The sequence below is a fragment of the Gillisia lutea genome, assembly GCF_021568705.1.
Classification (GTDB): Bacteria; Bacteroidota; Bacteroidia; order Flavobacteriales; family Flavobacteriaceae; genus Gillisia; species Gillisia lutea.
Window position 1 is genome coordinate 634386 of the sequence record NZ_JAKGTH010000006.1, and the last position, 115343, is coordinate 749728.

At 36.5% G+C, this 115343-nt stretch carries 104 protein-coding genes and 1 tRNA gene (2 of these 105 cut by a window edge); 71 read left to right on the top strand and 34 right to left on the bottom strand.

What is annotated here, in order from left to right; translation table 11 throughout:
• From L1I30_RS02930 to L1I30_RS02960, 7 genes are all read right to left on the bottom strand, one after another.
• Window positions 1-1869: the 5' portion of a SusC/RagA family TonB-linked outer membrane protein gene (locus L1I30_RS02930; RefSeq protein ID WP_236132751.1), read on the bottom strand. It extends 1197 nt beyond the left edge of the window; the window shows 1869 of its 3066 coding nt (coding positions 1-1869); the start codon lies at window positions 1867-1869; the stop codon falls past the left edge of the window.
• Between the two features lie 272 nt (window positions 1870-2141).
• Complete coding sequence (locus L1I30_RS02935; RefSeq protein WP_236132752.1) at window positions 2142-2933, bottom strand: DUF4397 domain-containing protein; 792 nt, start codon at window positions 2931-2933, stop codon at window positions 2142-2144.
• Window positions 2934-2943: 10 nt separating this feature from the next.
• On the bottom strand, window positions 2944-4560 hold the full coding sequence (locus tag L1I30_RS02940) for a SusD/RagB family nutrient-binding outer membrane lipoprotein (protein WP_236132753.1): 1617 nt from the start codon (window positions 4558-4560) through the stop codon (window positions 2944-2946).
• A 12-nt stretch (window positions 4561-4572) separates the two neighbouring features.
• Complete coding sequence (locus tag L1I30_RS02945; RefSeq protein WP_236132754.1) at window positions 4573-7665, bottom strand: SusC/RagA family TonB-linked outer membrane protein; 3093 nt, start codon at window positions 7663-7665, stop codon at window positions 4573-4575.
• Window positions 7666-7839: 174 nt separating this feature from the next.
• On the bottom strand, window positions 7840-8652 hold the full coding sequence (murQ, locus tag L1I30_RS02950) for an N-acetylmuramic acid 6-phosphate etherase (protein WP_236132755.1): 813 nt from the start codon (window positions 8650-8652) through the stop codon (window positions 7840-7842).
• 50 nt (window positions 8653-8702) lie between these two features.
• Window positions 8703-10268, bottom strand: coding sequence for a beta-N-acetylhexosaminidase (locus L1I30_RS02955; protein ID WP_236132756.1), 1566 nt, complete (start codon window positions 10266-10268; stop codon window positions 8703-8705).
• Between the two features lie 14 nt (window positions 10269-10282).
• Entirely contained in the window at window positions 10283-11569 is a 1287-nt protein-coding gene (locus L1I30_RS02960) for a sugar MFS transporter (RefSeq protein ID WP_236132757.1), read from the bottom strand.
• A 525-nt stretch (window positions 11570-12094) separates the two neighbouring features.
• Between L1I30_RS02960 and lepA the strand changes: the two genes are divergently transcribed.
• Complete coding sequence (gene lepA, locus L1I30_RS02965; protein WP_236132758.1) at window positions 12095-13891, top strand: translation elongation factor 4; 1797 nt, start codon at window positions 12095-12097, stop codon at window positions 13889-13891.
• Window positions 13892-13952: 61 nt separating this feature from the next.
• Here lepA and L1I30_RS02970 read toward each other — a convergent pair whose 3' ends face one another.
• Entirely contained in the window at window positions 13953-15977 is a 2025-nt protein-coding gene (locus tag L1I30_RS02970; RefSeq protein ID WP_236132759.1) for a cation:proton antiporter, read from the bottom strand.
• Between the two features lie 199 nt (window positions 15978-16176).
• Window positions 16177-18048: a cation:proton antiporter gene (locus tag L1I30_RS02975; RefSeq protein WP_236132760.1), complete on the bottom strand. Its 1872-nt coding sequence runs from the start codon at window positions 18046-18048 to the stop codon at window positions 16177-16179.
• A 281-nt stretch (window positions 18049-18329) separates the two neighbouring features.
• On the opposite strand from L1I30_RS02975, the gene L1I30_RS02980 reads away from it, so the two are divergent.
• From L1I30_RS02980 to L1I30_RS03000, 5 genes are all read left to right on the top strand, one after another.
• Window positions 18330-19193 (top strand): MBL fold metallo-hydrolase, encoded by an 864-nt coding sequence (locus L1I30_RS02980; protein ID WP_236132761.1) that lies wholly within the window; start codon window positions 18330-18332, stop codon window positions 19191-19193.
• 7 nt (window positions 19194-19200) lie between these two features.
• Window positions 19201-20880, top strand: coding sequence for a S8 family peptidase (locus L1I30_RS02985; RefSeq protein ID WP_236132762.1), 1680 nt, complete (start codon window positions 19201-19203; stop codon window positions 20878-20880).
• Between the two features lie 3 nt (window positions 20881-20883).
• Window positions 20884-22770 carry a M1 family metallopeptidase gene (locus L1I30_RS02990; RefSeq protein WP_236132763.1) on the top strand — a complete coding sequence of 629 codons (1887 nt, stop codon included), beginning with the start codon at window positions 20884-20886 and terminating at the stop codon, window positions 22768-22770.
• Window positions 22771-22866: 96 nt separating this feature from the next.
• The gene (gene rnpA, locus L1I30_RS02995) at window positions 22867-23259 is read left to right on the top strand and encodes a ribonuclease P protein component (protein ID WP_236132764.1); all 393 of its coding nucleotides are present in this window, start codon (window positions 22867-22869) and stop codon (window positions 23257-23259) included.
• On the top strand, window positions 23240-24874 hold the full coding sequence (locus L1I30_RS03000) for a S41 family peptidase (RefSeq protein WP_236132765.1): 1635 nt from the start codon (window positions 23240-23242) through the stop codon (window positions 24872-24874). Before rnpA ends, L1I30_RS03000 begins: the two co-directional genes overlap by 20 nt.
• Here L1I30_RS03000 and L1I30_RS03005 read toward each other — a convergent pair whose 3' ends face one another.
• Both L1I30_RS03005 and rpiB read right to left on the bottom strand, forming a co-directional pair.
• Window positions 24875-25315 carry a GNAT family N-acetyltransferase gene (locus L1I30_RS03005; RefSeq protein ID WP_236132766.1) on the bottom strand — a complete coding sequence of 147 codons (441 nt, stop codon included), beginning with the start codon at window positions 25313-25315 and terminating at the stop codon, window positions 24875-24877.
• A gap of 76 nt (window positions 25316-25391) precedes the next feature.
• Complete coding sequence (gene rpiB / locus L1I30_RS03010; protein WP_236132767.1) at window positions 25392-25823, bottom strand: ribose 5-phosphate isomerase B; 432 nt, start codon at window positions 25821-25823, stop codon at window positions 25392-25394.
• Between the two features lie 1139 nt (window positions 25824-26962).
• Between rpiB and rnr the strand changes: the two genes are divergently transcribed.
• The 3 genes from rnr (at window position 26963) to L1I30_RS03025 (ending at window position 30682) form a co-directional block, all read left to right on the top strand.
• Window positions 26963-29158, top strand: a complete 2196-nt coding sequence (gene rnr, locus L1I30_RS03015; protein ID WP_236132768.1) for a ribonuclease R — start codon at window positions 26963-26965, stop codon at window positions 29156-29158.
• Between the two features lie 95 nt (window positions 29159-29253).
• Window positions 29254-29925, top strand: coding sequence for a head GIN domain-containing protein (locus L1I30_RS03020; protein ID WP_236132769.1), 672 nt, complete (start codon window positions 29254-29256; stop codon window positions 29923-29925).
• 31 nt (window positions 29926-29956) lie between these two features.
• Entirely contained in the window at window positions 29957-30682 is a 726-nt protein-coding gene (locus L1I30_RS03025) for a LysE family translocator (protein ID WP_236132770.1), read from the top strand.
• A gap of 103 nt (window positions 30683-30785) precedes the next feature.
• On the opposite strand, the gene L1I30_RS03030 is transcribed toward L1I30_RS03025, so the two are convergent.
• From L1I30_RS03030 to L1I30_RS03040, 3 genes are all read right to left on the bottom strand, one after another.
• A tRNA-Cys gene (locus L1I30_RS03030) sits at window positions 30786-30856 on the bottom strand.
• 53 nt (window positions 30857-30909) lie between these two features.
• Window positions 30910-31266: a dihydroneopterin aldolase gene (gene folB / locus L1I30_RS03035; protein ID WP_236132771.1), complete on the bottom strand. Its 357-nt coding sequence runs from the start codon at window positions 31264-31266 to the stop codon at window positions 30910-30912.
• Window positions 31267-31314: 48 nt separating this feature from the next.
• A complete protein-coding gene (locus L1I30_RS03040) occupies window positions 31315-32028 on the bottom strand; it encodes a ZIP family metal transporter (RefSeq protein WP_236132772.1) in 714 nt (237 codons plus the stop codon).
• 108 nt (window positions 32029-32136) lie between these two features.
• Here L1I30_RS03040 and L1I30_RS03045 point away from each other — a divergent pair, with 108 nt between their 5' ends.
• The 4 genes from L1I30_RS03045 to L1I30_RS03060 all read left to right on the top strand — a co-directional run bounded on the left by L1I30_RS03045 (window position 32137) and on the right by L1I30_RS03060 (window position 34903).
• Window positions 32137-33813: a glutamine--tRNA ligase/YqeY domain fusion protein gene (locus L1I30_RS03045; protein ID WP_236132773.1), complete on the top strand. Its 1677-nt coding sequence runs from the start codon at window positions 32137-32139 to the stop codon at window positions 33811-33813.
• Between the two features lie 133 nt (window positions 33814-33946).
• A complete protein-coding gene (locus L1I30_RS03050) occupies window positions 33947-34312 on the top strand; it encodes a YtxH domain-containing protein (protein WP_236132774.1) in 366 nt (121 codons plus the stop codon).
• A 4-nt stretch (window positions 34313-34316) separates the two neighbouring features.
• Window positions 34317-34667, top strand: coding sequence for a phage holin family protein (locus L1I30_RS03055; protein WP_236132775.1), 351 nt, complete (start codon window positions 34317-34319; stop codon window positions 34665-34667).
• An 8-nt stretch (window positions 34668-34675) separates the two neighbouring features.
• Entirely contained in the window at window positions 34676-34903 is a 228-nt protein-coding gene (locus tag L1I30_RS03060) for a DUF6327 family protein (protein ID WP_236132776.1), read from the top strand.
• Window positions 34904-34977: 74 nt separating this feature from the next.
• Here the strand turns inward: L1I30_RS03060 and L1I30_RS03065 are convergent, their stop codons facing one another.
• Window positions 34978-35958 carry an SPFH domain-containing protein gene (locus L1I30_RS03065; RefSeq protein ID WP_236132777.1) on the bottom strand — a complete coding sequence of 327 codons (981 nt, stop codon included), beginning with the start codon at window positions 35956-35958 and terminating at the stop codon, window positions 34978-34980.
• A gap of 77 nt (window positions 35959-36035) precedes the next feature.
• Here L1I30_RS03065 and L1I30_RS03070 point away from each other — a divergent pair, with 77 nt between their 5' ends.
• Window positions 36036-36707 carry an outer membrane beta-barrel protein gene (locus L1I30_RS03070; RefSeq protein ID WP_236132778.1) on the top strand — a complete coding sequence of 224 codons (672 nt, stop codon included), beginning with the start codon at window positions 36036-36038 and terminating at the stop codon, window positions 36705-36707.
• Window positions 36708-36764: 57 nt separating this feature from the next.
• Here the strand turns inward: L1I30_RS03070 and gltX are convergent, their stop codons facing one another.
• Window positions 36765-38279 carry a glutamate--tRNA ligase gene (gene gltX, locus L1I30_RS03075; RefSeq protein ID WP_236132779.1) on the bottom strand — a complete coding sequence of 505 codons (1515 nt, stop codon included), beginning with the start codon at window positions 38277-38279 and terminating at the stop codon, window positions 36765-36767.
• A 377-nt stretch (window positions 38280-38656) separates the two neighbouring features.
• On the opposite strand from gltX, the gene L1I30_RS03080 reads away from it, so the two are divergent.
• From L1I30_RS03080 to L1I30_RS03100, 5 genes are all read left to right on the top strand, one after another.
• On the top strand, window positions 38657-41698 hold the full coding sequence (locus tag L1I30_RS03080; protein ID WP_236132780.1) for a DUF4175 family protein: 3042 nt from the start codon (window positions 38657-38659) through the stop codon (window positions 41696-41698).
• Window positions 41682-42110, top strand: a complete 429-nt coding sequence (ybeY, locus tag L1I30_RS03085) for an rRNA maturation RNase YbeY (RefSeq protein WP_236132781.1) — start codon at window positions 41682-41684, stop codon at window positions 42108-42110. The genes L1I30_RS03080 and ybeY overlap by 17 nt, the downstream gene beginning before the upstream one ends.
• 17 nt (window positions 42111-42127) lie before the next feature.
• Window positions 42128-43999: a tRNA uridine-5-carboxymethylaminomethyl(34) synthesis enzyme MnmG gene (gene mnmG, locus L1I30_RS03090; RefSeq protein WP_236132782.1), complete on the top strand. Its 1872-nt coding sequence runs from the start codon at window positions 42128-42130 to the stop codon at window positions 43997-43999.
• Between the two features lie 72 nt (window positions 44000-44071).
• Window positions 44072-44929 (top strand): class I SAM-dependent methyltransferase, encoded by an 858-nt coding sequence (locus L1I30_RS03095; protein ID WP_236132783.1) that lies wholly within the window; start codon window positions 44072-44074, stop codon window positions 44927-44929.
• A 231-nt stretch (window positions 44930-45160) separates the two neighbouring features.
• Entirely contained in the window at window positions 45161-45676 is a 516-nt protein-coding gene (locus L1I30_RS03100; protein ID WP_236132784.1) for an OmpH/Skp family outer membrane protein, read from the top strand.
• Between the two features lie 72 nt (window positions 45677-45748).
• On the opposite strand, the gene L1I30_RS03105 is transcribed toward L1I30_RS03100, so the two are convergent.
• Window positions 45749-46144, bottom strand: a complete 396-nt coding sequence (locus tag L1I30_RS03105) for a DoxX family protein (RefSeq protein ID WP_236132785.1) — start codon at window positions 46142-46144, stop codon at window positions 45749-45751.
• A 13-nt stretch (window positions 46145-46157) separates the two neighbouring features.
• Window positions 46158-47312, bottom strand: a complete 1155-nt coding sequence (locus L1I30_RS03110; protein WP_236132786.1) for a DNA polymerase III subunit — start codon at window positions 47310-47312, stop codon at window positions 46158-46160.
• Window positions 47313-47382: 70 nt separating this feature from the next.
• Here L1I30_RS03110 and L1I30_RS03115 point away from each other — a divergent pair, with 70 nt between their 5' ends.
• From L1I30_RS03115 to L1I30_RS03125, 3 genes are read left to right on the top strand one after another with little or no spacing between them, the layout of a single operon-like run.
• Window positions 47383-48570 (top strand): phosphoglycerate kinase, encoded by a 1188-nt coding sequence (locus L1I30_RS03115; RefSeq protein WP_236132787.1) that lies wholly within the window; start codon window positions 47383-47385, stop codon window positions 48568-48570.
• A 47-nt stretch (window positions 48571-48617) separates the two neighbouring features.
• The gene (locus tag L1I30_RS03120) at window positions 48618-50216 is read left to right on the top strand and encodes a LysM peptidoglycan-binding domain-containing protein (protein ID WP_236132788.1); all 1599 of its coding nucleotides are present in this window, start codon (window positions 48618-48620) and stop codon (window positions 50214-50216) included.
• Window positions 50217-50238: 22 nt separating this feature from the next.
• The gene (locus L1I30_RS03125; protein ID WP_236132789.1) at window positions 50239-51219 is read left to right on the top strand and encodes a DUF4837 family protein; all 981 of its coding nucleotides are present in this window, start codon (window positions 50239-50241) and stop codon (window positions 51217-51219) included.
• A 48-nt stretch (window positions 51220-51267) separates the two neighbouring features.
• On the opposite strand, the gene tatA is transcribed toward L1I30_RS03125, so the two are convergent.
• Window positions 51268-51462 (bottom strand): twin-arginine translocase TatA/TatE family subunit, encoded by a 195-nt coding sequence (tatA, locus tag L1I30_RS03130; RefSeq protein ID WP_236132790.1) that lies wholly within the window; start codon window positions 51460-51462, stop codon window positions 51268-51270.
• A 114-nt stretch (window positions 51463-51576) separates the two neighbouring features.
• Here tatA and L1I30_RS03135 point away from each other — a divergent pair, with 114 nt between their 5' ends.
• The 6 genes from L1I30_RS03135 to L1I30_RS03160 are packed head-to-tail and all read left to right on the top strand — an operon-like array spanning window position 51577 to window position 57876.
• Window positions 51577-52446 (top strand): M23 family metallopeptidase, encoded by an 870-nt coding sequence (locus L1I30_RS03135; protein ID WP_236132791.1) that lies wholly within the window; start codon window positions 51577-51579, stop codon window positions 52444-52446.
• Between the two features lie 6 nt (window positions 52447-52452).
• Window positions 52453-53952, top strand: a complete 1500-nt coding sequence (locus L1I30_RS03140) for a GH3 auxin-responsive promoter family protein (RefSeq protein ID WP_236132792.1) — start codon at window positions 52453-52455, stop codon at window positions 53950-53952.
• A 12-nt stretch (window positions 53953-53964) separates the two neighbouring features.
• A complete protein-coding gene (locus tag L1I30_RS03145) occupies window positions 53965-55650 on the top strand; it encodes a DUF6909 family protein (protein ID WP_236132793.1) in 1686 nt (561 codons plus the stop codon).
• Between the two features lie 12 nt (window positions 55651-55662).
• Window positions 55663-56208 (top strand): dTDP-4-dehydrorhamnose 3,5-epimerase, encoded by a 546-nt coding sequence (rfbC, locus tag L1I30_RS03150; protein ID WP_236132794.1) that lies wholly within the window; start codon window positions 55663-55665, stop codon window positions 56206-56208.
• Window positions 56205-57086, top strand: a complete 882-nt coding sequence (rfbD, locus tag L1I30_RS03155; RefSeq protein ID WP_236132795.1) for a dTDP-4-dehydrorhamnose reductase — start codon at window positions 56205-56207, stop codon at window positions 57084-57086. The genes rfbC and rfbD overlap by 4 nt, the downstream gene beginning before the upstream one ends.
• A gap of 10 nt (window positions 57087-57096) precedes the next feature.
• Window positions 57097-57876 (top strand): glycosyltransferase family 2 protein, encoded by a 780-nt coding sequence (locus tag L1I30_RS03160; RefSeq protein ID WP_236132796.1) that lies wholly within the window; start codon window positions 57097-57099, stop codon window positions 57874-57876.
• Here the strand turns inward: L1I30_RS03160 and L1I30_RS03165 are convergent.
• The gene (locus L1I30_RS03165; protein ID WP_236132797.1) at window positions 57865-59172 is read right to left on the bottom strand and encodes a phenylacetate--CoA ligase family protein; all 1308 of its coding nucleotides are present in this window, start codon (window positions 59170-59172) and stop codon (window positions 57865-57867) included. The genes L1I30_RS03160 and L1I30_RS03165 overlap by 12 nt on opposite strands.
• Before the next feature lie 89 nt (window positions 59173-59261).
• Here L1I30_RS03165 and purD point away from each other — a divergent pair, with 89 nt between their 5' ends.
• The gene (purD, locus tag L1I30_RS03170; RefSeq protein WP_236132798.1) at window positions 59262-60536 is read left to right on the top strand and encodes a phosphoribosylamine--glycine ligase; all 1275 of its coding nucleotides are present in this window, start codon (window positions 59262-59264) and stop codon (window positions 60534-60536) included.
• On the opposite strand, the gene L1I30_RS03175 is transcribed toward purD, so the two are convergent.
• Window positions 60528-60758 carry a DUF6341 family protein gene (locus L1I30_RS03175; RefSeq protein WP_236132799.1) on the bottom strand — a complete coding sequence of 77 codons (231 nt, stop codon included), beginning with the start codon at window positions 60756-60758 and terminating at the stop codon, window positions 60528-60530. The two genes, purD and L1I30_RS03175, sit on opposite strands and share 9 nt — an antisense overlap.
• A 45-nt stretch (window positions 60759-60803) precedes the next feature.
• Between L1I30_RS03175 and L1I30_RS03180 the strand changes: the two genes are divergently transcribed.
• The 3 genes from L1I30_RS03180 (at window position 60804) to L1I30_RS03190 (ending at window position 63675) form a co-directional block, all read left to right on the top strand.
• A complete protein-coding gene (locus L1I30_RS03180; RefSeq protein WP_236132800.1) occupies window positions 60804-61730 on the top strand; it encodes a DUF6427 family protein in 927 nt (308 codons plus the stop codon).
• 238 nt (window positions 61731-61968) lie between these two features.
• Complete coding sequence (locus L1I30_RS03185) at window positions 61969-62577, top strand: DUF4254 domain-containing protein (protein ID WP_236132801.1); 609 nt, start codon at window positions 61969-61971, stop codon at window positions 62575-62577.
• A gap of 6 nt (window positions 62578-62583) precedes the next feature.
• Complete coding sequence (locus L1I30_RS03190) at window positions 62584-63675, top strand: glycosyltransferase family 9 protein (protein WP_236132802.1); 1092 nt, start codon at window positions 62584-62586, stop codon at window positions 63673-63675.
• Between the two features lie 48 nt (window positions 63676-63723).
• On the opposite strand, the gene L1I30_RS03195 is transcribed toward L1I30_RS03190, so the two are convergent.
• Window positions 63724-64776, bottom strand: a complete 1053-nt coding sequence (locus L1I30_RS03195; RefSeq protein ID WP_236132803.1) for a ferredoxin--NADP reductase — start codon at window positions 64774-64776, stop codon at window positions 63724-63726.
• Between the two features lie 92 nt (window positions 64777-64868).
• Between L1I30_RS03195 and L1I30_RS03200 the strand changes: the two genes are divergently transcribed.
• The 19 genes from L1I30_RS03200 (at window position 64869) to L1I30_RS03290 (ending at window position 82948) form a co-directional block, all read left to right on the top strand.
• A complete protein-coding gene (locus L1I30_RS03200) occupies window positions 64869-66353 on the top strand; it encodes a DUF5687 family protein (RefSeq protein WP_236132804.1) in 1485 nt (494 codons plus the stop codon).
• A gap of 20 nt (window positions 66354-66373) precedes the next feature.
• Window positions 66374-67087: an ABC transporter ATP-binding protein gene (locus L1I30_RS03205; RefSeq protein ID WP_236132805.1), complete on the top strand. Its 714-nt coding sequence runs from the start codon at window positions 66374-66376 to the stop codon at window positions 67085-67087.
• 115 nt (window positions 67088-67202) lie between these two features.
• The gene (gene porW, locus L1I30_RS03210) at window positions 67203-69758 is read left to right on the top strand and encodes a type IX secretion system periplasmic lipoprotein PorW/SprE (protein WP_236132806.1); all 2556 of its coding nucleotides are present in this window, start codon (window positions 67203-67205) and stop codon (window positions 69756-69758) included.
• 1 nt (window position 69759) lies between these two features.
• Window positions 69760-70170: a bactofilin family protein gene (locus L1I30_RS03215; protein WP_236132807.1), complete on the top strand. Its 411-nt coding sequence runs from the start codon at window positions 69760-69762 to the stop codon at window positions 70168-70170.
• Window positions 70139-70369 (top strand): AtpZ/AtpI family protein, encoded by a 231-nt coding sequence (locus L1I30_RS03220; protein WP_236132808.1) that lies wholly within the window; start codon window positions 70139-70141, stop codon window positions 70367-70369. Before L1I30_RS03215 ends, L1I30_RS03220 begins: the two co-directional genes overlap by 32 nt.
• A 3-nt stretch (window positions 70370-70372) precedes the next feature.
• Window positions 70373-70759: a DUF6168 family protein gene (locus L1I30_RS03225; protein ID WP_236132809.1), complete on the top strand. Its 387-nt coding sequence runs from the start codon at window positions 70373-70375 to the stop codon at window positions 70757-70759.
• Between the two features lie 134 nt (window positions 70760-70893).
• On the top strand, window positions 70894-71976 hold the full coding sequence (gene atpB, locus L1I30_RS03230) for a F0F1 ATP synthase subunit A (RefSeq protein ID WP_236132810.1): 1083 nt from the start codon (window positions 70894-70896) through the stop codon (window positions 71974-71976).
• Window positions 71977-71999: 23 nt separating this feature from the next.
• Entirely contained in the window at window positions 72000-72230 is a 231-nt protein-coding gene (gene atpE, locus L1I30_RS03235) for an ATP synthase F0 subunit C (protein WP_013069578.1), read from the top strand.
• 88 nt (window positions 72231-72318) lie between these two features.
• Window positions 72319-72813 carry a F0F1 ATP synthase subunit B gene (locus L1I30_RS03240; RefSeq protein ID WP_236132811.1) on the top strand — a complete coding sequence of 165 codons (495 nt, stop codon included), beginning with the start codon at window positions 72319-72321 and terminating at the stop codon, window positions 72811-72813.
• A gap of 4 nt (window positions 72814-72817) precedes the next feature.
• The gene (gene atpH / locus L1I30_RS03245; protein ID WP_236132812.1) at window positions 72818-73372 is read left to right on the top strand and encodes an ATP synthase F1 subunit delta; all 555 of its coding nucleotides are present in this window, start codon (window positions 72818-72820) and stop codon (window positions 73370-73372) included.
• 45 nt (window positions 73373-73417) lie between these two features.
• Window positions 73418-74998, top strand: coding sequence for a F0F1 ATP synthase subunit alpha (gene atpA / locus L1I30_RS03250; protein WP_236132813.1), 1581 nt, complete (start codon window positions 73418-73420; stop codon window positions 74996-74998).
• A gap of 60 nt (window positions 74999-75058) precedes the next feature.
• A complete protein-coding gene (gene atpG, locus L1I30_RS03255) occupies window positions 75059-75919 on the top strand; it encodes an ATP synthase F1 subunit gamma (protein ID WP_236132814.1) in 861 nt (286 codons plus the stop codon).
• Window positions 75920-76040: 121 nt separating this feature from the next.
• Window positions 76041-76490, top strand: a complete 450-nt coding sequence (locus tag L1I30_RS03260; RefSeq protein WP_236132815.1) for a hypothetical protein — start codon at window positions 76041-76043, stop codon at window positions 76488-76490.
• A gap of 74 nt (window positions 76491-76564) precedes the next feature.
• Window positions 76565-78022, top strand: coding sequence for an oligosaccharide flippase family protein (locus tag L1I30_RS03265; RefSeq protein WP_236132816.1), 1458 nt, complete (start codon window positions 76565-76567; stop codon window positions 78020-78022).
• Window positions 78019-78453, top strand: coding sequence for a dUTP diphosphatase (dut, locus tag L1I30_RS03270; RefSeq protein WP_236132817.1), 435 nt, complete (start codon window positions 78019-78021; stop codon window positions 78451-78453). Before L1I30_RS03265 ends, dut begins: the two co-directional genes overlap by 4 nt.
• Window positions 78454-78532: 79 nt before the next feature.
• A complete protein-coding gene (locus L1I30_RS03275) occupies window positions 78533-79543 on the top strand; it encodes a sugar phosphate nucleotidyltransferase (RefSeq protein WP_236132818.1) in 1011 nt (336 codons plus the stop codon).
• A gap of 46 nt (window positions 79544-79589) precedes the next feature.
• Complete coding sequence (locus tag L1I30_RS03280) at window positions 79590-80957, top strand: tetratricopeptide repeat protein (RefSeq protein ID WP_236132819.1); 1368 nt, start codon at window positions 79590-79592, stop codon at window positions 80955-80957.
• Complete coding sequence (gene lolB1 / locus L1I30_RS03285; protein ID WP_236132820.1) at window positions 80958-81725, top strand: lipoprotein insertase outer membrane protein LolB1; 768 nt, start codon at window positions 80958-80960, stop codon at window positions 81723-81725.
• Window positions 81725-82948, top strand: coding sequence for a murein hydrolase activator EnvC family protein (locus tag L1I30_RS03290; RefSeq protein ID WP_236132821.1), 1224 nt, complete (start codon window positions 81725-81727; stop codon window positions 82946-82948). Before lolB1 ends, L1I30_RS03290 begins: the two co-directional genes overlap by 1 nt.
• A 60-nt stretch (window positions 82949-83008) precedes the next feature.
• Here L1I30_RS03290 and L1I30_RS03295 read toward each other — a convergent pair whose 3' ends face one another.
• Together L1I30_RS03295 and L1I30_RS03300 are read right to left on the bottom strand one after the other, a co-directional pair.
• Window positions 83009-83521 carry an acyl-CoA thioesterase gene (locus L1I30_RS03295; protein WP_236132822.1) on the bottom strand — a complete coding sequence of 171 codons (513 nt, stop codon included), beginning with the start codon at window positions 83519-83521 and terminating at the stop codon, window positions 83009-83011.
• 59 nt (window positions 83522-83580) lie between these two features.
• Window positions 83581-84513 (bottom strand): HU domain-containing protein, encoded by a 933-nt coding sequence (locus tag L1I30_RS03300; RefSeq protein WP_236132823.1) that lies wholly within the window; start codon window positions 84511-84513, stop codon window positions 83581-83583.
• 194 nt (window positions 84514-84707) lie between these two features.
• Between L1I30_RS03300 and dprA the strand changes: the two genes are divergently transcribed.
• A complete protein-coding gene (gene dprA, locus L1I30_RS03305) occupies window positions 84708-85808 on the top strand; it encodes a DNA-processing protein DprA (protein ID WP_236132824.1) in 1101 nt (366 codons plus the stop codon).
• Here dprA and trpS read toward each other — a convergent pair.
• Window positions 85805-86776, bottom strand: coding sequence for a tryptophan--tRNA ligase (gene trpS / locus L1I30_RS03310; protein WP_236132825.1), 972 nt, complete (start codon window positions 86774-86776; stop codon window positions 85805-85807). The two genes, dprA and trpS, sit on opposite strands and share 4 nt — an antisense overlap.
• A gap of 74 nt (window positions 86777-86850) precedes the next feature.
• Between trpS and L1I30_RS03315 the strand changes: the two genes are divergently transcribed.
• The gene (locus tag L1I30_RS03315; RefSeq protein WP_236132826.1) at window positions 86851-87591 is read left to right on the top strand and encodes a lysophospholipid acyltransferase family protein; all 741 of its coding nucleotides are present in this window, start codon (window positions 86851-86853) and stop codon (window positions 87589-87591) included.
• Between the two features lie 9 nt (window positions 87592-87600).
• On the opposite strand, the gene L1I30_RS03320 is transcribed toward L1I30_RS03315, so the two are convergent.
• The 4 genes from L1I30_RS03320 to recA form a co-directional block, all read right to left on the bottom strand.
• Window positions 87601-88938: a hypothetical protein gene (locus L1I30_RS03320; RefSeq protein WP_236132827.1), complete on the bottom strand. Its 1338-nt coding sequence runs from the start codon at window positions 88936-88938 to the stop codon at window positions 87601-87603.
• Window positions 88939-88945: 7 nt separating this feature from the next.
• The gene (locus tag L1I30_RS03325) at window positions 88946-89485 is read right to left on the bottom strand and encodes an RNA polymerase sigma factor (protein WP_236132828.1); all 540 of its coding nucleotides are present in this window, start codon (window positions 89483-89485) and stop codon (window positions 88946-88948) included.
• Window positions 89486-89504: 19 nt separating this feature from the next.
• On the bottom strand, window positions 89505-89930 hold the full coding sequence (locus L1I30_RS03330; protein ID WP_236132829.1) for a hypothetical protein: 426 nt from the start codon (window positions 89928-89930) through the stop codon (window positions 89505-89507).
• 117 nt (window positions 89931-90047) lie between these two features.
• On the bottom strand, window positions 90048-91061 hold the full coding sequence (gene recA / locus L1I30_RS03335) for a recombinase RecA (protein ID WP_236132830.1): 1014 nt from the start codon (window positions 91059-91061) through the stop codon (window positions 90048-90050).
• Window positions 91062-91432: 371 nt separating this feature from the next.
• Between recA and trhO the strand changes: the two genes are divergently transcribed.
• From trhO to L1I30_RS03365, 6 genes are all read left to right on the top strand, one after another.
• Complete coding sequence (gene trhO, locus L1I30_RS03340; protein WP_236132831.1) at window positions 91433-92464, top strand: oxygen-dependent tRNA uridine(34) hydroxylase TrhO; 1032 nt, start codon at window positions 91433-91435, stop codon at window positions 92462-92464.
• Between the two features lie 114 nt (window positions 92465-92578).
• Window positions 92579-93745 carry a PSP1 domain-containing protein gene (locus L1I30_RS03345; RefSeq protein ID WP_236132832.1) on the top strand — a complete coding sequence of 389 codons (1167 nt, stop codon included), beginning with the start codon at window positions 92579-92581 and terminating at the stop codon, window positions 93743-93745.
• Complete coding sequence (locus L1I30_RS03350; RefSeq protein ID WP_236132833.1) at window positions 93738-94226, top strand: gliding motility lipoprotein GldH; 489 nt, start codon at window positions 93738-93740, stop codon at window positions 94224-94226. Before L1I30_RS03345 ends, L1I30_RS03350 begins: the two co-directional genes overlap by 8 nt.
• Window positions 94227-94239: 13 nt before the next feature.
• Window positions 94240-96561: a penicillin-binding protein 1A gene (locus tag L1I30_RS03355; protein WP_236132834.1), complete on the top strand. Its 2322-nt coding sequence runs from the start codon at window positions 94240-94242 to the stop codon at window positions 96559-96561.
• An 82-nt stretch (window positions 96562-96643) separates the two neighbouring features.
• Entirely contained in the window at window positions 96644-97342 is a 699-nt protein-coding gene (locus L1I30_RS03360) for a CoA transferase subunit A (protein ID WP_236132835.1), read from the top strand.
• Window positions 97343-97388: 46 nt separating this feature from the next.
• Entirely contained in the window at window positions 97389-98045 is a 657-nt protein-coding gene (locus L1I30_RS03365; RefSeq protein ID WP_236132836.1) for a CoA transferase subunit B, read from the top strand.
• Between the two features lie 93 nt (window positions 98046-98138).
• Here the strand turns inward: L1I30_RS03365 and L1I30_RS03370 are convergent, their stop codons facing one another.
• From L1I30_RS03370 to L1I30_RS03385, 4 genes are all read right to left on the bottom strand, one after another.
• Window positions 98139-99131, bottom strand: a complete 993-nt coding sequence (locus L1I30_RS03370; protein ID WP_236132837.1) for an acyl-ACP desaturase — start codon at window positions 99129-99131, stop codon at window positions 98139-98141.
• Window positions 99132-99281: 150 nt separating this feature from the next.
• Window positions 99282-100010, bottom strand: a complete 729-nt coding sequence (locus tag L1I30_RS03375; RefSeq protein ID WP_236132838.1) for a metallophosphoesterase family protein — start codon at window positions 100008-100010, stop codon at window positions 99282-99284.
• 1 nt (window position 100011) lies between these two features.
• Window positions 100012-101148, bottom strand: coding sequence for an ATP-binding protein (locus tag L1I30_RS03380; RefSeq protein ID WP_236132839.1), 1137 nt, complete (start codon window positions 101146-101148; stop codon window positions 100012-100014).
• Window positions 101149-101188: 40 nt separating this feature from the next.
• The gene (locus L1I30_RS03385; RefSeq protein ID WP_236132840.1) at window positions 101189-101941 is read right to left on the bottom strand and encodes an SDR family NAD(P)-dependent oxidoreductase; all 753 of its coding nucleotides are present in this window, start codon (window positions 101939-101941) and stop codon (window positions 101189-101191) included.
• A 192-nt stretch (window positions 101942-102133) separates the two neighbouring features.
• Here L1I30_RS03385 and L1I30_RS03390 point away from each other — a divergent pair, with 192 nt between their 5' ends.
• The 12 genes from L1I30_RS03390 to can all read left to right on the top strand — a co-directional run bounded on the left by L1I30_RS03390 (window position 102134) and on the right by can (window position 115219).
• Window positions 102134-102940 carry a DUF4382 domain-containing protein gene (locus L1I30_RS03390; protein ID WP_236132841.1) on the top strand — a complete coding sequence of 269 codons (807 nt, stop codon included), beginning with the start codon at window positions 102134-102136 and terminating at the stop codon, window positions 102938-102940.
• A 151-nt stretch (window positions 102941-103091) separates the two neighbouring features.
• Window positions 103092-104096, top strand: coding sequence for an AAA family ATPase (locus L1I30_RS03395; protein WP_236132842.1), 1005 nt, complete (start codon window positions 103092-103094; stop codon window positions 104094-104096).
• Between the two features lie 79 nt (window positions 104097-104175).
• On the top strand, window positions 104176-105042 hold the full coding sequence (locus tag L1I30_RS03400; RefSeq protein ID WP_236132843.1) for a DUF58 domain-containing protein: 867 nt from the start codon (window positions 104176-104178) through the stop codon (window positions 105040-105042).
• Window positions 105043-105110: 68 nt separating this feature from the next.
• Window positions 105111-106736, top strand: a complete 1626-nt coding sequence (locus tag L1I30_RS03405) for a DUF4381 domain-containing protein (RefSeq protein ID WP_236132844.1) — start codon at window positions 105111-105113, stop codon at window positions 106734-106736.
• The gene (locus tag L1I30_RS03410) at window positions 106736-107740 is read left to right on the top strand and encodes a vWA domain-containing protein (RefSeq protein WP_236132845.1); all 1005 of its coding nucleotides are present in this window, start codon (window positions 106736-106738) and stop codon (window positions 107738-107740) included. The genes L1I30_RS03405 and L1I30_RS03410 overlap by 1 nt, the downstream gene beginning before the upstream one ends.
• Window positions 107741-107847: 107 nt before the next feature.
• Window positions 107848-108888, top strand: a complete 1041-nt coding sequence (locus L1I30_RS03415; RefSeq protein ID WP_236132846.1) for a VWA domain-containing protein — start codon at window positions 107848-107850, stop codon at window positions 108886-108888.
• 6 nt (window positions 108889-108894) lie between these two features.
• A complete protein-coding gene (locus tag L1I30_RS03420) occupies window positions 108895-109791 on the top strand; it encodes a tetratricopeptide repeat protein (protein ID WP_236132847.1) in 897 nt (298 codons plus the stop codon).
• A 54-nt stretch (window positions 109792-109845) separates the two neighbouring features.
• Window positions 109846-111609, top strand: coding sequence for a BatD family protein (locus L1I30_RS03425; RefSeq protein ID WP_236132848.1), 1764 nt, complete (start codon window positions 109846-109848; stop codon window positions 111607-111609).
• A 1-nt stretch (window position 111610) separates the two neighbouring features.
• Window positions 111611-112360, top strand: a complete 750-nt coding sequence (locus tag L1I30_RS03430; protein ID WP_236132849.1) for a tetratricopeptide repeat protein — start codon at window positions 111611-111613, stop codon at window positions 112358-112360.
• Between the two features lie 135 nt (window positions 112361-112495).
• Complete coding sequence (locus L1I30_RS03435) at window positions 112496-112738, top strand: hypothetical protein (protein WP_236132850.1); 243 nt, start codon at window positions 112496-112498, stop codon at window positions 112736-112738.
• Between the two features lie 240 nt (window positions 112739-112978).
• Entirely contained in the window at window positions 112979-114562 is a 1584-nt protein-coding gene (locus L1I30_RS03440) for a SulP family inorganic anion transporter (protein WP_236132851.1), read from the top strand.
• 21 nt (window positions 114563-114583) lie between these two features.
• Entirely contained in the window at window positions 114584-115219 is a 636-nt protein-coding gene (can, locus tag L1I30_RS03445) for a carbonate dehydratase (RefSeq protein WP_236132852.1), read from the top strand.
• A 50-nt stretch (window positions 115220-115269) separates the two neighbouring features.
• Here the strand turns inward: can and L1I30_RS03450 are convergent, their stop codons facing one another.
• Window positions 115270-115343, bottom strand: partial view of a CvpA family protein gene (locus L1I30_RS03450; protein WP_308444041.1) — the 3' portion only. It continues 502 nt past the right edge of the window; 74 of the gene's 576 nt are visible here — the last part of the coding sequence; its start codon lies off the right edge, out of view; its stop codon occupies window positions 115270-115272.

A 115343-nucleotide genomic window follows, 5' to 3' on the forward strand; every position in this document is an offset into this window, starting at 1 on the left:
TTTGAAAAGGTCGGTTATGATAGCCGATCCCCCTATAGAAGGATAGAAAAACGATCTCTTATTTTCAGGTAAAGTTGAAGACCAGTCATTTCTACCGGTTGCATTTAAGAACAGAGCATTTTTCCAAGATAGTTTAAGCTCACCAAAAACTCCTACCGTTCTTTTCCGCGTAAGCAACTCTGATATTGACTGATTTACCTGTAGTACATTCCCGATACTATAAATTCCCGGAGCTTGAAAACCTCTTCCGTAATTATAAACTGTATGAATTCTTAAATCTTCAACAGTATTACCAACTAACGCACTCACATTGAAATCTTCATTGATATCTTTATCAAAACTCAGAAGAAAATTTGATGTGGTTTTCCTGTGCTCTCTTTCAAATTGACTTATATAACCATCTTGACGATTCTCTATTAAAGAACCATCTCCTGTAATTCTTTTGGCAAATTGCGTATAATAATCGGTACCTAATTTATAGGAGATATTAAAGTAATCTAAGAAATCATAACTGGCACTCGCTATACCAATAAGTCTATGAACTTTATCTGTATTTGGACTATTGGCTAAACTCCAGTAAGGGTTGTCAAACATTTGATCTTGATAGATCATCTTTTGAGAACCGTCTTCATTCAAGTAATCGTGAATATCCACATTAACAGGGTAAGATAACAAACTACTGTAACTACTTCCTGCAGCATTTCCCTGTTTAGTACTATTGGTTTCAGTAACAATATAATTCGCCGAAGCTCCTACGGTTAAAGCATCTGAAAACTTGGAAGTAGAGTTTATCTTAAAGGAAGTTTTATCGTAACTGGTTCCATCTACTACTCCCTCCTGAGAAATATCACCAACGGAAGCATAAATCTGACTTTTTTCTGATCCTGCTGAATAGCTCAGATTATGATTTTGGGTTACAGCTGTAGTGTAAAAATCCTTAAAATGATCGAAGGTTTGTGTTCCGGAACTTAATTGTTCTCCCCATGAAAATTGTGAATCGGGATCGTATGTAATAACTCCCGGTTCTGGTTCTAACTGCTTACCTTGACCAAATTTGTTTTGAATGCTTGGTGTTCCCAATACTTCATCAAGTGATAAGGAACCTGAATAAGATATAGTGCTTACACCAGCTTTTCCTTTTTTAGTAGTAATAATAACTGCACCTTCTGCAGCCTGAATTCCATATAAGGCTGCAGCAGCGGGACCTTTAAGAACAGATATACTTTCTATATCTTCTGGATTAATATCAGAAGCTCTGTTAGTACTTGCCACCTCTAAACTTGAACTGGTAGAGTTATCAATAGGAATACCATCCACTACAAATAAAGGTTGGTTATTTCCTGTAATGGAAGACCCACCTCTAATCATTATTACTGCCGAAGAACCGGGAGCACCCCCAGAGTTAGCAATTGTAACTCCCGAAACCTTTCCTTGAAGTCCACTTACCAAGTTAGTTTTATTACCTTCCATAAGTTTATCGGAATTAACCGCCTGCACGGCATATCCTAAAGCTTTTTTCTCTCTCTTAATACCCAGTGCAGTTACAACTACCTCATCTAGACCTTCGGTATCTGTTTTCATGGTAATATTAAAAGTTTTTCTATCCCCAATAATAATTTCCTGGGTAGTGAAACCTAAAGAAGAAAATACTAAGGTCGTTCCACTATCATCGGGAATACTGAAAGTGAATTTCCCGTCAAAATCCGTCACAGTACCAGTGTTTGTGTTCTTAACAAAAACAGAAACTCCCGGCAACGGAATTCTGTCTTCATCAATTACTTCACCAGATACTTCTCGCTCTTGTGCCCACATTTGTAAAGAAAAGAGGCACACCACAATTAAAAGTAGCTTTCTTAATCGTTTTTCCATAATTTAAATTGATTTTAAAATCTTAATTCAGTGACATTCATAAAAGCAAAAATTTAAAGTTGAGTAAGTTTTAAATGGTTTACAGTTTTACTCTCTTTAAATTTACATAAACACATGCATTTACAGCTTTAAATATGCATTTTAGCACTATGTATTTAGTGTTAAAGTATCAAGAAGTGTAACTTTCGCTTCAACAATCTAATAATAATGGTAAAAAAGAAAGAGCCACAAAATGTGTCTCTTTCTTTTTTATAAGGGTTCCTAATTAAAGCTTAGCGTTCCCTCCAGTAATCAATATTCTTTGAGCTTGGAGATTCTGCATACGTTCCCCTAATTTGAGTAGAGTAAACTCTTCCCTTACTGGCTACATTTACGGTATTTTGAATATATGGTGTAGATGTTTCAGGATCATAATCTGAACCCGATTCAAAAACTTTAAAAGTATAATTTCCAGGTTCCAATTCTGTGTAATCTCCTCCTTGTTTAAAGGCAAGACCATTACCAAGCGAGATTACCTGGACCGCCTGCGCTGGAGAATCATCAGTTTCCGGAACTGCTGCTTTAATTGCATAAACATCTACTGAAAATGGCATATTTGCCATTGTATTCACAAATCTCCAGAAGATTTTTACTCTGTCTGATGGCGGAAGTTGATCTTCCATTACAAAAACTTCATAGCTATCTGTAGTACCTACGAGATATGCCGAATAATTCTTGTCTGCTGCAAAAGAAGCATTCGTAGAAGCTATTACATTTCCTTCAAGATCTCTAGCGTTTACATTGAAATCTCCAGAAGGGATTAATGCATACGCGTTTGAAGGAAAAACAGACCCATAAGAATTTCCTTGAACTTCATCTGCACTAGATGAACCTACTGCACTTACTTTTTGATCGTCAAAATAGAAGTTTACACTAGGTGCATTTTCTACATGAAAGAAGAATTTAACATAAGTTGCTTCTTCAGACACCGGCTCTGTAAGCTCAGGAATAGCATTTTCTTCACACGCATTAAAAAGTAGACTTACTGCAAATAATATTAGTATTTTATTGAATGTCTTTCTCATAATTTTATAGTTATTCTGGTTTGCTAAACCAAGTTTCGTAAGTGTGATAATCTTCTTCAAAGGCTCCAAGAACTTCTAAAGCTTCCTTGTTCCACATATATTCGGAATTATACCTTGGTCTTGCACGGTATGCAGGCTTTTCGTTATTGGTTATGTATAATGGATCTGGTAATTCAAAGCCTTTATAAACAGGCTCTGCTGCATCGACATCATAGTGATATCTTCTCATATCCGACCAAGTTTCGAAGAATCCCCATCCCCAAGTTGCTATATATTTTTGCAGCATGATTTTAGACAAGGTTAACTCCTGGGTTGATACCGGAAATAATTCTTCACTGCTTAAATAAGAAGCTCTTCTTGCATCAAACAAAGCAGGATCTGGTGCAAATTGCTTAGCAAAATCCATGTGTGCATTTACTCCTTCTTGATAAGCTGTAAGTGCAACATCCTTTTTATTTGAGATAAAGGCAGCTTCTGATTTTATGAACTGTAATTCAGCATAGGTCATCAAAGGGAATCTAGCATCATTATTAAAGAAATAAATCTGTGGAGATGGTGTACTTCCTGAGTATCCTACTTCGTTCCAGAAATTCTTAGGAACCAGATCTGCTTCTGCTGAGGACCATTCATTAATTCCAACAACGGGAGAGATCCCTCTATATTTACCATCTGGAGATTGCGCCATCATGGCGGTTATTCTTGGATCTTTTAAATGCTCTTCACTGTTTTCTGCTAATGGATCTGCACCTATCAGGCTTGGATCAGTAAGCTCTGGGTTTGTTCCATCAAGTAAACCTATCATAAATTTTGTTTGACGATAACGCCCAATGTTTCCTCTACGTGGTCCGAAGAAATTCGTGTTAGAACTTACTGTGCCTTCAAAACCGATAGTAGCATCATCTTGATTTCCTGCCAATGCCATGTCAACGTATCCAATAACCTCATCGGCATTGTAAGAACTCTTATTTGTTAATCTGTGTGCATTTATTGCAAGTAATCCATATGCAAATTTCTTCCACTTATCACGATCTCCACTATAGATAAGATCTGCTTGGCTTAATCCGGAATCTTCAGGACTTAATCCATCAGTTCTTTCCAGATTTTCAATACCTAAAGCTAATAGTCTCTGAATTTCAGCATAAACTGCTGCTTGATCATCATAGTTAAAAACACGCTGATCTGAATTAAAAGCTTCAGAAACAATTACAGGTCCATGATAATCTGTTAGCATTTGCCATCCGTAAGCTCTTAGAATATATCCAACTCCCACGAAATCGTACTTTTCATTGATCATACCACTTTCTATCATATCAGATAGATTATAACCCATACTCCAGTAAACAGCTCGCCATAGTTGCGCATAGGAATCTGACAATGGGTTGTTATGTAAATTCAAAGAATAAGACTCTCCTGAAGAATATGCCCAGTTTTGGGTATAAAACCCGGTGAACCTTCCGTCCCACTGTATTGCCACAGCCAGTTCAGACTGGATTTGTGGCAGAAATAATTCGGGTTGCAAAAGTGCATCCGGACCATTTGGGTTTGTGTTTACGTCTAGATAATCGTCACAACCTGAAAAGGTAAGTGTGCCGGCAATCATTAAACATGTATATATTATTTTTTTCATCGCTCTCTATATTTAAAATCCAACTCTCATTCCAATATTCAATCCTCTAGGCAAAGGGAAGTTACCATAGTCTAATCCTGCACCTCCGGCTCCACCTACTGCGGCAGAATTTCCATTTGCTACTGGGTCTAGACCAGAATAATTTGTTAACAAAAATAGATCAGTACCTGTTACAAATACGCTAGCGGTTCTTAAAAATTTCGTTCTCTCTAAAACGCTTCCCGGGAAGTTATAGCTAAAAGTAACATCTCTTAAACGTACCCAGTTAATATCCTTCTCAATGAAACTTTGATGAGGGTAAATTGAAGACCAGTAACTTGAATTACGATACAGGTCAATTGGGATATTGTTATCTGTTGGAGTTCCTGTGTTTTCGTTTCCGTCTTTTAAAACCCCGGTTACAATTCTAGGAGTTTCTCTATCTAAAGTTCTCTTACTTAAACCTCTTGTAGTTAAGTAGTGTTCCGTAGCATTGTAAACATCGCCACCTACACGGAAATCTAATAAAAAGTTAAGTGAAAAATCTTTATATCTAAATGTGTTTGTAAGCCCCATTGTGAAGTCTGGGTTTCTATCTCCAACTACTATCCACTCACTAGTATCTAGAATAGGTAACCCGTTAGAAGGGTTAATCAATACTTCTCCCTGCTCGTTTCTTTCGAAATCGTATCCTGTAAAAGTGGTTAGAGACCCTCCAACTCTAGATCCTACACGTACATTTCCATATAACCAAGTATCGGAATTATAGAATTCTGATACATCACCTGGAAGGCTTACCAGCTCACTCCAGTTCTTTGTATAGTTAGCCAAAATATCCCAGGAAAAGTTATCGGTTTCTATAGGAGTTGCATTTAACTGAAGTTCTATTCCTTCATTTTGAATTTCACCGGCGTTAAACGTCATAAGAACAAATCCTGTAGCGTAGCTAAGTCTAAGATTCTGGACAATTTGATCTACAGATTTCTTATTAAAATAAGTAGCATCTATACCTAACCTATTTTTAAATAACTTAAGTTCTATTCCATACTCATAAGAAGTTGTCATTTCAGGCTTCAAATCTAAACTCGGTCCGGTAAATCCGTATCTAAATCCACCACCTGTAGTAAGTGAATTGGTATAGAACGGGCGAATGCTGTATGGTCTTGCATCTTTTCCAACTTGTGCTACAGAGGCTCTTAACTTTCCATAAGATAATACATCTTTAATTCCTTTAAGAGCTTCTAATTCTGTGAAGATAAAGCTTAGACCTGCAGATGGATAAAAGAAAGAATTATTCTTTTTAGGCAAGGTAGAACTCCAGTCATTTCTACCTGTTAAAGTAAGGTAAAGCATATTATCATAACTAGCATTTAAACTAGCGAAAGCTCCAACCAGACGACGTTCGGTTAAATTGTTGAAAGCTCTATGTGTAGCTAAGTCGGTGTTATTGATTGACCATAGATCTGGTGCTTGAAAGTCTTGCCCCCCAGCGGCTGCACTAAAAGTGTTGTAATCGTAAACAGCACTACCAATTTTTATATCTGTTGTAATCTTATCATTAAAAAGTTTTGGAGGAGTGATCTGGGTATAGTACTGAAACGTAAGGTTTCTTGTAGTTACCAATGCCTGATCAAATATTCCACCGTAATCTTTTCCAGTGTTAGATTCAGGGTGTCTTACAATAGTATTTTTAGTTGTGAAATAATCTACACCCACTTGTCCTACAAATTTCAACCATTTTAATGGAGAAGCTGTAAGTTGTGTATTCAGTTTATATCTATCAGTTAAAGAGTTGAAGATATTCTTATTTACATTAAAGAAAGGATTTTCTACAGCATTCGAATAGTCTGCATAATCTCTTCTCGTCCCCCCAGGAGTCAAATAATTACTGGCATCATCAGTAGAAGGCCAAAGCAATAGGTGTAGCAATGGTCCTCCAGAACCTCTGAAGGTCTGATCATTATCTGAACGGGTATAATCGAAAGTTACATCAGCCGAAAGAAAGTCGTTAAACTCTGCTGTTATTGCAGAAGAGAGATTCAACTTTTCCAATCCTGTTGTTGGAACAAACCCTTCAGCATCTGTGTGAGATGCAGAAATTCTATACTGGCTCTTTTCACTACCTCCAGAAAATGAGATATTATGCTTTTGAGTATATGCATCTTGAAAGAAATTCTTTACGTTATCGTAAAACTGGGTTCCTTCAGCATAAGGCTCTCCAAAATAATACAATTCCTCATTTCCTTCGTTGGTATAGCCATTTGCTCCTCTATCATAGGTTTGTTGAATATCTGGATATTCAACAATTCTATCTACTCTAAAGCTATTGCTATAATCTATACGGGCTTTACCCGCTTTTCCTCTTTTAGTTGTTATAACCACTGCTCCAGATGCTGCTTCAATACCATATAATGCTGCTGCTTCCGGCCCTTTTAAAATAGTTACAGACTCAATATCCTCTGGGTTAATATCTGCTGCTCTGTTTGTGAAATCTACTCCTCTATTTTCGAAAGAAGTACCACTTACAGAAGATGCGAATATTGAAGTTGAAGTTGTGCTGTTGCTAATTGGCAAACCATCTACAACAAATAAAGGTTGGTTACTACCGCTTAATGAACTTATCCCTCTAATTACTATAGAAGAAGATGCTCCAGGAAGTCCAGAAGTACTATTCACTTCTACTCCCGCAACTCTACCCGCTAATCCATTCACAAAGTTTTCACGTTGTGTTTCTGCAATAGCAGCACCTTTTACCTCTGTAACAGAATATCCAAGTGCTTTTTTCTCTCTTTTAATACCAAGTGCAGTTACTACCACTTCATCTAATCCCTCTAAATTCTCTACCAGAGTTACATTAAAAGTGTTCTTGGTACCTAAGGTGAGTTCCTGAGTATCGAACCCTAAAGAGGAAATCACTAATATTGCCTCGCTATTGTCTGGTGCATTCAGAGCAAATTTACCATCCATGTCGGTCACAGTACCTTTATTGGTGTTTTTGATATACACAGAAACCCCGGCAACCGGTATCCCTTCCTTATCTATGACCTTTCCAGTCACCATCCGCTCTTGTGCAAATGCTTGCATCCCCAAAAAGCAGAGTAAAATTAAGAGTAGTCTTTTTTTCATAATTTAAATTGATTTAAAATCCTGATTCAGTAACAGTCTTGAAAAGCGAAATCTAAAATTCTTATTATTGATGGGCAGTTACGCTATTTTATTCCTTCAAAAAATTCAAATTTAAATTCCATAAACCTTATCAGACTTCTTTTAAACATTGGCTTTAATTGTGGTTTTAGTTAGTTAATCTTTATATTTTAATAATACAGTTCGCACGCTTTTATGTTCTTCTAATAATTTTGAAGCTAGTTTTTGATCTACGTTCAACTCATCCATGATCATCTTTACACCCCGTTCTACCAGCTTTATATTTGAAAGTTGCATGTCTACCATTTTATTTCCCTTCACTCTTCCTAGCTTTATCATTACAGCTGTTGAGATCATGTTTAGAACTAATTTTTGAGCAGTCCCAGATTTCATCCTGGTACTTCCAGTAACAAACTCAGGACCTACTACTACTTCTATAGGGTGTTCTACTGCCTGAGCTAATGGCGAATCAGGGTTGTTGGTTATACATCCTGTTGCAAGACCCATTTCTCTGGCTTTTTTAACTCCTCCAATTGCATAGGGAGTAGTTCCCGATGCCGCAATACCAATTACCACATCATTAGAATTGATGTCGAATTTCTTCAAATCTTCCCATGCTTGTAGTGTGTCATCTTCGGCATTTTCCACGGCCTTTCTTAGGGCAACATCTCCTCCGGCAATAACACCAATAACCACATCATCTGTAACACCAAAGGTCGGCGGGCATTCTGAAGCATCCAAAACACCCAACCTTCCACTGGTTCCTGCACCTATATAAAACAACCTACCATTATGAAACTTAATTTTTGAAACTATTACATCAACCAGTTCTTCAATATTTGGAATAACCTTACTGATAGCTTCCGGCACCTTTTTGTCTTCGTTGTTCATGTTAGACAACAACTCCTGGGTGCTCATCTTTTCAAGATCAGTATATAGAGAACTTTGTTCTGTGACTTTTTTAGACATTTTATATTAAATCAATATTATTTAAAGGTTTAAAACCTTTTTAAACACTCTTATTTAGAGGAAATCTCATCATTTTCTTTCCATTCAAGTTCGGGGCTGGCAAAATAATTTATGCCCATTGCTTTCAATCTTGCTTCATGAGTTTTCAATCTTTTTGTAAATTCCAGAAAATCTCGCTTAGTATCTGACCAAGAAATTTCGGCTACGGCAATAGTTCTAGGCCAAAACCTATTATCCAGCATAGCCTCTGTAGTTACCAGTTCTGTCCACACCGGAGCTTCAAAACCAAGGACATTTGTATCTTCAGAAATGAAAGAATAGACCTCCTCTAGAGAGACTCCAGTTTTTTTACACCAGTTATTGGTATTTGGCTGCCCAGTTACATTTCCATGATCAAAATAAAAACTGGAACAAATAGATTCAATTACTTTAATGCTTGTTTTTGAAGTTGTTTTGCCATTCCATCGTTGCCCGATAAATGAATTTGAGATATCTGCTTTGGTAGCTTCTTCCCAACCAATGGCAATTTTTCCATTTTGATTTACAATAGCTTCAGCTTTTTTAATAAACTCCTCATATAATGGATCCTTAATTTCATCGCCGCCAATGTGTAGCCAGGGGCCTTTAGTGAGTGTAGCTAGTTCGCCAAGAATTTCTGAAACAAATTCATATACTTCAGGCTTATCAAGACAAAGTTTGCTCCAACCCACTTTATATTTTGAATATAGTTGCGGAGGAGTGGCAACTTCGGTATTTATGTTGGTAAGATCTTCACAATTCAATTCAGGGTAGGCTACAAGGGCCGTATAAATATGTCCTGGCATATCAATCTCAGGAATGACAACAATATTTCTGGCCAAGGCATATTCCTGGATCTCTATATATTCTTGCTGAGTTATAAAACCGGATTGCGCATTTACTACCGAGCTCTTCCCTCCTATTTCACTTAACCTTGGTTTTGATTTAAGTTCAATTCTCCAGCCTTGATCATCGGTAAGGTGGAGGTGTAATCTATTCAATTTATATAAAGCCATTCTATCTATGTGCTTCAGTATATATTCTTTTCCAAAGAAACTTCTCGCCACATCTATCATACTTCCTCTCCATGAATATTTAGGAGCATCTTCAATATGAAGTTGTGGTAGAGCGATCCTTCCCGAGATTAGTTGCTCACTTTCAATTTCTGAAGGCAACAATTGTCTTATAGATTGAATTCCGTAAAAAAGACCGGCGGTGCCTGCACTCTTAATATTAACGCCTTTTGAAGTAATATCCAGAATATAACCTTCTTCCCCTAGTTGAGACATTAACTCTTTATCGACCGATAAATTCCAATTACCACAACCGGTTACATTCTTAATTTCTGAATGCAGTTGCGCAGCCTCTAAAATCTGTTGTAACCAAGGTGCTGAAGAAGCAGCTTCAGAATTATAACAAATGCTGTTTTTTCTTGGAAGCTTATACATTCCTCCGGTTACATTCAAATTAGCAGGCTTCGGAATTATATTAATTGATGTATCGGTTTGCTTGGCACCAGATGTTGCGCGTTTATACCCGGAACAGCCCACCAAGGTGAGAAAACTTAAGATCACTATGTTATAAAACGTGTGTTTCACAGTTCCTATACTTATTATTTAGATTTTATTTTATGACCCTTAGCAGCAAAAAACAGCATATAAGCATATACAGGTATAATAATCCAATAAGCTTGCTGCGGGTTAAACATATCTGCCAGATACCCATATACCGGTGGTAAAATAGCTCCTCCTGCAATTGCCATTATTAATAGAGATGATCCTGTTTTTGTAAATTTTCCCAATCCTGCTATAGAAAGTGGCCATATTGCCGGCCAAACCAGCGCATTTGCGAGACCTAAAAGGGAAATGAATAATACCGACACAAAACCTTCTGTAAAAATTGCTCCTAACCCTAAAACTATCCCCACTATTGCCGAGATGCTCAAGGCTTTTTCTTGTGATATATATTTTGGGATGGTAAAAATTCCAACTACATAACCTACTATCATGGCTATTAAAGTATAAGTAGTAAAGAATTTTGCAGTTGCAAAAGATATTCCCTGAGAAGCACCATAGCTAATTACAGTATCTCCTGCAATAACTTCTACCCCTACATATAAGAACAAGGCTAATACACCCAATAATAAATGAGGGAACTGAAAAATGCTCTTTTTATGTATGTTAGATTTTGCTACTTCTTCGTCTTCTGAATCGGTATCCACTTCCGGAAGGGATGAAAAATAAATAAGTACAGCTAATATCACTAACACAGCCATCATAATTAAATATGGCACTATCACTCTTTCGGAAAGTGCATTTAGCGCTGCGACTTTATCGTTTTCGCTCATCACTTTAAGGTTTTCTACCAGACTGTCTACATTCTTAAGGGCAATTGCACCAAGAACAATAGGAGCTAACGCTCCAGCAATCTTGTTACAAATTCCCATGATGCTAATTCTTTTAGCAGCACTTTCTATAGGGCCTAAAATGGTAATGTACGGATTGGAAGCAGTTTGTAGAATTGCTAATCCTGTTCCTTGCACAAATAAACCTATAAGAAAAAACTCGTAAGTTCGGGTAAAGGCGGCTGGCACAAATATCAACGCCCCAATGGCCATTACTAATAAGCCTAAAGACATCCCTTTTTTAAAACCGGTTACTTTTAATACCCAGGCAGAGGGCAATGCCATTACTAAATAAGAAATATAAAAAGCGAAGGTTACTAAATAAGACTCAAAGTTATTTAGCTCACAGGCAATTTTTAAATAAGGAATCAATACCGAATTTAGCCACGTAACAAATCCGAAGATAAAGAATAAGGCACCTATAATTATAATAGATCTGTTGGTTCCTGATTTTTGAACCTTAGCTGTAGAATTTGCTTCCAATTGACTTTCCATAGGGGGTCGCCTTAAAATTTAAATTTCAACTTAAAATTTCCAGCAGATCTTTGGAAAGCTCGTGGAGCTAAAAACCAAATATAGAATCGGAAGTAAATTTTAAGAATATGTTAAAAAAACTCTTTTATGCTCAATAAAATATTTCAATACTCTCATAGCTTCATAGGCAATCAAAAAGCATAAATGCATGATTTTGGCCTAATTTTAACTTTCTCCTACACAAAGAAGCCATCTTTTTTTAGAATATGCAAATACTTTTATAATTTTTTTTATAATTAAACAATAGATAGCTTATTTTTTTAAAATGAGTATTCCATTTATTTTCTCTTAAATATTGCTTAAAAACTTATTTATAGGGAAATTCATTTTTTATCCTGCCAATTCATTAATGATATTCTTTTAAATGAAAAAACGGCACTTTTTTACTCTATAAGAATATTCTCTAAAAAGCCTTCTAAAAAAACTATATTTGTATCCTTAAAATAAGATGAATCCATAAAGGGTTCTATACTTTGAAATTGACACATGAAGAACATACGTAACTTTTGTATTATAGCTCACATTGACCACGGGAAAAGTACCCTGGCAGACAGACTGCTGGATTTTACCGGCTCGGTAACCGATCGTGAGAAGCAAGAGCAACTATTGGATAGTATGGATTTGGAAAGAGAACGTGGTATTACTATTAAGAGTCACGCTATCCAGATGGATTATGAATACAAGGGAGAAAAATATATTCTTAATTTAATAGACACCCCGGGACACGTAGATTTCTCTTACGAAGTTTCCAGATCTATTGCTGCCTGTGAAGGTGCTTTGCTAATTGTAGATGCTGCACAGAGCATACAGGCACAAACTATTTCCAATCTTTATCTTGCCTTAGAAAATGATTTGGAAATTATTCCTGTACTTAACAAGGTAGATCTTCCTAGTGCAAACCCGGAAGTAGTGACCGATGATATCGTTGAACTTTTGGGTTGTGATCCTTCTGATGTAATCCCCGCAAGTGCTAAAACAGGACTTGGAATTGAAGAGATATTAACTGCCATTATTGAGCGTATACCTGCTCCGCAAGGAAAAGAAGATGCGCCTTTACGAGCTCTTATTTTTGATTCTGTTTATAATCCCTTTAGAGGAGTGGAAACCTATTTTAGGGTTATTAATGGTTCTATTAAAAAAGGCCAGAACATAAAATTCGTTGCTACCAATAAGACTTATTTCGCTGATGAAGTAGGAACCTTACGTTTAAAACAATATCCACGTCAGGAGATCAAGACTGGAGATGTAGGATATCTTATTACCGGAATAAAGGATGCCCGCGAAGTTAAAGTGGGGGATACCATTACCGATGCCAAAAACCCTACTACCGAAGCGGTGGCAGGATTCGAAGATGTGAAACCTATGGTTTTTGCTGGTATCTATCCTGTTGATACCGAAGAATATGAAGACTTGAGATCTTCCATGGAAAAATTGCAGTTAAATGATGCTTCACTGGTCTTTGTACCGGAAAGCTCGGCTGCATTGGGATTTGGATTTAGATGTGGATTCTTAGGAATGTTGCACCTGGAGATCATTCAGGAAAGACTGGAACGAGAATTCAATATGACCGTTATAACCACGGTTCCCAACGTTTCTTATCACGCCTATACTCATAAAAATCCGGATGAGGTGATTCTGGTTAATAACCCATCCGATCTTCCAGAGCCTTCAAAACTGGAGCGCGTGGAAGAACCTTTTATTAAGGCGAGTATCATAACAAAATCTGATTTTGTTGGACAGGTAATGTCTTTATGTATTGAGAAACGTGGACAGATTACTAATCAAACCTATTTAACGCCCGAAAGAGTGGAATTGAATTTCGATATGCCGTTGGCCGAGATCGTATTCGATTTCTATGACAGGCTTAAAACCGTTTCTAAAGGCTACGCTTCTTTTGATTATTCACCAATAGGAATGCGGGCCTCAAAACTTGTTAAAGTTGATGTCCTGCTTAATGGAAGTGTTGTAGATGCTTTGTCGGCTTTACTTCACGTAGATAATGCTTACGATATAGGAAAACGTATTTGTGAAAAATTGAAAGAATTGATTCCCAGACAACAATTTGATATTCCAATTCAGGCTGCTATTGGTGCAAAGGTAATTGCCAGAGAAACCGTAAAAGCACTAAGAAAAGATGTGACTGCTAAATGTTATGGGGGAGATATTTCTCGTAAACGAAAACTTTTAGAAAAGCAGAAAAAAGGGAAAAAACGTATGAGACAGGTAGGAAATGTTGAAATTCCACAGGAAGCATTTATGGCAGTTCTGAAATTAAACGACTAAAAATCCTTATCTATTAATTTATAAAAGGGATCGTATAAATACGGTCCCTTTTATGTTTCTCTTAGGTATAAGCCACAATTTTAGTACCTCTGCTTCTGCTATTTTGCAATTCCTGATAAATTTGCTTTAAATCTAAATGATAATTTAACGTGCTGTTTCTGGATATTACCAGCATTACAAGGTCTTCAGGATTTAATTCATCGTAATAAGTTTTGTCGCTATTAGAAGTATTTACAATAAAACTTATTTCTGCAGATAAATTAAGTGCCCTCAGTTTAGATTTTACAGCCTCTTTAACTAACGAATTGCATACCATTACAACCGGAACGCTCAATTCTCGTGAGAGTTTTTGCATCTTCTTAATCCATAGCTCAAAACCAGTATCATTTTCAGCTTCCGTAGCTACCTTTATCAAAAGTCTGGAATGAGTAGACCAAGGTTTTACAGCATCGCATATAAGCACGGTTTTATTCGTCCTTTTAATTATGCTATTTATCTTTTCATCTTCCGTATTTCCTGACTGATGTTGAAGGCTGGGCCAACCAAGAATGAGCATATCAGCAAGCAATTCTTTTGATTTTAAGGCAATTCCTGTTGCTATATTGGTATTGATGATAGAGGTAATGTCTACTTTGGTCTCGGTCGAATTTCCTATTGTCACATATTCCTCCAGCTTTTGCCTTCCGGATGCGATATTCAGTTCGGCCTGCTCATCATTAGGAACTACATAAAGAATAGAAATTGGCAAATGAGAAGCCTTATCTTTTATAAGTATTGCAAACTCCAGCAATCTATCAAAATTCTGAATATTAGCCAGCGGCAATAAAATACTTTCTTCTTTAAACGATGAAAGTTTTTCCGGGAATTCATTATTCAAAGTATCTGGTAAATTTATTAGCTTATTAGCGGCATTCTCTGTGGTTATACTAGCTATTATTGAGGTAATCAGCACTAAAATAATCGTTCCGTTCAAAATATTCACATCGATGATCCCGGCGTTATAGCCTACTAAAATTACCGCTAAAGTAGCTGCAGCATGCCCGGTACTAAGTCCGAAGATCAATTTACGTTGCAAAGAGCTGTAATGGAATATACGCTGCGTGGCGAAAGCAGCAAGCCATTTTCCTGTGACAGCCACCACACACAAACATAGAGCAATAAATAACGCCGAATAGCCGCTAAATATCAGCCTTATATCAACGAGCATTCCTACACTTATCAAAAAAAAGGGAATAAACAGCGAGTTTCCCATAAATTCGATTCTATTCATTAAAGCAGAGGTATGAGGTATTAACCTGTTCAATGCTAGGCCAGCTAAAAATGCTCCAATGATATCTTCTACTCCTGCCAGTTCAGCTAAAAAAGCGGCCAGAAACACTACTGTTAATACAAATATATAATGTGAGTGCTTTTCCTTTTCCATATTTGTAAAGAACCATTTGGCAATCTTGGGTACCAGCAGGAACATGATACCTCCAAAAACTATTAAAGAGATCAATAATTTCGCCCAGAAAAACAGGGTTAGACCGCCTTGAGCATTTCCCATTATTACCGCAAGCAGTATAAGCACTGTGGTATCGGTGAGTATGGTGCCACCAACTGTAATGGCTACCGCCTCGTTTTTTGATATTCCTAATTTGCTAACAATAGGGTAGGCAAGCAGGGTATGTGTAGCAAACATACTGGCTGTTAAAAGACTTGCGTTAAAATTATAAGCTAAGACATAATAGCAAACAGGAAAACCTATTGTAAGAGGTAAGATAAAAGTTAAAAAACCAAACATATAACTCTTATGCCTGTTCGCTTTAAACTGATTGATATCCAAATCCAGGCCGGCAATAAACATAATATAGAGCAACCCAATTTTAGAGAAAAGTACTATGGCGGCATTTTTTTCAAGAATTCCCAAACCAAAAGGGCCTATAACAATTCCGGAGATTATAAGCACCACAATTCCAGGCACTTTTAAGCGCCTGAAAATTATGGGAGACAAAAGAATAATGAGTAAAATTAATGAAAAAACAAGCACCGGATTTTCAAAAGGCAACTTGAATTCATGGACAATATCTTGAAAATAATCCCCCATCGTTGAAGCTAGCTATATTTATTAAATTAGGGTTTTAATTTTCCTAATACATCTCCAAAGAAAGCACATTTTTTAATTGCTTTTTCAGCTGCTCTCAAGATTTTTTTAGTTTCTAACTAGCACTAAAATAGGTGCTTATTAGCTATATGCAGAAATAAGTATCGGCCAAACAGCCCTTGGTTTATATAAGTGTTATCTATTAATCTTCATCAACTGCATCTTCATAATTATCATTCTCTGCCTGGTCTTCTTCTTTCTGAATTTGTTTCCCCAGATATACCAGCAAATATCCTTCTTCAATTTCCACTTCTGAACTATGTGAAGGGATTATTTTTAGATCTCCCTCCACATCTTTCACAAATAAAGGAACGATCTCGGCATCGGTCTTGGATATTTCTATTAGACCTTCATAGTGTTCCTGGCTATTTAAAAGTATTTCATGAATGGTTGGATACCTTCTGGCAACCTCTGTAAGCTTAATATAGTCGTCTGTATGCGAGAACAAACCTTCTTCAGGGTTTCTTTCGGGATCGTTCATTTCATCGGCAGATATTACTCTAAAAGATCCTCTTTCTCCAAACTGTTTTTTGAATTTTGAAATAGCAGTTTTATTTATATCACTGTTTCCAGTAATTGCCATTAAATATCCTATATCATTCAATTCAATATTATTTAAAAGATCATCGGCATAGACACTTCCTTCAATAGCATCTATTCCTAAGGCTCTTGCTTTCCTTACATTATCGCCGTTATTATCTACTAACACAACGTGTCGTTTATTATCATGAAGGTATTTCGCAATAATTCTAGAAATAGAAGATGCGCCAATAATTAAGATTCCTTCAGAATTTTTAATGAACACTCCCACCAGTTTAGCAAATAACCTGGCAGTTGTAGCATTTAATAACACCGAGCAAAGTACTATCATAAATACCAGTGGCGTAATATACTCCGCTCCTTCAATACCTTCCTGTACCAACTTTAAACCAAATAGAGATGCAATACCGGCTGCTACTATCCCTCGTGGGCCAACCCAGCTTACAAATGCTACTTCATTTATTTTCAACCCTGAACCAATCGAGCTTAATATCACTCCTATTGGTCTTACCACAAGCACTACTATTCCAAATAGAATTAGAGATTTCCAGTTAAAAATAAGAAGCAATTCTTCCAGTTCAATATTAGCTGATAGTAGGATAAAAAGAATAGAGATTAAAAGTACACTTAAAGATTCTTTGAAGTATAAAAGCTCTTTTAGGTTAGGTAGTTTTTTATTTCCCATTACCATTCCCATTACCACAACGGCTAAAAGTCCGCTTTCATGGGCAAACTGATCTGCCAGCACAAATACTCCCAATACGGTAGCTAACGTAAATACATTCAGTAAATAGTGAGGAATTATATGTTTTTTTATTAGAAAAGCTAAAATGTTGGCAAAAGTGAATCCGAAGGTGAATCCAAAAAGAAGGATCTTTCCAAATTCTATTAATGCGGTTTGTGTAAAATCCTGTCCACCTTCAACACGAATAAACTCATAAACCAATACGGCTATAAGGGCTCCAATAGGATCTATTAATATTCCTTCCCATTTAAGGATGGACGAAATATGTTTCTTTAAAGGAATATTTCTTAGAATAGGGGAGATTACGGTAGGTCCCGTTACTATTATCAATGAAGAAAACAAGAAGGAGATCTGCCAGCTAAAGCCATATATGAGATGTGCCGCCAGGCCGGCTCCAAAAAATGTCACTATTACTCCAACACTAATCAATTTCAAAATCACGGGACCCACATTTCCAATTTCACTTTTTCTAAGAGTAAGTCCACCTTCAAAAAGAATGATAGAAATAGAGAGTGAAACAAAGTAGAAAAGACTTTCCCCAGGAAACAGTCCTTCAGTACCATTCCAAATGGGCTCCATCCACTTGGTTCCATCTTCTGAAATAAGTGTAGAAATAGGACCAACAAAAAGACCAATTAAAATTAGCGGAAGAATTGCCGGTGTTTTGGTTTTCCAAGCTACCCATTGTGCTAATATTCCTAATATTATTAAGCCTGCTAACTCTAACATTCTGTATTATTTTAATTTATGTTTTGAAACTATATATGCCGGTATGGCTTTAAAAATAGTGTTAATTATTTAACTACGCCTAATTCCACCAAAAATGAAGTTATTTCTTAAGATAAATTTCATTTTAAGCAGGCGTTTTTTTAGAATTGGCTAAGTACTTAAAAAAAATGATTGCCATTTCAGGACAATAATCAAATCTTTGTTAAAAAGATGAAAATAAAAAGCAGAGAATTTAAGCATGTTTTGAGGTTTTAGTACTTTGCAGTTCAAATTGCACGATTATGAAATTATACCCAATAGAGGCGGGAAATTTCAAACTGGATGGTGGCGCTATGTTTGGCGTGGTACCAAAATCCCTTTGGAATAGAACAAATCCTGCCGATCAAAATAACATGATTGATATTGCTGCGCGCTGTTTGTTAATTGAAGATGGTGATCGTCTTACTTTAATCGACACAGGAATGGGAGATAAGCAAAGTGAAAAATTCTTTGGATATTATTATCCTTGGGGAGAGCATTCCCTTGACAGATCTCTTAAGCAACATGGATTTCACAGAGATGATATTACCGATGTATTTATGACGCATCTACATTTCGACCATTGCGGGGGAAGCATCCAGTGGAATAAGGACAGGACAGGTTATGAACCGGCCTTTAAAAACGCTAAATTCTGGAGCAATAAAGATCACTGGTTGTGGGCCACCCAGCCAAACGCAAGAGAAAAGGCCTCTTTTTTAGAAGAAAACATCCTTCCTATAGAACAAAGTGGTCAGCTGAATTTTATAGATAGAAAACCTTCTCAAAAATTCTTAAAGTCTGAAGAGATGGATTTTGGAGTACTTTTTGTAGATGGACATACCGATAAACAAATGATCCCTCATATTGAATATAAAGGGAAAACCCTGGTTTTTATGGCCGATTTACTGGCTACAGCCGGTCATGTCCCTCTTCCATATGTTATGGGGTTCGATACAAGACCCTTGCTTACATTAGATGAGAAGGAAGCGTTTTTAAATACCGCTGCCGATAAGGAATATTATTTATTCCTGGAGCACGATGCACATAATGAGATTATTACCGTTCAACACACCGAAAAAGGGGTGCGTTTGGACAAGACTTTTACTTTTAACGAACTTTTTAATTAAAATTTAAATGAAAATACCAGTTTTCAAGCCCCTATTAATAGCTGGCTTAACCCTTACAATTGCCGGATGTAGCAGTACTTCACCTGCATTAGTTTCTACTCCTATTGAAAATATAGACCAACTTCCTTTAAAAGTGATGCCTCTTACCGATGCACAACTTAAAGACTGGAATGAGGCCGATTTACTTTTAGACACTATTCCGGGAATGAGTGTAAAAAGAGCTTATAATGAGATCATCAAAACCCGCAAAGGTGCAACTGTTATTGTAGGAGTTGTTGATAGTGGGGTAGATATCACGCATGAAGACTTAAGAAGTGTTGTTTGGATCAACAAAAATGAAATTCCCAACAATGGCAAAGATGATGACAACAATGGGTATATAGATGATATTCATGGATGGAATTTCTTAGGGGATGCCGTAGAAGAAAACTTAGAATATGTTAGAATCTACCGCGATCTTAAACCTAAATATGAAGGGAAATCCTCTAGTTCTGTTAGTACTGCAAATGGGGAAGAATTTGCTCTTTATCAAAAAGTGAAAGCTGAATTTGAAAAGGAGTTTACAGAATCTGAGCAAACCAAAGTTCAGTATACAAGTATAAAAGCGCAGCTTACAGAAGCACATGAAGCAGTTTCTAAAAAACTGGGAAAAGAGGATTATACCAAAGAAGAGTTGGCAAAAATGGAAGTTTCAGATAACATCATGGGCCAGTATAAAGTTATGCTGACACAAATTCAGCAAAATGTAGATGAAAACATTCCTGAGGCTTTAAAGCAATTAGACGGTGCTATCGAGTATTTTGATAACAGGTTGAAATACAATTTCAATACCGAACTTAATGCCCGAGCCATAGTAGGAGATAACCCAGACGATATTACCGATACTAAATATGGTAACAACGATGTAACCGGACCTACCGAAGACAAAGAAGATATTAAGCATGGAACTCACGTTGCCGGTATTATTGCTGCAAAACGCAATAATAACATAGGTTTAAACGGGGTTGCTAACAATGTTGAAATCATGGCTCTTAGAGCTGTCCCAGATGGAGATGAATATGATAAAGATATCGCCTTGGCAATACGCTATGCAGTAGACAATGGGGCAAAGGTTATAAACACCAGCTTCGGGAAATATTATTCTACCCATCCGGAATGGGTGATAGATGCTATTAAATATGCAGCTAAAAAAGATGTTCTTATTGTAAATGCAGCCGGAAATGAAAGTTTGGATCTGGAAACAAACCAGGTATATCCTAACGACCAGTCATCAGAAGCACCTTTAGAAGTTGCCGATAACTTTTTAACCGTAGGAGCCTTGAATTATAGTTATGGTTCAGGATTAGTGGCAAGCTTTTCAAACTACGGAAAGACCAATGTAGATGTTTTTGCACCGGGAACTAAAATCTGGTCTACAACACCTAACAATACTTACGAATATTTACAGGGAACTTCTATGGCTTCTCCGGAAGTTGCAGGAATTGCAGCCATGATTAGATCGTTCTATCCAAAACTTTCAGCTAAAGAAGTAAAGCAAATTATTATGGATAGTGGTCTTTCTACAACAGCATCAGTAGTAGTGGGAGAAGAAAAAGCTACCAAAAAATTTACCGACCTTTCGGTATCAGGAAAAATGGCAAACTTGTACAACGCCCTTATTTTAGCCGATAAAGTTTCTAAAAGATAAATTATGAAGAAAATACTATTAAGCCTTTCAATACTTACCAGCTTTTGGGCAAGTGCTCAAAATAATACTACTTACTGGCAACAGCATGTAGATTATAAGATGGATATTAACATGAATGTTGATAACTTTCAATATACTGGAAATCAAGAATTAAAGTACACAAATAATTCACCTGATACCCTAAATCAAGTATTTTATCATATGTTCTTCAATGCTTTTCAACCGGGAAGCGAGATGGATATGCGTTTGCAAAGCATTGCCGATCCTGATGGTAGAATGGTAAATAATCTTGGTACCAAAGAAGAGCCTAAATATGAGAGTAGAATAAGCAAACTTCAACCTAATGAAATTGGATATTTACGTGTTTCAACTTTAACTCAGGACGGACAAGAAGTTCAGTTTAAAGAAGAAGGAACAGTTTTACACGTAAGTTTAGCTGAACCTTTAGCTCCAGGGAAATCGACTACGTTAAAAATGGAATTCAAAGGACAAGTGCCAGTTCAAATCCGTCGTTCAGGAAGAAATAATGCTGATGGAGTTGCGCTTTCCATGACCCAATGGTATCCTAAATTAGCTGAATATGACTTTGAAGGTTGGCATGCCGACCCGTATATAGCCAGAGAATTTTTCGGTGTTTGGGGAAATTTCGATGTGAATATCACTATCGATAAAGATTATATCATTGGAGGAACCGGAGTATTGCAAAATGCCGATGAGATTGGGTATGGGTATGAAAAAGAAGGAACCAAGGTAAAACGTAAGAAAGGAAAGACCCTTACATGGAATTTCAAAGCCAATAATGTTCACGATTTTGCATGGGCTGCCGATCCTGAATATATTCACGATTCTATGGAAACTGCCAGCGGTGTAACCCTACATTTCTTATATAAAAATGACCCTAAGGTTAAAGAAAACTGGAAAAAGATCCAGCCGGAAACTGCTAAAGTCTTAGAGTATTTCAACACCCATATTGGACAATATCCATGGAAACAATATTCTATTATTCAAGGTGGAGATGGTGGAATGGAATATGCTAATTGTACCTTAATTACCGGAGGAGAAGATTTTAATAGCTTGATGGGAACTACAGTTCACGAATTTGCACATTCATGGTTCCAACAGTTATTAGGTACTAACGAATCTCAATATCCTTGGATGGATGAAGGCTTTACAAGTTATATATCAGGAATGGCCCGTGAGAGTTTAGCAGGAAAAGAAAGTGTAAATCCATTTGCGGGGAGCTATAGAGGTTATAATTATTTGGTACAATCTGGAAAAGAACAGCCAATGTCTACTCATGGAGATAGATATGAGTATAATATGGCATATTCTATTGCCTCTTATACGAAAGGAAGTATTTTTCTTTCTCAGTTAGGTTACATCATTGGAAAAGAGAATTTACAAAAGACCTTAAATCGTTATTATGATGAATGGAAGTTTAAACATCCGGCACCAAACGATTTTATTAGAGTAGCTGAAAAGGTTTCGGGAGCAGAGCTTAGCTGGTATTTAAACGATTGGACAAATACTACCAACACTATCGATTATGCTATTAAAGAAGTAGCTGAAAAAGATGCTTCAACGGAAGTTACTTTAGAGCGTATTGGACTAATGCCAATGCCTTTGGAGATCACAGTAAGTTATACCGATGGTAGCGAAGAGAATATTTACATTCCTCTAAAAATGATGCTATGGGAAAAACCTACTGCAGAAAATGAGGCTAGAACCGTCGCTAAGGACTGGGCTTGGGCCAGTAAGAACTACAAATTAACACTTAATAAACCTAAGGCTGATATCTCTAAAATAGAAATAGACAACACTGGGTTAATGGCAGATATTAACCGAGAAAATAACGTTTTTAAAGCTACAACTACTGCTGAAGGTGAGTAGATCTTCTTAGTAATTGTATTCTTTTAAAGAAAAGAAAATCCGTTTTGGGACTTCCCGAAGCGGATTTTTTTAATTTAGCCACTTCAATAATAAATAATGAGTGAAAAATTTCCTTCTTCAGAAAAACTGAAAAGTAAGATCTTGATTGATGCCCTGTTTACAGAAGGAAAAAGCATTAAGAACTTTCCCATCAAGCTGGTATATCTTCCTATAAAAGATCTCCCGGTCACTTCATTTAAGACAGGTTTTTCGGTTCCTAAGAGAAACTTCAAGCATGCGGTTGATAGAAATTTATTGAAACGATTAATGCGGGAAGCCTTTAGAAAAAATAAGTATCTTGTAGAGAGCAACTTTCAGGATAAATATGCGTTCATGTTTATTTATACCGGAAGGAAAAAAATAGCGTATTCTGAAATTACCACTTGTATTAAAAAGCTCTTAGAAACTTTTATTGAAAGGCACTCAACTCATGAAAACTTCCATACTTAAAAAAATTACCATAGTTACTTTGAGCCTGGGACTCTTCCTGGGAATGTCTAGTTTTAAAGCCGATTTTTTTGAAATTGCAAAACAACTGGAAATCTTCACTACCTTCTTCAAAGAACTCAACATGAATTATGTTGATGAGACCAATCCTGCCGAATTAATGGATACGGCTATTAAAGCAATGCTAACAGATCTTGACCCTTATACCAATTATTGGAATGAACAGGATGTAGAAGCAGCAAGAATGAATACTGCCGGAGAATATCAGGGAATTGGAGCTGCAGTGCGTATACAGAATGAAAAATTTACAATTTTAGAAACATATAAAGGCTTTGCTGCCGATAAAGCCGGTTTAAAGGCCGGAGATGAAATTATAAAAGTAGGAGGACTAGATGTTTCAAATTATAAAGAAGATGCAGGAGAATTGCTTAATGGGGCTCCAAATTCTGAGATCAGTTTAACCTATATTCGTCAAGGGAAAACACATACAACTACGTTAAAAAGAGGGACGGTAGCATTAAAGGCTGTTTCGTTTTATAAACTTTTAGAAGACCAGACCGGTTATATTGTACTTTCAAGATTTAATGAGAAAGCTTCAGAAGAAACCATTAAAGCTTTAAAAGATTTAGAAAGTCAGGGTGCTAATAAAATCATTCTGGATTTGCGTGGGAATCCAGGGGGCTTGCTAAGCGAAGCTATTTTAGTAAGCAATATTTTTATTGATAAAGGTCAAACTATTACCACCACTAAGTCGATTATCGAAAAATACAATCAGCAATATACAACTCCTAAGGAGCCTATAAATACCAAAATTCCCTTAGCCGTACTTATTAACGGAAGAAGCGCTTCAGCCAGTGAGATAGTTGCAGGAGCAATTCAGGATTTGGATAGAGGTGTAGTTGTAGGAGCGAGAAGCTTTGGAAAAGGTTTGGTACAAAGACCTAAAGAACTGGCTTATGGTACACAGTTAAAAATTACAATTTCCAGATACTATACTCCCAGTGGAAGGTGTATACAAGCACTTAACTATAGGGAAAGGGATAAAGATGGAAATGCGGTTAGAACAAAAACGGAAGATTATAATGAATTCAAGACCAAAAACGGAAGAAGTGTTTTTGATGGTGGAGGAATTTTACCAGATGTACAATTGGAAACTTCTGAATACAGCGCTATTACCAATGCTTTGTTAGCGTATGGTGCTATCTTCGATTTCGCTACTGAATATTATTACAATCATGAAATCGATAATTTAGCTGAATTTAAATTTACCGATCAGGATTATTCTAATTTTAAAAGCTTCTTACAAAAGAAGAATTTCAGTTATCAAACCCGTACAGAAGCAGATTTAATGGAAGCAATGAATACGGCTAAGAAAGAAGCTTTTAAACCAGAAATAATTCAGCATTATAAAAATATTCTTAAAGAAATTGAAGTATCGAAAACGGCAGATCTCGATACTAAATCTCCGGAAATAAAAAGTTTGCTTACCGATGAAATTATAAAGCGTTATTTCTATCAGGAGGGATTATATCAATATTATTTAGATAATAACCCAGAAATTCTAGAAGCAAGAAAGATCCTTAACAATAAACAAAAGTATCTGGATATTTTAAAATAATCAGGATTTAAGCATTGCTATATGCGGGATACCATCTTCCAAATAGCCTTTACCTACTTGATTAAAACCATGACTTTCATAGAATTTGGTTAAGTATTGCTGGGCAGATAGTTTGATAGTAGTTGTATAGAAAGTCTTTTCTATTTGATCTATAGATTCCTTTAATAGGTCATGGCCATATCCATATTTACGCTCTTTGGCATCAACCACAACCCTTCCAATAGAGGCTTCTTTAAAATAGTCACCGGGTTTAAAACAACGAGTATAAGCTATCACTTCGCTATTTTTAATCCCTAATACATGTAATGCCTTCTTATCTTTATTATCTATATCCTGATATACACAATCCTGTTCTACTACAAATACTTCGGCACGTAATCGCAAAATTTGATACAATTCTTCAATTGTAAGATCTTCAAAGGTTTTAGCTATTATTTTCATTTAGTTGAATATAGGGGTCGAATAACTGGAACAAGAATTTTTGTTCAAATAAATCTTTAAAACATTGAGTAATTAATTACTTGGCAGCAATCTTATTTACCCTGGTTTGATGGCGACCTCCTTCAAAAGCAGTGCTTAAAAAGGTCTCTACCATATCTATAGCTTGAGTTTGAGATACAAATCTTGCTGGGATACTAAGTATATTAGCATCATTATGCTGTCTTGCAAGCTTCGCTATTTCATTAGACCAACATAATGCACAACGCACTCCTTGGTGCTTATTAGCCGTCATAGAAGCGCCATTTCCACTTCCGCAGATAATTATACCCAAATCGACTTTTTTGTTTTCTACATCAGTAGCTACAGGATGTACAAAATCAGGATAATCTACACTATCTTCAGAATTGGTACCATAATTCGTTACTACGATACCTTTAGATTCAAGATAAGCTACTACCGCATACTTGTACTCGGTTCCAGCATGATCGTTTCCAATTGAAATATTCATAAACTCTTGTTTTTTTAGGTTAAACAAAGGTAAAAAATGGGTTGTTAACTGGAATATTTTTCATTGTTAATTCATATTTATATTTCCCTTGTTTTAAAGTACTTAACAAGTGGGATAAATTGTGAATAACAAATGATGAAAATCTAACAACCAAATTTGGAAATATGAAATAATTTTGGAATAGAGAAAAAATTATGAGCTTATGAAATTATAACTATGGAATTTTTGGAGAAGTTATTAGCATCAAAAAATGGGTTGTGAACATCAATTTTAAAATAGATTTTCAACGAAAGCTTTTAACAATATGAAAATCCCTATTGTTAACTAAATCTTAAATTAATAAGAGTATCAATCACTTACCGAAATATAGTCTTGTTAATAACTCAACATCAAATGTTGGTATTATAAAATCCAATTTTTTCTCAAAAAAGTTATGCTACAAATTAACAAGCTATAATAACCATCAGTTTTAATTTTTTAAAAAGAAGAAAAGAAAATATAATATTATATATGTTAACAACTACTATTGAATTCTAAACTTATAAAGATGACTTACCTGCCTATAGCTGTCTTTGTGTTTTTAAAAAAATGATTGGGCTAAAAATTTAAAGAGCTATTAGCTGTAATTTTTAAAGTATTGATTTAGAGTGTTTTGAGTTAGTATAATATGGATTAATAAAATTGAGGAAAAGCTATAACTCTGATTCACAGTACTTGATGGAAGAAGCAAATAAAAAATTAATTGTTGGTATCAATTTTAAAAGCTACTAAAGTTTGAGGCGTAGAAATTTCAATAAAACTGTGTTTATTAAGACTTTTGTTTACATATGTTACAACGCTCAATATCCCTAATAGAAAAATCAAGAAGAAAAGTATCGATATCTTAGTTGCTTTAGTCATAACAATCTCTAATTAAGTCTAAGATCAGGGGAAATTGTCAGGTAGGGATTACTATAAAATTAAGAAAACTTTAAGAAATAAAATAATTTTTCTTAATTTTTTTATTCATAAAGTTTTGGCTATCAACGATAAAGGATAAGCTAAACTAAGCCTATATTTAAAATAGGCTTAACAAAACTTTAGTCGCAGAATAATTTAAAGTCACTTTTTAGCTGTAATTTTATGCTTTAATATAATTTATGAAGAAAAAGAATAATAGATCTGGAGAAAAAGGAAATCTGTCAAAATCAATTTTAGATATCTTAAGAAAAGCTCCTGATAAAACTTTCAATTACAAACAAATTGCAGAAAAACTTGGCGTTAATGATGCCGGTTCACGTAATAAGATTATACGAAAGTTGGCACAACTTGCTGCCGGAAAACAAATTGTAGAACAGGATCGAGGGAAATTTAAAATTGTTGCCAATTTAGATTATTATACCGGGGTGTTGGATATGACAACCAAAGGTTTTGGTTATGTGGTTGTTGAAGAATTGGAAGACGATATATTCATTCCTGCAAATGCTTTAAATAAAGCTTTGAATGGTGATGAAGTAGAAATATATGTTTATAACAAACGAAGAAAGAGAAAGTCGGAGGGCGAAGTCGTTAAAATTTTAAAACGTAAACGAACCGATTTTGTTGGAATTTTACAACTTCAGAAAAATTTTGGCTTTGTAGCGATTCAAGATCCAAAAATGTATACCGATGTTTTTGTTCAAAAGAACAAAATGTTAGATGCCCAGGATGGCGATAAAGTGGTGGTAACTATTGAAGAATGGCCTGAAAAAGCTGATTCTCCGTTTGGAAAGATAAAACAGGTTCTTGGAAAACCGGGTGAACATCAAACCGAAATACATGCCATTCTCGCTCAATATGGATTGCCACATGAATTTCCAATAGAAATAGAAGATTTTGCTAATAAAATTGATACTTCTATTCAAGCTTCAGAAATCAAGAAAAGGAGAGATCTGCGCGAGGTGTTAACCTTTACTATCGATCCTAAAGATGCGAAGGATTTTGATGATGCTCTTAGTTTTCAAACTTTAGAAAATGGAAACTACGAAATAGGAATTCATATTGCCGATGTTTCACACTACTTGCAACCTGGAACTATTCTCGATGAAGAGGCTTATCAAAGAGCAACTTCCGTTTATTTGGTAGATAGGGTAGTACCTATGTTACCGGAAATTCTTTCAAATAACGCCTGTTCTTTACGTCCAAATGAAGAAAAATATACGTTTTCAGCAATTTTTGAAATTGACAAGAAAGGTCACGTAATTGAACAATGGTTTGGAAGAACTGTAACTTTATCTGACGAACGTTTTTCTTATGAAGAAGCACAGCATATTATTGAAACCAATGAAGGAACAATCCCGGAAGAAGTTTCTATACGAGATGCCGCATATTCGGTAAGTGAAGATGTTGTTTTTGCTGTTACTACTTTAAATGAGCTTGCTAAGAAAATGAGAACCCGACGTTTAAATGAAGGTGCTATCTCATTCGATAAAGTGGAAGTGAAATTCCAGTTAAATGAAGAAAATGAACCTACCGGTGTGTTCTTCAAAACTTCAAAGGAGGCTAATAAGCTTATTGAGGAATTTATGTTGCTTGCTAATAAAAAAGTGGCCCAATTTATTGGAAAACAAACTCCTAAAAAAACATTTATCTATAGATGTCATGATGAGCCGGATGAATCAAAATTGAATTCCCTGCAAACCGTGGTGGCTAAGTTTGGTTACAAACTAAATTTAAAGGATAGAAAATCTGTTACTTCTTCTTTGAATACGCTTTTAAGTGATGTGCAAGGAACCAAGGAGCAGAATATGGTAGATACCCTTACTATTAGAACTATGAGTAAGGCTTATTACAGTACCAAGAATATTGGGCACTATGGTCTGGCGTTCGATTATTATTCTCATTTTACCTCACCAATTAGAAGATATCCTGATGTAATGACACATAGATTATTACAGGAATATCTAGATCAGAAACCTTCTGCAAAAGAAGAGGAATACGAAGAAAAATGCCATCACAGTAGTGAAATGGAAAGTCTTGCGACTAATGCCGAGAGAGATTCTATCAAATTCATGCAGGTGAAGTTCATGATAGATCACAAAGATGAGCAGTTCTTGGGAGTTATTTCAGGGGTTACCGAATGGGGTATCTATGTGGAAATAATAGATAATAAATGTGAAGGGATGGTACGTTTGAAAGATATTACCAACGATCACTACGAATTTAACGAAGAGCAATATGCTATTGTGGGTAGAAAAACCGGTAATACATACCAGCTTGGAGATGAAGTATATGTTGATGTTAAAAATGCCGATCTCTTAAAAAGACATCTGGATTTTAATTTAATAGGAAGTAAAGAAGAAGTTGAAAATAATTAAAGCAACATCTTTTACGTTTGAGTTAATATTCCCCTTTTTAAAGGGGGATTTTTTATTAATGTAATAGCTGTAGCAATCAATAAAAATTAATTAAAATGAAAAAGATACTATTTAGCATGTTTATAATTCTTGGCGTGCAATTGCATGCTCAGGAAATAACCATGGATTTGGAAAATTTCTCCCAGGCTGAAGTAACCAACGGACTTAAAGTGGAATTAATTCACGGAGAAGTAAATAAAGCCGTTATAACTGGTCTTAGTAGAGATAAGGTGGATGTAAAGGTAGATAAGGGTGTTCTTAGCGTTAAAATGGCTTTAAATAACATTTGGAAGGAAGATAATACCCTTGTGCAAATTACCTATAAGCAACTTCATAGAATTGAGGCCAGGCAGGGATCGGATGTAGAAGTGAAAAATAATATGAAACAATCTATTCTAGAATTACGTGCTCAGGAAGGTTCAGACATTAAAGCACAGCTGGAAATAGATAATTTAGTAGCCAGTTCGGTTACAGGTGCCAGCATAAAAGTAATGGGTACGGCAACTAATCAAGAAATAGAAGTAAAGGCTGCAGGCGATTTTCAAGGTGAAAACCTAATTGGAAAGGATGTAGATATCAATATTTTAGGAGGAGGAACCGCCAATATCTATTCTAATAGCTATGTAAACGCAAATATCAAGGCGGGAGGAAATATTTATATTTATGGAGCTCCTAAGAATATAGATGAAAAAACAACTTTTGGAGGTACAATCAAAAAGATAAACTAATAGCTTACCTTTGTGAAAATCACATTTTTGTATGTTTCAAGATGTTCTGGCTGCAATACCCCTGGGATTTTTTTTAGCGTTCCTTTTAGGTCCGGTGTTTTTCGTATTACTGGAAACAGCTGCTATTAAAGGCTTTCGTGCCGCAATTTCTTTCGATTTAGGGGTTATTTTTGCAGATGTTGTTTTTCTGTTGATAGCTTATTTAAGTACTTCAAAATTACTTGCTAGTTTAAAAGATGATCCCGCACTTTTTATATTTGGAGGGATGATTCTGGCTACTTATGGATTGATGTCATTTATTCAAACAAAAAGGTCTATTTCGGTTGAAGAAGAGACTCCGGAGGTTAGAAAATTATACAGACGAGATTATTTTGGTCTGGCGGCTAAAGGGTTTTTACTAAACTTTATTAATATTGGTGTGTTAGGCTTCTGGTTGGGACTTATCATTGTTTTTGGGCCCTCCCTTAATATGGAAACCAATAGGATTGTAGTATTTTTTAGTACGGTACTAGGTACTTACCTGGTATGTGATGTTTTTAAAATTTTATTAGCTAAAAAATTGAATAGTAAACTTACTCCCGATCGCATCTATAAGATGAAGAAAAGTATTAGCATTATTATGGTAGTATTTGGCGGAATCTTAATAAGCAGAGGTGTATTTCCTAAAAGAATGGAGCGTTTACAAGATCAAATAGAAATTATTCAACCTGAAAATGTAGTTTTTGATCTAGATAAAAAAGAGGACCTAAAGAGCTAAGTTCTAAAATTATATAGATAATTACTCATCTATGCCTTCAATTTACTCTAAGTTAGAAGATTATAATAAATAAAAAAAGCTTCCATTTGGAAGCTTTTTTTTGAGGCATCGAGCGGATTCGAACCGCTGTACGAGCTTTTGCAGAGCTCTGCCTAGCCACTCGGCCACGATGCCATTATTTTGGGTTGGCAAATGTAATAAAATATTTCAGTAAAGAAACAAAAAATCTAACGGGATTTACTTCTGCACACAGTTACCATTCCAACATCTCCGCCAATTGGCGGATTTATTTTAGAAACTTCAACTTCAACTTTTTGAACCATAATAATTTCTAACAGCACTCTATTCAAGATACGTTCTGCTACCGTTTCCAATAATTTAGAACGTATAGCCATTTCTTCTTTTACAATTTTATTGAGATGAACATAATCTATAGTATCGCTCAGTGCATCTGTATTTGCAGAGTGTGAGAGATCACCTTTTACGCACAGGTCTACTCTGTAATCGCTTCCTATTTTACCTTCTTCAGCTAAACATCCATGATATGCAAAAACCTTGATGTTTCTTAATTTGATTTTTCCCACAATAATAAGTTTTAACAAAGGTAAAACCCATATTATAAATAAGGAATATTAAATCAGTTTTTCTCCAATTATACCAATTAGAAACCCAAGATTAGCTCCAAGGGCTGGAAGCCAGTTTTGCTTGATTGGAACTTTAGGCGCTATATCCTGAAATATCAAATAAAGAATACCTCCGCTTGCAAACATCATTAAGCCGGAGGTAATACTCGGAAAATCTGTTAAGAGATAATAGCCTCCTAAGGCACCTGCAATTCCAGAAAAGCTAAGCAGAAATAAAATGAATAGAGATCTATTACTCGTCATGCCACTATCTATAAGGTCTTGATAAGAATTGAATGATTCAGGCAAATTTTGCAATCCTATAAATACCGCTAGTAATGTGCCAGTTTTAGGATCGGTGGCAAAAACTGCTCCTAATACAATGGCCTCCGGAATAAAATCCATTAACATCGCTAATAGCTGGCCGGCTTTACCTCCTTTTTTAGCAATAAATCTATCTATAATAAAGAAACTTATCGCACCCCCTAAAAACAAAAAGATGATGAAACTTAATTTTAAATTTTCCATTCCCTCCGGGACCAGCACTAAGGCTAAGGCCGATAATATGATTCCTGCTCCAAAGGCTGTAATACTGTGAAAAATGGCAGTTTTATATCTATTAGAATTTAATTTATGATGTAGATATTTAGATAGAACTCCACCCAGAAAAACCGTTATTCCCGAAAAGGAGGATAATAAGATTACTTTCAATACTGCAGACATCGATTTGTTTATTGATTTGAGATATTAAATTTATGCATTCTTATGTGTTGTATTTATACTTACCGAGTGAATTTTCTATAACTTTGCAGACTATTTTGATTTAAAATTATGATTGAAGAAAAGAAATCACTCAATTTTATTGAGCAAATTATAGAAGAAGATTTAAAATCTACACATAAAAAGGATGACCTAAAATTTAGGTTTCCCCCAGAACCTAATGGGTATTTACATATTGGTCATGCTTCCTCCATTTGTTTGAATTTTGGATTGGGAGAGCGTTATAATGCCCCTGTAAACTTAAGGTTTGATGATACAAATCCAATTAAAGAAGAACAGGAGTTTGTAGATGCTATTAAAGAGGATGTGCTTTGGCTTGGTTTTAAATGGGCTAAAGAATGTTATGCTTCCGATTATTTTCAGCAATTATACGATTGGGCTGTAAAAATGATTAAAGATGGCGATGCTTATGTAGACAGCCAGGATTCAGCTGCAATTGCAGAGCAGAAAGGAACCCCTATCAAACCGGGTGTTGCAAGTCCGTATAGAGAAAGGTCCGTAGAAGAAAATCTGGAGCTGTTTGAAAAGATGAAGAACGGGGAGACTTCTGAAGGTGCCCATGTTTTAAGAGCTAAAATAGATATGGCTTCTTCCAATATGCTTATGCGTGATCCAATTATGTATAGAAGCCTTCATAAAAAACATCATAGAACAGGGAATAATTGGATGATCTACCCGATGTATGATTGGGCTCATGGAGAAAGTGATTTCATTGAGAGCATATCTCATTCCTTTTGCACTTTAGAATTCTTGCCTCATAGAGAACTATATAACTGGTTCGTTAAAAAAGTTAGTAAAGAAGGAGATTTTATACCTAAGCAGCGCGAATTTGCACGCCGTAATTTAAGTCATACAGTAGTAAGCAAACGAAAGCTGCTGCAATTAGTAGAAAAAGGAATTGTAAGTGCTTGGGATGACCCTAGAATGCCAACTATTTCAGGTTTAAGAAGAAGAGGTTACACTCCTATGTCTATCAGGAAATTTGCAGATACCATTGGGATTGCCAAAAGAGAAAATATTATAGATGCTTCCTTATTAGAATTCTGTATTAGAGAAGATCTTAATAAAACTGCACCTCGTGTAATGGGAGTGCTTGATCCTGTAAAATTGGTAATAACCAATTATGAAGAAGGGAAAGAAGAGTGGCTGGAGACAGAAAATAATCCTGAAGATGAGAAAGCTGGTACAAGAAAGATTCCGTTTTCTAAAGAGCTTTATATTGAAAGGGAAGATTTTAAGGAAGAAGCAAATAGAAAATTTTTCAGACTTAGCCTTGGAAAGGAAGTACGTTTGAAAAGTGCATATATCATTAAAGGAGAAAGCGTTGTAAAAGATGAAAACGGAGAAATCACCGAAATTCATTGCACGTACGATCCTAAAAGTAAAAGTGGAAGTGGAAGTGAAGAATCTTTAAGAAAAGTGAAAGGAACCCTTCATTGGGTGTCTGTTCCCCATGCAATAGAAGCTGAAATAAGACTTTATGATAGGTTGTTCAATGTAGAATCTCCAGATTCAGATAAGGAAAAAGATTTCTTGGAATTTGTAAATCCTGATTCTTTGAAAGTCATAAATGGCTTTGTAGAGCCCAGCTTGGAAGGAGCCGGAGTTGCTGAGAAGTTTCAATTTCAACGAATGGGATATTTTTGTGTTGATAAGGAAAGTTCGAAAGGTAATTTAGTATTTAACCGTACTGTTGCGCTTAGAGATTCTTGGGCTAAACAGAAGTAAACGAATATTTTAAATAGTTCTTTTTAAGAATACTTTAAGACTGCAGTTTTACATATTAACCGGTTATTAACAGCAAGAACCTAATCATTACGTTAAATTTGTGCTTATATTTAACTAAAAAATACAGAAAATCATGGCAAATACAGGAAGTACGCTTTTAGCATTGGTAACTGGAGCAGCAATTGGTGCAGCAGCAGGTCTTTTATACGCTCCAGATAGCGGTGAAAAAACTAGAAAGAAATTGAATAAAGATGCTAAAAAAGCACAAGAAAAATTCAATAAAAAATATCAGGAAACTACTTCAAATTTAAGTTCTAAAGCTAAACAAGCTAAGGTTGATTTTGAAAAAAGACTAGAAGAGACTTTATCTTCTGCGAGTTATAAAGCAGATGAAATTCTTTCTGCTATGGAATCTAAATTAGAAGATCTAAGAAAGCAAAATTCTAAATTACAGAAGGATAGCAAAGATACATCAGCACCAAATAAAGCAGTAGTATAAGCCTATGGCATTTGAAAAACTAACCAACAGTATTCATGATCTTGATGAGAATATTCGCGCTTTTGTAACTAGTAGTGCCGAGTATTATAAGTTAGATCTTTATAAAAAGATTATCAAAGGAGCAATTTCCTTGGTTAATATGATGTTGATTGGTTTTGTAGCGCTTATCGCCTTATTTTTCCTTTCTATTGCAGTTGCTCTGAGTATAGGTCAAGCAATGGGGCAGGCGAGTGCAGGCTTTTATATAGTTGGAGGCTTCTACATTGTGATATTTGCTTTAATCTGGATCTTTGGAAAGAAATATGTAGAAAAGATCATTATTTTAAAATCTTCCAGAACTTTCTTTAACGATTAAAACTTGCTATGAAAGAATATACTTCATTTGAAGAAATAGACCGAGATCTTAAGATTTTAAGACTACAAACTCAAATTGATAAAGAGGAAATAAAGCTTAGTTACAATCATTTAAAAGAGGGACTATCACCCGTAAGTATGATTAGTAATATGCTGGGGTCCATAGCTCAAAAAGCATTGGTACTTAAAGCTGTATCAAAGATATTTGGAGTGAAAAGAGTAGTTACTTCCGATTAGAGATTATATAATTATAAAAAGCCCGATGTATATACATCGGGCTTTTCTATTTTGAACTTTTCCTAATCCTGTGATTATATGGAATCGTCAGAGCCTGGAGGATTATCTTTATTCTTCTTTTTTGGTGGGTTCATAGTCAAACTGTTTTGAGCTTTCATAGCTTCACCTATCTGATTAGAAGCCGTAAATGACGCTATCATATTATTCAACATATCACTACCGGCCTGAGGAGAATTAGGAAGCAAGATAAGGTTGCTGTTTGTTTGCTCACCAATAGATTGTAACGTATCATAGTGCTGGGTAACAACAATTAAAGCGGAAGCTTCCTGAGAATTGATTCCCACATTATTAAGCACATCTACACTTTCTTCAAGACCTCTTGCAATCTCTCTACGCTGATCTGCAATACCTTGCCCTTGTAAACGTTTACTTTCTGCTTCTGCACGTGCCTTAGCCACAATTTTTATACGTTCAGCCTCCGCAACATATTCGGCAGCTACTTTCTCTCTTTCGGCAGCATTTATTCGGTTCATGGCCGATTTTACCTGTGCATCGGGATCGATATCGGTAACCAGAGTTTTTATAATGTCGTAACCGTAATCCTGCATAGCCTGATTCAATTCTCTCTTTACAGCAATAGCGATATCATCTTTTCTTTCAAAAACATCGTCCAGCTTCATTTTAGGCACTTCAGCGCGCACAACATCAAAAACGTATGATGTTATTTGATCATGCGGACTTTCGAGCTTATAAAAAGCATCGTAAACGTTGGTTTTAATTACCTGGAATTGAACAGAGATCTTAAGTTTAACAAATACATCATCTTTGGTTTTAGTTTCAACTAATACATCCAATTGCTGAACTTTTAAGTTTATTCTACCGGCTATTTGATCTATAATTGGAATTTTAAAGTGCAAGCCACTACTTCTAGTGCCTAAAAATTTTCCGAAGCGTTCTAATACGACGGAGGTTTGTTGTTTTACTATAAATATCCCTGAAAAAAGGATAATCAATGCTAAAACAACCAGAATTGGGATAATAATCATTGTTGACATAAATTTGGTTGAAATGGTTTGAAGAGTAAGATACTAATAATTAGGTTACATTTACGGTCTTAATTTTATAATTCAAAATGAAAAATACCACCTTTTTATTGCTGGTACTATTTTTAATGTTATCAGTAAGCCTGCATGCGCAGCGTAGAATTAGTAGCAGTTACAATAGATTGGGTATTCAGGCAGCAGTTACCTACGGAGGTATAGAAACAAGTAATTTCTCGACACAGTCAAAGATTGGCTATTTGGCCGGTCTAACGACGAGGGCTAATGTTTACAATAATTTCACTATTATTTATGGTGTAAATTTCTTTGAATCTCGCACGGGAATCAATTTGCAAAGAGAAACAGGACAGATTTATCACGAAATCGATTTTAAGACCACTGGAGCGCAGCTAAATCTTTTTTTAGGGCACAAGCTAATTGGCGAGCATTTAAGCTTTGAGGCGGGACCTATTTTACAAGTAAATAGTAAATGGTCTACCAGTGATGAGTATAAGAATTATTATGTTGAAGATTATAACTTGCAGGCTAAGGACCTTGAGGATATTTCTAAGATACACCTAAATGTTGCAGCAAATATCTCTACGGGTTTTAAAAGTTTCAAATTTTGGTTCCAATATCAATACGGAGTGACAAATATGTTTAAAAAATTAAATACTGTTGAATTGCAACAACAGGAACCAAAGGCGGTTAATTTAGAAGGGCATATGGGAATGGCCCTTGCAGGAATAGTAGTTTACCTTTAACTAATAAATAAAAAAGACCCCAATAGTGGGATCTTTTTTATGAGGTAAATGTTTAATCTATAAGTTTTCCAAAGCGAATTTCATTCGCTTCAAAGTTTCTTCTTTTCCGATTTTTGATGCAATTTCAAAAACATCAGGCCCTTGCATAGCACCAACCAAGGCTAATCGTAAAGGTTGCATAACTTTTCCAAATCCAATTTCATTGGAAGTGATCCATGATTTAATCGCCTCTTGTAAATTGGCTGCGGTGAATGTTGAAACAGAAGAAGTGATTTCTATAAGTTTCTTCATAATTTCCGGAGTATCTTCTTTCCAGGCTTTTTTAGCAGCTTTTTGATCAAATTCTGAAGGTGCAACAAAGAAATAACTTCCTAGCTCCCAGAAATCATCTACAAAGACAGCACGTTCTTTTAGAAGTGAAATTACCTCTGAAGTATATTCTTTATCGGCTTTTATTCCTTTAGTCTCAAGAATTTTTATGAACTGATCGGCAAGTTTATCGCTAGGTTCTAATTGTAAGTAGTGCTGCTGGAACCATTTTGTTTTCTCCGGATCGAATTTCGCACCCGATTTGTGTACTCTCGAAATATCAAAAGCAGCGATCAATTCTTCTAAATTGAAGAATTCCTGTTCTGTTCCAGGATTCCATCCTAAAAAGCTCAACATATTTATCATTGCTGCAGGAAGATAATTTTCTTCTCTGTATCCTGAAGAAATTTCACCTGTTTTAGGATCTTTCCATTCTAATGGGAATACGGGGAATCCCATTTTATCACCATCTCTTTTACTTAATTTACCTTTTCCTTGTGGTTTAAGTATAAGCGGTAAGTGAGAGAATTTTGGTGCTTCCCAGCCAAAAGCCCTGTATAAAAGTACGTGCAGTGCTAAAGAAGGCAACCATTCTTCTCCACGAATAACATGGGTAATTCCCATTAAATGATCGTCTACGATATTTGCCAGATGATAGGTGGGTAGCCCATCACTTTTAAAAAGCACTTTATCGTCCAATATACTTGTATCGATCTCCATTTTTCCTCTAATCTCATCTTCTAAAGGTAAAATTTCAGCTTCTGGAGATTTAAATCTTATTACATATGCTTCGTTAGCATCTAATTTAGCCTTAATCTCTTCTGAAGAAAGGGAAAGAGAGTTATTGAGCTTTAATCGATTATGCCAGTTGTAAATAAAGGTCTTACCTTTTTCTTCATGATCTTTTCTGTGAGCATCCAATTCTTCGGCAGTATCGAAAGCATAATATGCATCTCCACTGGCTATAAGCTTGTCGGCATATTCTCTATACAAATAGGCACGTTCACTTTGGCGGTAAGGTCCGCAATCTCCTTCTTTACCTGGTCCCTCATCATATGGAATTCCACACCAGTTTAAGGCATCTATAATGTATTGTTCTGCTCCTTCTACAAAACGATTTTGGTCGGTATCTTCTATTCTAAGTAGGAAATCTCCCTGATGCTTTTTAGCGAAAAGATAATTATATAAGGCGGTTCTTACCCCTCCAATATGCAAAGGGCCGGTAGGACTTGGCGCAAAACGTACACGTACTTTAGCTGACATATTTTTGTAATTTAAGGGCAAAGGTAAGGGATTCTGTATGTATTTACCAGTTTATAAGGCTCCACAAAATTTAATTTTATTTGTGTTATTTGCTTAATTCAATACAAGTAGTATATAGGGCTTAATAGAAAAGATATTCGTAGTTTTAAACAGGTTTGTGGCAGCGGGTAACAATGAGCGATTTTGACAACATAAAAAGAAAGTTAGCAATTTTTATAAAGAGGTTCTATTTAAATGAACTTCTAAAAGGAGCTATTCTATTTGTTAGCATTTGGTTAGTATACTTTTTATTAGTTTTAGCAATAGAGTACTTTTTTTGGCTTTCACCAGTTAACCGAAGTATTTTATTCGGGAGCCTTATATTAATTTCTTCCGGGTTGCTAACCAAGTTTATTGTAATTCCCGTTTTACAATTGTTTAAGCTCTCAAAAGGCTTAGATTTCACCGAGGCTTCAAAAATTATAGGAATATATTTTCCAGAGGTAAACGATAAACTTTTAAACGTACTTCAACTTCAGGAATCTTCACATCAATCAGATCTACTTCTTGCCAGTATAGCTCAAAAGTCAAAAGAGTTACAACCTATTCCTTTTAAACTGGCCATAGATTACAGGAAAAGTTTAAGATTATTTAAGTATGCCGTATTCCCGATTACGTTCATTTTACTAATATTTTTTACAGGAAATTCTACGTTCTTTTCAGATTCCTATACTCGGGTGATACATTATAAAACTCAATTTGAACCACCTGCGCTTTTTTCATTTTTAATTGAAACTGATTCTTTAAAAATAGAAGAGGGGAAGGAGTTTGAGTTAAAAGTTAACACTCATGGGAAAGTAGTGCCCGAAAATGTGAGTATCCATTATAATGGAGAGACATATTATATGAAATCTGATGGTATTGGCAGTTTTAGTTATATTTTTCCTGCGCTCTCAAAGAATACTGAATTCTATTTTTCTTCAAATGAGGTACGTTCTCAAATTTACTCCCTCGCTGTAATTGACGTACCCCAATTATTAAATTTTGAGGTATTGGCCAATTATCCGGCTTATACAGGAATGCTACCTGAAACTTTTAGGGGTAGTGGTAATATTACGATTCCTGAGGGTAGTAAAGTTACATGGAAATTGGGGACCAAATCTACTAATAAAGTAAGTTTCGAAACAGGTAATAGCTCTGATATTTTCAATAGAGACGGGGATAATTTTAGCTTATCTAAAGTTATGTTTAACGACATGCAGTATTCTATTCATACTTCTAATACTCAAATTTCAAATTATGAAAATTTAAATTATAATATCTCTGTAGTTAAAGATGAGGCTCCTACAATAGAAGTTATATCTAAGCTGGATAGTGTAGATCTTGAAACACTCTATTTTAGAGGTAAGTTAGCAGATGATTACGGAGTGTCTAAATTGAATTTGGTGTATTATATTGAAGATGAGATAGTTAATAAGCGTTCGGTTTCTATCCCTTTTCAAAAGACTAATATTTCTGATTTTCTGTATGTTTTTCCAGGAGATATTCCGGTAGATGCTGGTTCAAAGTATCACATTTACTTTGAGGTTTATGATAACGATGGCATTCATGGGTCGAAAACCGGTAGAAGTGAAATTTTCACTTATAGGGGCCGGACTAAAGAGGAGGTTGAGGATAGCAAATTGACACAACAAGGCGAATCCATTCAAAACCTATCTAAGAGTTTAAATACCCTAGAATTTTCTGAAAGTGAGCTTGACGATTTAAGCCAACAACAAAGGCAGAAATCCAACCTTAGTTTTACTGATAGGAAAAAGCTTTCCGAATTTTTAAAAAGACAGCAGCAACAATCGGAGATGATGAAAAAGTATTCTGATGAATTGAGGAATAATCTGCCTCATAAAAACGAAGGAGAAAATGATGAATTTAAAGAAGAATTGAAACAACGACTGGAACGTTCAGAAGAAAGGGCGAAAAGTAATGAAGAACTTTTAAAGGAATTGCAGGAAATTTCAGACAAAATTAATAAAGAAGACCTACTTGATAAACTTGATAAGCTTGCCAAAAATAATAGTTCAGATAAGCGAAATTTGGAACAACTGTTGGAGTTAACTAAACAATATTACGTTCAGGAAAAAACTCAGAAATTAGCTAGAGATTTAGATAAGCTGGCTCAAGATCAAGAGGAATTATCGAAAGCCGATAGCAGTTATTCTAAGGAAGCGCAGGAGTTAGTAAGTGATACATTCCAGGAATTTAAAAAGGAAATGGATTCTTTAGAACTGGACAATAAGAAACTTAATAAACCTACAGATATAAAAAGGGATAAAGTTGGAGAAAATATAGTGGAGGAAGAGCAAAAAAATGCTGAGAATCACCTTGGAAGTAATAATAACGAGGCCAGATCTTCTCAGGAAAAGGCGGCTAAAAAGATGAAAGAGTTAGCTAAGAAACTTGAGAATTCTCAAAGTTTGTCTTCCGGTGCGCAACTACTCCAAAATATTGAGGGTATGCGACAAGTTCTGGATAACCTAATGGTTTTTTCTTTTGAACAGGAAAGTAGTTTGGAAAGCTTTAAAAACATCCGCATAAATAATCCATCTTATGCTGGGGAACTTCGCAATCAACAAATTTTAAAGGAGCATTTTCAACATATAGATGATAGTTTGTTTTCCCTTGCGCTGAGTAACCCCATGATTAATGAGAAGATAACCAGCAAGATTGTAGATATTCAGTTTAATATAGATAAAGCCCTTGAGCGCTTGTCACAAAATGAGCTATCTCTAGGAACTTCCAGTCAACAATATGTTATGACTACTACCAATGAGCTTGCTTATTTATTGGATAATATATTAGAGAATATGGAGTCTAAAGCCAACTTACAAATGAGCCCCGGTGCAGGGCCAGGTGGTATACAATTAAAGGATATTATCCAGAAGCAAGAAGAGATTGGTAAGGCTATTGAAAAAGGAGTGGAGAAAGATCAGGAAAGTGGCATTTCAAAATCTGGGAATGAAGGTGAAGACATGAATGGTAAGATTTTTGAGATTTATAAAAGGCAAAATGAATTACGGGAAAGTTTAAAAAGGGCTATCGATGATAATAATTTAGGTGAAGGCGATGATAGGAACGTTCTTACAGATTTAGAGCTGTTAGAAAAGGAAATTCTTGATAAAGGTTTTAACAAAGAAAGTTTAAAAAGGATAAGCAATATTCAGCATAAATTAATGGATTTGGAAAAGGCGGTTAAAGAACAAGAAGAAGAGTCGGCTCGAACTTCCCAATCCAATTTAAATGAATTTAATAAGTCAACTCAGGATCAAATTATTAAGGCGAAAGAATATTTGCCAAGCATTGAAATTTTAAACAGACAAGTCTTACCTTTGCGCCAAATTTATAAAGCTAAAGTCAGAGCGTATTTTAATGGGATCAAAGATTAATTTTTATTCAGAGAACCAGTTCCAATTGAAAAATTCCCAGGCCCATCTTCAATGGATTGAACGGGTAATGGAGTCGGAAGGGAAACGGTGGGAGGAACTAAGTTATATATTTTGTGATGATGAGTATCTATTGAATATTAATATGCAATATTTAGATCATGACACCTACACCGATATTATAACATTTGATTATACTATTGGAAATGCGTTACAAGGTGAGATCTATATTAGTACCGAACGCGTAGTTGAGAATGCTTTAAAATACAACGTTAATTTTGAAGATGAGTTACGTCGAGTATTAGTTCATGGTATCCTGCATTTGTGCGGATATAAGGACAAAACTGAGGATGACGCGAAATTAATGCGTCAAAAAGAAGAGGAAAAAATGCAATTGTTCCACGTGGAACAATAACAAAGAAAGATTGATTTATGTTTGATAAAGAGTATGATGTTATAGTTGTTGGTGCTGGACATGCAGGTAGTGAAGCTGCCGCTGCTTCGGCTAATTTAGGTGCTTCGACCTTACTGGTAACGATGAATCTTCAGAATATTGCTCAAATGAGTTGTAATCCTGCTATGGGTGGGATTGCCAAAGGGCAGATCGTAAGGGAGATTGATGCCTTGGGCGGTTATAGTGGTTTGGTAAGTGACACTAGTGCTATTCAATTTAAAATGCTTAATAAATCCAAGGGGCCCGCAATGTGGAGTCCGAGAGTGCAGAGTGATAGGATGATGTTTGCAGAACATTGGAGATTACGCTTGGAGCAAACTCCAAATCTGGATTTTTATCAGGAAATGGTCGCAGGTTTAATTGTAGAAGGAGGACGTGTAGCAGGGGTGAGAACTTCTTTAGGTTTAGAAATTCGATCTAAATCGGTGGTGCTTACTAATGGTACATTTTTAAATGGACTCATTCACATAGGCGATAAGAATTTTGGTGGAGGACGATCTGGAGAAAGAGCTGCAACTGGAATTACAGAAGAATTGTTAGACCTAGGTTTTGAAGCCGGGAGGATGAAGACAGGAACTCCACCAAGAGTAGATGGTAGATCTTTAGATTATTCTAAGATGGTGGAGCAACCTGGTGATGAGGTTCCTTCAAAATTCTCTTATTTAGATGAAACAAAACCATTATCAAAACAACGTTCTTGTTATATGACATACACCTCTAATGAGGTACATGAAATCTTGAAAGAAGGGTTTGATAGATCTCCAATGTTCAACGGGAGAATTAAAAGTTTAGGGCCTAGATATTGTCCGTCTATTGAAGATAAAATTAATCGTTTTGCAGATAAAGATCGTCATCAGTTATTTGTTGAGCCCGAAGGTTGGAACACGGTAGAAGTGTATGTGAATGGATTTTCGACCTCGCTCCCTGAAGATGTTCAATTTAAAGCATTGCGATCTGTTTCGGGATTTGAAAATGTGAAGTTCTTCAGACCGGGTTATGCTATAGAATATGATTATTTTCCACCAACACAGTTGAAACATACTTTGGAAACGAAGTTGGTTGAAGGTTTATATTTTGCTGGACAGATTAACGGTACGACTGGTTATGAAGAAGCCGCATCTCAAGGTTTGATGGCCGGGATGAACGCTGCTTTAAAAGTGCAGGAGAAAGATGCTTTTACTTTAAAAAGAGATGAGGCTTATATAGGTGTTTTAGTAGACGATCTTATTACGAAAGGTACAGAAGAGCCATATAGAATGTTTACTTCTAGAGCGGAGTATAGAACTTTATTGAGACAAGATAATGCAGATTTTCGACTTACTGAAAAATCTTTTAAACTGGGCTTGGCCAGTGAAAAGAGAATGAGGAAGATGGAGGAGAAGAAGGAGAAATCTCTAAATTTTGTGGAATTTTTGAAAGATACAAGCGTATCTCATGAAGAGGCAAATCCTATTTTAGAGGCTAAAAATTCTTCTTTAATGAAGCAAAATGATAAGATCTTTAAGATTTTTTCCAGGCCAAATATTACCATGGAAGACGTTAAAGGCTTTTCTGGAGTAGAAGAATATATCGCAGAGAACGGTTTGAATGTAGAGATGTTAGAACAAACAGAAATACAGATCAAATATTCAGGTTATATAGACAAGGAGAAAAACAATGCAGATAAACTGCATCGATTAGAGGATATTAAAATCCCTAAGAACTTCAATTATTCTAATATTAAATCCATGTCTTTTGAAGCTCGCGAAAAATTAAATAAAATTCAACCTGTAACTGTATCTCAAGCATCGCGTATAAGTGGGGTAAGCCCAAGTGATATTTCAGTGCTATTAGTATATATGGGAAGGTAATGTTCCACGTGAAACATTTTTACTTTTTTATCTATTTCAAATTCCAATTCTGAATAAAATTTAAGTTATTACGTGAAAGAATCTGTAATTAATACCCAAAAAACTCACTTTCTAACGTGTCGGGATTTTACTGTTTCTGGTGAAAAATTTGATCTATTGTTAGATGTTGAAAAGGAAATGTTGGTTACATCTCCTAAGCCAGATTTAGAAAAGCTTCCTGAATACTATAGGAGTGAATCTTATATTTCTCATACCGATTCTAAAAGTTCATTTACAGATAAGTTATATCATCTTGTAAAGGAAAGAATGCTCTTAAAAAAATTGAAATGGATCAATAAAAAAAATCCAGAGAAGGGAAGCTTATTGGATATTGGAGCGGGAACCGGGGATTTTTTAAAAGTCGCCCAAGCGAATGGTTGGGAAGTTGAAGGAGTAGAGCCAGAAGAAACCGCACGAAAAAAAGCAAAGGAGAAAGGTGTTATCTTGAAATCAAGCTTAAAGGAATTTAAATCTGATAAATTTGATGTTATTAGTATGTGGCATGTTTTAGAACATGTACCGGATTTAAAAACTCAGATTCTCGAACTAGAGCAACTATTAAAAAAAGACGGCTTGTTGGTAATTGCTGTTCCTAATTATAAGAGCTACGATGCAGAGTATTATAAAGAATTTTGGGCCGCTTTTGATGTACCTCGACATTTATGGCATTTCTCCCAAGGAAGTTTTAAATATTTGTTTAAAGATAAATTTAGGCAGATTGATTCAAAAGGATTGATTTTCGATTCCTTTTATGTGAGTCTGCTTTCCGAAAAATATAAAACAGGACATAGCAATTTACTAAAAGCAGCCTACGTTGGCTTAAAATCCAATTTGAAGGCAAAATCTTCTTCCGAGTACTCTTCTATTTGTTATTTCTTCCGAAAACGGTAGAATAACTTATTTTAATGTGATTTAAGACCTTTTTGAACCCTAAATAATGAAATCTATAGGCTCTTTATTGATAACGGTCTTAAAACGCAGAAAATAAACCGGTTTTTAATTGTGATAATTTATAGTTTATACTTTTACTATAATTAATTATTATAGGTGCAGTGGAGTGAAATAAATTATTTTTTTCCTCTCTTACTTTATTACTTTTGCTTCAAATTAAAATCAAAAATCATGAAAAAATTATTGTTGGTTGTTTTGGTGGCAGCCGGTCTTACAAGTTGTAATGAACAAAAAACAGCTTATGTAGACACCACTAAGTTAATACAAGAGTATAAGGAGATGAAGGATGTAGAAGCAGAATTCACTTCTAAATCCGATAAAATTAAAGGAGAGTTAGATTCTTTAGCTCAAAGTTTCCAAGTAGAGGTGCAGGCTTATCAAGAAAGTATGGGCAGCATGTCTACTTCAGCAAGACAGGAAAAAGAGCAGGAATTAATGCGTAAGCAACAAACTATTCAACAACAACAGCAAATGATGGGAACTCAATTGCGTCAGGAAAGTGACCAGGTAATTGACTCTATCGTAGGAAAGGTAAAGGAGTACGTGAAAGATTATGGTAAAGACAATGGCTATACCTATATCTTTGGTTCTAACGAGTCGGCAAACATCATGTATGCAAAAGATGGTTTGGATATCACTGAGGAGATCCTTGAGAAGTTAAATGGAACTTACGAAACAAAGGAGTAACCAAACTTTTTAGTAAATTAAAAAAGCCGCAATGGAAACTCCATTACGGCTTTTTAAGTTTATACAACTTTGTTAGGAGAAGATATACACCCCTAATATTACTACCACAAAATACCCTGTAATGGTAAAAGCTCCCGGATAATCTTTTGCTACACGTTGGCCAAATAACAGCATTAATAAAGTGATAGCTCCCAGAACACAGGCATACCAGCCTATTTCCAGGTTAGCCGAACTTATTATTTGGATCACACCAATAACGGCTAAAACACCTGTTAAAAGCTCTAATAGCAACACAATAGCAAGCATTAATGGAACCTGTCGTGCAAGAAATGTTTTAGAGAAGTGCTCTTTTAACCACCCTATATTCCCCTTCCAATCCATTATTTTATCGACTCCAGATTGTAAAAAGGTTATAATTATAAATAAAAGAATTAGAATTTCTGTGATGTACGACTGAATATTGGACATATAAAAAGAAGTGTTAAGCTGCTTTCTTATGAAGCAGGCGGGTTAGTTTTATAGAAAGATCGGTAAGTATGATTTTTGCATTTCCATTACGCTCAATATGATAGATAGCATCTTCAATCTCCTTTGTAATTGCAGGAATATTACCTCCATGTATAAAGGGAGCAAATTTCTCTAGTTTGAAATTAGCCGATTTAGGTTGCATGTAAACAAGTCCTTCCGCATTATAATTAAATAATAAGGCTTGTCTAAAAAAGTCTAAACAAAACAAGAGAAAGCTCTTCTGGGTTTCTCTTCCTATTCCAGCAATTTCGTCACTCCAATTTACAAGTTCTAAAACAGCAGCTTTATTCCCCTTGGCTTTAAAAGCAGTTCTTACCCAATTTACAAACCAGGTTTCAAATTGTTCGTCTCCAGCATCATTATTAAGAATATGCAATGCTTGAGCATAGCAGCCATTTGCCTGAACAGCTATTTTTTTGGCGGTATTCTCTTCTGTTTTATAGGAGGAAATAAGTCTTTGCGTGATCACATCTTCCGAAAGAGGAGGGAATCTTAATATCTGACACCGGGAACGGATGGTTTGTATTATCTGCTCCTCATCTTCGGCAATTAAAATAAATAAGGTTTTCTCTGGCGGCTCTTCAATAAGCTTAAGTAATTTATTAGAGGCTGCAGTATTCAACTTATCGGCCATCCAAATAAGCATGATCTTATACCCACCTTCATAAGCTTTAAGAGAAAGAGATTTCACTACTTCCTGGGCTTCATCAACTCCAATTTGCCCTTGTTTCTTCTCAACACCAATCTTTTGATACCAGTCAAATAAACTTCCATATGGATTCCCCTGAACAAATTCCCGCCAGGAATCCATGAAATTATTTGAAACTGGATGTGATTTGATTTTATCGTTGGTAGCCACCGGAAAGGCAAAATGAAGATCTGGATGCGCCAACTTCTTGAACCTTGCATTGCAGGCTGTGTTTTCTGAAGTATTCTCAGAGTTGCTATTATTACATAGAATATATTGCGCGTAGGCTATCGCCATTGGCAAGGTGCCGCTGCCGTGCCTTCCCACAAAGAGTTGAGCATGAGGAATTCGGCCTCTATCTGCCGTAGTGGTCAGATGATTTTTAATATGGGGTAAGCCTAAAACTTCAGAAAAAAGCATAAGCAAAGATAAAATTTATCTTCACTTTATATCTTCAGAAAAAATTATATTTGTGATATATACAGTACTTATGAAAACAATAGACGATTATAATTTTAAGAATAAGAGAGCTTTAATACGTGTAGATTTTAATGTACCGATTGATGAGAACGGAAAGGTAAATGATACTACTCGAATTGAAGCGGCAAAACCAACCATTACTAAAATTCTTGAAGATGGAGGTAGTGTGGTTTTAATGTCACATTTAGGTAGACCGGAAAACAACGAATCCAAATTCTCTCTGCAGCAAATAGTAAGCACTGTTTCTGAAATCTTAGGAGTAGAAACCAAATTCGTAAATAATTGTGTGGGTGAAGTGGCAGAGAATGCTGCAGAAAACTTGCAGAATGGGGAAGTACTTTTATTAGAAAACTTAAGATTTCATAAAGAGGAAACTGCAGGAGATACCGATTTTGCTAAAAAACTAGCCAAGCTGGGAGATATCTATGTTAATGACGCCTTTGGAACGGCTCACCGTGCTCATGCTTCTACTACGGTAGTCGCAAAATACTTTTTAGACAAGTGTTTCGGATATTTATTAGCTCAGGAGATAGAAAGTCTTAATAAAGTTTTGAATGAGGCCGTTAAACCGGTTACTGCTATTTTAGGCGGAGCAAAAGTATCTTCCAAGATCACTATTATTGAAAACATCTTAGATAAAGTAGACCATCTTATTATTGGTGGAGGGATGGCTTTTACCTTCATTAAAGCGAAAGGCGGAAAGATTGGGAGTTCTTTAGTAGAGGATGATAAACAGGAATTGGCACTACAAATTCTTAAAAACGCAGAAAAGAAAGGGGTAGAGATACATTTACCTATAGACTCTGTTATTGCCGATAGTTTCTCAGAAATGGCCAATACCGATGTCACTCCCACAGATAACATTCCAGATGGTTGGATGGGGTTAGATGCCGGACCAAAAACCATTGATAGTTTTGCTGATGTGATTTTAAAATCTAAGACCATACTTTGGAACGGACCCGTTGGCGTATTTGAAATGGATGCTTTTGCAAATGGAACCATTAAGGTGGGAGAAGCTATTAGTAAAGCCACTAAAAATGGAGCATTCTCCCTCGTTGGCGGAGGAGATTCTGTTTCTGCGGTTAAAAAATTCAATCTTGAAGGTAAGATGAGCTATGTATCTACCGGTGGTGGGGCTATGCTGGAAATGCTTGAAGGAAAATCTTTACCTGGAATTAAAGCTATTTCAGAAAATTAGGCACGAAAAGTGACGTATGTCCGTTTTTGTTTAATAACATCTTTATTATGAAAAAATCCATTTCTTTCTTGATGTTGTTTGCAGTTTTGGGTGCTATGGCTCAAACCCCGAAGAAGCAAACAAACGATAAGGCAAATGCAAAGGCTGAGAAAGCAAATTTCAGGGTACAGGTTTTTAAGAAACCTGATAGTACTTCAATAAAATTAGTAAAACCCGACCCTGAATTCAAAAATAGATTACCCATTTCGGCAAAGATAAAATCTGGTGTGGCTGTAGATCTTAAAGACCTTCCTAAAGCAGCAGTAATAGACTCAGCTTGGAAATCGGAGTTAATGAATTCTGATCTTTTTGAGAGCATGCAGAATGAGATCCTGAAGCAGGACTATTCTGAAGTTGTGTATAAAGAATTACCAACCGATACTTTAAAAGCCAGGTTAGCCAAGCTTAATGCCAGAACACCCTTCAATGTAGAGTACAACCCTATTCTTGAAAGTGTAATTAAATCTTACTTAAAGCGCAATAAGAAATCTATGGAGCGCCTTATGGCGTTAAGTGAATATTACTTTCCAATGTTCGAACAGCAACTGGATAGGTATGATGTGCCTTTGGAAATTAAATACCTTGCTATAGTAGAATCTGCATTAAATCCGCGAGCTAAATCGAGAGTGGGTGCTACAGGTTTATGGCAATTTATGTTTACAACGGGTAAAATGCATGGCTTAGATGTGAGTTCTTATGTAGATGAGCGTATGGACCCAATTCTTGCTACAGAAGCAGCAGTGCAGTATTTAGCTAGCTTATATAGAACTTTTGGAGATTGGGATTTGGTGCTGGCATCGTATAATTCTGGTCCAGGTAACGTTTCTAAAGCCATTCGTAGAAGTGGAGGTTCCACGAATTATTGGAATTTAAGATCTCATTTACCTAGAGAAACTGCCGGGTATGTGCCTGCTTTTCTTGCAACATTGTATTTATTCGAATATGCAAAGGAGCACGATTTCCAACCTAACAGGCCCGATGTAGCATTTTTTGATACAGATACGTTACACGTGAAACAAATGCTAAGCTTCGATCAAATTTCAAAAGTGACCGGAGTAGAGAAGGAATTAATTGAATTCCTGAATCCGAGCTATAAATTGAATATCATTCCTTATGTGGAGGACGAAGCCTATTCATTGCGGCTTCCCAGAAAGGGAGTTGGACTATTTGTGAATAACGAAGATGCCATCTATAATTTTGCTAAAACAGAATTAGCCGAAAAGCAAAAGGAACTACCAAGGTTTGTGGAAGCAGAAGACAAGGTAAGGTATAAAGTTAAAAGTGGTGACTATTTAGGGAAGATCGCTCAAAAATATGGAGTAGGAGTTAGCAGCATAAGAAAGTGGAACAATTTACGAGGAAATAATCTAAAGATTGGACAATATCTTACAATCTACCCAAGTAAATCGGTAGCTATTACTTCTTCTAACACGGTGAAGAGCAGCAGTAAAGCAGAGCCAAAATCGTATACTGTTAGAAGCGGAGATTCTCTATGGAGCATCTCCAAGAAGTTTCCTGGAATTACGGTACAGAATTTGAGGAGTTGGAATAATATAAAAGATACCAGTCTAAAACCAGGCATGGTACTTAAACTCTCTCAAAGTTAGGAGCTTTTTAAAAATATATTTTATGAGGAATGCTGTATTCTTATCTGTTTTTTTGATCTTAATATTATCAGGATGTAACAATTCTGAAAAGCCTGAAAGGATTATTCTTAGTGATTCATCTGGAAACATAAATAATGTTTCGGTTGTAGTAGATAATGAATTGTGGGAAGGAAGTGTGGGAGAAGCGCTTAGAAAATCGTTAGCAGCGCCAGTAGATGGTCTTCCTCAGGAAGAGCCTTTATTTTCCTTAAATCAGATGCCGGAACCTGCATTTTCTGGCTTTGTTAGAAAGAACCGACTTTTTGTAAAGATTGAAAAAGGTAAGAAACAAGGTTTCAAAATATTTACTGATCCATTTGCGCATCCTCAAACAGGAGTGTTGATATCAGGAAAAGATTCTGCAGAAATCATAGCCGAAATAATCGATAATTCTGAAGAGATTGTAAGTGCTTTAAAAGCTACAGAGATCAAAGAAAAACAGCGTCGTATACATAAGTCCTTAAAAAATGATGAAAGTCTGCAGGAGAAGTTTGGAATCTCGTTAAAATTTCCATCGGCATATAGGTATGCTATTGAAAATGATGATTTTTTCTGGATTAGAAAGGATATTCCAAAAGGCAATATGGAAATAGTGATCTATGAAGTGCCTCTAAGCGCTATAGATAATGATACAAACGTTGTTGCTAATATTATCAAGATGAGGGATTCTATTGGTAAAACGCATATCCCCGGTCCATTAGATGGAAGTTATATGATCACAGAAGAAGCCTATGCGCCTTATTTGTTCCATTCAGAGATAGACGGCAAATTTGCTTACGAAACTAAAGGAACCTGGGAGGTGAAAAATGCATTTATGGCAGGTCCTTTCATAAATTATGCGGTACGGGATTCAATAAATAACAGGTATATTATACTGGAAGGTTTTGCCTTTGCGCCGGCATCAGCAAAACGGGACAATATGTTTGAGCTGGAGGCGATATTGAAATCAGTAAAATTCAAATAAAAAAAAAGCCCGGTTAATTTAACTGGGCTTTTTTTTGATAACTAAATACTATTTATTTTCTTCTGGAATCTTTTTGTCCTTATCATCGTCATCTTTAGAGGCATCTTTAAATTCTTTTATACCACTTCCAAGGCCTCTCATTAATTCAGGAATTTTTCGACCACCAAAAAGCAGCAACACAATTACCACTATTAAAATGATTTGTGGAGCACCGATGACCAATGGTAAAAATATTGAGTTCATAGTAAAAAATTTTGTTGTTACAAACTTAGTAAGAAAACATTAATATAAACGTTTGGAAGTAATAAAATAGTATAAATTTAACTTTATGCTATCTTTGTGATAGCTAGTGATATTATGGGTAAATCAATAAAAAATAGAAAGAAATTCACCAAGAAGTTACTGCATAAATACAGGTTGGTAATTTTGAATGAAGACACTTTTGAGGAGCGAATATCATTTAAACTTACTCGTTTAAATGTATTTGTTGCATTATCGATAAGTGCAATTGTACTGATTGCAGGAACTACTTTTTTAATAGCCTTTACCGGGTTAAGGGAATATATTCCCGGATACTCTTCTGCAGCATTAAAAAGACAGGCTACAGAACTGGCTTATAAAACCGATTCGCTACAAACCGCTTTAAGATTCAACGATCAGTACTATGAATCTATAAGAAAGGTGTTAACAGGCGATTTGGAAGCTACTAATTTGAACAGAGATTCCTTACAACAGGCACAATCCATAGATTCAGAATATATAGATATTTACCCTTCAAGAGCCGATTCACTTTTAAGAGATGAGGTTGCCCAGGAAGATAAGTATAATGTATTGGAATCTGCAGGTTCGGCTATGGAGTTTGCGCTGTTTCCACCGGCTAAAGGTCCTATAACCGAAAAGTATAATTTAAAAAACAAGCATTATGCGGTAGATGTGGTTGTGGCAAAGAATGCACCTATAAAATCTGTGGCTGATGGTCGCGTGATCTTTTCAGAATGGAGTGCAGGCACCGGCTACGTAATAATTATTGAGCATAATTACGGCCTGATCTCGGTTTATAAGCATAATGCCTCTCTTACTAAGGAGCAAGGAGATTTTGTAAGATCAGGGGAAGTAGTGGCCACTGCGGGATCAACCGGAGAGCTTAGTACAGGCACCCATTTACATTTTGAACTCTGGAAAGACGGAAACCCCGTAAATCCAACAGATTTTATTGATTTTGATTAAATATATATGTCTATAAAAGCTTTTTCAGCAAAAATATTCTCTAAATACATCAGGCATAAGATAGATTATTGGTCCTCACATCCTGAAGAAACCCAACAACGCGTATTTCAAGAGCTTTTAAGCAAGGCCCAAAATACTAAGTTTGGTAAGGATCACCAATTTAGTACGATTAAAACCTATGAACAATTTGCTGAACAGGTGCCTATTCGGGACTACGAAGAGTTAAAGCCTTATGTAGATGAAATGGTAGCAGGTAAACCAGATATTCTATGGCCGGGCAAACCTTTGTATTATGCGAAAACATCTGGAACTACCAGTGGGGCAAAATATATTCCTCTCACCAAAGAATCTATGCCAACGCATATTAAGGCAGCGCGAAATGCCATCTTGTGCTATATCGAGGATACCGGTAAAGCTGAATTTGTAGACGGGAAAATGATTTTTCTTCAGGGAAGCCCAGAATTAACAGAGAAAAACGGGGTTAAACTAGGCCGACTTTCAGGAATTGTAGCTCATTTTGTACCCGCTTATTTGCAAAAGAATAGGATGCCAAGTTGGGAGACCAACTGTATAGATGATTGGGAAACTAAGGTAGCGACTATAGTAGAGGAGACCAAACAAGAAGATATGTCGGTAATTAGCGGAATCCCTTCTTGGGTTCAAATGTATTTTGAACAACTTCAACATAATACAGGAAAGAAAGTGGGCGAGCTTTTTCCCAATTTCGACTTGTTTATTTACGGAGGGGTGAATTATGAGCCATATCGTGCTAAGTTTGAAAATCTTATAGGCAGGAAGGTAGATAGTATAGAACTTTATCCTGCTTCGGAAGGATTCTTTGCATTTCAGGATAGGCAGGAGGATAAAGGCATGTTATTGCAGCTGGACTCAGGAATGTTCTATGAATTTGTTGTGGCAGAGGAATTCTATAACGATAAGCCTAAAAGATTGACAATCGGAGAAGTAGAAATAGGTGTGAATTATGTGATGCTAATTTCTACCAATGCCGGTTTATGGGCGTATAACCTGGGAGACACCATACAGTTCACTTCTGTAAAACCATATAAAATTATTGTTTCCGGCAGAATTAAACATTTTATCTCTGCCTTTGGGGAACATGTAATTGGAAAAGAAGTAGAACAAGCCATGCAAGAAGCATCTTCTAAAAGCTCTGTGAGAATCTCAGAGTTTACGGTGGCACCTCAAATTACACCAGAGGGAGAAGAATTACCCTATCACGAATGGTTCATAGAATTTGAGAATGAACCGGAAGATCTTGCTAATTTTGCAAGAGTTTTGGACGAAGCTTTACAGAGGCAAAATTCTTACTATTACGATCTAATAGTTGGAAAGGTGCTTCAACCTTTAAAAATAACAAAGGTTCCTCAAGATGGTTTTCAGAAATACATGAAATCTATCGGGAAACTAGGAGGCCAGAATAAGTTGCCTAGGTTATCCAATGATAGAAAAATCGCACAGGAATTAGAAAAAATTAAAATTCAATAGAATTATACACATATGGTAAATTTAAAATTAATGGGTAGAACCCGGGCACAGGAAAGTACAAATGCAATTGAGCGCATGTACATCACCATGAGGCATCTTTTTAACCGTGGTTTCTATAAACCTATGGGAATCTCCGGAGAAACTTTAAGAGAATCTTTATTAACACTTAGGCCGGAGATCTATGGTTCTATTGCTGAAGAAAAAGTGGAATTGGACGGTCTTTTGTATGTTATAGAAAGACTTCCGAAAGGAATTGAGCAATGCCAATATATAAATTTGACAAGTGACGAAGGTTATGCTAATTCTCATTTCAAACCTATTATTCCTCCAAAACGTAGAAGAAATTGCTATAGGATAGATGAGGAACAAATGAATATAGAGGTTACCAGAGGTCGTTCTGAAATCTATGATATTCTAACTCACCTTACATTTTTATTCATTGAATCTCATAAAATTATGAGACGTGTAATAATCGATGAAGAAGGTAGTGTTACCAGAGACTGGAAAAAACTGGAAGAAGCCGTTAAAAAGGAAAATGTTACCCAAATTGAACGTGAGATTGCACTAACACATACTGCAAATATCTTAGGGAGAACTTTCAAAGAGGTTACTACCATGTACCCTAAGTTCATGTCCCCTGAAAATGAGGAGCGCTTTTTACATATCATCTACTGGTTAGGAAAGTTGGCTATAGAAGAAGTTGTAAAGAATAATAAGCGAATCGTAACTTTTAGTCCGGTACTGCGTGAGCGCTTAGGGCATCATATTCATGGAGAGATCTGGGCAGATGCTATTAAGCAATATTTGGTAGAGAATAATTTAATGCACCGCCCAATTCATATTATTAGTGCGAATATGCATAGTGTTATGAATACTCTTTATTCTCCGGAAGCTTTAAAAACAGAACTTAAAAAGAAGAGTTCTATGAAGATCTATGAGGAATTAAGTGATGCCGGAAACGGCCAGCTGAGAAATAAGGTGATGAAAGTTGCTTTAGACAACGGTATGAAATTCATAGAAGATACAAGCGGAACGAACATAGATGTGCAGGTGTTTGATACCGCTAAACTGAAAAGCGGCTTTAGAAGCGCTGATTTCATCAACAAAAAAAATGATGAAAAGCCGGTTTTAATTGTAATGGATTATGCTTTTGGAGAACAAGCATACGAAACCATGGATGAAATGCTGAAACCTTATAATTATGAAGGGAATGAAATCCATTTAAATGCGGTTTCTATCTCTATTATGGGGAAAGCAGGGATTCTTGATGGAGGAAAGGGTGATATTATGATACCTTCTGCTCACCTTTTTGAAGGTACCGCTGATAATTATCCATTCTATAACGAATTAAGAAAATCAGACCTGGAAGGAAATGATATAAAAGTGGTAGATGGAACGATGATCACCGTACTGGGAACCTCGCTACAAAATAAAGATGTTTTAAGGTTCTTCCAGGAATCTACCTGGAATGTGGTAGGTTTGGAAATGGAAGGAGCTCACTATCAGAAAGCCATTCAGTCGGCCTCCAGATTACGTGGTAATATAAGAGAAGATGTGAAAGTGCGTTATGCCTACTATGCTTCAGATAATCCATTAGAAACCGGTAGCACCTTAGCTTCAGGAGGATTAGGAACATCTGGGGTGAAACCAACTTACCTTATTACTGAAAAGATCCTTGAGCAAATATTCAATTCATAATAAACATTTTGCATGCAGTTTGAAGAAACACCTTTAAAAGATTGTTTTTTAATTACCCCTCAGGTTTTTGAAGATCACCGTGGGATCTTTTTAGAAACTTATCATAAAAAAAAGTTTTTTGAAGCTACAGGAATTGATGTTGAATTCGTGCAGGATAATCAATCGGTATCAAGAAGGGGGGTATTACGAGGATTGCATTTCCAACGTGGTGAATTTGCTCAGGCCAAGCTTGTGCGAGTAATTTATGGGGAAGTGATGGATGTGGTCGTAGACCTCCGTCCCGAGTCGCCTACCTTTAAAAAATCGCATCATTTAATCTTAAATGATAAAGATCATCAGCAATTATATATTCCGCAGGGGTTTGCGCATGGGTTTTTAACGCTTTCAGAAACTTCGGTTTTTTCATATAAATGCGATCGGTTCTATAAGCCGGGAGAAGAATCTGGAATTATCTATAACGATCCCGATCTGGCTATAGCATGGGGAATGAAGGAAGAAGAATTTATTCTTTCTGAAAAAGATAAGATATTGCCAACTTTAAAAGCCTCTTTTTCATGAAAACAGTGTTAGTAACAGGAGCCTCGGGACAATTAGGTAGCTGTCTTCAAAAAATAGCAAATGAGCGTCTGGAAATTGACTGGTTGTTTTTGACCTCTGCTGAAATGAGTGTAAGCTCAAAAAAAGATCTTAGACTGGTATTTGGGAATAAGCAGATAGATTATTGTATTAATTGCGCAGCTTATACCAATGTTGAAAAAGCCGAATCAGAAAAAGATAAGGCTTTTGATATAAATGCTACCGCAGTAAAAGAACTGGCACTTATATGTAAAGAACACAATTTGGTTCTAATACACATTTCTACCGATTATGTTTTTGATGGAGAGAAAGAACTGCCTTATCTCGAAACAGACCTTACCAACCCCATTAATGTATATGGAGCTTCTAAACTACAGGGAGAAAAACATATACAGGAAATATTAGACAAATATTTTATTTTTAGAACTTCCTGGCTTTATTCTCAATTTGGTCATAACTTCTTCAAAACAGTTCTTAAGAAGGCTTATGAAGGGGAGACCTTAAATATTACTACGGCCCAAACCGGCACACCTACTAATGCCAATGATCTGGCAGAATTTTTAACTAATCTTATTGTTGAAGGAAATGCTAATTATGGTCTCTATCATTTTAGTAATTTAGGAGCTACCACCTGGTATGGTTTCGCTAAGAAAATACTGGAGATTACAGCTTTGAACGAGAAAGTAGAACTCAATAAAGATACCTCTTATACCACTATAGCGAAGAGACCGCAGAACAGTGTACTTGATAAAGAAAAGTTGGAAACATCTTTTAAAATAGACCTGAACACTTGGGAGAAGGCCGTTGAAGAACTGCTAAGAAGTGAATATAAAGACCTGTTAGAACACGCAACTCGGTAAATTTCTAAATATGAATGATCGGCCGCTGGTTTCCATTATCATGCCCGCTTATAATTCATCGCGTTTTATTGAGCAGGCAATACAGTCGGTATTACACCAAACCTATACAAATTGGGAGCTGTTGGTTATAGATGATGCTTCCCGGGACACTACTGTTAAAATAGTTCAAGAATGTGCCGCCGCCAGTTCAAAGATCAAATTATTGATCAGTTCAGAGAATCAGGGAGCTGGAGTTGCCAGGAATAAGGGGATTAAAGCCGCTACAGGAACTTATATTGCTTTTCTGGATGCTGATGATTTATGGTTCCCTGAAAAGTTAAGTATACAGTTGAAATTCATGCAGGAGCGAGGATTGCAAATGACATTTTCCAGCTACGAGTTAATTTCAGAGAGCGGTGAGAAACTTCATAAAATGGTAGAAGCCCTTCCTTTGTTGAGTTATAATAAATTACTACGATCAAATTATGTAGGGAACCTTACCGGAATTTATTCTGTAGAAATATTAGGTAAAATATACAATGCTTCTATAAGAAAAAGACAGGATTGGGCCTTATGGTTGTCAGTATTAAAAGAAACTGGAAATGTTGAGGGAATAACCGCTCCGTTGGCATACTATAGAATTAGAAGGGAATCTATTTCAAATAATAAATTAAGTCTTCTAAAACATAATTTCAATGTGTATTATAAAGTTCTGAACTTTGGGATTTTGAAAAGCTGTGCGTATATGATCTTGTTTTTATGGGAACATTTCATGCTGAAATCAAAACAATTAAAGCAATTAGATCATTGAAGTGAACTGTTTCAGTTTTCCGCTCTTGTTTCGTTTCAGGATCTGTTTTCTTTCAAAATCTACCTTTAGGTTCTTTCCTATAAAGGTTTCAATAGCAGTCAGGATCTTTTCGATTTGCACTCCGGTAAACTCCTGTTCGCTTACATATTCAATCTTAAATCGGTTTAAAGCAGTTTGTATCACCAAAAACTCTTTAATGCTGCCAGCATCTTCTATGATAGATTTAGTAACATAGTAGAAAGTAAGTCCGGGTACCACTTTTCCATCAGCAAGTTTTGCAATGTCGTTGGTACGGCCTGTAAGCTTTTCGAGGATAGGCCGCTTAAAACTGCTGTTAGAAGCCAGTTTTCCAGTATCTCCAATATCATAGCGTATCATGGGATGCGCCTTATTATAGAGCGAGGTAATTACAATTCTACCTTCCTCGCCATAGGGCAGAATATTGTTTTGATCGTCCAAAATCTCAATAAATAGGCTTTCCGAATTTATCACCCATTCTTTCGAGGTATCTTCAAAAGCGATAAGACCCACTTCGCTAGCCCCGTATTCATTAATTACCGGCACCCCAAAAGCTGCTTCAATTAGGGTTTTGTCGTCTTCAAAAAGTTTTTCAGAAGTCACTATACATACTTTCAATTTAGGGCAAATATCGGCCAGGATAAGCTGTTGCTTATTTAAATACTTTGCAAAAAGCAGGATAGCACTAGTATAGCCATTTATATAATCGAAATTGGAATTTTTAAAGCGCTCAAGAAAAGTTTGCATCTTACTGTCGCTAAGGTCGAAAATATTGAAGCGCCTTCTTAAGCTCATCCTGTCCTTAAATCGCTCGGTAATATTTCCATAGAAATCGAGAGGGATGCCATAAAACCTTGCTTGTAAAGATTTGTTGAGGTTAATTCCAATCCATTTATACCGATCTATAAATTCGGCCCAGGTAATAGCATGGCATAAACGATCTTTTGCGAAAATAAAAGGATGTCCACTGGAGCCGGAAGTCTTTCCAAGATAAATGTTCTTTTTGCTGAATTCATTGCTTAGACGATCTTCTAAAGGGCGCTGAAGGTCTGCTTTATTCATCACAGGGACATCTTTCCACTCGCTATATTCTTTGTTCTTGAAAAAGGACTTATAGAAATTGGTGTGCTCTAAATGATATTGAACAATAGCTTCCCTTTTTTGAACAAGGTATTCCTCGTACTTTTCTTCAGGAATATCCTGAATTTTACGCAGCATATTTTGCGCCCTGTTAATTGGGAATTTGTTGAGCTGCAACGAGATCTTAAACCAGTTCAAAGAATAAATTAGATTTAATTTATTGGAAATTATTAGTGCTTCAATTTACAAACATTTATTTTTGGCGCAAGAACTTAAATAACTTCTCCATGAATATTTTGATATTAGGTGCCGGCGGTCGTGAACATGCATTTGCACATAGCATTTCCAAAAGCGAACAATGCGATAAACTTTTTGTAGCACCCGGTAATGCAGGGACGGCTCAAATGGCCACGAATATCGATCTTAAGGTAACCAATTTTGAAGCAATAAAAGAACTTGTACTTCAGGAGAATATCGAAATGCTAGTTGTTGGGCCTGAAGACCCTTTGGTATTAGGGATCTACGATTTTTTCAAAGAGGACGATCAACTAAAGCATGTAGCCGTAATTGGACCATCAAAACGCGGAGCATTATTAGAAGGAAGTAAGGAGCGGGCAAAAGAGTTTATGTTCATGCATAACATTCCTACCGCTGCCTATCAAAGTTTTAGTGCAGAGACCTTAGATGCAGGAAAGAAATTTCTTGAAACTCTTAAAGCACCATATGTATTGAAAGCCGATGGTTTAGCTGCAGGGAAAGGAGTGTTGATTATAGAAGATCTTGCTGAAGCTCAAAAAGAATTAGAACAAATGCTTATAGGTGAGAAATTTGGAGCGGCAAGCAGTAAAGTTGTTATTGAAGAGTTTTTAGACGGAATTGAATTAAGCGTTTTTGTGCTTACCGATGGAAAGAACTATAAAATATTACCAACTGCTAAAGACTATAAACGAATAGGAGAAGGAAATACAGGTTTGAACACCGGTGGAATGGGAGCTATTTCCCCTGTTCCTTTTGCTGATGAAGAATTGATGCAAAAAATAGAAGAGCGCATCGTAAAACCTACTATAGAAGGCTTACAAAAAGAAGAGATCGCCTACAAAGGGTTTGTATTTATAGGCCTGATAAAGGTAGATAATGAGCCGTATGTTATTGAGTACAATGTACGTATGGGCGATCCGGAAACAGAAGTAGTACTTCCGAGGATAAAATCTGATCTTGTAGAATTGTTCCAAAAGGTTTCGGAACAAAAGTTGGATGAAGCAAGTTTGGAAATAGCTACCGAGACTGCTGTAACAGTAATGTTGGTTTCTGGAGGATATCCTGAAGCTTATGAAAAAGGAATGGAAATAACGGGACTAGATACGGTAGAAGATTCTATTGTGTTTCATGCCGGAACCACTACAAAAGAAGGGAAAGTGCTTTCAAACGGAGGTCGCGTTATTGCGGTTACTTCGTTTGGGGATGATTACAAATTGGCACTAAAAAAATCTTATCAAAATGTAGATAAACTTCATTTTGATAAGATGTATTATAGAAAAGATCTAGGATTTGATTTATCCTAAGAACGAGTGAGCTTTTGGATCACGGTTCTCTTCGTTGTTATCATTGAATGTTTTCAATTGCTTCATCCAGTAGAAAAATGCTGCAAAAACAACAAGAATAAATACCCAGTTCATGAAATTAGCAAGAAACCAAGATTCCAATTGTAGTTTTCTTAGTGCATCATAAGGAATAAACAACACGTTCTCGAACAACCAGGCAATTCCTTCAAATAATTCTTTCATCGTATAACTTTGTTATATTATGGCACAAAAATATAAAAAACAGTAATGCTAACAAGCTTTTTTAGCAAATCAAAACCTGTAAATTTTTTAGTCGTGGTCCTTTTCATGACCATGTTTTACTTATTGGCTAATGTTAGCAGTCTTTTTTCTTCATTCGACATTGCCAAATTTGGCGTGAAACTGGGAATATTTCTGTGTTTTTTGCTGAATGTGATCATTTTGAATTTTATAGGTAAAAAGAACGATCTGTCTAAATACAGTTCCTATAAAATTGTAATCTTCGCCGTACTGGCAGTTAGTTTTTCTGAAATCTTAAGAGACAATCAGGTTATAGTTGCCAATCTTTGTGTGCTTTTATCATTAAGAAGGGTAATTACTTTAAGGTCTCAAAAAGATATCCAAAAGAAAATATTTGATGCTACGTTTTGGGTGTGCGTTGCCTCACTTTTCAATTTTTGGGCAATTCTATTTCTAATAGTGGTGTATAGTGGGGTATTAATGCATACTGCCAATTATTTTAAGAACTGGCTAATACCTTTGGTTGCTATTTTTACTGTTTCCTCTCTTGTTACGGGCTATCATCTTCTTATAAATAATGAGTTTTATACATTATCGGCTTGGTTTCAACAGAGTAATTTTGATTTCGAACTATACGGGAACATTAAATTATTACTGCCCCTTAGTATTATCTTGGCTTTAGCACTATGGACTTCTTTCTTTTATATTGGGCTTATGCAGAAGTCGAATATAAATTCTAGGCCTACTTATGTCCTGGTACTTCTAACGATGCTGGTGGCTACATTAGTTGGTATATTTTCACCTACTAAAAATGGAAGTGAGTTAATATTTCTGTTTATACCCCTGGCTATAATTACCTCGAATTATTTTGAAAGTAAACGCGAACGTATTTTTAAAGAAATACTTTTAATTGGTCTTATCTTATTACCCATTTACGTCTATTTATTCTTCTAGGCTCTTGCCGGAGCCACCTCTATTGAAGTTTAGCTTTCTTGTATAACAAGGTTACTATTGCAAAATATGATACCTTTGCCAAAAGCTTCAAAAGAACAGTAAATAGATATCAATATTCATTTCAACTGAAGAGGCCTAATTGGGTATAGCGACAGTATAAAGGTCGAATCTATATATATATTATTACAGGTAAAAAGGAACCTCCTCATATTTAAAAATACACAAAAAATTAATTCATATGTTTTCAGATAAAGCAAATACTATTTTTCAGGAAGTAATTGAAAAATATCATGAAATAAACACGGTAGATCAAGCTTTTGCCAATCCGTATAAAGAAGATACTCAACTTATTGAGCACCTTTTGTTCAGAAAATGTTGGATAGATACCGTACAATGGCATTATGAGGATATTATACGTGATCCAAACATCGATCCAGTTGCTGCTTTGAAACTAAAGCGACAAATTGATGCTTCCAATCAGGATCGAACCGATATGGTTGAGTATATAGACAGTTATTTTCTTGCTAAGTATAAGGGCGTAGCAGCAAATGCTGATGCTAGTATTAATAGTGAGAGTCCTGCGTGGGCTATAGACAGGTTGTCTATACTTGCGCTTAAGATATTTCATATGCAGGAAGAGGCGACAAGAGAAGATGCTTCTCAGACACACAAAGAAAAATGTCAGGAAAAACTCAGCGTTTTATTAGAGCAGCGAGTAGACCTTTCCAGTGCAATCGATCAACTTTTGAAAGATATTGAAAGCGGTGCGAAATACATGAAAGTGTATAAGCAAATGAAGATGTATAACGATGATGAATTGAATCCGGTTCTTAGAAAGAAAAGCTAATTACAAATGCCAGAATCTTCCGTAAAGCATATAAAATCTCCCGCCAAGACAGCATTTAAGGATGCACATATTTTGGTGATCCGACTTTCGGCAATGGGAGATGTGGCTATGCTTGTACCGGTACTCAGAACCCTTATTCAAACCTATCCTCAACTGAAAATAACTGTTTTAACCAGAGCCTTTTTCGCTCCTATGTTTGCAGGAATTCCTAATGTGGAAGTTTATGAAGCCGATATAAATGGGGTGCATAACGGAGTGTTCGGGTTAAGTAGACTGGCAAAAGATCTACGAGACCTTGGTATAGATGCTGTTGCAGATGTGCATGATGTGCTTCGTAGCAATGTTTTGAAATCGATCTTTTACTTTTACGGAATTCAGGTAAAACAAATAGATAAAGGAAGAGCAGAAAAAAAGGCACTTACCGCTTCTAACAATAAGATTTTTAAGCAATTGAAATCAACACATCAGCGCTATGCCGATGTTTTTGAAGAGTTAGGATATCCTATAGACCTGAGGGAGCACAGTTTTCCTCAAAAACAAAAACTTTCTCCTAATACCAGAGAGATTACCGGAAACAATACATTGAAATGGTTAGGGGTTGCTCCCTTTGCACAACATGACTCTAAGGTTTACCCTTTAGATCTATTGGAAGATGTGCTTAGATCAATAAATGATGAAGGAAAAACTCAAATCTATCTATTTGGAGGAGGAAAAAAAGAAAAAGAGCAATTGGAAGCGCTCGCTTTTAAATATGAGCATATCACCTCTCTTGCAGGTAAGTTGAAATTTGAAGAAGAATTGGCACTTATTTCCAACTTAGATGGCATGCTTTCAATGGATAGTGGAAACGCTCATTTAGCAGCCATGTATGGAATTCCTGTAGTTAGCCTTTGGGGTGTTACACATCCTTTTGCAGGGTTTACTGCTTTTAATCAGCCGCAGGAAAATTCAATTTTACCAGATCTGGATCAGTATCCCAAGATTCCAACTTCTATTTATGGGAATAAAGTTCCTGAAGGTTATGAAGAGGTAATGCGCACGATTAAGCCCGAAAAAGTAATTGAAAAACTAGATAAAATATTAAATGCCCCAAACTAAGGTTCGGGGCATTTTTATTAAATATTTTCAGAAAATACTCTTTCTAAATTATACATCATCATAATCTACTTTTAAAGTAGGAGTTAGCGGGTGCGCCTGGCAGGTTAAAATAAGCCCTTCTGCTATTTCACTGTCGGTTAAGATCTGATTCTTGCTCATTTCAGCTTTTCCTTCGGTAACTCTTGCTATACAGCTGCTGCAAATTCCACCTTGGCAAGAATAAGGAACATCCAGATCATTCTCTAAAGCTGCTTCTAGAACAGTATCCTTTTTATTCATAGAAAAAACGGTTTCTTCATCATCTACAAGTACAGTAAGTTGCGTTTCCCCTTCCACTTCTAAAGCTACATCATCTACACCGTTATCTGTAGTGGTAAATAATTCAAACAGAATGTGAGTTTCTGGTACCTTATTGGCTTTCAGAAGTTCGCTTACATTCTCTATCATTACTTCAGGACCGCATAAGAAATACTTCTGGAAAAGAACATCCTTGAACTTGTTTTTCAATACATAGTTAACGGTGCTATTTTCAATACGACCGAATTGTGCATTTGGCTCCTGAGTCCTGCTGTATATAAATTCAACAAAAAATCTTTCGGGATACGTAGCCTGTAATTCTAAAAGCTCTTTGAAGAAAATGGTTTCATTTATAGATTTATTTCCATAAACAAGCACAAACTTACTCTCCGGTTCCTCATGTAATACCGTTTTTATAATGGATAGCACAGGGGTTATTCCGCTACCGGCAGCAAAGGCAGCATAATTTTGATAAGTGCTACCTGGTTCAAATATAAACTTCCCTTCCGGTGGATGCACCTCGAGAACATCACCAACCTGTAGTCTATTATTTGCTATTGCAGAGAACTTCCCTCCGGGAACCTCCTTCACAGTTACTTTAAATTCACTGGAATGAGGAGCAGAGCAAAGCGAGTAGGCTCTTCTTACTTCCTTTCCCTCAATAGTTGTTCGTATTGTTATATATTGACCTGCTTTATAGGAAAACTTAGCTTGTAAGTCCTCAGGTATTTCAAAAGATAAGCTAACCGCCTGCGGAGTTTCGCGGATAATTTCTTTTATCTTTAGAGCATAAAATTTGTTCATGTTAACGTATTTGGAGACAAAAATACAAAGTCTGAACTTTTTAAATTGTAACAATTTGGTAAATTTCAAGACTTGTTTAAAAACCACAATATATGTTTAAGCGTTTAATCTCCTTAGAGTTAAAATCCTTCTTTAGATCGGCTAGTTTTGGAAAAAGTATAGGTTTAAAGATTCTCATGGGGTTTTTAGGGCTTTATTTTACAGCAATGTTTTTGTTGTTTGGGGTGGGGTTGTATTCCTTGATTAAAGAATATTTCCCAAATGAAATCCCCATTTTTTTAGCGAATAGATTTGTACTTATATGGCTGGTACTAGAGCTAGGGTACCGATTTATGCTACAAACCTTACCCGTATTAAATATAAAACCACTGCTTATCCTACCCGTTAAAAAGAGAAAAGTGGTAAACTTTGTATTAATAAAATCGCTGTATTCCTTTTTTAATTTTCTCCCACTTTTAATTATTATTCCCTTCGGATTGTTTAATATCTACAAAAATGAATTCGAAACACTTCCTGTACTAGCCTGGATGTTAGCTATGTTCGGCTTAACCCTAACAGTGAATTTCGCCAATTTCATTATTAAGAAGCGGTTTACAGATAATTTAAAAGCATTGGTACCTATAGCAGTAGTAGGAGTGACGCTTGCATTACTAGATTATTTCAATATTTTTCAATCTAGTGTTTGGTTTGGGAAAGGATTAGACAAAATTATAGAGCAACCGGCTTTATCGCTTATTCCTGTTGCTGTATTCTTATTGTTATATAAATGGAATCAGAAGAATTTAGAAGGAAAATTCTATCTTGATGGCTCATTAAAAACCAAAGTAAAAAGTGCCGACACCAATCAGTTCTTATGGACGCGTAGATTTGGTGAGCTTGCGCCTTACTTACAACAGGACTTAAAGTTGATCTGGCGTAACAAGCGACCAAAATCGGCTATCTTCATGTCATTGCTTTTCTTAGGCTATGGCTTATTCTTTTACACACAGGATAGTTATTACGATAATCCTTGGTTTTTTGTATTTGTGGGCATTTTTATAACTGGAATTTTCATGCTCAATTTTGGTCAGTTCGTTCCTGCGTGGGATGCGGGCTATTACCCCATGATTATGGCTCAAAATATTCCACTTAAAAAATATTTAACGGCAAAAGCAGGTTTAATTTCTTTTAGTGTCGTGGTGCTGACAATTTTAGCTACCCCTTATGTGTATTTTGGATGGCGAATTTTTCTGCTAAACATAGCCTGCGCGATCTATAACATTGGAATTAACACCCCCTTGCTGCTGTATTCCGGTTCTTTTAATAGAAAAAGGATCGATCTGGATAAAAGCCCTTTTATGAACTATCAGGGAACCGGAGCCGCACAGTGGATTATTGGAATTCCGTTACTTGTAATTCCTGTTTTGCTATTTTGGCTGTTCTATAAATTTATTTCCTTTGAAAGTGGGATGATTTTCCTAGTAACAGCAGGGCTTATAGGTATATTTTTGAGAAATCAAGCCATTGGATTCATAGCTCAGGTATACAAAAGAAAGAAATATGCCATGATTGAAGGATTTAAGCAAAAAGGAGATTAACAGTTATTCAAACTTAAAAGATGATTACAGCAACTAACCTTACAAAAATATATAGCGGAACTACCGTATTAAATATAGAGCATCTTAATATTCCAACAGGACAAAGCTTTGGACTTGTAGGTAATAATGGTGCAGGAAAAACCACTTTTTTCAGTCTGCTTCTTGATTTACTCCAACCTACTACCGGTAGTATTTTTAATCATGATATCACCGTTAGTCAGAGTGAAGAGTGGAAACCATTCACCTCTTCTTTTATAGATGAAAGTTTTTTGATAGGCTATCTTACTCCTGAAGAATACTTCTATTTTATTGGAGATTTAAGACAGCAAAATAAGGCAGATGTAGATGCGCTATTGGCTAATTTTGAAGACTTTTTTAATGATGAGATCTTAGGAAGAAGGAAATATTTACGTGATCTATCCAAGGGAAATCAAAAAAAGGTAGGAATAGTTGCTGCTTTAATAGGGAATCCAAAAGTGGTGATCTTAGATGAGCCTTTCGCTAATTTAGACCCAACCACTCAAATAAGGCTGAAAAAGATCATTAAAGAACTCACCAATCAGGGCGATACCACTTTTTTGATCTCCAGTCACGATCTCATTCATATCACCGAAGTTTGCGAACGTATCGTTGTATTGGATAAAGGGGTACTGGTAAAAGATATTATGACTTCTCAGGCTACTTTACAAGAGTTGGAGTCCTACTTTTCTAAGGAGCTTCAAAATGAGGCCTAAAAAAGTCAATAACTTCTTATAAATTAGTGGAAGAGCGATTTCTAAAAAGAAACGTATTTTTGCATACTAAAACCAAAGCCCTTTAGTTATTTATTACATCAAGAACGTATTGATTTTGAATAAACTCACCTTGGGCAGTTTCTGCCTTATCTCAGTTATTCTCCTTTCCGGGTGCTCCAGAAAGAAGGATAGTTTTATTAATAGAAACTGGCATGCTGTTTCTACAGAGTATAACACACTTTATAATGGGAATTTGGCCCTTGAGCAAGGGAAAGAACAAATTGCGGCAACCTATAATGAAAATTTCTGGGATATTTTGCCAGTGGAGCGTATGCAGGTTTCAGAAGAAATATTGCTTCCCGGTACCAATAGAAATGAATTCTTCAAAATTGCAGAAGAAAAGGCTACTAAAGCCATTCAAAAGCACTCCATGTTAATTAGCGGTAAGGAAAAGAATCCGCAAATAGATGAAGCTTATTTGTTATTGGGAAAGGCCAGATATTACGATCAGCGCTTTATTCCAGCCTTAGAAGCTTTCAATTACATACTCCACAAGTACCCGGCGAGCAATACCATAAATCATGCTCAAATTTGGAGAGAGAAAACCAACATACGCCTGCAAAACAACAAGTTAGCTATCAAGAACCTTAAACGAATTTTAAAAGCTGAAACTCTTAAAGATCAGGATAGGGCAGATGCCAAAGCTATGATCTCTCAGGCTTATATAAATCTCAACGCTCTGGATAGCGCAGTTGTTCCTATTAGAACTGCTGCTAATTACACTTCAAATAATGAAGAGAAAGGAAGATATCACTTTATAGAAGGGCAACTTTATGAAAGGCTTGGAAAAAGGGATAGCGCAAATTTAGCCTTTAATAAAGTGGTGGAGTTAAACAGAAAATCTCCAAGAGAATATATGATAAATGCCCAATTGAATAAGGCAGGGAATTTCAGTTTTGCCACCCAAGATCATTTGATGCTGCGCGATAAGTTGGAAGAATTGGCAAATAATAGGGAGAATCGTCCTTTTTTGGATAGAATATATTTTCAGCAAGGAGAATATTATAATTATTTAGATTCTATAGACCAGGCAATAAGCAATTATAATAAATCCTTAAAAGAGCCTTCCACAGATAGTTACTTGCAATCGGTGAGTTACGAGAGTCTGGGAAATATTTATTTTGATAAAGCAAATTATAGAAAAGCCAGTGCTTATTTTGATAGTACGCTTACCAAGATTCCCACTAATACCAGAGATTTTTTTATTATCAATAGAAAGAAAAACAATCTTCAGGAAGTTATTTTATATGAAGAGATTGCCGAAGAAAATGATAGTATCCTCAAGTTTGTGGCAATGGATGAGGAAGCTCGCTTGGCGTATTTTACATCATTTACCAATAACTTGAAAGATCAGGCAATTGCTGAAGCTAAAAAGGGAGTTATTCCCGGGAATACACAGGAAACGCTTATAAACAGAAATACCCCGGGACCACCACCGGGAATTGGAGGACCTGGCTCAGGAAATTCTTTTTATTTCTATAATCCTGTGAGAGTAGCTAATGGACTTCAGGAATTTTTAAGAAATTGGGGTCCTAGGGAACTACAAGATAATTGGCGACTTGCTACGGGGAATTTTAAATTGGACTCGGGAGCTCAGGAATTGGATGAGGTTAGTACGTTGATTATTGAGAATTCCCCTGAATTTGATCCACAAACTTATATTAGTGACATCCCTTCAGATGCTAATTTGATAGATAGTTTGACCAACCTGCGTAATGATGCCTATTTTAGATTGGGGGTGATTTACAAGGATAAATTTAAGGAAGATCAACTAGCGGCAGAGCGCTTGGAGGCTTTACTCGGTTTTACCAATGAAGAGCGATTGGTAATACCTGCAAATTATTATTTATATCAAATTTATACCGAAAATGATAATGCCGCTGAAGCTCAAAAATACCGACAAACCTTAGTGAGTAATTATCCTGATTCGAGGTATACTGCAAATATTTTGCACCCAGGTCAGGCACTCACTCAGGAGGATCAGGCAGACAAGTTCTATAAAGATTTGTACCGCCTCTTTGAAGATGGAAATTATGCTGAGGTAATAGTTCAAAGTGAGGAGTACATGAGTAAATTCAAGGAAGACGCTCTTTTACCAAAAATAGCTCTATTAAAGGCTACCGCAACAGGTCGTTTAAATGGTTTTGAAGCCTACAAAAAGAATTTAAGTCAGTTGGTTGTAGATTATCCTCAAACAGAGGAAGCGAATAAAGCACAGCAGCTTATAGAGACAGCTCTGCCTAAATTAGAGAATAAAGAGTTCAACATATCAGGCATCGCCAATAATCTTAAGCTTTTATATGAATTTGAAATGAGCGAGCGGGAAAATGCTGATGCTTTGAAGCTTAAAATAGACCAGGCAATCTTAGATCTGGGTTATACCAATTATGATACCTCTATAGATGTTTATAATGCAAAACATATCTTTGTAATGGTTCATGGAATGAAAAATTTAAGTGACGCTCAGGGGTTTGCAGAGTTATTAAATATAAATAAGAAATATAAACTTCAGCACGAACCGGTAATAATCTCTTCAGATAACTACCGCATTATTCAGCTTCATAAAAATTTAGAAGGCTATAAATTGCTGATAGATAAAAATCAACTTTAACATGTTTTCAAATCAAAAGAATTCAAAATTTTCAACAGAGATAAGCAAGGAACAAAACCGAATTTCGGCAGGTACCATTATTACTGGCGATATTGAAGCTAAAGGCGGGTTTAGAATAGAAGGAACTCTAAAAGGAACGCTTAAAACCGCGGGGAAAGTGGTAATTAGTAAAGGTGGGTTTATCGAGGGAACCTTGGACTGTCAGAATGCTGATTTTGAAGGGAAGTTCTCAGGGAAGTTATTGGTATCAGAAACCTTAACTTTGCGAAATACCGCCGTAGTAAATGGTGAAGTTAAAGCCGGGAAGCTGGCCATCGAGCCGGGAGCTAATTTTAATGCCACCTGCGAAATGAAAGGCGCCGTAAAATCTTTGAATAAAAATGAACAAAAAGAAACAGAGCGTACCGCATAACAAATACCTAGAATTTGTAAATATTGCCATTCAAATGGGAATAGTGATAGGAGCTGGGGTATTTGCTGGAATTTGGCTGGATAAAAAATTCCCTAATAATTTTTCCGGTTTCACAATTGGATTATCCTTATTGGGAGTTTTTGTTGCGTTGTACCAGGTGATACGAAGGGTGAGTAGAATGAGTAAAGACGATAATTAAGATATGAAACAACAATTACTGAAGTTCTTAATACGACTTATTCCATTTAGCTTGATCCTGTTTGGACTACATTATTTCCTGATCTTTAAATTTTATTCAGAAACCACATTTTACTATAGTATTTACGCCATTTATTCATTCCATTTTTTGGCCACCCTACTTATTTATTTCTTGTTATTACTGGTTCATAGTAACGCCCAGGATAAAACCGGATTTGCCTTTATGGGAAGTGGCTTGTTGAAAATGTTGGCGGCGGTAATCTTTTTACTTCCAATGATGTTAAGCGGGATAAATAATCCTTTTGACAATATACTTTCTTTTTTTATTCCTTATTTGCTCTATTTGATTTTTGAAACTACCTATGCGGTAAATCTTTTAAATAATAAATAACCCTTTGTGTTTCAGTAAAGTCGATAAAAATGAGGTTTTCAATAAAAAAAATAAAGGGGGGCTTTTAGATAAAAATTAAAAGTATACCTTTGCACCGAAATTTTGAGGCCACAATTATTAAGTTTAACAGGACTATGATAGCACAAAAATCTTATAAGATTATAGTGACAATTGCACTGGCGCTACTTCCAATGCTTGTTATTTCACAAGAACACGGAGAAGCACAGGAATCGAAAAAGAAATTTAATGCCACCGATATGATCATGCATCACATTGGGGATTCTCATGGATGGCATTTCTTTGGAGAAGGAGAAAATTCTTTTACACTACCTCTTCCTGTGATTTTATACACAGAAAATGGTGTTGTGAGTTTCATGTCTAGCGAATTTCATCATGATACCGAAGGGCATCATGTGGTAGAGAAAGATGGGATGAGATTCGTGAATTATCATGAAAAAATCTATCAATTAAATGAAGGTGCTGATACTGTTGAGTTTGATGCAGAGCATCACCCAGTAAATGCAAGCAGGCCTTGGGATTTTTCTGTAACTAAAAATGTTGCAGCCATGTTCCTTACAGTGGTTTTGATGTTGTTGTTCTTCTTTAGCTTATCTAAACATCACAAGAAAAACACTCATGCGCCTAAAGGTTTCAATAATATCCTGGAAACTTTGGTGTTGTTCGTTCGTGATGAAATTGCAGTTCCTCAAATTGGAGAGAAAAAATATATGAAATTCATGCCGTTCCTACTTACGGTCTTTTTCTTTATCTGGATCACTAACCTTTTAGGTTTGTTGCCAGGTGCGGCCAACGTAACAGGAAACATTGCTGTAACCGTATCTTTAGGTTTGTTTACCCTTGCCTTAATATTAATTAATGGGAATAAAGATTTTTGGCAACATACATTTTGGATGCCGGGAATACCTACTTTCGTAAAGCCTATTTTAATGGTCGTGGAAGTAATTGGATTAATAATTAAGCCAGTAGCGCTTATGATTCGTTTATTTGCGAACATTACCGCAGGCCACATTATTATATTGAGTTTAATTGGATTGATATTTATACTGGAGAGTACTGGAGTTGCCGGAATTTCGGTTCCTTTTGCACTTTTCATCACAATATTGGAATTGTTAGTAGCATTCCTTCAAGCGTTTATTTTTACAATGCTGTCTGCCCTGTTTATTGGAATGGCGGTTGCGGAACATGAACATCATTAATTTTAATTTTTAATTTTTATACTATGGAGTATTTACACATTGGACTTGCAGCTTTAGGAGCTGGTCTTGCAGTAATTGGAGCAGCTATTGGTGTTGGTAAAATTGGTGGTTCAGCAATGGACGCTATTGCCCGTCAACCTGAAGCTTCTGGAAAAATTCAAACTGCAATGATTATTGCTGCTGCACTTGTAGAGGGTGTTGCCCTTTTTGGAGTTGTGGCTGCGTTGCTAGGGGTGCTTACAGTACCGGCTTAGTCCTAAAACTTAAAAAATCTGTTCGCAACGGTTGGTTGCGAACAGATTTAATTTAATGATTGAATTATAAAATATTATATAAATAACTATGGATTTAATAACTCCTGAAATTGGCTTGTTTTTCTGGCAAACCATCGTTTTTCTAGTTTTGATCTTCTTAATGGCAAAATTTGCCTGGAAACCTATTCTTGGTGCTGTTAAAAACAGAGAAGATTCTATTAATGATGCATTAGCTTCAGCAGAGAATGCAAGAAAGGAAATGCAGAATTTACAGGCAGACAACGATAAATTGTTGAAGCAGGCTCGTGCAGAGCGCGACGCTATCCTTAAAGAAGCCCGTGAGTTAAAAGAAAAAGTTGTTTCTGAAGCTACAGGGGAAGCTCAGGAAAAGGCTGATAAAATTGTTGCTCAAGCACAGGCAATAATTCAAAATGAAAAGAATGCTGCAATGGCCGATATTAAAAATCAGGTTGCCGCGCTTTCGATTCAAATAGCTGAAAAAGTAGTTCGTGAGGAATTATCCAACAAAGACAGGCAGCAAAAGCTGGTTGAAGATATGTTGGCAGATGTTACTTTAAAATAACACTATGAAAGGGACTAGAGCCGCACAACGGTACGCAAAAGCAATCTTAGATCTAGCAAAGGAGCAAAATGCTGTCGAGTTGGTGAACAAAGATATGCAGAGTGTAGCGCAAACTATTATGGCCAGTGACGAGCTAGAGGATTTTCTTGCTAGCCCGGTTATTAAAGCCAACCTTAAAGCAAATGCTTTAAAAGAAGTATTTAAAGATGCTCATGCAACTACCTTTGGTGCATTTGATGTGTTATTACAAAACAACCGAATAGCCCAATTAAAACAAGTTGCTCAAAAATATACTGCTTTATTTAATGAGATGAATAATGTACAAGTTGCTACTGTAACTACTGCAATTCCTCTCGATGCAAATCTGGAAGCTAAGATCCTGGATAAGGTAAAGGAACTTACCGGGAACAGTGCTACTATCGATAATAAAGTAGATCCATCAATAATAGGAGGTTTTATTCTTAGAATAGGTGACCTTCAATATAATGCAAGTGTTGCTAAGAATCTCAGCAATTTAAAACGTGAGTTCAAGAACAACGCGTATATTTCAAAAATTTAATTAAAACAGGTGCACCGGCGTGTACCAATTTTATTCTAAATAATTATGGCCGAAGTAAATCCTGCTGAAGTTTCAGCAATATTAAAAAAACAGCTTTCAGGTTTTGAAGCAAAAGCTTCTCTAGATGAAGTAGGAACAGTACTTACCGTAGGTGATGGTATTGCTCGTATTTATGGTTTAGCTAACGCTCAATACGGGGAATTGGTTGAATTCGAAAGTGGATTAGAAGGAATTGTACTTAACCTTGAAGAAGACAATGTTGGGGTGGTACTTTTAGGACCTTCTAAAGAAATTAAAGAAGGATCTGTAGCTAAAAGAACGCAGCGTATTGCATCTATTAAGGTGGGTGAAGGAATTAGCGGAAGGGTAATCGATACTTTAGGAGCTCCTATAGATGGTAAAGGTCCTATTGAAGGAGAAACCTATGATATGCCATTAGACCGTAAAGCTCCAGGGGTTATTTATCGTGAGCCGGTTACCGAGCCAATGCAAACGGGAATCAAAGCTATTGATGCTATGGTACCAGTTGGTAGAGGACAAAGAGAGTTGGTTATTGGTGACCGTCAGACAGGTAAAACTGCTGTGTGTATCGATACCATCTTGAATCAAAAAGAATTTTACGATGCCGGAGAACCGGTATATTGTATATATGTTGCTATTGGGCAAAAAGCTTCTACTGTTGCAGGTATTGCAAAAACATTAGAAGATAAAGGTGCTTTAGCTTATACTACCATTGTGGCTGCAAACGCATCCGATCCTGCACCAATGCAAGTGTATGCTCCTTTTGCAGGTGCTGCAATTGGTGAGTATTTTAGAGACACTGGTCGTCCTGCGCTTATTGTGTATGATGATTTATCTAAGCAAGCGGTAGCTTACCGTGAGGTATCTTTATTATTACGTCGTCCACCGGGACGTGAAGCATATCCTGGGGATGTTTTCTTCTTGCACTCTAGATTATTAGAACGTTCTGCAAAAGTGATAAACAACGATAAGATTGCTTCAGAAATGAATGATCTTCCAGATTCTATTAAGCATTTGGTGAAAGGTGGTGGTTCTTTAACCGCTTTGCCAATTATCGAAACTCAGGCAGGGGACGTTTCTGCATATATTCCAACCAACGTAATTTCTATTACCGATGGGCAGATATTCTTAACTTCCGATTTGTTTAACTCTGGGGTACGTCCTGCAATTAACGTAGGTATCTCGGTATCACGTGTAGGTGGTAACGCTCAGATTAAAGCGATGAAGAAAGTGGCCGGTACTCTTAAATTAGACCAGGCACAATATCGTGAATTGGAAGCTTTCGCTAAGTTTGGATCTGATCTTGATGCAGCAACTCTTAATGTAATTGAAAGAGGTAAGCGTAACGTAGAAATCTTGAAACAAGCTGAGAATGATCCTTATCCGGTTGAGAATCAAATTGCAATTATTTTTGCTGGTTCTAAAAACCTTTTAAGAGATGTTCCTGTAGATAGAGTAAAAGAATTCGAAGGGGAATACCTAGAATATCTTAATGTAAAACATCGTGATGTTCTGGATACGCTTAAGGCCGGAAAATTAACCGATGAAGTTACCGATACTCTAACTGCGGCAGCAAAAGAACTTTCAGCAAAATATAAAGCATAATCATATTTTATCATTGGGTAGGATTAAAAAATAATCCTACCCAATTTTAAGTACTTACATATGGCAAACTTAAAAGAATTACGTAGCAGGATTACATCGGTTTCATCAACCATGCAAATTACCAGTGCCATGAAAATGGTATCTGCTGCAAAGTTGAGCAGAGCACAGGATGCCATTACTGCAATGCGCCCTTATTCTCAAAAGTTAACAGAATTGCTTCAAAGCTTAAGTGCAACTCTTGAAGGAGATAGCGGTAGTAAATTTGCTGAACAGCGAGAAGTTAAAAATGTTCTTGTAGTTGCTATTTCTTCTAACAGAGGTTTGGCCGGTGCCTTTAATACCAATATTATAAAAGGTGTAAAACAGGTGGTTGCTACTAAATACAGCAATAAGAATGTTGAGCTTTTAACTTTAGGAAAAAAGGCAAACGATGTTTTGGTGAAAGGAGATATGCCTACTCGAAATAATAATGCCATTTATGATCATTTAGATTTTGAGCACGTAGCCGAGATCGCCGAAGAGTTGATGCAGAGCTTTGTTGATGGTAAGTATGATGAGATCGTATTTGTTTACAACCAATTTGTAAATGCTGCAACTCAAATTGTTACTACAGAGCAATTCCTACCTATCCAGCAGTTTGAATCAGAAGGAAATACTACTTTAGATTATATCTTTGAGCCTGAGAAGGAAGAGATCGTAAAAAATCTGATTCCAAAGTCTTTAAAAATGCAACTTTTCAAAGCCATGAGTGACTCTCTTGCTTCTGAACATGGTGCACGTATGACGGCGATGCACAAGGCCACTGATAATGCTACTGAACTTAGAAATTCGCTTAAGTTATCTTATAACAAAGCTCGTCAGGCTGCAATTACCAATGAGATCTTAGAGATTGTTGGTGGAGCCGAAGCTTTAAATAATTAGACCTTCACTTCTTAAACTACATAAGAAGTTTATATAATCATAAAAACCCCTTGGTAATACTAAGGGGTTTTTCTTTTGGCACTTATTTTGTTTTATCTTGTTGAACCATAAAATATTTGAGATGAAAAATTTATTACTAGTGTGTAGCGCAGTATTGGCTGTAATAATGTTTAGCAGCTGTGCCGGCAATAAAGATCTGCAGGAACGTTCTCCTGCGCAATTTGGAGAAGCATATTTCGACGTTCAGGGAAATATAACTACATTCTACCTCCCTGTTAATGCAATTCAAACAGAACGCATTAGGTTAGATTCTATTTATTTCAGAAATATGATGGCGCCTTTGGAGAAAGATCCATCTACTCCGGGCCTATATATTGCCAAATTAACAAGTGGAAAACGGGATTTCATTATGAGCTCCGATCCCACAGAGGAATATGCTAATAAAATGCCTATAAAATCCGATCTTCCCGATTTCAAAATTCAGGATAATGAAGCTATTCTCCTTTTTTCTCAAAATGGGAAATCGAAATATTTTAAGTTGAAAGGTATTAAGGAACGATCTCAGGAATAAATCCTAAATTTTAGATACGGTTTAAGGAATTTAGCCGATTAATTAGGATATTTATGCTTTAAACCCGCCTTCATTTGAGTAGCCTTAAAAGACTTTTTCAGCAAACATTTATATATGGTTTAGCAACAGTACTGCCAAGAATGCTGAGCTTCCTTTTGGTTCCATTATATACTGATGTCTTACCGGTAAAAGAATATGGAGAAGTGTCTATTATTTTTTCGTGGATCGTACTATTTAATGTACTCCTGGCCTATGGAATGGAAACCGCATTTTTCCGATTTTTTCATAAGGAGAAAGACAAAGGAGCGGTAGTTTCTACTTCTACGATTTCTCTAATTGTTTCTACATTGGTTTTTCTTGTGGCAGCCTTTGGGTTTAGAGAAAATTTAGCCCTAATCTCCGGTATAGACATAGAATATATTACTTATACCATCCTCGTGCTGGTTCTTGATGCCTTAGTAATTATACCTTTTGCCTGGCTAAGGGCTAATGAGCAGCCTATGAGGTATGCGATTATCAAGATCCTTAATGTAGTCGTTAATTTAGGTTTAAATGTTTTCCTATTGCTGCTGTTGCCTAAATTGGCAAAAAGTGGAAGCGATGTATGGAATCATCTTTATGAACCCGGTAATGAAATAGCGTACATCTTTATTTCAATGTTAATAGCGAGTGTATTTACATTTTTAGTGATGTTGCCTTTCTATTTCAAAATACGTTTCAGCTTTAATACCAAACTATGGAAGGAGATGATTCAGTATGCTTATCCGGTATTATTTGCTGGAATTGCCTTCGCTATCAATGAGACATTCGATAGAATTTTATTAGACTGGTTACTGCCTGCAGATATTGCTGAAATTGAAGTAGGAGCGTATACAGCATGTTATAAGTTAGCAATATTTATGACCCTCTTCGCTACAGCCTTTAGAATGGGGATTGAACCTTTTTTCTTTAGCCAAGCATCCAATAAGAATGCTCCCGAAACCTATGCCCTTATTACAAGGTATTTTGTAGCTTTTGGATCGATAATACTCATTACCGTAGTAGTTTTTTCTGATCTTTTAAAAGAATTATTGATTAGAGATCCCGGCTATTGGGAGGCCATGAAAATTGTTCCGTTAATCTTGCTGGCTAATTTCTGCTTAGGGATTTATCATAACTTATCTGTTTGGTATAAGATTACCGACAGAACAAGTTTTGGGGCTTACATCTCTATTGTGGGAGCTGTAATAACATTAGTTATCAATTTTATACTCATTCCTAAAATGAGTTATATGGGCTCAGCAATTGCTACGGTAAGTGCCTATGGAACGATGATGTTGCTTTCATATATTTTAGGACAGAAGTATTTTCCAATACCTTATAATTTAAAGAAAATGAGCTTATATTTTCTGGGCTCCATTTTATTTTCCGGACTTTCGTTTTACGTTTTTTCCGACAATTATTTTATTAAAATAGGCCTATGGCTTGGATTTATATTTTTGATCTTTGTAAACGAAAAAACAGCGCTTAAACTGATAATTTTAAAGAAATGACAATAAAGATAATTAATAAGTCTTCCCACGATTTACCGCATTATGCTACACTAGCTTCAGCGGGAATGGACCTGCGTGCCAATATTCCAGAAGCAATTACGTTAAAACCCTTAGAGCGTGCCATTGTTAAAACTGGCTTATTTATTGAATTACCGGTAGGTTATGAGGCCCAGGTAAGACCAAGAAGTGGTTTAGCTGCTAAAAACGGAATAACCGTACTCAACGCTCCTGGGACCATCGATGCCGATTATAGAGGGGAAATAGGAGTGATCTTAGTGAATCTTTCTAATGACGAATTTATAGTTGAAAATGGAGAGCGGGTAGCACAATTGGTAATTGCCAAACATGAACATATTTCTTGGGAAGAGGTAGATGTTTTAGATGAAACTAGTAGAGGAGCAGGCGGTTTTGGCAGTACCGGAAGCAAATAATTGAAGAATAAATTTTTAATGAAGAGCAAATCTCTTTCTGGCATTCATGGGGGAGGTTTCATAATAAATAATAGTTAAGATGAAGATAATAGTACCAATGGCCGGTCGCGGTTCAAGATTACGTCCACACACTTTAACAGTTCCAAAACCTCTTATTCCTATTGCAGGAAAACCAATCGTACACCGTTTGGTGGAAGATATTGCCAAGGTGTTGGATGAGAAAGTGGAGGAAGTAGCCTTTATAATCGGTCAGGATTTTGGAGAGAAGGTGGAGAAAGATCTTCTGGAGATAGCTCAAAAAATGGGTGCTAAAGGAACCATTTATTACCAGGATAAACCTCTTGGAACTGGGCATGCTATAATGTGTGCTAAAGATTCTTTAGAAGGACCTGCAGTAATTGCTTATGCTGATACCCTTTTTAAGGCCGATTTTACTTTAGATAAAGATGCTGATGCCGTAATTTGGGTGAAACAAGTGGAAAATCCAAGTGCCTACGGGGTGGTTAAGTTGAATGATAAAAATCAGATCACCGATTTAGTAGAGAAACCTGAAGATTTCGTTTCAGATCTTGCTGTAATTGGAATCTATTATTTTAAAGACGTCGCGGTTTTAAAAGGAGAACTTCAAAATGTATTAGATCAAAATATCATTCGTGGAGGAGAGTATCAAATAAATGATGGTATTGAGGCCATGAAACAGAAGGGTAAGATCTTTGTTCCGGGACAGGTAGATGAATGGATGGACTGCGGGAATAAGAATGTTACCGTGGAAACCAATGGTAGAATGCTCAGTTTCCTTCATCAGGATGGAGAAAAGCTGATTGCCGATTCTGTAAAGATCATCAATTCTGAAATCACCGAACCTTGTTTTATTGGTGAGAATGTAGAATTAGTGAATGCAAAAATAGGCCCTAATGTATCTATAGGAAATGGGTGTAAGATCACCGATGCAACTATCAAGAATAGTCTTATTCAAAATGAATCGGTAGTAAAAAATGCCAAACTGGATAACGCCATGATTGGGAGTCACGCAAAATTTGATGGTAATTTTACTCAAATTAGTATTGGAGATTACTCTGTGTTAGAATAAGCGCTCATATTACAGGCATTAAAAATGCTTAATAGCTTCAGAAAAGATGAAAATTAACCTGTTTTGCATCATATTAACTATCCTCTTTTCCTCTGCTGTAATGGCACAGGAAGGGCAGCATAGTTTACATGAGGTTAGTCAGGATGATCTGGGGAATGTTAGTGATGAGTTTCAGGAATATTTTTTTGAAGCCTTAAAACAGAAAGCAATTGAGAATTACGAAAAAGCAATCACCGCATTGGAGGTTTGTAAGCAATTACAGCCGGAAAATGCGGTAATCTTTTTTGAATTGGGAAAGAATTATAAGCTGTTAAAACAATTTGATGCAGCAGCCCATAATCTTCAACAAGCCAATAGATTAGATTCTAATAACCAATGGATAATGGCAGAATTGCTGGATATTTATTATTTGAATAAACAATATGCCCCCGCTATTATCATTGCGAAAAGATTAATTCCTTTTAATCTTGATTATAACGATAAACTCGCAGCGCTTTATTTGGAAACCAGGCAGTACGATGAACTAATTATCTTATTGGATAGTCTTGATTCAAAATGGGGGATTAATGAATACAGAACAAATTTACGGCAGCAAATATATGCGCTTACAAATAACACTTCTGCTCAAATTGAAACTCTGAAAACAGCCATTGCGGCCTCTCCCGAAAACGAAAGCAATTACCTTAATTTGATCTTCGTTTACAGCGAACAGGGAATGATAAAAGAGGCTTTTGAAGCTGCCGAGCAGATGAGGAAGGCCTTTCCTTCATCAAAAGTGGTGCATTTGGCTTTATATAAGTTTTATTTAGATTCTAATAAAACGGGGCAGGCGGTAAATTCAATGAAATTAGTATTGGCAGCAGAAGAAATTGATGCCGACTCAAAGTTTAAGGTATTAAATGATTTTCTTCAATTTGTAAACACCCACCCGGGTTATGAAGATGAGCTAAAACAAGTGGCAGCTATCTTTTCGGAAAAGGAAAATAAACCAGAGATCTATCAAAGATTTGGCGAATACTATATCCTTAGAAATGAAAAAGAAAAAGCTATCTCCTATTTTGAAATGGGTCTGGAGAAAGATCCAGCTAATTATGATCTATTAAAAAACACTCTGCTCTTATGTTTGGAGCTTAACAGGATATCTGAGGTAAATAAAATAAGTAAGGCTGCTCTAGAATTGTACCCTGCACAACCTTTATTATATCTTATTCGAGGTGCCGCATTAAATAAGATGCAGTCGTACGAAGAGGCAGAAGAAATACTTACATTTGGCGTTGATTATATTATAGAAGATGTTAATATGAGCATCGATTTCTATGAACAACTGCTGTTAGCAGGTATTGGCTTAAAAAATGATATTAAAATAAATGAATACAAAGAGAAGCTGAATTCATTTAAACAAAATAAGAATTAAATGCAGAAGAAATTAATTGTTATTATAAGCGCTGTAATGCTATTAGCGGCATGTAGCGGTAAGAAAAAAGTTCTTGAAATTGAAGACGCAGCCACTTCTAAAGTGGTGTCTGAGCATTACCGGAATGAACTTTATTTTAAAACACTTAATAGCAGGTTACGATTAAAGTATCAGGATGAAGAAAGAACTCAATCGGTGACTGTGAGTTTTCGAATGAAAAAGGATAGTGCTATCTGGATGAGTGCCCAATTATTGGGTATTCCGTTGGCTAAGGCTTTAATTACTAAAGACCGAGTAAGTTACTATGAGAAAATTGGTAAAACTTATTTTGATGGCGACTTCAGCCTTGTTAGCAAATGGCTGGGCACGCCGTTAGATTATGATAAACTGCAAAATTTATTAATTGGTCAGAGTATTTACGATTTGCGAACCGATAAGTATAAATTGACAGAATCTACCCAAGGCTATCAATTGGAACCCGTAAATACCATGGAAGCCATTAAAAAGTTATTTTTATTGGATGCAGGGAGTTACAAGGCACTGGCTCAGCAGTTATCACAGGAAAAGGAGAACAGAAGTGTTACCGTTACCTATCCCAAATATCAAACGGTGGGCAACCAGCGCATGCCCGAGGAGATTAAGATCAATGCAAATGATGGCCCTAAAAATACCCAAATTGAAATTAATTACCGTACTGTCAGTTTTGATGAACAGGTAAGTTTTCCTTTTGAAATCCCTTCAGGTTATGATGAAATTGAAATTGAATAATGAGATTTAGATCAATTGCACCCCGACTAATTATCTTGACACTTCTTTTTCTAGGAAGTGGAAACATGTTTGCACAAAAAACAAAGGAAGACCTTGAGCAACGGCGTATTGAGCTTAGAGAAGAGATCAAGAGGATAAATAGCCTGAGAAGCTCTAATAAACAGCGTGAAAAATCGGTGCTTACCGAGGTGGAAGATCTGGATAGACAAATAAAGGCCACAGAGAACTTACTGAAAGTTACTAACCAGCAGGCTAATTTGCTTACCAGAGACATTAATTCTAACACCAACAAGATCCAAAAGTTGCGCAAAGAATTGGAGAAGCTTAAAGAGGATTATGGGCAAATGATCGAAAAATCCTATAAAAGTAAATCACAGCAAAGTAGGATCATGTTCCTTTTGTCTTCCCAAAGCTTTTTACAGGCCTATAAGCGCCTTCAATACATGAAACAGTACGCGAACTACCGGAAGCAGCAGGGAGACGAAATAAAGCTTCGCACAGAAGAGTTACAGACTTTAAATACCAACTTGCTTCAACAGAAAAAAGTAAAAGAGAAGTTGATTGCAGAAAATAGGATAACTAGAAATCAATTAGGGAAAAATAAAGAGGCGCAACAGGTGCTTATGAAGAGTATTCGTGCCAAGGAAGGAGAGTTTGCTTCACAAATCAAGAAAAAACAACAGGAGATCAATAATATTGATAAGCAAATTGATGAGATCATCCGGGCTTCTATTGCCAAAAGCAATAAAGAGAGCGGTTCTACTTCCAGAGATGTCTACGAGCTTACTCCTGCAGCCAAAGCTTTAGCTGCCAATTTTGCGAGTAATAAGGGGAAATTACCTTGGCCTGTACGATCGGGAGTGGTGACAACCAGATTTGGAACTCAGCCTCATCCTATTGTAAAATCGATTACTATCAATAGCAATGGCGTACGTATAGAAACCGATAAAGGAGGAAATGCGAAAGCTATTTTTGGAGGAACAGTTAGTGAGGTACAGGCAGTAAAAGGAGCTAATAAAGCTGTTATGGTACGGCATGGAGATTATATCACCATTTATAACAACTTATCTAAAGTGTTTGTTACCAAAGGAGATGTGGTTTCTTTAGGTCAGGATTTAGGGGAAGTCGCCACCAGTAGTAGTTCCGGTAAAACTACTTTGTATTTTATGATGTACAAGAATATGGAAAAACTCGATCCGGCAGACTGGGTCTTGAAGATGTAAATAAAAAAAAACTCCTGAATATTTCAGGAGTTTTTTTTGATATAATGTAATTAGTTGCTCTTATTCTGTAAATAAAGCTTTTAATTCGGTAGCATCATTGGGTTTCATTTTTCCGGCAAGTACCAGACTTAATTGTTTTCTTCGTAATGCCGCCTGAAAACGATCTTTTTCTAATTGTGTTTCTGGATCTAATGCCGGAACTATTACAGGTGTTCCTGTTTCATCGACAGCTACAAAGGTATAAATAGCTTCATTTGCTTTGGTTCGTTTTCCGCTTTCTCTGTCTTCTACCCAAACATCTATATATATTTCCATAGAACTCTTGAAGGCTCTGGAAACAGCGGCTTCAACAGTTACAACACTTCCTACCGGAATTGCTTTATTAAAGGCTACGTGGTTTACAGAGGCCGTAACCACGATCCTGCGGCTATGACGTCTTGCAGCAATACTGGCTGCACGATCCATTCTAGCCAGCAATTCTCCGCCAAAAAGGTTATTTAGAGGATTGGTTTCACTTGGTAGAACCAGGTCGGTTAGTATAGTACGGGATTCTTTTGGGTTTTTCGATTGCATTTTGCCTATTTTTAGGCAAAGGTAATGTGCAAACGAGATGAAAACAAGTTAATGGATTACTAAAGTTCCTGAACCAATAACCAAGCGCCTTCATTAGAAGGTTTTACGGTTCTTAATTCCTGAAGTGCCTCAGTTCTTGTAACATGGCTGCTATAAACTACTTGATGCAAGCCATATTTATTTTCGCCAATATATCGAGATTTAAAACCTTTAGCTCTTAGTTCGTCTACCTTTTGGTGAGCATTTTCTTCTACCCTAAAAGCTCCTGCAACAATATGAAAATCTCCACTTTGCTTAGTTACGGTAAAAGTTATTTCAGGAAGGGGATTATCTATAACGAAAGTGGCCTGCTGTATCTTTTGCTGCAGTTGAGATTCAGCGGTTTGTTGTTCTGCAATATTATGCTCACTTACATTATTACTATAAATATTCAAACCTGCAAACCCACCAATTCCTAAGGCTACTATGGCAACAGCAGCATATTTAAGATAGGATTTGCTGTTTCTTCTTTCTGGTGTAAATAGAATTTCCGCTTTTTCTTCTAATTCCTGGACCTGTTGTTTGTAAACTTCACGTTTTACAGCAACTCCTTTAACATCGCTTAATCCAAAAGCTTCAGTTAAATAATTGGTATCGGTATAGGGTTCAAATTGAAGATTGTCTTCAGAAGAGAGGCTTAGACTTCCAATATTATCTAAACAAAGGGTTCGCTCCTTTTCTAACTGCGTATTTAGATCGAGCACAAAGGCATCTATTCTATAAACAGCGGCAGGATAGCTGATATTTTCTATTTCTGAAATATAATTCGCCAATAATCCATCATTTTTCTTTAACTGGGCGTTAAAGGAAACTTGCTTCTTAGGCGGAAAGAACGCTTGAGCAGTTTCATCAAAATGAGCCGACTGTTTTTGTGTTAGAAATGCACCAAAACCTGGCAAGATCACACATTCGTATCGGTATAGTAAATCGGAGATATGGGTAGCTATAGTCATCAAAACAAAAATAAGGTTTTATCTGATATCATAAAATTAGGCAAACATATATTATTAACAAATCTTTTTTTAGAGAAATTCTTAATAATATTTTTTCTCTTAATCATTGAAAATGAGTTGATAGTGTGGGGAATTTTACTACTTTAAACCTATTTAATTTAAAGGTCAACCAGCATTCACAAGTAGGTTATTTTATGGATAAAATAGAATTATTACACCTTATGGCCTTGCAAAATGTTCCAAATCTGGGGGATAGCACTGCTAAAAAATTGATACGACACGTAGGTTCAGCTGAAGCTGTTTTTAAAGCTAAAAAGGAAAGTTTATTAAAAATTGACGGAATAGGAAAGATGAAGCTTCAAAGTTTACATCTAACCGATCATTTGAAGGCTGCTGAAAAAGAACTTTCATATATAGAGAAGAATACTATTTCAGTTTGCTCTTATAAAGATAATGTCTATCCCGATAAACTGAAACACTGTAATGATGGCCCTCTGGTACTATACTCTAGAGGAAATATCGATCTTCAAAAAAGGAAAATTCTCAGTATTGTTGGAACCCGAAAGGTTACCAGTTATGGGATTGGGTTTTGTGAAAGACTGGTAGAAGAACTCGCTCCCCTTAACCCCGTAATTATTTCAGGCTTTGCCTATGGGGTTGATATAACGGCCCATCGAGCTGCAATAAAGCATAACCTTCAAACCATAGGTTGTTTAGCCCATGGTCTAAATCAAATTTATCCTAAAGTTCATGCGAAGTATATGGGCCAAATGGAAGAGAATGGCGGTTTCTTTACCGATTTTTGGAGTAGTAAAGAATTCGATAGGAATAATTTTTTGAAGCGGAACAGGATAATTGCCGGTCTTAGTGAAGCGACACTTGTTGTTGAGAGTGCAGAAAAAGGAGGCTCTCTTGTTACAGCAGATATTGCCAATTCTTACGACAGAGAAGTGTTTGCTGTACCCGGGAGAGCTACCGATGTTCAAAGTAAAGGTTGTAATGATCTCATAAAAGATCAAAAGGCGCATTTGGTAGCATCGGCTGCCGACATTATTTACATGCTTAATTGGGAAGTGCCATCTGCTCCTAAAGTTGTTCAAAAGAGATTGTTCATGGAATTGTCGCCAGTAGAACAGGAAGTGTACGATAAGCTAAAAAATGAGGGAAAACAGGAATTGGATGTAATTGCTTTAAAATGCAAGATGCCGACATTTAAAACTGCCGGCATCTTATTAGATATGGAACTCAAAGGAGCAATTAGGCCATTGCCCGGAAAACTCTTTGAGGTTATTTAATTGTATCCTAATTTTAAGCGAACTCTTGCTAAAACTTCGTTGGCAATGGCAGTTGCTTTTTGGGCTCCTTTATTTAAAGCTTCATCAATTTCTTCGGGATGTTCCATGAAGTAGTGATATAAGGCGCGCTGTTTCTCAAAATTTTGAATAATCAGCTCATAAAGGGCTTGTTTGGCATGGCCATATCCGTAATTACCACCAAGGTAATTCGCTTTCATTTCTTCTAACTGTTCTTTTTTAGCCAATAACTTATAAATAGCAAACACATTGCAGGTGTTAGGGTCTTTAGGCTCTTTTAGCGGTGTGCTATCAGTTTCAATTCCCATAATTTGTTTTCTCAACTTCTTATCTGGTAAGAAAAGATTGATAATATTGCCTTTAGATTTACTCATTTTTGCACCATCGGTTCCGGGAACGTACATGGTTTCCTCTTGGATCTTACCTTCGGGTACAACAAAAGTTTCTCCCATTTGTGTATGAAACCTCGAAGCAACATCTCTGGTCATTTCTATATGCTGAAGCTGATCTTTACCCACAGGCACTATTTCCGCATCATATAATAAGATATCGGCAGCCATTAGCATGGGGTAGGTAAATAAACCTGAGTTTACATCTTCCAGTCTATCTGCTTTATCTTTAAATGAATGTGCTAAGGTGAGTCTTTGGTAGGGGAAAAAACAGCTCAAATACCAAGATAATTCAGTTACTTGAGGAATATCACTTTGTCTATAAAACACAGTTTTTTCTATATCTAGACCAAATGCAAGCCATGTGGCAGCAGTAGAATAGGTGTTTTCGCGTAAAGTTGCCGCGTCTTTTATTTGTGTAAGTGAATGTAGATTGGCAATAAATAAAAACGATTCGTTTTCTGGGCGGTTAGCCATTTCAATTGCCGGGATAATTGCACCAAGTAAGTTTCCTAAATGAGGTGTTCCTGTACTTTGCACACCGGTAAGTATTCTAGCCATGGACTTTTATAAATTTTCACAAAGGTACTTCTTTTGTTTAATTCGCTTAATTCATTTTAGTATTTTTGAGGCCTATGCGTACAGTTAAGGGTTTTGTAATTATTCTCTGGAGAATTTGGTTTTATATTCTTTTAGGATTACCAATTGTGGTAATGTTCCCTGTGTTGGTAATCTTTACCTCTTCAGAAAAGTTCTACCCTCAATTCTTTAAATGTGCCCGGATCTGGGCTAAGATTATCCTGTACGGAATGGGGTTCTTACCCAAACAGAAGTCAGCTGCGAAATTAATTAAGGGTAACAGTTATATGTTTGTGGCTAATCATACCTCGATGATAGACATCATGCTAATGTTAGCTGTAATAGATCATCCTTTTGTTTTTGTTGGAAAAAGAGAATTGGCTAAAATTCCAATATTTGGATACTTTTACAAACGTAGTTGCATTCTTGTAGACAGGAATTCGCAAAAAAGCAGGCACCGGGTCTTCAAGGAAGCACAGCGAAGATTGGATCAGGGAAATAGTATCTGTATTTTCCCTGAAGGTGGGGTGCCGGATGATTATACCATAGAGCTTGCAAATTTTAAAGACGGCGCGTTCCGCTTGGCGATCGATCATCAAATACCTGTTGTACCTATTACTTTTCACGATAACCGTAAGCGTTTCTCATATATCTTCATCTCAGGAAGTCCCGGAATTATGAGGGCAAAAGTGCATGAGATAATTCCAACCCTTAATAAAACTCAGGCTGATAAAAGGGAATTGAAAGAAGAGACCTATGCTAGGATTCTTCAAGAGCTACGCGCTCCTTCAATCTAAGAAATGTTGTTAGAATTTAAAGCTGAACCCGGAATATACTCCAAAGTAATACGAATTAACATTGCCGGTGGTTTTATCAAATGTGTTGATTTGATATTTTAAAATTGGCTCCAAATTGAATTGGAACTGAGAGGAAATATTGTAATCTACTCCCACCCCTAAGTTGGTTGTAAAACTCAGGTTATTAAGGTTGTTGGCTTTCCCTAAATTAGTAGAGAAATTGGAAGCGTTTAAAGAAACACTGTTCTCGTCTAAAATAAGTGTACTACCTCCACCAATAATATTCAGTCCGATCTTTTTATCAATTAAAACATATTCAATTTCCAGAGGAACTTCAATAAAACCAAATTTTTGATTTATGTATCCGGAAGTAGGAGCTGCTAAGCTAGCGGGACTAAACTCTGCCGAGGCATTTAAGTTGCTGAAAGGCCGGACACTTCTGTTTTCAATTTTATAATTTGGAGAGTTTTCGCTATAATTAATTCCGCTTAAGGTAGAAGGATTAACAGCTGCTGTAAATGCGATGTTGTTGGTATTATAACTCATATCAACTTTACTAACTCCAGAGCGTATCTTTATTTTATCGCTAATCTTATAGGCGAAATTAATTCCGTATGCCATAGTTACTTCCCCTTTGCTGTCGTTGTCTTTAAAACGGGAATCGATAGAGCTTCCACCGCCAAGATTATTATAATATATAGGTGCTGCAACAGGTGTGATTCTAAGCCTTTTGGATGGTGCGGCTTCTGAAATTTCAGTAGTATGATCCTCTAAAGAGTTTGAAGTAGGAAGGTCTCGTAAGTTAGCAGATGTTTTTTTCTGTTTGTTGATACCTGTTAGTGGTTTGGTATTGCCAGCGTTATCTTCTAAAGCAATTTTCGCTTTGTTAATTGTGTTAGAATTAGACTGAGATCTATATACTTTCACAAATGGAGAATCTCTTAAAGCTTTCTCTTTCTTATTTGTAATAGTAGCTATTTCTTCTTCTTTCTTATTCTTAGTGTCAATCATGATACCTTGAAGCACGATAGAAGATCTAATCATGTTATTGGTATAGCTGGAAGAAGCTAAACTAATCTCACCAAAATCTTCATCAACAATAGTAGTAGAAGAAGTTTGGGTGTTTTGAGAAGAAGGGATCTTTAGAAGGTCATTCGCGTAATTTACAAGTAGTGCTAGTACGGCAGCAACTCCTGCAAGTTTATACCATAATGGAGAGAATAATCTTCTTTTTTGATTACCCGGAAGTTGGGAAGAAATGTTCTTCCACACAGCTTCACGCGGAGTAGCTTCAAAATCTTTGAATTTCTCCTGAAACAATCTATCTATATGTTTTCTCTCTTCCATTATTAAATTAAGAATGCGCAGCCATTTTTAATTGATTGGCTTCAATTTTTTCTTTTAATATTATTCGTGCCCTTGCTAAATTAGATTTAGAAGTTCCTGTGGATATCTGAAGCATTTCAGCAATTTCTTTATGCGAAAAGCCATCTAATGCGTACAGGTTAAAAACCTGCTGATATCTATCTGGTAGCTCCTGTATAATCTTCAATAAATAATCTACAGAAACATTTTCTTCATTAATCTCTAAAGCCGGCTCTTTTAAATGATCTTCATTGACAATCTCAAAAACACTTTGTTTTCGATACTTCTGAAGTGTAGTATTAATCATAATACGCTTCATCCATCCCTCAAAAGAACCTTTATCCTGGTACTGCTTAATTTTATCAAATATGATCATAAAACCATCCTGCAAGTTGTCTTCAGCCTGCTGGTAGCTATTAGAATATTTCAAACACACTGCAAACAATTTATTGGCATATAGCCTATAAAGTTGTTCTTGTGCGCCGATATCCTGTTTCTTACAATTGTGTATGAGCTGATTTAAACTCAATAGCCGGGGTTTTTTAAATTTATTCATTACCTGGCCGGGTAACGGGAACTCGCACAGTTAAAAATCTGTTTTCGCCTGCTGTATTTTCGCCTTGCCAGAATTTAAAGATATAAAAATCCTCTCGTTCTGCAACAAAATTTAATACGGCACCTGCTTGAAGTTCACCAGATGTCACACAATTGTTAGCTGTTGTATTATAGCTATTTACCACCGCTATAATAATTTCATTATCTTTTTTCGAGATGTCAAAACCTGAAAAGCGATGACAGCTCGATGCACGTTTGTACGCTATCTCAAAATTAGAGGTCTGCGCATATACAAGTTCTTCGGGAAGATTTACAGATATGGTTGGCGCAAGGCTTTGTGCTATATTGCTCCCATCATCGTTACTAGAACAAGAGGTAAGAATCAGAAATACAATTACATAGCGTGTTAACCCATTCATCTCTACATATGCCTAAAGGTTGTACAATTAACAGATGCAGTTAGGGCTAAAGGGTTGCGTACAGGAATAAAAAAATCCCGCCGAAGCAGGATTTAATTTTGAAATGTGAGATAATCATTATTCTTTGGCCACTTTTATGGCATTTGTAATTTTAGCTTCCAATTCGTCCATAAGATCTGGATTATCTTTAAGGATAGCTTTTACAGCATCTCTTCCCTGACCTAATTTGGTGTCTTCGTAGCTAAACCAAGATCCACTCTTTTTGATGATTTCATAATCTACACCAATATCTATGATCTCTCCAATTTTAGAAACACCTTCTCCGTACATGATATCGAATTCAGCAGTTTTAAATGGTGGTGCCACCTTATTCTTAACAACCTTTACTCGGGTCTTGTTTCCTAAAACATTACTGTTACTATCTTTTATTTGAGTAGATCGTCTAATATCCAGTCTTACTGAAGCGTAAAATTTAAGAGCATTCCCTCCGGTAGTGGTTTCAGGGTTTCCGAACATCACCCCAATTTTTTCACGTAACTGGTTAATGAAGATTACTGTACAATTTGTTTTGCTAATGCTTCCGGTTAATTTTCTTAAAGCCTGAGACATCAATCTCGCATGAAGTCCCATTTTAGAATCTCCCATTTCTCCTTCGATCTCGCTCTTAGGGGTTAAGGCAGCAACAGAATCTATTACGATAATATCGATAGCTCCAGATCTAATTAAATTATCTGCTATTTCTAATGCTTGTTCTCCATTATCTGGTTGAGATATAATAAGATTTTCTAAATCTACCCCTAAGTTTTCAGCATAAAAACGGTCGAATGCATGCTCTGCATCTATAAAGGCAGCAATTCCTCCCGATTTTTGAGCTTCAGCTATGGCATGTAATGTTAAGGTGGTTTTACCCGATGATTCCGGCCCGTATATTTCGATCACTCTTCCGCGCGGATAACCTCCAACACCCATTGCTAAGTTAAGCCCTAAAGACCCGGTAGAGATGGCCTCAACATCAGAGACCGCTTGGTCGCTCATCTTCATAACCGTACCCTTTCCGTAGGTCTTGTCCATTTTGTCCAGGGTAAGTTTCAGCGCTTTTAGTTTTGCTTCTTTTTCTTTATCGTTGCTCATATTTTATATCTAATTAAATGCGTGCTGCTAAAATACTATAACTTTTCTATCGCTACAATTTTTAACACGCAACCTTTTTTAAATCTCTGCATCTTGTTAGAAACCAATCAATTTCGATTATGCGGTTTCTTAAAACAAGTTTTATTCTAAATAAATTCGGCGCTACAACTACCGTAGTTCTAAATGGTAGTAGTAGGGTTGATGGAGGCTAATTCGTTATAGATTTTTAAGAACAACTTAAAATTTTTAAATAACGAATTAGCCATTCAGAAAAATGCTCCGCAAAAACGATTTTCCGGAGCATTTTTTCTTTCTTCAATTTAAAGATTACCTTTGCAAAAATATTTCTTTTAACTTAAAATAAGTATAGCATGCAACTGTACAACAAATTAAGCGCGAAAGAAAGAGCCGCCCTTATTGAAGAAGCAGGGGAAGACAGGTTAACTCTTTCTTTTTATGCCTATGCCAAGATTGGCAATCCTCATTTATTTCGAAATCATCTATTTCTTGCCTGGGATGCTATGGAGGTTCTGGGAAGAATCTATGTGGCACATGAAGGTATAAACGCCCAATTATCGGTACCGGCAAAGAGATTTGCTGAATTCAAAGACTTTTTAGATGGTATCTACTTTTTAAAGGATGTTCGTTTGAATATAGCAATTGAACATGACCTGAAATCATTCTTGAAATTAAAAGTAAAGGTGCGCAAGAAGATTGTGGCCGATGGTTTGAACGATGCCTCTTTTGATGTCACCAATAAAGGGGTGCATGTGAACGCCGAAAAATTTAATGCTTTGTTAGATGATCCAAACACTATATTAGTGGATATGCGAAATCATTATGAGAGCGAAATAGGTCATTTTAAAGGAGCGATCACACCTGATGTTGACACTTTTAGAGATTCCCTGCCAATTATAGAAGAGGATCTTAAGGAGCATAAAGAAGATAAGAATCTGGTAATGTATTGTACCGGTGGAATTCGATGTGAAAAAGCCAGCGCATATTATAAACATAAGGGATTCAAAAATGTCTTTCAATTAGAAGGGGGAATTATTGAATATGCCCGGCAGGTAGATAATCTACAATTAGATAATAAATTTATAGGAAAGAACTTTGTGTTCGATCATAGACGCAGTGAGCGAATTACCGATGAGGTTATCTCTAGCTGCCATCAATGCGGAAAACCTTGTGATGTTCATGTAAATTGCGCTAACGAGGCGTGTCATTTGTTATTCATTCAGTGTGAAGAATGCTCAAAAGCAATGGACACATGTTGTTCTACAGCTTGTAAAGAAGTAAATGCATTGCCGTATGAAGAGCAGAAAGCCTTGAGAAAAGGAATACCAAATAGTAATAAGATCTTTAAAAAAGGTCGTTCAGAGGTATTGAAGTATAAGCTGTAGGTAATAAATATCAATACTACAGGACCAAATAAATATTGGTATATTTACCTCTTAAGAAAATTAATAATATCAATTCAACAGGTATTCACTTGTTAGAATTTCAATATATACAATATGGGATGTAGTACTTGCGCGACCGGAAAAGATGGTCAGCCAAAAGGATGTCAGAATAATGGGACTTGTGGAACAGATGGATGTAATAAACTCACTGTTTTTGATTGGCTAGCAAACATGTCTTTACCAAATGGAGTAGAAGCTTTTAACTGTGTGGAAATTCGATTTAAGAACGGAAGGAAGCATTTTTTTAAAAATACAGAAAATTTAACTCTTAGCATTGGGGATGTTGTTGCTGTAGAAGCGGCTCCTGGGCATGATGTAGGAATTGTTACTCTTACCGGAGAACTGGTTAGAGTGCAAATGAAGAAGAAAAAAGTTAGTGAGGACAGCGAAGAGGTCCTTAAAATATACAGAAAAGCAACTCAACGAGATATCGATATCTGGCAGGAAGCACGTGGCCGAGAAGAAAAAATGAAAGTCCGTGCCCGTGAGATCGCTATTAGGTTGAAGTTAAGCATGAAAATAAGCGATATCGAATTTCAGGGTGATGCCTCAAAAGCTACATTTTATTATACTGCTGAAGAGCGAGTAGATTTTAGACAGCTTATCAAGGAATTTGCTAGAGAGTTTAACACGCGAATAGAAATGCGTCAAATAGGATTCAGGCAAGAAGCTGCGCGCTTGGGAGGGATTGGTTCATGTGGTAGAGAACTATGTTGTTCTACATGGTTAACCGATTTTAGATCGGTAAATACTTCTGCAGCAAGATATCAGCAATTATCTCTTAATCCGCAGAAATTAGCGGGACAGTGCGGTAAGTTAAAATGTTGTTTGAATTATGAATTAGACACGTATCTGGATGCTTTAAAAGCTTTCCCTAAAACAGAGGTGAAACTATACACGAAGAAAGGAACTGCAGTTTGTCAGAAAATTGATATTTTTCAAGGATTCTTATGGTATGCTTACGAGGGAGATTGGATGAACTGGCATAAATTAAGTGCAGAGCAGGCAAATAAAATTATTAAATGCAACGTTGTTAAGGAGCCTGTGGCGAGTTTAGAGGAATATGAAGTGTTAACACCTTCTGCCGACAGTTCTAAACCTGATTTCAGTAATGTAGTAGGGCAGGATAGTTTAACCAGATTTGATAAGCCAAAAGGCAATGCTCCAAAAAAACGCAGAAAAAACAAACGTAAAAAAGGAAAACCTTCCAATAATGCATAAAGGCTTCTTGTCGGTTTTAGTACTTACTGCACTGTTTTTCGGTTCCTGCGATTCAAAACGAGTGTACGATGAGTATCAATCTATTCCTAATCAATGGAATAAAGATTCAATTGTTACGTTTAAACTTCAAAATATAGATTCCCTTCAGGCGTATAACCTGTTCATAAACGTGAGAAATAATAATGATTTCGGTTACAGCAATCTATTTCTAATTGCGCAAATTCAATTTCCGCAAGGAAAAGTAGTTACCGATACTTTGGAGTATGAAATGACAACTCCCGGAGGAAAATGGCTTGGTACCGGATTTGGCGATGTGAAGGAGAATAAGCTCTGGTATAAGGAAAAAGTACGCTTTCCAGAATCTGGAGAGTATGAGGTTTCCTTAAAGCAAGCCATGCGAAAGAATGGAAGTGAAAAAGGGATCGAAGACCTGGAAGGTATTACCGAAATTGGTTTTAGAATAGAGAATATCCAAAATTAATTGTAACAGCAATATGGCACAGCCGTCAAAAAAATCAAATCCAAAATCTGCTAGCAAAAGCAATGATTTTCGTAAATATATAGTAGGTTTCTGGACTCTTTTTGGTCTTGGAATATTAGTTATAATTCTTCTCTTCTTACTTGCGGGATGGGGTGCTTTCGGGAAAATGCCAAAATTTGAAGAATTAGAAAATCCTGAAACCAACCTTGCAACTGAAATTTTCTCTTCCGATGGGGAGACTTTAGGGAAATATTATAGTGAGAACCGTACTCCTATAAAATATGAAGATCTGCCTGATCATCTAATTAAAGCATTGGTGGCTACCGAAGATGAACGTTTTTACGATCATGCCGGAATAGATGCAAGAGGAACTTTACGTGCAGCTGTGTTTTTAGGCGCTCGTGGAGGAGCAAGTACCATTACTCAGCAGCTTGCCAAACAACTTTTTACTGAAGATGTATCTCAAAACTTTATGAGTAGGGTGCTCCAAAAGTTTAAGGAATGGATTATTGCCATTCGTTTGGAACGTCAGTATACCAAAGAAGAGATTATTACCATGTACTTCAACAAGTACGATTTTGTTTATCAGGCGGTGGGAGTTCGCTCTGCAGCTAAAATATATTTTGATAAAGAGGCTAAAGACCTTAAGATAGAGGAAGCAGCCGTGCTGGTTGCAATGCTGAAGAATTCGGCTTTATATAACCCCGTGCGAAGACCGGAATTGGTTGAACAACGCCGTAATCAGGTATTTGCACAAATGGAAAAGAACAGGTTTTTGAGTAAGGCTGAAAGAGATTCTTTGCAAAAACTTCCTATGAAGATCCAATTTACTCCGCAAGGACACGATGAAGGAATAGCCACCTATTTTAGAGTTTATCTTCAGGGCTTCATGAAAGATTGGATCAAGAAGAATCCTAAACCAGACGGGAGCGAATATAATATCTATAGAGATGGATTAAAAATCTATACCAGTATCGATTCAAGAATGCAGGAATATGCTGAAGAAGCGGTAGCCATGCATATGACTAATCTTCAAAAGGAATTTGACAGGCAAAATGAGAGCAATAAAACGGCACCATTTAGAGATATTAATACAGAAGAGGTTGATGGTATTGTAAGAAATGCTATGCGTGTTTCCGACAGATGGCATAAAATGGAAGCGCAAGGCAAATCAAAAGATGAAATTGTAAAGTCTTTCGATAAGAAAACCGAAATGCGTGTTTTCAGTTGGTCTGGAACGAAAGATACCATCATGACGCCTAAAGATTCTATTTTATATTATAAATCCTTCCTTCAAACAGGAATGATGTCTATGTCGCCTCAAACAGGTGAAGTAAAGGCTTGGGTAGGAGGAATCAATTTCAAAAGCTTTAAATACGATCATGTGAAGCAGGGGAAAAGGCAGGTAGGTTCTACCTTTAAACCTTTTGTATACGCCACAGCTATCGATCAATTAAAGCTTTCACCATGTGATACGTTACCTCGAAACAGGTTTACTATTGAAGCCGGGAAACTTGGCAATCAAAATGATTGGGCTCCTGCGAATAGTGATAACAAATATGAGGGAATGCTTACCTTGAAGCAGGCCTTGGCACAATCGGTAAATACTGTAACTGCAAGATTGATCGCTAAAACAGGAACAAGGCCGGTAATTGAACTTTTAGACAAATTAGGAGTAGATACCAAAGAGATCCCGAATGTTCCTGCTATCGCTTTAGGAACTGCAGATATGAGTCTTTTCGAAATGGTATCGGCGTATAGCACTTTTGCAAATGAGGGTGTGTATATCAAACCTATTATAGTAAATAGAATAGAAGATAAGAATGGTACCGTGTTGTATCAAAATGTACCCGAAACCAAAGATGTTTTAAGTAAGGAAACGGCTTATGTAACGGTAAACTTGATGGAAGGAGTTACCCGTGGAGGTTCAGGAACCAGACTGCGTGGTACATATGCGGCTAATAATGCCGATTATAAACGTGCAGTCACGGGTTATCCATACGATTTCAAAAACCCAATAGCTGGTAAGACCGGAACTACTCAAAATCAGAGTGATGGTTGGTTTATGGGAATGGTTCCTAATTTGGTGACCGGAGTTTGGGTTGGAGGAGAAGACAGAGCAGTGCATTTCCCTGGAATTCGCTATGGCCAGGGAGCCACAATGGCTCTTCCAATTTGGGGGATCTATATGAAAAAAGTATATGCCGATAAAGACCTTGATGTTTCTTCCGGCGATTTTCCAAGACCCGATAATCTTTCCATAGAGGTGAATTGTGACAATTACGGGAAAGCTAGTAGTGAAACTCAGTTAATTCCAGATGAATTAGATTTTTAGCCAGGACTTAGGGCTAAATTCCCTTTCTGAAAACGTTGTAGTAAGATCAAGAATTTTGTAAATTTCGGCAAACGAAATTTCAATGATCAAAAAAACTGTAAACAACGTTACCGAAGCCCTGGAAGGAGTGAAGGACGGAATGACCATGATGCTTGGTGGATTCGGGCTATGTGGTATTCCTGAAAATTCAATTTCAGAGTTAGTACGCCTTAACGTAAAAGACCTTACTTGTATTTCTAATAATGCTGGGGTAGACGATTTTGGACTCGGACTTTTACTTCATAAAAAACAAATCAAAAAAATGATCTCTTCTTATGTAGGAGAGAACGCCGAATTTGAGCGCCAAATGCTTAGTGGGGAACTTGATGTAGAGCTAACTCCTCAAGGTACTTTAGCTGCTAAATGCCAGGCTGCGCAACAAGGTTTTCCTGCAATTTTTACTCCGGCCGGTTATGGTACAGAAGTGGCCGAAGGTAAAGAAGTACGTGAATTTGATGGTAAGATGCACGTTTTAGAACATGCTTATAAAGCAGATTTTGCTTTTGTAAAAGCTTGGAAAGGGGATGAAGCAGGAAATCTTATTTTTAAAGGAACAGCCCGTAATTTCAATCCTTTAATGTGTGGCGCTGCCACTGTTACAGTTGTTGAAGTAGAAGAGCTTGTTAAGCCGGGGGAGCTCGATCCAAATCAAATCCATATTCCCGGAATCTTTGTTCAACGTATTTTTCAAGGGAAAAGTTATGAGAAGCGAATTGAACAAAAAACCGTACGAAAAAAATAAAAGGTCAATATATCATTGACTCATTTAAAATCTTCAAATTAAGAATATGGCATTAGATAAGAACGGAATTGCACAACGTATTGCTCAGGAAGTAAAGGATGGATATTATGTAAATCTGGGAATAGGAATCCCAACTTTAGTAGCAAACTTTGTAAGAGATGATATTGAAGTTGAATTTCAAAGTGAGAACGGAATTTTAGGAATGGGACCTTTCCCATTTGAAGGAGAAGAAGATGCTGATTTAATAAATGCGGGAAAACAAACCATTACTGCGCTGCCGGGTGCAAGTTTCTTCGATTCAGCGATGAGCTTTGGTATGATTAGAGGGAAACATGTAGACCTTACCATTCTAGGAGCGATGGAAGTTGCCGAGAATGGAGACATTGCAAACTGGAAGATCCCCGGGAAAATGGTAAAAGGTATGGGAGGAGCGATGGATTTAGTAGCTTCCGCAGAAAATATCATTGTAGCAATGATGCATACCAACCGAAGGGGGGAGTCTAAAATTTTAAAAAGATGTACACTTCCTTTAACAGGGGTGGGATGCGTGACCAAAATTGTTACCGATCTTGCTGTTCTGGAAGTAACCGATAGCGGTTTTAAGCTAGTGGAAAGGGCACCGGGAGTGAGTATGGAAGAAATAAAGAAAGCTACTGAGGGAACTCTTGTTATAGATGGGGAAATCCCGGAAATGAAACTATAATCACTTACGTGCTTTAAAAAGGACTTTAAAGGAAATAAAAAAACCCGTTTCAATAGTGAAGCGGGTTTTTTAGTTATTAGATATTGTAATATCTTAAATTATTCCGTTTGGTTCTACCCATTTAAACTGGTGCTGATCTTGAGGAATTGAAATCCTGTTGGCAATTCTTGTCATTCTTGAAGGTAAAGCCAAAAGATAATCACGAGCTTTTTCAGCATCATCGGTTAATGAGGTGAATTTATCTATCTGCCAGTAATCATTCAACTTACTTAAAATGTCTATATAATCATAAGTAGTGTATACTCCTAAGCGTTGCGCGGCATTTGAAAAATTTTCGAAAGCCTCAGCAATTCCTTGTCCGGATTCTCTAATGAACTGGGCGGGCATTACGATCTTTTTCTTCATCATATCATGAAATGCCAACATCATTTCGCTAGGGTCATGTTCAAAGATGATCTTTACAAACTCTCTGTAAGCCAAGTGGTGTCTCATTTCATCTCCGGCAATAATGCTACACATTTTAGAAAGCATTTTATTCCCTTTTTTCTTTGCCAGTTGCCCCACTCTCTTGTGAGAAATGTTGGTAGCTAATTCCTGAAAACTTGTGTACACGAAGTTTTTATAAGGATCGCGACTGGTTCCAATATCAAACCCATCATTAATTAGGTATTGCGTGGTTTTTTCGATCTCACGCATATTTACTCTGCCTGAAAGGTAAAGGTATTTGTTTAACGTATCACCGTGTCTGTTTTCTTCTCCTGTCCAATGACGAATCCATTTAGACCAACCATCTTGTCTTCCATGTTGGTTAACACCTTCCATATCCATTAACCACGATTCGTAGGTAGGTAGTGCTTCTTCGGTAACCATATCGGCAACTAATACCACCCAAAAGTCGTATCCCAGTTCCTTGGCTTCCTCTCTTATTTCCTTGATCTCGTCTATGTAATTCTCATTTTGAAGATTAGGTAAAAGATCTGTAGGTTGCCAAATTTCTTCAACAGGTATTAAATATTTATCTACGAAACTATCAATCGATTTCTCGACCGTTTTCATAACTTCTAATCGTATATTGTCTAAGGCCATAGCTTTATTGTTTTAAGGTTACCATGCACTACAAAACATCATTATGTAGAGTGCTGGCAGGTATGTTCTATTGAATAATCAAAAATAATGCAATAGTTATATCTAATGTCAAAGATATGAAGATATTAAGCTTTGCAATACAAAACTTACTTAATTTCTACCATCTTCATGGGGGTATAGTATGTGAACAGGTTCACTTTGCCACATTTCTTTTGAATTCACATCGATTCCCGAGATCTTACCTTTAAATGCGGCGCCGGTATCGACGTTCCAAACATTAGCCATATTTACCGGTTTTGTTTCTCCTATTCGGGTAACAGGGGTGTGACCAATAAATATTTCATTGAATAACTGCAGCCGTTTAGGGTAAAATTTATGAGAGACAGAAATTGATTTATCCAGCGATAGTACCGTTTCCCATAAAGTTCTATCCCAGTAAAACCCTGTAGGATGATATTCTTGTTCCGGACCGTGCAAATTGGTGAAACCGGCATGTACAAATAAACGCTTCTCCTTATCTACGTAATAATTGAGCATTTGGTTGTAAAATTGGATATGCTTTTCAATTTCCTTATTAGAGAAATTTCTATAAGCATCTATGCTGGACTGACCGCCGTGCTGCAACCATTGTTCATTTATTTTTCCTGTTTGCAGCCATTTATGAGTGAGATCGTCGTGATTTCCCCTAATAAAGATACAGGTGTTCTGCTTTGCCAATTCAATTAAGTGGCTAACCACATTCGCAGAATCACTCCAACCGTCTACATAATCTCCTAAAAATATGAGTTTATCGTTGGGAGTGAGTTGTATGCGTTCTAAAAGTTGTATCAATGCTTTTAAGCCTCCGTGAATATCTCCAATAGCAATAGTTCTGTTCATGTTAACTGTATTTCACTTTTCTAAGGATCCTCATACTTTCCTTGTAGGCTAAATAAGCATCAAGATTATGGTTCTTTAATAAATCTTTTGCGGCCTGTAGCTTTTCTATAGCAAAATTGAAATGATTCAAATAGCATATAAGATAGGTGCCAGGAAGATTTAAAAGATCGCTTTCTTCAGCCGTAGTAAGAGGAATATTATTTTTAAGCTTCAAAATTAAGGCATTGTTCGAATTGTAGATATGATATAGTATTTTTTTATCGAATTGTGGGGGTTCAAAAAGTAGCTTGCTCTCTATATCATAACCCGCATTGTCCTTAAATTTTATAATAACTTCTTCTAAAGGATAATAATGAAATTTGTTTTGCAAGCCTAAATGAACATATTCTACAATCTTGAAATAATCTTTATCGATGCTGATGCTCACTTCATCTAATTCAGAATAAAACAGTTTTACCTGTTCATTTATAAGTTCGATATCTACTCTGGAGTAATAAACTTCATGATTCGATCGTTTCATTTTACCAGCCCAGCATACCACAAAATATTCTTTGAACACCTTATAATCGGGTTGGAAATCCCTTCTTTTCTGCATAAAATCAAATACTCCGTCTAGAGTAAGTTCAATGTTGTTCTGGGCATTCTTTTCAATGGCAGCAACGGTAGCAGAATTCACATCTTTTAATTCTATGCCAAAAACCTTTGGCATGCTGATGCTTCCTTCCCTTATAAATACAGAACCTCCGTAATATTTCCAGATGTTCTTTCGTAGTGAGCATATCTTGCCGGTATTAGGCTTAATTGTGACTAAACCCACCACCAAATGATCCGGCAAATGCGGAAAGGGGATATTCTCATAGGAGACCAACGGCGGATTAGCTAGGTAGGCATTCACTAAATTTTGAATTTTGCTGTCATCAAAAAAGTCAACTCCGGTCACCTTATTGTCCTCATCCTCTACTCCAATTACTATATAAGAATTGTTAGAAGGGTTGGAGTTGGCAAGCGCGCAAATATGTTTTAGAAATTTTGCCTTTCCTTCTTTCTGATCAATATTCAGCTTTCGCTTTTTGTCATAAAAGCTATTCTCGTCGTTATGAGCGAGCAGGTGTTTTATTAAAAGCCTTTTATTGATCATTTCTTTTAGCTGAATAGGGGGCTGCCATAATTTAAAGCATTCAATTCTTATTTACAATAGTGCTGCTAGCTTGGGCGGTAGGCATTACCGTAAGATCGGCAATATTAACGTGATAAGGTCTAGTAACTACAAACCGAATGATGTCTGCAATATCTTCTGGTTGTAATGCCTGAAAACCTTGATATACTTTACTGGCTTTTTCTTCATCGCCCTTAAAACGAACTTTACTGAAGTCGGTTTGTGTCAACCCTGGATTAACAGCACCTACTCTTATTCCGGCCTTGTTCAAATCTATGCGCATTCCCTGGTTAAGAGCGTCCACCGCGAATTTACTGGCACAGTAAACATTACCATTAGGATACACTTCTTTTCCGGCGGTAGAGCCTATGTTAATAATATGGCCCGATTTACGCTCCATCATTTGAGGGATAATGGCTTTGCTTACATATAGTAAACCTTTTACATTAATATCCAGCATTGCATCCCAGTCGTCCAGATTTCCATCTTGAATAGAGTCTAAACCGTGGGCATTTCCCGCGTTATTAATCAAAATATCGATTTGTTGGAATTGAGAGGGGAGGCTGTCAATTTTGTCAAAAACATCTGTTCTATTTCGAACATCAAAATTTAGAGTGGTCACGGCAACTCGTTCAGATAATTCGTCTTTAAGTTCTTTTAATGCTGCTTCATTTCTTCCGCATAAAACAAGATTGATATTTTCTTTAGCAAATGCCCGGGCAGTTGCTTTCCCTATTCCGCTACTGGCTCCGGTTATTAGCGCTGTCTTTTTCATAAGTGTTAAATATTTCTTTTTTAGAAAGTGATGAAGGTATAAAATGTATTGCAACTAAGCCACTTATGTAAAGCTTTCGCTCTTTATGAATTTGTTAAAAATTGTTAATTGGGAAATTCGATAAAATCTTACAAAGCAATATGGCGTTGTACACATCAAACCTAAATTAATTAATCTATGAAAATGCTTTTTATGAAACAAACTAGTAGAATGAGGGTAACCGGCCTGTTGATGGCTGTTGTAGCGCTAACTATGATCTATAGTTGTAGTGATGATGATAATTCTGGAGGAGATTCTGCTCGAGTAAAAGTTAGTATGACTGATGCTCCCGGAGATTACGATGCTGTGTATGTTGATGTGGTAGATGTAATGGTAAAATCGGAAGCGTCGGCAGATGAAGAGGGCTGGACAAGCCTCACTAATGTAGAAGCAGGAGTTTACAACTTACTAGAACTTACAGGTGGTGTTACTCAATTATTAGCGAATGCTGAAGTTGAGGCAGGGTATTTAAGTCAGATAAGACTTGTTCTGGGTAATAACAATACGGTTGTTATTAATGGAGAATCTCAGCCTTTAAGCACGCCAAGCGCACAGCAATCTGGATTGAAAATTCAGGTTAATCAGGAATTGGAAGCCGGACAAGAGTATGAATTTTTATTAGATTTTGATGTAGATCAATCAATCGTATCAGCGGGATCTTCAGGAGGTTTTATTTTAAAGCCGGTAATTAGAGCTTCTAGCGGACAAGAAAACGGGGAAATAAAAGGAGCGGTTCATCCTACTACTTTTCAAAGTGTTGTAAAAGCTACCAATGCAAACACTACTATTTCAGCTTATACCGATGCAAATGGAGAGTTTGTATTGAATGGCGTTCCGGCAGGAACTTATCAAATAAGCGTTACCCCGGCAATTGTTTCTGGCCTTAATGCTAAGATCATTAACAATGTTGAGGTAAGTGCCGGTGCAAGCATAGATCTTGAAACAATTTTCTTGAACTAGTTTAAGAAACATACTATAAATTGCGGCTGCTTGAGTTCTCTCAGGCAGCCGCTTTGTTTTAACTAATTTTTAACACCCTTAATTTCAATATTAATTCCACTTGCATCGTTGGTAATTTGTAAATATCTTCACATATTCAAAATGACAACCTATGATAGAAAATAACGCTTCAGTCGATATTTCAAGCTTAAATGAAAAAATAGAGAGAGAAAGTGCTTTTGTTGATGTACTTACCAGAGAGATCAATAAGGTAATTGTAGGTCAGAAAGAGATGGTTGAGCGCCTTTTGATAGGTCTTCTCGGACAAGGACATATTTTACTGGAAGGAGTTCCGGGACTTGCAAAAACCCTTGCTATTAATTCCCTCTCTCAGGCTGTTGCTGGGAGTTTCAGTAGAATTCAGTTCACTCCAGATCTTTTACCTGCCGATGTTGTGGGAACGATGATCTATAATATGAAGGTGAATGATTTCAGCATAAAGAAAGGTCCCATCTTCGCAAATTTCGTGCTTGCCGATGAGATAAACAGAGCGCCGGCGAAAGTACAATCGGCTTTACTGGAAGCTATGCAGGAGAAGCAGGTTACCATTGGTGACACAACATTTAAGTTAGATAGACCATTCTTAGTGATGGCTACTCAAAACCCGGTAGAACAGGAAGGAACCTACCCTTTACCAGAAGCTCAGGTAGATAGGTTCATGCTTAAAACCGTTATAAAATATCCTCAAATGGCTGAAGAACAGTTAATTGTGAGGGCGAATTTAAAAGGTGCTTTTGATAAGATCAACCAGGTCGTGACCTTAGAACAAATTTCTAGAGCGCAAGCAGCGGTGAGAGAGGTTTATATGGATGAAAAGATCGAAAAATATATCTTAGACATCATCTTTGCTACTCGCTTTCCTGAAAAGTATAACTTGGAGGAATTAAAGCCACTCATCAACTTTGGAGCATCTCCTCGTGGAAGTATCAATCTTGCTACGGCCGCTAAATGTTATGCCTTTATAAAGAGAAGAGGATATGTGATACCGGAAGATGTGCGGGCAGTTGTTTATGATGTTTTAAGACACAGGATTGGAATTACTTATGAAGCAGAAGCAGAAAACGTAACTTCAGAAGATATTATAAGTAAAATTGTAAATGAAATTGAAGTGCCCTAGTCTTTTCAACATTTATTTTTCTTCAACTTAACTATTAATAAAATCGTTCAGGCTTCATTAAAAATAGCTTGTAAAAGCAATGGACACTAAAGAATTACTTAAAAAGGTTCGGAAAATTGAGATCAAGACCAGACAACTGAGCAATCATGTGTTTGGGGGTGAATATCATTCTACCTTTAAGGGGAGGGGGATGACCTTTAGTGAAGTAAGAAATTATCAGTTTGGAGATGATGTAAGAAATATAGATTGGAATGTTACCGCTAGATATAATGAACCTTTTGTAAAGGTTTTTGAAGAAGAGCGAGAACTCACCATGATGCTTCTGGTAGATATTTCGGCTTCCGGACTATTTGGAAGTGAAAATCAATTCAAAAAAGAAGTTATTACCGAAATTGCAGCAACTCTGGCTTTTTCGGCAACACAAAATAATGATAAGATAGGCTTGTTATTGTTCACCGATCAGGTAGAATTATTTATTCCGCCTAAAAAAGGTCGATCTCATGTCCTTCGAATAATTCGGGAGCTTATAGAGTTTCAGCCTAAGGGAAAAGGGACAGATATAGCGGGAGCGTTGAAATATGTTACCAGTGTTATCAAGAAGAAGGCTATCATGTTCATTCTTTCCGATTTTATGGATGATGAGTATCAACACACTCTTAAGATCATCAGCGGGAAGCATGATGTAACTGGTATTAGAGTATACGATAAACGGGAAGAGGAGATTCCAAGTTTGGGGCTGGTGCAAATGCAGGATAGAGAAACCGGAGAATTCACCATGGTGAATACCTCGGCTAAAGCAGTGCGAAATGCCTATGGCAAGTATTTCCGGGAGCGGGAAGATTATTTTAAAGATAGTTTCAATAAAAGTGGGGCAGGGATGCTGAGCACTAGATTGGATCAGAGTTATGTTACCAAATTATTGGGTTATTTTAAACGCAGGGGATAAGAATAAAAATGACTAAAAAATATTTGACATTCATCAATTTCATATCAGTTTTAAAAATGCTTAGACCTGTGAAATTTCAGAATTTGAAATTAATAGCCTTGCTACTTTTTAGTTTCCTGCTTAGCTCTTCTATTCAGGTTTTCTCTCAAAACACAAAGTTTTCAGCACAAATTGATTCTACGCAAATAAAGATTGGGGAACAGATAATTTACAGCATTCAGGTAGAAACTGATTCTATCAACCTGGTAATTTTTCCTGAAGGAAACACTTTTAAGCCATTAGAGGTAGTAGAATCTCTGGGGGTGGATACTACACGTTTAGAGAACAGGTTCAAATTATTAAAGAAATATACACTTACCCAATTCGATTCAGGTTCGTACACCATTCCGCAGCAACGGGTATTAATTAACGAAACTCCATTTCTCACCGATTCTATGTTGGTGGAAGTGACCGATGTGGTGGTAGATACTACTAAGCAAAAAATGTATCCAATTAAACCTGCAATGGAAGTCCCAAGGGGCGTTAATTTGGGCAACTGGATATGGTGGATGCTTGGCTTGTTGCTTATAGCAGGTTTAGCTTATTTCCTTTTTCACCAAAGAAAGAGAAAAGTGGCTGGTGCGAAAAAATTACCACCTTTTGAACGTGCCTTGTTTGAGCTGCAGCAATTGGATGCTTCCCATTTACTGGAAAACAGGCAGACAAAGGAATATTATTCCAAGCTTACCGAAGCTGTCAGAAGATACCTAGAAGATGAGGTAAATCTTCGTGCTATGGAGAGTACCACCTCCGAGCTTATTGATTTCATGGAATTAAAGATGAATGCGGGAGCTTTAAAATTAAACAAGCAAACGATAGATGAGTTGAAAGTCATCCTCCAAAGGGCTGATCTTGCGAAGTTTGCCAATTCTAAACCCGACATCATTACGGCTAAAAGCGACCGATCCAAGATCGAACATGTTATTATAGATACCAAAGCAGCTATCCCGGAACCATCTCAGGAAGAGCTATTAAAAGATGAAGCCTATCGCAGGGAGTTGGAAAGAAAACGAAAGAAGAAACGCATACTGATTGGGGCTGCTTCAGCAGTCGCTATACTGGCAATAGTGATAACGGTACTTATTTCAACTAAAGGATTTGATTATATAGCCGATAATCTATGGGGCAACCCAACAAAAGAATTGTTGAATGGAGAATGGATACAAAGTGAGTATGGAGATCCTGCGGTAAGTATTACAACTCCAGATGTTCTTGTTCGCGGAGAAATAGATATGCCTAATGAGGCAAAGGAAATGCTGGTAGGGAATGAAACCTTTATCTATGGCACTTTAGATAGTAAGTTGTATATAGTTTTAAGTACAGTACGTTTTAAAAAGGAAGAAAAATTCGATCTAAAAACGGCGCTGGACGGAGTATATGCCAATTTGGAGCGGAAGGGAGCTAAAAATATCATTTTAAAAGATGAAGATTATAGTACGCTGGAAGGTGTGAATGGCATGAAAGTTTTTGGAACTTTAGAACTGGAAGATGCTAAAACTAAAAAATCATACAATAAAAAATACCTGATATTGAATTTTGTTGAAAACGGTGGTTTTCAGCAAATAACGGTGATCTACGATGAAGAAGATGTATATGCCGATGAAATTGCGAACCGCGTAATTAATTCGGTTGAATTTAGTAAATCCAGAAATTAATGTTTGAAAACTATACATTTGAGAATCCACAGTTTTTCTGGCTTTTAATTATACTGCCATTCGTGGCTGCATGGTATTTCTGGAAAAGGAACAAGCAGCAGGCAGAGCTTAAGATGTCCAGTATACGAGGATTCAAACTTAAATCGAATCTACTACCAGTTTTAAAGCATGGATTATTCGTTCTTAGATTACTAGCTCTGGCGCTTTTAATTGTCGCTATGGCAAGACCACGAACCACCGATGTTTCCAATAAAACCACCTCAACTCAAGGAATAGACATCGTATTGGCAATAGATGTCTCTGCCAGTATGTTGGCAAGAGATCTGCAGCCAAACAGATTAGAGGCTTTAAAGGAAGTTGCAAGTGAGTTTATAAAAGGCCGACCTACCGATAGGATTGGCTTAGTGCAATATGCAGGAGAAAGTTTTACCAAGACCCCGGTAACTAGTGATAAAGCCGTTGTACTAAGCGCTTTGGAAGATATTAAATACAATCCTGTGTTGGAAAATGGAACTGCCATCGGGATGGGACTGGCTACTTCGGTGAATCGATTAAAAGAAAGCAAAGCGAAGAGCAAAGTGATTATTTTATTAACCGATGGGGTGAATAATGCCGGCTTTATAGATCCTAAAATTGCAAGTGAGCTTGCGGTAGAATATGGCATAAAAACCTACACGATTGGAGTTGGAAGTAATGGGACGGCCCTTTCACCGATAGGAATTTTACCCAATGGGCAATTTCAATACGGAAATGTTAAGGTTGAGATAGACGAAAAACTTTTAGAAGAGATCGCTACAACCACAGGAGGGAAATATTTTAGAGCTACAAATAATGAAAAACTGGAAGATATCTATGAGGAAATAGATAGTCTGGAAAAAACGGAAATAGAAGAATTCAAATACTATAATTATGAAGATAAGTTCCAATCCTTGCTCCTTATGGCAGGAGTGCTCCTTCTGTTAGAATTCGTTCTAAGGTCTACTGTCTTTAAGAGCTTTATTTAAAGGAAGTAGCATTAAATTGACATATGTAAAAGATGTTTTTCAAAATTGAGATTTAGGCAAAATTTTTGCAGGTGGTGTATGCCTGCCAAACATAAACAAGCATTGAAATGTATATTTTAGAGGAAGAGAAATATTTCTGGTTATTGCTCATCATACCGGTGCTCATCCTTATTTATTTAGGCTTGCAGGTATGGAAGAAACGCAAACAAAAGCAGTTCGCTCAAGCGGAAATGCTGGAACAGCTTAGTCCAGATAAATCCCGATTCAAGCCCGCATTGAAATTTCTCATTTTACTGCTGGCATTTATATGCTTGATCTTGGCACTTGTCAACCCAAAGATTGGGACCAAGATGGAAACCATTACCCGGGAAGGGGTAGATATCGTATTTGCGATAGATGTTTCTAAAAGTATGGAAGCCGAAGATGTGGCTCCAAATCGACTGGAGAAATCAAAACAATTAGTTACCCAAATAATAAACAGTTTGGCGAGTGACAGGGTTGGGATTATAGCGTATGCCGGAAGTGCTTTTCCGCAACTTCCTATTACTACAGATTATGCTTCAGCAAAAATGTTTTTACAGGCAATGAATACCGATATGGTCTCTTCGCAGGGAACAGCTATAAATGAAGCAATTCAGTTGGCAAGCACTTATTATAATGATGCAGATCAAACCAGTAAAGTACTGTTTATTATTAGCGATGGGGAAGATCATGAAGGGAATGCAGGAGCTATAGCTAAGGAAGCAGCTTCTCAAGGTATTCGCATATTTACTATTGGGGTGGGGAGTGAAAAAGGTGGTCCTATCCCATTAAAGCAGAATGGCGTAATTAAAAGTTATAAGAAGGATCAATCGGGGCAAACAGTTATTACCAGGTTGAATGAGACTACGTTAAAAGATATTGCTGATGCTGCGAACGGAGAATATATTCCGGGGAATGTCACTTCGGAAGTAATTGAAAAAGTGACCGATAATCTTCAAACGCTGGATAAGACTGAATTTGAAGCCAAGCAATTTGCCGATTATCAAGCTCAATATCAATGGTTTTTAGGGATTGCAATCTTACTTTTATTGATAGACCTATTTTTATCAGAAAGAAAAACCGCATGGATCAGAAAATTGAATCTTTTTAATGAGCATAAAAGTTAGAATAACATGAAACATCTTTTCTGTATAAAAAATAAAAAGTTGAAGGTCTTTCTAGGTCTTTTCTTGTTATGTCTATCCTTTTCTTATGCCCAAACTTTACAAGAGAAGGATAAGAAAATTCAGAAAGAAACTACTGAATTATTGCGCAATGCAGAAACAGCTTTAGGAGAGGATAATTTCCCTGCGGCCGAAGCTGCTTATAGAAAGGCCGTTGCTAAAGATCCCGAAAATACTACTGCAAGATATAATATGGGAAACATGTATTATGGAAAGGAGCGAGTTCCCCAATCTACTTCCCGATATAAACAAGCTGCCGAGGTGAGCACTTCCAAAGTAGAGAAGCATAAAGCTTTTCATAATATGGGAAATTCTTATATGGAACAAAAGAAATATGCCGAAGCCGTTGAAGCTTATAAAAATGCATTGCGCAATGCACCTTCTGATGAAGAAACCAGGTATAACCTTGCCTTAGCTAAAAAAATGTTGGAAAAGGAAAAGCAAGACCAAGATGGTGGGGGAGACGACAATAAAGATCAGGATCAGAAGAAAGACGATAAGGATAAAGATAAAAAGGGAGATGAAGGAGATAAGGAGCAGGATAAAAAAGATGGCGATAAGAAAGAGGATCAGGGAGGAGATGATAAAAAAGATGAACAAAAACAGCCTGAAAAACCTGATGATAAAGGCGATCCTAAAGATGAGAAGGATGGGAAAGAAGGAGACAAACCGAAAGATCAGGATCAAAAGCAACCTCAACAACAGCAACCTCAACAGGGGCAATTATCTCCTCAGCAGATAAAAAGCTTGCTTGATGCTATGAACAACGAAGAGAAAAAAGTACAGGATAAGATAAACGCTCAGAAGGCGAAGGGTGCTAAAACCAGAACAGATAAAGACTGGTAGTATTATAAAAGTGAATTCGACTAACAACAGCGCATAAATAAGTTAATAGTAGGCATGAATTTAAGAATATTCATACTCAGCATTTTTTTAATGGTCTCCAACCTAGCAATGGCACAGGTTAAATTTGAGGCACAGGTAAGTAAAAAGAAGCTGGGAGTTAATGAAAGGCTTCGGGTAGATTTTGAAATGAATCAGGACGGAGACGATTTCAAAGCCCCGTCTTTCAACGGGTTTACCGTGGTTGGTGGTCCTAACCAGGCGGTAAGTAACAGCTGGATCAATGGAAAGCGTACTTATTCTAAAACCTATAGTTACTTCCTAGCTCCTACGGCTCGCGGAAAATTCACCATAGGTCAGGCAGAGATCACTATTGATGATGCTGTCTATAAAACGTCCCCTATTCAAGTTGAGGTTACCGCAGCAGTAGATACTCCTAAAGACGGAAATAATTCTGATTTTGTTGCTTCTGAAAATCTGCATCTGGTGGCTGAGATTTCTAATGCCACCCCGTATTTGAATCAGGCAATTACAGTCGTATATAAACTTTGGGTGAGTCCCAGGGTAAGCGTGAGCAATTGGAGGGAACTTGACAGTCCGGTTTATAGCGATTTCTGGAGTCAGAACATAGATATCAGGCAATTGAAGATAGAAACAGGAGAATATGAGGGGGAGCCTTATCGCTATGTTATTTTGAGAAAGACGATACTCTATCCTCAAAAAACAGGGAAATTAGAAATAGAACCTTTAACCCTTTCGGTAGCGGTAGATGTGCCTAGTGATAGAAGAGATATCTTTGGTGGAAGGCTGTATACCACCATAGATAAAACAGTGGCGGCAGGGAAAAGAACCATCGACGTAAAGCCTTTGCCACAAGCTGGAAAACCTTCGGACTTTACCGGTGCAGTAGGGAAGTTTGATTTTAAAGTAACTGCCGATAAAACAAAACTTGCGGCTACGGAATCGATGAATTTAAAAGTACAGATGAGCGGAAAAGGAAATTTGAAACTCTTTGAATTACCTTCTTTAGAAGTCCCTGCCTCTTTAGAGAAATATGAGCCTGAACGTATAGAGAATGTGCGTACAGACCTAAATGGAACTCAAGGGAGTCTAACAGATAGCTATACCATTGTGCCAGGTCAAAAAGGGAGATTTCCAATTCCTGCAATGTCTTTTTCTTACTTCGACCTGGAAAGCAATTCCTATAAAACAATTACTTCCAAGGAAATCCTTCTCGATGTGGATAAAGCTCCTACTGGGGCAGCTTATAGCTCCCAAAATGGCACTGGAGTTACTAAGCAAGCAGTGGGCACAGCTAAAAGTCAGTTTGAGTATATTAAGCTGGATGCTAATTTAAAAGATATCAATTCAGGGCCATTCTTTGGGTCTTGGATGTTCTGGATATTGCTTTCGTTACCGTTCGCAATGGTTATACTGGGAATTCTATTTGGTAAAAAACGTGCAGCAATGGCTGGCGATGTTTCTGGAAACAGGATTAAAAAGGCTGATAAGTTGGCTAGGAAATATCTTTCAGAAGCCAAGCGAAGTCTAGGAGATCAAAAAGCTTTTTACATAGCCTTAGAGCGTGCATTGCACAACTATCTAAAAGCTAAATTACATCTTTCTACCAGTGAGATGAGCAAAGACAGAATAAAAACGTTGTTAGCTGAAAGAACTGTGGATGGCGCAACCATTACCGATTTTATGGGGCTTTTAGAAAGTTGTGAATTTGCAAGATATACTCCATCTTCTAATGTGGCAATGCAGCAGGATTATGAGAGAGCAGCTCGTATAATTTCAGCCTTGGATAAACAGATATAACATGAAAAAGATATTCTATTTTATAATGCTATGTTCTTTTCCTGTTCTGGCTCAGAATAATGATTTGTTCAATAAGGGAAATGAAGCATACAATGTGGGGAATTATGAAGAGGCCGTTACTTCATATGAAAAGATTTTAAACAGTGGACAGACCTCTGCGGCCTTATACTTCAATTTGGCAAATTCTCATTACAAGCTAAATCATATAGCACCAAGTATATTTTATTATGAGAAAGCACTGCAACTTCAGCCTAATGATAAGGAGATTAGGAACAACCTTGAATTTGCAAATAATATGACTATTGACGCTATTGAACAGCTTCCCAAAACAGGACTTTCAAAGCTTTTGCAAAACCTTATTTCTGGTTTTAGTTATAATGCCTGGGCATGGATAGCAATTGTGGCTGCAATAACATTTGCTGTTTTATTTCTACTATATTATTTTAGTGTCTCTTCTAAATTTAAGCGGCTTTTCTTTGTATCGTCTATGGTCTTTTTGCTAGGATGTGCTGGAACCCTGATTTTTGCTTATTTGCAGTACAATTATATTCAAAATAGCGAATTTGCTATCATCTTTACTGAAGAGGTTGTGGTGAAGAATGAGCCTAATGCAAGAGCAAATGAAGTTTTTACATTGCATGAAGGGACAAAGGTAGAGATATTAAATACCTACCAAAATTGGATAGAGATTGAATTGGCTAACAGATCTAAGGGTTGGATGTTGGTTCAAGATGCAAAAACACTTAAATAAAGCTTTCTTTGCTAAACCAATGTTAATTTTTGATTAAAAGTTTAGACTTCGCTTTACTAATTACACAGATATATTATTTTTGCCGCTGTGAAAAAAGCCACTTACATATTAATTTTTCTGTTTGTAACATTTTTAATGTCACCTACTATCGTTATTTTGATTGATAGGAATACGGATATTTCATTTGTGTACACTTCTGCGGAAGAAGAACAATCGGTTAAAAATAATATAATAGCTGAATATACTTTGAATGATGAGAGCGCTCATCAGGCTAGTATTCAGTTTTTAAAAGAAAAACAGCTTATTTATACTTACGAGAATAAGAATTTTAACTCTCTTTCTAAAGAAGTTCTTTCTCCCCCGCCAGATTTCATATAATTTCTCTCTCATTTGGATTCCTTTTTATTGCTGAAACAATAGCAAGTAGAATAGCTGTGTGTTAACCTTAAAAGTTTAACTAGCATTCAGGAAATCCCCTTATACGTTATTACAAATCGGAAGATCACTTAGTGAGGATCTCTGCTTTTTTAATCAGATAAATCATGGGGTTAAGCCTTGTTTTTTTTGAATAGGCAGAGTTGTGTTCCTGTGTGATTCTTCTTCATACATATCATATTTATGTTCAAACACATTAAAGCAGATTTACCTGCGAGTTTAGTTGTATTTTTTGTTGCCTTACCTTTATGTTTAGGAATAGCCTTAGCCAGTGGCGCACCGTTATTTTCAGGAGTTATTGCCGGAATTATAGGTGGAATTGTGGTAGGGAGTATTTCCGGATCATCTGTTGGGGTTAGTGGCCCTGCAGCAGGTCTGGCAGTAGTAGTGCTTACCGCTATTGCCGATTTGGGAAGTTACGAGTTGTTTCTTGTAGCTGTGGTGCTGGCAGGATTGTTACAAGTGTTATTAGGTGTTCTTAAAGCGGGTGTAATTGGTTACTTCTTTCCCTCTTCAGTAATTAAAGGAATGTTGGCTGCAATTGGAATTATTATCTTTTTAAAGCAACTCCCGTTAGCTTTTGGTTACGATGATAGTTCAGAAGGGTTGGTATCTTTCTTTGAAACTACAGGAAAGGATACCTTTTTTAGTCTGGCTCATATGCTGGATTATATTTCTATTGGAGAGATCGTTATTACTGCTATTTCTTTATTTATTCTATTAGTATGGGATAAGGTTCTGGCTAAAAAGAATAAGATATTTAAGCTGGTACCGGGACCTCTTGTAGCTGTAGTAGTAGGTATTTTGTATCAAATATTCTTTAGTGGAACCGGTTCTATATTTGAAATTAAAGGAAAAAATTTAGTTTCAGTTCCTGTTCCAGATAATGTTAACGACTTTATTGGACAGTTCACTTTTCCTGATTTTTCTCAATTAGGAAATTCCCAAATTTATATTGTAGCTATTACCATAGCAATTGTGGCTAGTTTAGAGACTTTATTAAGTGTGGAGGCAACAGATAAGTTAGATCCGGAGAAAAGAGTTACTCCAACCAATAGAGAGCTTATTGCTCAGGGAGTGGGAAATACCTTTTCTGGAATGGTGGGAGGATTGCCTATTACCCAGGTTATTGTACGTAGTTCGGCCAATGCTATGAGTGGAGGAAAAACAAAACTTTCAGCTATCATCCACGGATTTTTCTTGTTGTTCAGTGTGTTGTTAATCCCGAGATTTCTTAACCTTATCCCGCTGGGAGTACTTGCCGCCGTATTGCTTATAATTGGATATAAACTGGCAAACCCAAAACAGTTTATTACTATGTTTAAGCTTGGAAAGTCGCAGTTTATTCCTTTTGTAGTTACTGTTATCGCAATTGTAGCAACCGATTTATTGGTGGGAATACTTTTAGGGTTAGCTGTTGGAATTGTTACTATATTAATTAACAGTTATAAGAATTCACACTTCCTTCATATTGAAGATGCTTCAAATGGTGAGAGCAGAGTGAAAATGGTTCTTGCAGAAGAAGTAACATTTTTAAATAAGGGCGCAATACAGCGAGAATTGATGAGTTTACCAGAGAACTCCTATGTAACTTTGGATGTAACTAAAACACGATCTTTAGATCTCGATATTTTAGAAATACTAGACGATTTTGCCGTAACAGCAAAAAATAAAAATATAACCATTAAATTGATCTCAGAGAGAGGTGTGGTTGAAAACCCCGAGAGTTACCGCCAGTTTTTTGGAGTAACAGCTTTTACTAATTAAAAATATTAAAAAACAGTTATTATGAGTGATTTATATAGCAGCTTAATAGACAACAATAAGAAATGGGTGGCTACTAAACTTGAGCAAGACCCGCATTTTTTTGATAAACTGGCCAAAGGGCAACAACCTCCTGTTTTATGGATTGGTTGTGCCGATAGTAGAGTGCCGGCAAATGAAATTATAGGAGCAGAGCCAGGAGAGGTTTTTGTACACCGTAATATTGCCAATATGGTGGTACATTCCGACATGAATATGTTGAGCGTTCTGGATTATGCGGTAAATGTTCTTAAGGTGAAACACGTTATTGTTTGTGGACATTATGGTTGTGGTGGAGTAAAGGCCGCAATGGAAAATAATTCTATTGGTTTAATAGACAACTGGATTCGTCATATAAAGGATGTTTATAGACTACACAAAAAGGACTTAGATGCCGTTGATAATAAAGAAGTACGCTTCAATAAATTTGTTGAATTAAACGTAAAAGAGCAGGTATATGATCTTGCCAAAACGTCGATAGTACAAAACGCATGGGGTAATAATCAGGATCTACACATACATGGGTGGGTATATGGAGTAGATAGTGGTATTATCAAGGATCTTGGTGTGAATTTCAGCAACGATTCAGAATTGGACGAAATGTATCAGCTGCATTTTTAGACTCTAAATAATTAATATAAGAAGCCCAATAGTAACATATTGGGCTTTTTTTATGCCTCTTCTTTAGTTTTTATAAGTTCTAGATCTTTTGCTTCCTCTATAATAGTTGGTAATAGAGCGGGAG

Excerpts from the sequence above, each read along its gene's own strand:
- dprA (WP_236132824.1), top strand. The coding sequence starts at position 84,708 with ATGGATAAAATAGAATTATTACACCTTATGGCCTTGCAAAATGTTCCA.
- L1I30_RS03385 (WP_236132840.1), bottom strand. The coding sequence starts at position 101,941 with ATGAAAAAGACAGCGCTAATAACCGGAGCCAGTAGCGGAATAGGGAAA.
- L1I30_RS03240 (WP_236132811.1), top strand. The coding sequence starts at position 72,319 with ATGGATTTAATAACTCCTGAAATTGGCTTGTTTTTCTGGCAAACCATC.
- L1I30_RS03175 (WP_236132799.1), bottom strand. The coding sequence starts at position 60,758 with ATGAAAGAATTATTTGAAGGAATTGCCTGGTTGTTCGAGAACGTGTTG.
- L1I30_RS03380 (WP_236132839.1), bottom strand. The coding sequence starts at position 101,148 with ATGATCAATAAAAGGCTTTTAATAAAACACCTGCTCGCTCATAACGAC.
- L1I30_RS03190 (WP_236132802.1), top strand. The coding sequence starts at position 62,584 with ATGCCAGAATCTTCCGTAAAGCATATAAAATCTCCCGCCAAGACAGCA.
- L1I30_RS03145 (WP_236132793.1), top strand. The coding sequence starts at position 53,965 with ATGGTAAATTTAAAATTAATGGGTAGAACCCGGGCACAGGAAAGTACA.
- mnmG (WP_236132782.1), top strand. The coding sequence starts at position 42,128 with ATGTTTGATAAAGAGTATGATGTTATAGTTGTTGGTGCTGGACATGCA.
- L1I30_RS03220 (WP_236132808.1), top strand. The coding sequence starts at position 70,139 with ATGAACAAAAAGAAACAGAGCGTACCGCATAACAAATACCTAGAATTT.
- L1I30_RS02990 (WP_236132763.1), top strand. The coding sequence starts at position 20,884 with ATGAAGAAAATACTATTAAGCCTTTCAATACTTACCAGCTTTTGGGCA.
- atpH (WP_236132812.1), top strand. The coding sequence starts at position 72,818 with ATGAAAGGGACTAGAGCCGCACAACGGTACGCAAAAGCAATCTTAGAT.
- rnr (WP_236132768.1), top strand. The coding sequence starts at position 26,963 with ATGAAGAAAAAGAATAATAGATCTGGAGAAAAAGGAAATCTGTCAAAA.
- L1I30_RS03120 (WP_236132788.1), top strand. The coding sequence starts at position 48,618 with ATGAAAAAATCCATTTCTTTCTTGATGTTGTTTGCAGTTTTGGGTGCT.
- L1I30_RS03020 (WP_236132769.1), top strand. The coding sequence starts at position 29,254 with ATGAAAAAGATACTATTTAGCATGTTTATAATTCTTGGCGTGCAATTG.
- L1I30_RS03330 (WP_236132829.1), bottom strand. The coding sequence starts at position 89,930 with ATGAATGGGTTAACACGCTATGTAATTGTATTTCTGATTCTTACCTCT.
- L1I30_RS03260 (WP_236132815.1), top strand. The coding sequence starts at position 76,041 with ATGAAAAATTTATTACTAGTGTGTAGCGCAGTATTGGCTGTAATAATG.
- L1I30_RS03070 (WP_236132778.1), top strand. The coding sequence starts at position 36,036 with ATGAAAAATACCACCTTTTTATTGCTGGTACTATTTTTAATGTTATCA.
- L1I30_RS03060 (WP_236132776.1), top strand. The coding sequence starts at position 34,676 with ATGAAAGAATATACTTCATTTGAAGAAATAGACCGAGATCTTAAGATT.
- L1I30_RS03205 (WP_236132805.1), top strand. The coding sequence starts at position 66,374 with ATGATTACAGCAACTAACCTTACAAAAATATATAGCGGAACTACCGTA.
- trhO (WP_236132831.1), top strand. The coding sequence starts at position 91,433 with ATGCAACTGTACAACAAATTAAGCGCGAAAGAAAGAGCCGCCCTTATT.
- atpA (WP_236132813.1), top strand. The coding sequence starts at position 73,418 with ATGGCCGAAGTAAATCCTGCTGAAGTTTCAGCAATATTAAAAAAACAG.
- L1I30_RS03180 (WP_236132800.1), top strand. The coding sequence starts at position 60,804 with ATGCTAACAAGCTTTTTTAGCAAATCAAAACCTGTAAATTTTTTAGTC.
- L1I30_RS03360 (WP_236132835.1), top strand. The coding sequence starts at position 96,644 with ATGATCAAAAAAACTGTAAACAACGTTACCGAAGCCCTGGAAGGAGTG.
- L1I30_RS03200 (WP_236132804.1), top strand. The coding sequence starts at position 64,869 with ATGTTTAAGCGTTTAATCTCCTTAGAGTTAAAATCCTTCTTTAGATCG.
- L1I30_RS03420 (WP_236132847.1), top strand. The coding sequence starts at position 108,895 with ATGAAACATCTTTTCTGTATAAAAAATAAAAAGTTGAAGGTCTTTCTA.
- recA (WP_236132830.1), bottom strand. The coding sequence starts at position 91,061 with ATGAGCAACGATAAAGAAAAAGAAGCAAAACTAAAAGCGCTGAAACTT.
- lolB1 (WP_236132820.1), top strand. The coding sequence starts at position 80,958 with ATGCAGAAGAAATTAATTGTTATTATAAGCGCTGTAATGCTATTAGCG.
- purD (WP_236132798.1), top strand. The coding sequence starts at position 59,262 with ATGAATATTTTGATATTAGGTGCCGGCGGTCGTGAACATGCATTTGCA.
- L1I30_RS02935 (WP_236132752.1), bottom strand. The coding sequence starts at position 2,933 with ATGAGAAAGACATTCAATAAAATACTAATATTATTTGCAGTAAGTCTA.
- L1I30_RS03160 (WP_236132796.1), top strand. The coding sequence starts at position 57,097 with ATGAATGATCGGCCGCTGGTTTCCATTATCATGCCCGCTTATAATTCA.
- L1I30_RS02960 (WP_236132757.1), bottom strand. The coding sequence starts at position 11,569 with ATGGAAAGTCAATTGGAAGCAAATTCTACAGCTAAGGTTCAAAAATCA.
- L1I30_RS02975 (WP_236132760.1), bottom strand. The coding sequence starts at position 18,048 with ATGTTAGAGTTAGCAGGCTTAATAATATTAGGAATATTAGCACAATGG.
- L1I30_RS03040 (WP_236132772.1), bottom strand. The coding sequence starts at position 32,028 with ATGTCTGCAGTATTGAAAGTAATCTTATTATCCTCCTTTTCGGGAATA.
- L1I30_RS03410 (WP_236132845.1), top strand. The coding sequence starts at position 106,736 with ATGTTTGAAAACTATACATTTGAGAATCCACAGTTTTTCTGGCTTTTA.
- L1I30_RS03110 (WP_236132786.1), bottom strand. The coding sequence starts at position 47,312 with ATGCTTTTTTCTGAAGTTTTAGGCTTACCCCATATTAAAAATCATCTG.
- can (WP_236132852.1), top strand. The coding sequence starts at position 114,584 with ATGAGTGATTTATATAGCAGCTTAATAGACAACAATAAGAAATGGGTG.
- L1I30_RS03400 (WP_236132843.1), top strand. The coding sequence starts at position 104,176 with ATGGACACTAAAGAATTACTTAAAAAGGTTCGGAAAATTGAGATCAAG.
- L1I30_RS03315 (WP_236132826.1), top strand. The coding sequence starts at position 86,851 with ATGCGTACAGTTAAGGGTTTTGTAATTATTCTCTGGAGAATTTGGTTT.
- L1I30_RS03045 (WP_236132773.1), top strand. The coding sequence starts at position 32,137 with ATGATTGAAGAAAAGAAATCACTCAATTTTATTGAGCAAATTATAGAA.
- L1I30_RS02945 (WP_236132754.1), bottom strand. The coding sequence starts at position 7,665 with ATGAAAAAAAGACTACTCTTAATTTTACTCTGCTTTTTGGGGATGCAA.
- ybeY (WP_236132781.1), top strand. The coding sequence starts at position 41,682 with ATGGGATCAAAGATTAATTTTTATTCAGAGAACCAGTTCCAATTGAAA.
- gltX (WP_236132779.1), bottom strand. The coding sequence starts at position 38,279 with ATGTCAGCTAAAGTACGTGTACGTTTTGCGCCAAGTCCTACCGGCCCT.
- L1I30_RS03290 (WP_236132821.1), top strand. The coding sequence starts at position 81,725 with ATGAGATTTAGATCAATTGCACCCCGACTAATTATCTTGACACTTCTT.
- L1I30_RS03135 (WP_236132791.1), top strand. The coding sequence starts at position 51,577 with ATGGGTAAATCAATAAAAAATAGAAAGAAATTCACCAAGAAGTTACTG.
- rnpA (WP_236132764.1), top strand. The coding sequence starts at position 22,867 with ATGAGTGAAAAATTTCCTTCTTCAGAAAAACTGAAAAGTAAGATCTTG.
- L1I30_RS03115 (WP_236132787.1), top strand. The coding sequence starts at position 47,383 with ATGAAAACAATAGACGATTATAATTTTAAGAATAAGAGAGCTTTAATA.
- L1I30_RS03440 (WP_236132851.1), top strand. The coding sequence starts at position 112,979 with ATGTTCAAACACATTAAAGCAGATTTACCTGCGAGTTTAGTTGTATTT.
- L1I30_RS02980 (WP_236132761.1), top strand. The coding sequence starts at position 18,330 with ATGAAATTATACCCAATAGAGGCGGGAAATTTCAAACTGGATGGTGGC.
- L1I30_RS03275 (WP_236132818.1), top strand. The coding sequence starts at position 78,533 with ATGAAGATAATAGTACCAATGGCCGGTCGCGGTTCAAGATTACGTCCA.
- L1I30_RS03415 (WP_236132846.1), top strand. The coding sequence starts at position 107,848 with ATGTATATTTTAGAGGAAGAGAAATATTTCTGGTTATTGCTCATCATA.
- L1I30_RS03435 (WP_236132850.1), top strand. The coding sequence starts at position 112,496 with ATGTCACCTACTATCGTTATTTTGATTGATAGGAATACGGATATTTCA.
- L1I30_RS03050 (WP_236132774.1), top strand. The coding sequence starts at position 33,947 with ATGGCAAATACAGGAAGTACGCTTTTAGCATTGGTAACTGGAGCAGCA.
- L1I30_RS03055 (WP_236132775.1), top strand. The coding sequence starts at position 34,317 with ATGGCATTTGAAAAACTAACCAACAGTATTCATGATCTTGATGAGAAT.
- L1I30_RS03065 (WP_236132777.1), bottom strand. The coding sequence starts at position 35,958 with ATGTCAACAATGATTATTATCCCAATTCTGGTTGTTTTAGCATTGATT.
- L1I30_RS03105 (WP_236132785.1), bottom strand. The coding sequence starts at position 46,144 with ATGTCCAATATTCAGTCGTACATCACAGAAATTCTAATTCTTTTATTT.
- atpG (WP_236132814.1), top strand. The coding sequence starts at position 75,059 with ATGGCAAACTTAAAAGAATTACGTAGCAGGATTACATCGGTTTCATCA.
- L1I30_RS03195 (WP_236132803.1), bottom strand. The coding sequence starts at position 64,776 with ATGAACAAATTTTATGCTCTAAAGATAAAAGAAATTATCCGCGAAACT.
- L1I30_RS03350 (WP_236132833.1), top strand. The coding sequence starts at position 93,738 with ATGCATAAAGGCTTCTTGTCGGTTTTAGTACTTACTGCACTGTTTTTC.
- L1I30_RS03295 (WP_236132822.1), bottom strand. The coding sequence starts at position 83,521 with ATGCAATCGAAAAACCCAAAAGAATCCCGTACTATACTAACCGACCTG.
- rfbC (WP_236132794.1), top strand. The coding sequence starts at position 55,663 with ATGCAGTTTGAAGAAACACCTTTAAAAGATTGTTTTTTAATTACCCCT.
- L1I30_RS03345 (WP_236132832.1), top strand. The coding sequence starts at position 92,579 with ATGGGATGTAGTACTTGCGCGACCGGAAAAGATGGTCAGCCAAAAGGA.
- L1I30_RS03100 (WP_236132784.1), top strand. The coding sequence starts at position 45,161 with ATGAAAAAATTATTGTTGGTTGTTTTGGTGGCAGCCGGTCTTACAAGT.
- trpS (WP_236132825.1), bottom strand. The coding sequence starts at position 86,776 with ATGGCTAGAATACTTACCGGTGTGCAAAGTACAGGAACACCTCATTTA.
- rpiB (WP_236132767.1), bottom strand. The coding sequence starts at position 25,823 with ATGAATATTTCAATTGGAAACGATCATGCTGGAACCGAGTACAAGTAT.
- L1I30_RS03370 (WP_236132837.1), bottom strand. The coding sequence starts at position 99,131 with ATGGCCTTAGACAATATACGATTAGAAGTTATGAAAACGGTCGAGAAA.
- L1I30_RS03425 (WP_236132848.1), top strand. The coding sequence starts at position 109,846 with ATGAATTTAAGAATATTCATACTCAGCATTTTTTTAATGGTCTCCAAC.
- L1I30_RS03185 (WP_236132801.1), top strand. The coding sequence starts at position 61,969 with ATGTTTTCAGATAAAGCAAATACTATTTTTCAGGAAGTAATTGAAAAA.
- dut (WP_236132817.1), top strand. The coding sequence starts at position 78,019 with ATGACAATAAAGATAATTAATAAGTCTTCCCACGATTTACCGCATTAT.
- L1I30_RS03320 (WP_236132827.1), bottom strand. The coding sequence starts at position 88,938 with ATGGAAGAGAGAAAACATATAGATAGATTGTTTCAGGAGAAATTCAAA.
- tatA (WP_236132790.1), bottom strand. The coding sequence starts at position 51,462 with ATGAACTCAATATTTTTACCATTGGTCATCGGTGCTCCACAAATCATT.
- L1I30_RS03355 (WP_236132834.1), top strand. The coding sequence starts at position 94,240 with ATGGCACAGCCGTCAAAAAAATCAAATCCAAAATCTGCTAGCAAAAGC.
- L1I30_RS03375 (WP_236132838.1), bottom strand. The coding sequence starts at position 100,010 with ATGAACAGAACTATTGCTATTGGAGATATTCACGGAGGCTTAAAAGCA.
- L1I30_RS02940 (WP_236132753.1), bottom strand. The coding sequence starts at position 4,560 with ATGAAAAAAATAATATATACATGTTTAATGATTGCCGGCACACTTACC.
- L1I30_RS03215 (WP_236132807.1), top strand. The coding sequence starts at position 69,760 with ATGTTTTCAAATCAAAAGAATTCAAAATTTTCAACAGAGATAAGCAAG.
- L1I30_RS03125 (WP_236132789.1), top strand. The coding sequence starts at position 50,239 with ATGAGGAATGCTGTATTCTTATCTGTTTTTTTGATCTTAATATTATCA.
- L1I30_RS03300 (WP_236132823.1), bottom strand. The coding sequence starts at position 84,513 with ATGACTATAGCTACCCATATCTCCGATTTACTATACCGATACGAATGT.
- L1I30_RS03430 (WP_236132849.1), top strand. The coding sequence starts at position 111,611 with ATGAAAAAGATATTCTATTTTATAATGCTATGTTCTTTTCCTGTTCTG.
- L1I30_RS03000 (WP_236132765.1), top strand. The coding sequence starts at position 23,240 with ATGAAAACTTCCATACTTAAAAAAATTACCATAGTTACTTTGAGCCTG.
- L1I30_RS03365 (WP_236132836.1), top strand. The coding sequence starts at position 97,389 with ATGGCATTAGATAAGAACGGAATTGCACAACGTATTGCTCAGGAAGTA.
- L1I30_RS02985 (WP_236132762.1), top strand. The coding sequence starts at position 19,201 with ATGAAAATACCAGTTTTCAAGCCCCTATTAATAGCTGGCTTAACCCTT.
- murQ (WP_236132755.1), bottom strand. The coding sequence starts at position 8,652 with ATGTCTAAAAAAGTCACAGAACAAAGTTCTCTATATACTGATCTTGAA.
- L1I30_RS02970 (WP_236132759.1), bottom strand. The coding sequence starts at position 15,977 with ATGGGGGATTATTTTCAAGATATTGTCCATGAATTCAAGTTGCCTTTT.
- L1I30_RS03390 (WP_236132841.1), top strand. The coding sequence starts at position 102,134 with ATGAAACAAACTAGTAGAATGAGGGTAACCGGCCTGTTGATGGCTGTT.
- L1I30_RS03140 (WP_236132792.1), top strand. The coding sequence starts at position 52,453 with ATGTCTATAAAAGCTTTTTCAGCAAAAATATTCTCTAAATACATCAGG.
- L1I30_RS03395 (WP_236132842.1), top strand. The coding sequence starts at position 103,092 with ATGATAGAAAATAACGCTTCAGTCGATATTTCAAGCTTAAATGAAAAA.
- L1I30_RS03280 (WP_236132819.1), top strand. The coding sequence starts at position 79,590 with ATGAAAATTAACCTGTTTTGCATCATATTAACTATCCTCTTTTCCTCT.
- atpB (WP_236132810.1), top strand. The coding sequence starts at position 70,894 with ATGATAGCACAAAAATCTTATAAGATTATAGTGACAATTGCACTGGCG.
- rfbD (WP_236132795.1), top strand. The coding sequence starts at position 56,205 with ATGAAAACAGTGTTAGTAACAGGAGCCTCGGGACAATTAGGTAGCTGT.
- L1I30_RS03025 (WP_236132770.1), top strand. The coding sequence starts at position 29,957 with ATGTTTCAAGATGTTCTGGCTGCAATACCCCTGGGATTTTTTTTAGCG.
- L1I30_RS03225 (WP_236132809.1), top strand. The coding sequence starts at position 70,373 with ATGAAACAACAATTACTGAAGTTCTTAATACGACTTATTCCATTTAGC.
- L1I30_RS03005 (WP_236132766.1), bottom strand. The coding sequence starts at position 25,315 with ATGAAAATAATAGCTAAAACCTTTGAAGATCTTACAATTGAAGAATTG.
- lepA (WP_236132758.1), top strand. The coding sequence starts at position 12,095 with ATGAAGAACATACGTAACTTTTGTATTATAGCTCACATTGACCACGGG.
- atpE (WP_013069578.1), top strand. The coding sequence starts at position 72,000 with ATGGAGTATTTACACATTGGACTTGCAGCTTTAGGAGCTGGTCTTGCA.